Here is a 115343-nt window from a genome sequence, read left to right as displayed (position 1 = left end):
ACGGTGAAGAACTCGCTGGCGCTCTTGCGGAGGTAGATGTCCTCCGACACGGCCCCGGCCGGGGGTGCGAGCCGCTCGGGGTCCGGGGCATGGACACGCAGGGTCGCGACCGGCTCGCGGTCGCTCTCGCCGGGCTTGGCCTCCTCGGCGATCAGATGCGTGGCGAGGAAGGCGAGCGCGTCGTCGATGTCGGCGCCGGGCGCCACCTCAAGGTCGAGGTGGGTGCCGTGGAAGTCCAGCCGCAGGGCGGTGAAATCGGTCGGGCTGGTCACTGTGCGGCCTCCGCGAGTTCGCGTCCCAGGGACTCGTAGCGTTCCTGCTGTTCCAGCATCTGGGGCATGCGCTGCAGGTCGAAGATCTCCTTGAGCGGGGCGAGTTCGGACTCCACGTTCAGAGTGGTGCCGTCCCTCATGATCTTGGTGAGGGTCTCCCGCATGGCTCGGATCGAGCTGCGCAGCGCCTGGTTGGCGTAGATCGCCATGGCGAAGCCGCGCTGCTCCAGCTCCTCCACGGTGACCTGGTTGTAGGTGGTCGGTACGACGATCACCGGGAGGTCGCCGCGGTAGGCCTCGCGGAAGGCGAAGACCTCCTCGGGGTCCTTGCGCTTGGAGTGGATGAGCAGGGCGTCCGCCCCGGCCCGTTCGTAGACGTCGGCCCGGCGCAGCGCCTCGGCCATGCCCTGGCCGGAGATCAGCGCCTCCAGGCGGGCGACGACGACCATGTCGGTACGGGTCTCCGTGGCGGCGCGGATCTTGCCCGCGAAGTCGTCCAGCGGGGCGAGGTCCTGGTTGCCCTCGATGAAGCTGTTGAGCTTGGGGAACTGCTTGTCCTCGATGCATACGCCGGCCACGCCGCGCGCCTCGTAGGAGCGCACCATGTGGATGACGTTGTTGACGTTCCCGAACCCGGAGTCGCAGTCCGCGAGGACGGGGAGGTCCACGGCGGAGGCGAGGCCCGCGGCCGAGTCGAGGCACTCGCCCATGCTGAGGATGTTGGCGTCGGGTACGCCGGCCGTGGCGGAGATCTCCAGTCCGCTGGACCAGATGACGTCGAAGCCGGCCTCTTCGGCGAGTCGCGCGCTGAGCGGGCTGTGCGAGCCCATGGCGCGGGTGAGGGGCGGGGCGGTCAGTGCCGTGCGCAGCCTTTGTGCCGCACTCGGTGTCCGGTCGTGCTGGTCCTGCCGGGGCGGTCGGCTCTGGGTCATGCGTCCCCTCCGTTGGTGGTCGTGGCCGCTGCGGCCAGCTCTCGGCACACGTCCTCGACGATCTCGTCGAGGACCTTGCGCGGCTGTGCCGCGCCGATCCGCCGCCCGACCTCCCACGGGTCGAGCCCGTGGCGGGCGCTGATCTTCTCGATGCGGTCCTGGAAGTAGAAGTGGTGATCGTTGATCCCGGCCGCGATCTCGGCCCGGCGCACTGTCATCGGGCGCGGCAGCACCTGCTCGGCCACGTACTCGGCGGCCTCGGCGACCAGGGGCAGATCGGCGTGGGTGTCGTACTTGGGCCACGCGGTGAGGAACGCGGCCGCCTGCTCGGTGGCGAGGTTCCCGGCGCCGCGGGCCATGGCGCACAGCGAGGCGTCCAGCCAGCTCACGCCCGCGTCCAGGCCGGCGACCGCGTTGGCCGCGGCGAGGCCCAGGTTGTTGTGGGCGTGGATGCCGAGCGGAGTCGGCAGCCGCTCGGTCAGCAGCTCGAAGCGGCGGCGGACGTCGTCCGGGGTGAGTGCGCCGAAGGAGTCGGCGATGTAGAAGACGTCTGGCAGCTCCGACGCCACGACCGCGGCGACCTCGGCGAGCTGCTCCTGGGTGGTGTAGCTGACGGCCATCAGGTTGACGCCGACCTTGAGTCCGAGCGCCCGCACGGCCCGGACGTACTCCGGCATCCCGCCGATGTTCCACGGGTAGGCGGCGATACGCACCATGGACACCGGGCTGTCCGGCAGGTCGTCCATGGCCCGTACCGGGCACACGGTGGGGACGACCATCACGGCCAGTTCGGCGTGCGAGACGGGCGGCAGCGCCGCGAGATACTCGGGCGTGCAGTGCGCCGAGGGTCCCGCGGTCGCGCTGGCCCTGCTGCCGGAGCCGCCGCGGTAGCCGACCTCGATGACATCGATGCGGGCGGCGTCCAGGGTGCTCACGATGGTGCGCACGTCGGTGGGGGTGAACTGCCAGTCGTTCTGGTTCCCGCCGTCGCGCAGGGTGCAGTCGAGCAGGGTGGGCTTCACACGGCTCCTTCCAGATGTGCGGCCGGGGTGCCCAACTGGTTGCGGAAACGTTTCACTAGCTGCTGTGGGGTCTGCTGCACACGCTTGCCGGCAGGGTGACTGCGGGGCTTGCAGCGGACCCGCACCAGCGTGGGCGTGCCGGTCAGGTCCAGGGCGGCCAGCTGGTCGAGGTCGTCCACGGTGTGGGCGGCGGCGTAACCGGCCGCGAGGGCCATGGCCGCCGGGTCGCCGAGGGCGGCGGTGCGCTGCCCGCCGGTGCTCTCGTGGGCGCCGTTGTCGAGCACGACATGGACCAGGTTCGGCCGGTGCTCGGCGATCATCGGGAGGCAGCCCGGATTCATGGCGAACGAGCCGTCGCCGTCCAGCACCAGCACCCGGCGGTCCGGATGGGCCAGTGCGATACCGAGCCCGATCGGCGCGGCCATGCCCATCGAGCCCACCAGGTAGAAGTGGTTCGGGCGATCGGCGATGTTGTACACGTCGCGCGTGATGTAGCCGCACGTGCTCACCGTCAGGGCGGTGGATTCCCGTTCCAGCAGTGCGCCCAGGGCGTCACGAATGTCCAGCAACGCTCAGATCCCTTCCCGGACGATCAGTACGGCGGTGCTCCGACCGGAGTCGTACTGCTTGAGGAACGCCTCGACGGAGTCCTCGGGGCGCTCGTTGTCCAGCACGGTCCACGGAAGGCCGAAGACGTCGAGCAGTCGGGTGAGTTCGCGCCCGATGACGTCGTGCTCGACCGCGTCCGTGCCGTCATGACCCCGCCAGCTGACGACGAGCGGCAGATGGACGTCGTAGATGAGGTTGAACGAGGTGAGGACGTTGAGCGAGTAGCCGAGACCGGAGTTCTGCATGAGAACCACGGGCTTGGCCCCTGCCACGGCGAGACCGGAAGCCACACCTAGGGCGCTGTCCTCACGCGGCGCGGGTATGTACGTCGCCGGACAGTCGGGGTGCTCGAGCAACCGGAAAAGCCCCTTGAGCAGGGAACACGGTACACCGGTGAAGTGTGAATACCCGCGGATTGCGAAGGCGTTGAGCAAAGTCTCGGCGACTTTATCCCGGGATCCTGCCGCCAATGAAGATTCAGGCAGCACGCATGACCTTTCTTTTACGAAGCACGCGGACGTGATGACGCCCGGCGAGGAGCGTCTTCCCTGCTCCCGGCGATGTGGATCATGCATGACCTGCAAGTGGACCCGCAATTACATTCCAGAATTCGGACACTGGAATTCTATGGAATTTAGTAGACATGTCGCATATTCGGCGACCTTATGGGTCACCGTTAAAATCGGCCGCCCCCGGGCTGTAATGGCCGAATATCGATGTTTGAACTGCGGCGTCGCGGCGCCGCAATCGCAAATGTCGGACGCCGCTCGCGGCATGCATGGCGGAGCGGGCTGAACCAGCGAGCTGCGGCCCCTTCATCGCGCGGTCTGTCGCGCTCGGGTATCGCCGAGCAAGCCCCACGACGGCGGTCGAGCGGTACCTCACCGGTGCGGGCGCCGCGCAGTCCTCTGTGTGCATCTTGCGGATCTCTCGCTCACGATGTGGGCGGGGAGGTTGGCCCACGCGCGCCGACCGGTCCGGCGGCTCTACTCAGCGGGGGCTGATCAAGAGCATGAGGACCTCTCGCCCGCCGCGAACGCGCTGTCGCCGAGGACTGGCGGGGTGAGATCGATGGACTCGACCTCACCCTCGCCTTCCTGAGAGGCAAGCGCGAGCAGGCCCGTCGCTTTGCCCGGGCGGCCCGGTCTCCGTCGGGCTACCTGTGTTTCCTCATCAGAATCCACAGAATCCACAGGTCACAGCAGGGTGATCAGGAGAAGTGGAGACCAGCAGTGCGGTCTGCGGGAAGACCTGTGGGTCAGGCCACCGTTATAGAACATCGGCGAGGCGGTCTACCTGGTTCGCGTCGAGGCCGTAGCAGTAGAGCATGACCTCGTCGGCGCCGAGGTCGGCGAAGCCGGTGATCGCATCGCGGATCTCAGTCGGCGTGGTGAGCATTCCGGCCACCATCCGGTCGGCCATGCCGGTGAAGGTGTAGTACGCGTGCATGTTGGCCTGGGCGTCGTGGACCACGTCTTCAGGGCCGAGCGCAACGTTGACCTGCGCGACGATGCGCGGTTCGCCGTCGCGGTCGTACTCCTTCCAGAACTTGCGGGCGGTGTCGAACAGGCCGCCTGCCCAGGAGAGCGCCGCGGCGGCGAGGAAGCCGTCACCCCAGCGCGCGACGCGTTCGATCGCAGCCGGCTGGAAGCCTCCGAAGAGCACCTCGGGGCCGCCGAGCCGGGCGGGCGCAGGACCGATGGGGCCGATGCCGTCACCGTACGGCTCGCCGGACCACAGGCGGCGCATTACCGCCATCTGCTCGTCGAGGCGTCGGCCTCGGGTGCGTTTGTCGATGCCCGTGACCTGGTGGTCGTCCTCCCGGCCGCCGATCCCCAGGCCGAGGACCAGGCGACCACCGGTCATCCGATCCAAGGTGGCGGCCTGCTTGGCGAGGAGGGCGGTGTCGCGCAGCGGGGCGAGCAGCACCTCGGTCTGGACGCGGATGCGGGAGGTGGCGCCCGCGAGGATGGCGAGCGCGACCAGGGGTTCGGGGTTGTGGTAGACGAGCCGGTCGAGCAGGCCGAGCGTGCTGAAGGGCCCGGCGTCGGCGCGCTGGGCCCAGGTGAGCAAGGTGGCAGGGTCGCCAATGGGCAGACCGATACCGACGTTCATGAAGGAGTCCTCCGAAGGGAAGGGTCGACAAAGCTGCTGCCGCCCCTCCGGCACCTCAGCGAGGTGGGACGCTCCCGCTCTGCGGCGTGCTTCTGGGGAACGTCTCGTCGAAGTGATCTCACCCTAGGGCGCGTCGGTTTGATGGGACAAGTCAATTTGGGTCGGTTCCCGCCCCCAGCAGTTGGCCGTCTGGAATTGGTCAGTGCGGAGAAGGTCCGGCGCGTAGGTGCCGTCGGCCGCGCTCGCCCGGGTCCGGTCTGCCAGCGCCTGGAGGCCGGCGAGGACCGCGGGGGCGACGCCTGCGGGGTTGGCCCGCACGGCAAGGGCGAGCAGGGAGGGGGAGGGCTGCGCCGCCGTCCGCGAGAAGGCGGTGGTCAGGACTCGTTCCCGGTGTTTCGGCGGAGTCGGACGGCGGTGACGGCCCCCAGGAGCGCGCCGACCGCGATGACGAGGAGCCCGCGGGCCCACACCTCGCCCTCGATCTGGGTGGCCAGCACCACGCAGGACAGTGCCCCCAGGACCGGGACGGCGGTCCACCCCCTGAAGTGGGGTCGTGCGGCGGGGTCGCGGCGCTGGACGAGCACCGCTGTGTTCACCAGGAAGAACACCACGAGCAGGAGCAGGACGAGGGTGGAGGCAAGGGTGGCCACGTCGCCCGTCAGGGCCAGCGTGAAGGACAGGGCGGTGGTCGCGGCGATGGACGCCCACGGAGTACGGCGTCCGGGAAGCACGCGGGTCAAGAACCTGGGGAGCAGTCCGTCGCGCGCCATGCCGTAGGCCAGGCGAGAACTCATGATCCCGGTGAGCAGGGCGCCGTTGGCCACGGCGACGAGGGCGATCGCGCTGAACAGCTTCTGCGGCACTCCGCCCGCCTCCTTCACCACCTCGAGCAAGGGACCGCTGGAAGCGGCCAGCGTGGCGGTGGGGACCGCGGCCGAGGCGACGATCCCGACGAGGACGTACACGGCGCCCGCCGTCGCCAGGGCGCCGAAGAGGGCGCGCGGATACGAGCGGCGGGGATCGCGCGTCTCCTCGGCCACGTTGACGGAGGTCTCGAAGCCGACGAACGAGTAGTACGCCAGAACCGTTCCGCTCAGCGCACCCGCGGCGGCCCCGGTGTCGGCGGTGCCGAGGCGGGTGAGCCGGCCGGGGTCGCCGTCGCCCCGCAGCAGCAACCACGCACCCAGGCCGATCACCAGCAGGAGGCCGCCCACCTCGATGACGGTGGCGATCGCGTTGGCCCGGGTGGATTCGCTGATGCCCCGCGCGTTCAGCAGGGCCAGGGCGCAGAGGAACACGGTCGCCACGGCCGCGACGGGCAGGGTGACGAAGCTCGTCAGATAGTCGCCCGCGAAGCCGCGGGCCAGCGCGGCGACGGACACGATGCCCGCGGCGAGCATGCAGAAGCCCGCCACGAAGCCGGCGAAGGGTCCGTAGGCGAGGGTCGCGTAGTGGGAGGCGCCGCCTGCCCTCGGGTACTTGGTGGCGAGCTCGGCGTAGGAGGCGGCGGTCAGGAGCGACAGCACCAGGGCGAGCAGGAGCGGCACCCACACCGCGCCGCCCGATTCCGCCGCGATCTGACCCACGAGGACGTACACCCCCGCCCCCAGCACGTCGCCGAGGATGAAGAAGTACAGCAGCGGGGTCGTCAGCGCCTTCTTGAGCGGGGCCGCCTCACCCGGAGGAGAACCGGCGGAATTCAGGTCGGTAGATCTGGCCATTGCTCCCCGGTACCCCGTGCAGCGGGATCCCAGACGACGGACGGATGCACGGTCGTCAGGTCGAGCATCGCGGCACACCACACCGTGGCCGGTATTTACAGGGGGCAGCGGTGTCCGGGAGAGAGGCGACCGCCCAGGCGCCGAGCGCACGATCCACCCGGACGGCCCCCGGATCGGCCGCATCACGCTCGCCTTCACCGCCGGACACTCCGTCGCGCTGGCCGCCACCGCGCTCGGCCGTCTGGACATCCCCGGATGGCCGGTCGAGGCGTTCATCGCCGCAAGCATCCTCGTCGGCGCGATCCACGCTGTCCGGCCGCTGTTCCCGGGCAAGGAGGCGCTGGTGGCCGGGGTCTTCGGGCTCGGCCACGGCATGGCGTTCTCCTTCGTGCTGGCTGAGATGCACCTGTCCACCGGACAGCTCGTGACCAGCCTCTTCGGCTTCAACCTCGGCATCGAACTGGTCCAGCTCCTGCTGGTCTGCCTCGCCCAGCCCTCGCCGCTGGTCCTCGCCCGTCTGCGCGTGCAGCCCAGGTCGAGGCTGACCGGCGCGGTGCTCACCGGCACGGCGGCCGTCGGCTGGCTGGCCGACCGCCTCGGCCTGCCCAACCCCGTCGCCCGGGCCGCCGACAGCGCCGGGTCCCACACGACACTGATGCTGACCGTTCTCACGGTGAGCGCGTTCGCCGCCACCACTTGGACCCTGGCCAACCGTTGGCACGCCCGGCCGGAGATACCGGAGCCCTCCATAGAGACAGCACCTGTACCGCACGATTTGAACAGGTCGGCGCAGGCCGCCGACTCGGCGGCGACGTAGAGCGCCAACCCTCAACGAGCCAGGGCCATTCGCAGAGCGGACGATTTCCAGTCGCTGGTCAGCCTGCTGTCGGGCTCTGCTGGACATCTGCGCGCACGAAGCCGTGGCTTCGTTCGACTTTCGCGACATGCAGCGTGTAGGTCTGGTACCACTGGGCTCGTCCGCGCTCTTGCCCCGCGCGGTGCTCGGCGTTGTTCCGCCACTGCGTGAGGGCGTCGGCGTCGCGGAAGTAGCTGACGGTGATACCCAACCCGCCAGGAGTCTGCGCGTGGTCCATCCCCAGGTACCCCGGGATGTCCTTCACCAGGTCTTCCAAGTGTGCGCTGGTCTCGCTGTAGTCGCTCTGGTCCTGGGTTCGCATCGTGGTGAAGACGGCCGCGTAGTAAGGGGGTTCATGGGCCTGGACGGGCACGACAGGCGCTTGCGGATGATCGCTCATGGCGCCACCGCGAGACGGGATGTGTCGCCGCGCGTACACCTCTATCTCGATCTTCATCCGCGGGTCAGCGAGACCGCACATGAGCATCGTGGCGGCGGGCTGAACGTCGCCGAAACAGCGGCGCAGGGCCGGCCAGCAGAGTTCGAAGTCCGCACGGTCGGGCAGGAGGTAGCGCACGCGCACCACGTCGGCGAAGGTGCACCCCGCCTCGGCCAGTGCGGCCTCGATGTTGCGCAGGCACTGCTCGGCCTGCTCCACCACGTCGTCGGAGATCGTCATGGTGGCGTAGTCGAATCCGGTCGTCCCGGACACGTGCACCCAGTCGCCGTCGACCACAGCACGGGCATAGCCGATCCGCTCCTCAAAGGCCGAGCCGCTGAGGATCGCGCGTCGCTCTGTCATGCGCCGAACGCTAAAAGACCAGCACTGATACGTCTAATACGGCCACACGCATGATCTGATATCTCTGAGCGTATGGAGCGCCCCGAACTCCCCCTACCGCAGCTGCACGCCTTCGTCGTGCTCGCAGAGGAACTCCACTTCGGACACGCGGCCGCCCGCCTGGGTATCGCCCAGCCGCCGCTGAGCCAGCAGATCCGCCGCCTGGAGGACAAGGTCGGCCACGCGCTGTTCACTCGCGCCCCAGGGCATGTCGCCCTGACCCCGGCCGGCAGCGAACTACTGCCCGTCGCCCGGCGGGTGCTCACCGATCTCGCGGCCGGCCTGGTCACAGCCCGGGCCGTCGGCAGTGGCCAGGCCGGCCGCCTACGGATCGGCTTCGCCGCCTCCCTCGCCCTGACGGTCCTACCCGGCATGCTGCGCACCTTCCGCCACCAGTTTCCCGGCGTGCACCTGGACATCCGCGAGATGACCAGCGCTCCGCAGATCGCTGCCCTGCACGACAAGTCCATCGACATCGGTCTGCTGCGTGAACCGCCCGCCGACGAGACAGAGCTCGGCTTCAGGACGGTGCTCAGCGAGCCTTTCGTGGCCGTGCTGCCGTCCACCCATCCTTCGGCCGCCCAACGGACCGTACATCTTGCACAGTTGGCGGACTCACCCTTCGTGCTGCTGCCCCGCACTGCCGGCCCGACACTGCACGATCAGATCATCGGCCTGTGCACCGCAGCAGGGTTCGCACCACAGATAGTCCAGCACGCGGTGGAGTGGCAAACCGTGTGCGCCCTCGTGGAAACAGGTCTGGGCGTCTCCCTGGCTCCGGCGAGCATCCGACGCATCCGCCTCAAAGGCGTCGCCTTCCGCAGGATCGAACCCCACACCGCCCGCACACGAGTAGCCGTCGCCTGGCGCAAGAACGACCACAATCCCCTGGTCGCCCACTTGCTGGCGACCGTCAGCCAAGATCGGCCGGACAGTCCCTAGTGGCTGAGGGTGTGGGTGTGGATCGTTGGGCGGCCAGGGCGGCGCGGCCGGTCTCGGTGGGTTCGACCATGGCGCACGAGTCATTCTTCGCGGCCGGGATGGTGCTCGTTCATGCCGGGAGCCGACGGATTCAACGCATGCGGGCCAAGGAACTCGCATCGGAAGGACCGCCTACCGAACCAGGCAGGGGCGCCTACTGTCGAACTTCCAGTCAGGAATGAGGTATTGCATCGTGAGGGCGTCGTCCCGGGCCCCCAACCCCTTTTCCTGGTAGAGCTCGTGGGCCGCGAGAAGCCGGTCCATGTCGAGCTGGACGCCCAGCCCCGGCGCGTCCGGGACCGCGATCTCGCCACCGGTGATGAGCGGTGGGGCGGTGGTGAGGCGTTCCAGCCCTTCCTGCCAAATCCAGTGGGTGTCCAGGGCGTTGTACTCGCCGGGGGCCGCGGCGCCGCAGTGGGTCACCATGGCCAGGGAGATGTCGAAGTGGTTGTTGGAGTGGCAGCCCCAGGTCAGTCCCATCGCGTTGCACAGCTGCGCCACCCGGACAGAGCCCTGCATGGTCCAGAAGTGTGGGTCGGCCAGCGGGATGGAGACCGACTGGAGGGTCAGGGCGTGGGTCATCTGACGCCAGTCGGTGGCGATCATGTTGGTCGCGGTGGGAAGGCCGGTGGCGCGGCGGAACTCGGCGAGGATCTCCCGTCCGGAGTAGCCGTCCTCGGCTCCGCAGGGGTCCTCGGCGTAGGCGAGCGTGCCGACGAGCGGCCGGCACAGCTCGATCGCCTCGCTCAGTGACCACGCGCCGTTCGGGTCGAGGGTGATGCGGGCCTCGGGGAAGCGGTCCTTGAGGGCTCGTACGGCCGCGACCTCCTCGGCACCGCTGAGGACGCCCCCCTTGAGCTTGAAGTCCCGGAATCCGTAGTGGTCGTAGACCGCCTCCGCCTGACGGACGACCGCCTCGGGTGTCAGGGCCTCCTCGTGCCGGACCCGGTACCACTCGACGGGGGAGTCGGATTCCCGGACGTAGTCCAGGTCGGTCCGGTCGGGGTTACCCACGTAGAAGAGGTAGCCCAGCACCCGTACGGAGTCCCGTTGTTGCCCGTCGCCCAGGAGCGCCGCGACGGGCACGTCGAGGTGCTGCCCGAGCAGGTCGAGCAGGGCGGACTCGATGGCGGTGACCGTGTGGACGGTGGTGCGCAGGTCGAAGGTCTGGGCGCCCCGTCCGCCGGCGTCGCGGTCGGCGAACCGGTCGCCGATTTCGCGCAGGACGCGCTTGTAGTCACCCACCTTCGCCCCGACGACCAGCGGTTCGGCGTCGCGCAGCGTCTGCGTGATCTTCTCTCCGCCGGGTACTTCGCCCAGTCCGGTGCGTCCCTCGGAGTCGGTGAGGACGACGATGTTGCGGGTGAAGTAGGGGCCGTGGGCGCCGGAGAGGTTCAGCGCCATGCTGTCCCGGCCTGCGACCGGGTAGACGGAGAACGCCGTGACGGTCGGCTGTCCGATACTCATCGGGGGTGTCCTTCTGCGAGTGAGACGGTGCGGGTGATCAGAGGTTTCCGGTTCGGGGGTTTCCGGTTCGGGGGTTTCCGGTTCGGGGGTTTCCGGTTCGGGGGTTTCCGGTTCAGAGGTTGAGGATGTCGAGGGCCCACTCGGCTGCCAGGACGCCGCCCAGGCCGAGAACGGCGAGCACCGTCGTGTAGGTGGTGCGGACCTTGATCGCCTCGACGACGGAGAGGTTGAAGTACTCCTTGAACAGCCAGAATCCAGGGTCGTTGACGTGGGAGCACGCGATGGAACCGCAGGCGACGGCGAGCACCATGATCTCCGGGTGGACCCCGCTGCCCGCCAGGAGCGGCAGTACCACGCCGGAGGCCGTGACGACGGCGACCGTCGCCGAGCCGAGCGCGATACGGAGGATGACGGCGACGAGCCAGGCAAGGATGATCGGCGAGATGGACCAGCCGTCCGTGGCGTCCTTGATGTAGTCGGAGATCCCGCCTTCGACGAGCACGTTCTTGAAGGCCCCGCCGGCGCCGATCACCAGGAGGATCATGGCCATCGCCTTGGCCGCTGAGGTGCAGGAGGCGCTGACGTCGTCCAGGCTGCGGCCGATCCGCGGTCCGAACGCCCACGCCGCCAGGCAGAGGGTCAGCAGCAGCGCGATCGGGGCCGAGCCGATGAAGGCGACGGTGTGCAGGAGGGGACTCTCGGTGGAGGTGGCCATGTCGGTCACGGCGGCGGCCACGATCAGCACCACGGGGAAGAGCGCCACGAACAGCGACCAGCCCAGCCCGGGCATCTCCTCGTCGGTGAACTCGCGCTCGCTGACCAGTCCCGAGGGGATGGACGGGTTCATCGCCTTGATGAACGGAAGACGAGGCCAGGTCAGGGCAATGAGCGCCCCGGCGGGAACGGCTATGAACAGGCCGTAGAACAAGGTGAGCCCGACGGAGGCGTGGAAGGTCGCGGCGACCGCGGTGGGGCCGGGGTGCGGCGGCAGGAAGCTGTGCATGGTGGACAGGGCGATGGACATCGGCAGGCCGACCCACAGCAGCTTCGTTCCGGTAACCCTGACCAGGGTGAAGGCGATGGGCACCACGATGACGAACGCGACCTCGTAGAACATGGTCACGCCGATCAGCATGGACGTGACCACCATGGCCACCTGAACCCCACGGGGGCCGAAAGCGTCCAGGAGCCTGCCGGCTATGCGCTGGGCGGCGCCCGAGTCACCCATGATGCGGCCGACCATGGCACCGAGTCCGATGGTGAGCATGGTGTCGCCGATCTGGCCCCCGATGCCTTCGGAGAGGACGTCCGGGATGGTCGCCACGGGGATTCCCCGGACCAGGGCGACGCCGACCGCCACGAGCAGGAGGGCCGCGAAGCCGTTGACCTTCAGCTTGGTCATGAGGAACAGCAGGATCAGAACACTGATCCCGACGACGAGTATGGGCATGACAGTTCCCCTTTGAACTGTTGGCTGCACTGTTGGCTGGCAGTCGGACGCTCAGTCGGCTCAGGGCGGCCCGATCGGCGTACGGCCAGATCGGCCAGAACGGCTAGAACGGCCAGAACGGCCAGAACGGCCAGAACGGCCGCACGTCTCGGCAGGCAGAGGGCACTGGCGCGTGGCAGAGCCGGGGCGGGTGCGAGAGGTGACCGGGTTCGTCAAGCGGGTCGTCGTACGGCGCCGACCAGGCTCAGACCGTGGTCCAGCACCTTCTCCAGATCGGCGAGGTCGACCGGGCCAGGGTCGGTGAGCGGGGCGCGCACCGGGCCGACCGGGAGGCCGCGCAGCCGGGCGGCGGCCTTGACCAGGGAGACGGCGTAACCCGGCACTCGGTCGCGCAGTTCGACCAGCGGGACGTAGAACTCGCGCAGGAGTGTGGTCACGCCCGCGTCGTCCCCGTCCCGCAGAGCGGTGAAGAAGGCGTTCGCGATCTCGGGTGCGAAGGCGTGGACGGCCGACGAGTAGGCGGGCACGCCGACGGTGGCGTAGGCACGGGCCTGGATCTCGGCGGTAGAGGCGCCGTTGAAGAAGAGGAAGCCGTCGGGCGCGGCCAGCGTGAGGCGCTGGAGCCGGTCGAGGTCGCTGTGGCCGTCCTTCAGGCCGATGACGGTGGGGATGTCCGCGATCCGGCGCAGACTGTCGGCGGTGAAGGCGACCTGGCCGCGCTGGTACGCGATGAGTGGCAGCCGGGTGCCGTCGGCGATGTGGCGCAGCTGCTGCACCAGGCCGTCCTGTGGGGCGCCGACCAGGTAGTGGGGGAGTACCAGCGCGGCGTCCGCACCGGCTTCCTCCGCGATACGGGCGAAGCGCAGCGCCTGTGCCCAGCCGTAGCCGATGCCCGCGACCACTGGCAGCCGCCCGTCGGCGATCTCGACCGTGGTCCGTACGACAGCCCGGTATTCGTCCTCGTCCAGCGAGAAGAACTCCCCGGTCCCGCAGGCCGGGAACACCGCGCCGGGTGCGCTGTCCAGCCGGTCGGCCAGGTAGGCCCGGTAGGCGTCCAGGTCGAGGCGGCCGTCGTCCCGGAAGCTCGTGAGGGGGAAGGACAGTACCCCGCTCGCCATGCCCTCGCGGAGCCGCTGGACGACCCCTGCGACCCCTGCTGCCTCGGTGCTGGTTGCTGTCATGCCTGCCGCCTGTCCCTGTATGCAGATGCTGTCTATGTATGCAGATGGAGGCTAGAACCATGAACGCGATGGGTCAATGGGTGCGCGGACACGAAGAGACCCGGATCTACGATGAGCGCATGTCGGAGACGAGAGGCGTTCGCGGGGTGAAGTCAGCGGCCCGGACCGTCGTGCTGCTGGAACTCCTCGCCGAACGGGGTGAGCAGCCCTCGCGGTTGGATCAGCTCGCGGAGGAGCTGGGTGTGCCACGCAGCAGCATGTACCAGCTGCTCCAGACCCTCGTCGAACACGGCTGGGTCCGCACCGATGCCACCGGCTCCCTCTACGGCATCGGCATCCGCGCACTGCTCACCGGCACCAGCTACCTCGACGGCGACCGGCGCATCCGCCTGGTCCGCCCGTACCTCGACGAGGCGTCGGACGCGCTCGGCGAGACGATCCACATGGCACGACTCGACGGCACCGACGTCGTCTACCTCGCCACCCGCGAGTCCCACGAGTACCTGCGCACCATCAGCCGGGTCGGCCGTCGCGTCCCGGCCCATGCGGGCGCACTGGGCAAGGCGTTGCTCGCCGAGCGCGCCGACGACGAACTGCCCTTCGCGGACGGGCCGTTGACCACCCTCACGGAGAACACGCACACCGACCGTGCCGCCCTGCTCGCCGACCTCTCCCAGGTGCGCGAGCGCGGCTACTCCACCGACCGCGAGGAGACGGTGCCCGGTATCGCCGGCTTCGGCTTCGCCCTGCGGTACGACACACCGGCCACCGACGCCATCAGCTGCTCGGTGCCGGTGGCCCGGCTGACCAAGGAACACGAGGCCCGCATCATCTCCGTGATGCAGGAGATACGGGCGAAGATCGAAACCCGCCTGCCGCCCGTCTCCGGCGTGCCCGACTGGCGCTGAGGCCGCGAGCACACGTCCGGTTCTTGGTCATTGAACCGCCGGCGTCCCACCCACCGGACACTCACCCGCAGTCCTTTGCAGCCGAAGGGGCCGGTCCGACAACGGGCAGGAAGTCGAGCAGGGCCGTGCAGGTCAGGGTGCAGGCCGGCCTGACGTTCGTCGGCTTCCTTCCGCCATGGACCGGATCACGTAGTCGCGATCACCCTTTGCGGGCGCACTCGTCGTGGAGCTCGGCGAAGGCGTCCGGTCCCTGGCGCGTATCCGGGTGCGCGTATCTGTGGGCACGCACGCAACTGCCTGAGGAGATCAGCTAGTTCCGTTGACGTGCGTCAGATGCTCTCCGCACGTTCCAGCGAATGTTGTGCACTTTCTTGACGGCAGTAACTCAAGAGCCTAACTTCAGGGTGTCCTTCCCCGCTCAAGGGAGAGCGCGATGCCCCCGGCCCCCACCGCGTCAGAACGCACCCGTCAACTTCGCCCTGTCGCCCTCTCCGGCATGCTCGGCACCGCCGTCGAGTTCTACGACTTCCTCGTCTACGGCACCGTCGTCGCGTTCTTCCCCGGCGCCGACACCGCCGGTGTCGGGGTTTCGGTCCCCCCGAGCACCCCGCGCGTAGCGCAGGGCATCGCCAACGGGGGTGAGTGGGGGCGCGACCCTGATGGTCGTGGAGCACGCGGGGGAGGGTCGCCGCGGTCCGTGGTCGAGCTTCACCCGGGTAGCAGCCCGGCTCGGCTCCCTGATCTCCGCCACCGTCGTCATAGCCCTGGTCTCCACTCTTCCCAAGGCCCAGTTCGTGCCCTGGGGCTGGCGCGTGCTGTTCCTGATGAGCTTCCTGCTGCTCGGCGTCGGCCTGTTCGTCCGCCTCAAGGTGGTAGAGAGTCCACTGTTCGCCGAGGTGAAGAAGCACCGCGTGGAGTCGAGGCTCGCCATCCTCGACTTCTTGCGCGGCCCGAAGCCCGTGCTGCTGGCCTGCTGCGTGGGCATCGGCGCCGTAACCGCCCAGTCCCTGCTGGCCCCTATCCGATCGGGTACGCCACCGGCATCGGCCGTCCCCGCCCGTAGGCGCTCACCGTCTCTGCCCCACGGCATCCCCCAGTCGCTGATGTGCGGCCCGCTGGGCGCTCCGTTCCCTGCTCTGCATCTCGCTGATCACCGCGCTAACGGTGTGGTTCGTCCGCGAGACCAGCCGTACCTCACTCGCCGAAAAGCCCCCGCCCCCGAACCCGCCATCACCCCCCCCCCACACAGAGGAGATCACCGCATGAGGCACCGCACCCGCATCGCCTGCACGGCGGCCCTGCTGCTCACCCTCACCACCGCACCCGCCGCCACGGCGGCCGACGCGGGCACCACCCATGTGGACGGCCAACTCCCCTCCGGGGCCACGTACATGATGGACGTTCCCACCACATGGAACGGCACCGTCCTCCTCTTCAGCCACGGCTACAACGCAGGCCCGGCCAACCCCGCCCAGGATGCCCCGGACGCCGCCACCAAGGCGCTTCTCCTCCAGCGGGGTTACGCCCTCATCGGCTCCTCGTACGCCAGCACCGGCTGGGCGGTGACGGACGCGGTTCCCGACCAGATGGCCACCCTGACCGCCTTCACCGACCGCTTCGGCCAGGCCTCCCGCACCATCGCGTGGGGACGGTCGTACGGCGGCCTGGTCACCACGGCGATAGCCGAGCGCCACCCGGACCGGATCGACGGCTCGCTCTCCATGTGCGGCCTGGTCCACGGCGGCGTCGCCAACTGGAACAACACCCTGGACCCGGTGTTCGCCCTCAAGACGCTCCTGGGTTCCGACGTCCCCCTGGTGAACCTCCCGACCCAGCAGGCGGCCACCGACGCGGCGAACACCCTCACCGCCAAGGTCGACTCCGCCCAGTCGACGGCAGAGGGCCGGGCCCGTATCGCGCTGGCCGCGGCCCTGCACAACATCCCGGTCTGGAACGCGCCCACCCAGACCCGCCCCGCCGCGACCGACTGGGACGCCCAGCAGGCCAACCAGTACGACGCCGTCAAGGGCCTGCTGAAGATCGCCGCCTTCAACCGGCGCCAGGAGGCCGAGGTCCGGGCGGGCGGCAACATGTCCTGGAACACCGGCATCGACTACGCCCGCCTGCTCGGGAAGTCCTCCGTCCGCAAGGAGGTCACCGAGCTCTACAAGAAGGCCGGCCTCTCCCTGCGCAAGGACCTGGCGGCCCTCAACGGCGCCCCACGCATCAAGGCCGATCGGAACGCCGTCGCCTGGATGAGCACCACCAGCAGTTTCACCGGCAAGCTGGCCAAGCCCCAGCTCTCCATCCACACCATCGGCGACCCCCTGGTCCCCGTCCAGACCGAGAGCGCCCTGCGCCGCGCGGTGACGGCCGCCGGCTCCGCCCCCCTTCTTCGCCAGGCCTACGTCGACAACGCCGGCCACTGCACCTTCAGCCCCGCCGAACAACTGGCCGCCCTCCACACCCTGGAGGACCGCCTGACCACCGGCAGCTGGCAGGGCACCGACCCGGCGTCCCTCAACGCCCGCGCCACAGCGGCCGACCCCACCACCCCCGCCCGCTACATCGCGTACCGTCCCACCCCCTACCTCCGCCCCTACGACCTTGCCCACCCCGCCGACCGCCGGTGACCTCGTACGACTGCCTTTGCCGCACGGTCGGGAGGCCGAGGGCATCCTGGACACCCGGGTGTGAATGAGCCGGTGGGCATGGGGAAGCACCCGGCGGGACAGGGGGAGTGTTCCCGCCGGGGGAGGCTGTGGGCGACGGGTGTCAGCTCCAGGCGTTGAAGCTGATGCCGGACGGCTTGGCCTTGTTCAGGGTGCTGCGGAAGTGGTCGTCCTTGTCCTGCAGGGGGAAGTTGGCCTTGTCCCAGCTGGAGCCCTCCAGCGCGTTCCAAGCCGTAGCGCTCGGCCTCTGGTGGGTGCCGGGCTGCGACCCTCGGCGATCACGGGCCATATTCCGTGCGCCCGATACGAACCCCGCCCCTACGATCACCTGGTACGACTGCTGGAGGGGCGGGAATGCTTGAGGACATCGAGGCCGGGACGGCGGCGGCTACGCGGCTCGCGGGAGGTGCGCCGCTGCACAGCACGCTCGATGTCGCCGACCCGGATGACTGGCTCCTGCTGGACGCGGCAGTACGTGAGGTGGCCTGGTACCGCCCGGAGTTCTTGCCGGGGTGGGAGCACTCCGCCCCACTGCCCGCCGACCTGACTGAGCTCGGCGAGTCCCGGCTCGCACTCGCCCTGTGCCACCGCGACGGGCGGATCCGACAGCAGGCGCTGCGCCAGTCGGTCCGATACCCCGGCCTGCTGCCGTTGGTCGTGATCCGCTGCACCGACTGGGTCGAGCCGGTGCGCGAGGACGCCCGGCGGCTGCTGCGCGAGGCTCTGAACGTGGACTGCGCCCTCGGCCTCGCGCCGCTCATCCTCCGCGTCGGCCGCCGCGACAGAGGCACTTTCGGCGTCGATGTGCTCGGCCACATCCTGCGGCAGGCATCCCACGGGCAACTCGCCGTTCTCTTCGCTGCCCCCGACCGCATCGTCCGGCGGTTCGCCTACCGGCTGGCCATCGAAGGCCGACTGCTCCGTCCCGCCGAGCTGGCCCGCGCGGCCGCCCGCGACCAGGACACCGTGGTCCAGGACCTGTGTGCCACAGCGGCGCTCAAGGCTCTGGAGGATGAGGATGCCTACGAGGATGTGCTGCCTCCACTGCTGTCCGCCCGCAACCCACGTGTCCGTTCGGCCGGCGTCACCGCGCTGAGACGGGCGGGGCGGGCAGAGCAGGCGGAGCCGTTTCTCAGCGACCGTTCCGCGCTCGTGCGTGCTTGCGCCCGGTACGTCGTACGACAACACGGTGGTGACCCGGCGGCCTGGTACCGGCAGCGGTGCACGGCAGCGGACGATCCGGAGTTGCCACCCGGTGCGGTCATCGGGCTGGCCGAGTGCGGCAACCGCGCGGACGCCGGGCTGCTGCGACCGCTGCTCGTGCACCGGGCGGCCGGGGTGCGGGCGCGAGCGGTGGCAGGCCTGCGGGCGCTGGACTGCGCGGATACGCAGCAGTTGACGCCGCTCCTCGACGATCCTGCCGCCGGGGTCGTCCGCGAGACCACCGCCGCCTTGCTGCCCTCGGCCAAGGAACTGCCCGCCGACTGGCTGTTGGAGCGCATCAGTACCGATCGGCCGCGGCACGTCCGGGTCGGCGCGTTCCGGCTGCTCGACGCGCGCGGCGGCACCGTGGCGCTACGGGCGGCAGTCAGTCTGCTCGAGGACGCGGATATCAAGCTGCGCACCTGGGCCGCGCAATCAGTGCAGCGCTGACACCCGTCGGCAGACGGGCGGCGCGGGGATACGGAGGTGGGCGAGCTGCTCGACCGGAGCCGACACCTTCTGGCCAGGTCGAGGGACACGCGACCAGAGCCAAGCTCCTCAGACGCAGGGGCTTGGGCCGGGCCAACCTCGACCTCCTCCGCCGACGCCTCCTTCACGGCGCGTGACCCCATCCTCGGGCGAGCAAGCGGGCGCGGAATCGGGACGCTGTCATCTAGCTGGCGCGCCGGTGCCTGTCCCGGTAAGTTAGCGATCTTCGGGCGTGCCAACTCCCGGAGTCCTCAAAGGCGAACGTCCATGATGAACCCGGACCGATCCCGCGCCCGACTTCGCCTCGATGCCGCAATGGCCGGCCTGGCAGTCACCTTTCGGGGGATGACCGCCCATCCCGACGAGCACAACTGCCACTGCCACTGGGGCAGTGCGGAAGATCTGGCCCAGCTCAAGGTGGCGGACACAGAGCTGGACCCCGACCTCCTTCGACGCACATGGGAGGCCATCGACTGGAGCGACCACGCATCCGTCCTCCGCAGGATCCTGCCCCAGTTCGCCACGGCCCTCGTCCGCGGACTCATCGAGCCCCTCTTCGGTATGGAAAAAGTGGGGCGCTCGTTCGCACTCGGCCACTGGCAGCAGTGGCCCGCTGGACAGGCCGCGGCAGTCGAGGAATTCCTGCACGCCTGGTGGGCGCACACGCTCACCGATCCGGATCCCGCCGTACCCGCGCATGAGGTCCTCATACTGACCGCCGAGGCATCCGGCACGCTGAGCCCGTGGCTCCACACCTGGGAAGCACTGACCGGACCCGCGGCCGACCAACACCTGGCCGAAGCGGCGACCCAGTGGGAGTACGACCTGCTCGGAGACCAACTGCCCTGGCACGCCTGGGAGAACGGCGAAGAGATGCGCGCCGAGCTGACTGCCTGGCTGGTTCACCATGCTCCACCACGGCTACGCGCCATCGGCGTATCCGAAGAACTCCTCCACCGGATACGCCTGCTCGGCGTCACCGGCCCGGACCGCTGGGAGGACCCGCACTGGCCCGGCCACCGCTACTGATTCCGCCGAACGCCCGATGCCCCCGACTGAGGGGCGGTCTGGCAGCTTGAGCCGGCAGCGGCTCCCGCGAGGCGCGGTGGTGTTCGGCCTTTTCCGGGGGGATCAGATGGACGCCAACCAGACTGCCGCGTCGTCGGGGTGGCGGAAGCGGATGGTGTGCAGGGGTGCGAAGCGGGGATCGCACACACGACGTTCGACTTCGCGGCGGCGTGTCCCGTGGTGCGACCAGGCCCACCACACCGGATGTTCCCGGCTCAGCCAGCCCGCCCAGGTTTCCGTGTTGCCGCCGAAGATGACCTCGCGGGTGATGGTGCGCCGCAGAGACCGTCGCATCACTCGGGGCATGATGACGCGCTTCGAGTAGTCCAGCCAGATCACGGTGTCGGCCCGGTCCCACAACAGGTCGCGCACTTCCGGATATCCGAGAGAGTCGAAGATCCAACGAGGCTGGGCCGCAAGGCTCGCCACGTCTTCGGACAGCCTGTCGTTGACCGCCCAGTCGGGGCCGTTGAAATACAGCGCGTCCATCTCGTGGTAAGGCAGGTTCAGGCGCTCGCCCACGGTCTGGGCGAGTGTGGATTTGCCCGCGCCGGTGACACCCGCCACCAAGATTCGTTCCACACCAGCACCCTAACCCGGTGCTCCGCGAGGCAGTTCCTGGGCTGGTCACACTGGCCGCCGCCTGTCACCACCTGATTCAACGGACCGCCGGGTCCGCACGTCCCTGGCGGCGGCAGCGGTGGCTGAGGCCTTCGGCGAGACAGGCCTGCAATCACTGGTTCGGGAATGCGCCACGTTGTTCAGAGTGGATGCCGGTCGCTGTCGGATGCTGAGGGCCCGGCTCAGCGCATGACCGGACCTTCAGCGGGTTGCACCGTTACCCGGGCTGGCTGATGCGTGGGGTTTCAGCAGCCGTAGTTGACCAGGTCGAACGACTCGTAGTGGTCGGCCGTGTAGTAGTCCTCCTGGGTTTCCTCACCGGTGACGATGCGGCGTGCACCGCGCGTGGAGGAGCCCGGCGTGATCACGGTGTACTCGTGGTAGTAGCCAGACGACTGGCTGGGTAGGACGCCTTCCCGGTTCTGGAAGATGGTGCCGTCCTGCGAGTACGGGTACGGGCCGCCCTGCTCGATCAGGTCGAGGGTCTCGTGCGCCTGGGAGGGCAGGGCGCTGTAGCAGATGCTGCCGACCGCGGCGGCCGCCGGGGGCGCCGTGGCGACGGTTCCGCCGACGAGGAGGGCGGACAGGACGGCCGCTGCGGCGCCGATGCGGGTGATTCGTGGGGGGAATCTCATGCGTTCATGATGACGCGCGTAGACGGTGGCATGTCAATGACAACTCTGGGGATTTTCCCGTCAGGTCCGATGAGTTTTCCGTTAGTTAACGTGGAGAGCGGTCACTCCACGAAGCCTGCACCTTCGATGAGTTCGGACGACAAGCTCGGCAACGAAATCGTCGGCGGACGCGTCACCGCCTCCGCGCGGACGAAGGAGACCTGGACGGACTACAGCCACCGGTCCGGCATCACGATGGCCGGCGCGAACTACGGTCTGCCGCACGCCAGGGCGGGCAACTCCGGTCGTACGAAGCTGGATTCGGCGTGGTTCCCCGGGGCCGCGCTAGGTCTGGCGTCCACGACGACCAATGGCACTGACACCGGATTCATCAGTGAGTCGGCGGGCACGCTGAATTCCATGACCACTGGGGGGAGTCCTATTACTGCCTCACCGACGCCACCGGCAACGTGCTGGGACTGGTGGATGACGCGAGCAAGCGCACCCGCACCTACGCCTACAACCCCGCTGGCCTGTCCCGCGGCACACCGCTGAACCACTCCCGCAGCCGTACCGCCACAACTGCGCGGACGCCCCGTCAGGACGCAACCGGCCAGGGACGTTTGCGGCCATCGGATCTCTCTTCCGGCACCCCTGACCTGCGGGGAAAGTAGTTCCTGACACCGGGCGCCACACCCGCGAACACCCCTCACAGCTGTACCTGCAGGGCAGCTGTCCGGGCCAGGGACGTGCGTTCGCCCACTCGATTTCCGTGCCGCAGGAGAGACCATGAAGCTGAGCAACGTCATTCGCCGCACCTCCGCCACACTGGCCGTCGGGGCGATGTCCCTGGGGCTGGTCACCGTCGCCGGCGGGGCCGCGCAGGCCGTTGCCTCGTGCACCGGGAACGTGTCGATCTACGGCACGCTGTCGGACGGCCGGCTGACGTACTCGCAGATCGAGCCGAACACCGGCGACCGCGTGAAGACGCTCGTCGGCCCGAACCTCGGTTTCACACCGAAGGCGATGGCGACGCTCAACTTCAACACGGTACTGGTCACTTCGACGGCCGGTGACCTCTACCGCGTCGACATCCAGACCAACAACACCGCCCTCGCGCTCGCCGGAGTCACCAAGATCTGGGACGGCGGCTGGACTTTCGACAAGCTGGTCTACGACGGCGCGGGCCACCTCTACGGCACGGTCGACGGGCAGCTTCACCAGTACCTGGTGTCGCAGGACAAGCCTTCCGGGTCGGCCCACATAGGCCAGCATGTCGTGATCGACACGGGCTTCGTCCTCAAGACGCTGGCCGCCGCGGGCGACGACCGCATCATCGCCTCCACCTCGGACGGACGCCTGCTCAGCTACAAGATCAACGGCGTGAACGACTGGGACCGCGCGGTGCTGAAGTCGAGCGGCTGGGCGGCGGTCGACTCGCTGTCCTCCCCCGGCGGGGGCCTCTACTACGGCCGCACCAACGGCGGCATGTACTGGTACCACGACTCCGACCCCACCGACGCGGACGGCTCCGACATCGCGTACCACCCGAGCGACCCGGTGGACGCCTCCGGCTGGACGCAGAGCCTGCTGTCGGCGTACGCGGACAACTGCGCCTACGTGCCGCCGGCCCCGCCGCACTCCGTGCAGGGCGGCACGATCTACCGCAGCGAGGTCATGACCCGGGCCAAGGACTGGTACAACCGCAACATCCAGTACAGCCAGAGCGCTTACGCCACCGACATCGAGGGCGACGACACCTACCGCACCGACTGCTCCGGCTTCGTCTCCATGGCCTGGCACCTCACCTCCTCGCTGACGACGCAGACCCTCGACAACGCCGCCGCGCAGATCTCCAAGGCCGACCTCCGGCCCGGCGACGCGCTGAACTCCAGCAGCGAGGGGCACGCGGTCCTCTTCGCGGGCTGGAAGGACCAGGACGCCGGCACCTTCTACTACTACTCCGAGGGCAGCCCGGACTCGGACATGAACTACCGGTCCGCGAACGCCTACAGCGGCACCATCGACAGCCACCCGGCCTCGGCGTACGTGGCCCTGCGCTACAACAAGATCGCCTGACGCCCCGTCCCCACCCCGCCGTCCCCGAGGGCCCCGCCGACACCGGCGGGGCCCTTTCGGCATGCGCGCATGCCCGGCCCAGGGGCGGGGCGGCGCCGTACGGGCTGACGATGGCCATCAACGGCATGGTCTACAAGATCCGCATCGGGATCTCCTCCCGCGACCTGCCGGCCCGTTTCGGCCCGTAGCAGTCGGCGTACACCCGCTTCCGCCGTTGCGCCCTGGACGGCGTGTCCACCCGAGCCCTGCAGCAGATCCAGGCCCATGCGGACGCGACCGGCGACACCACGTGGCTCGTGCAGATCGACTCCACCATCGTTCGCGCCCACCAGCACGCCGCCGCCACCGGCCGAAAAGGGAACAGCAGCGGGCGGACGAACCGGACGATCACGCGCTCGGCCGATCCCGAGGCGGACTGACCACCAAAATCCATCGCGCCTGCGACGGCAAAGGACGCTCGCCATCCTCCTGACACCGGGCCAACGCCACGACAGCATCTGCGCACGCCCTCTGCTGGAACGGATCCGCGTCCCCCCGCATCGCCCTGGGCCGACCGCGCCGCAAGCCTGACCGGGTCGTTGCAGACAAGGCCTACAGTTCACGCGGCTTCCGTGCCTACCTGCGTAAACGCGGCGTCGCGCACGTCATCCCCGAGAAAGCCGACCAGCGACGGCACCGACACAACCGAGGCCGCCGGGGCGGCAGACCGCCAGAGTTCGACCGGGAGACCTACCGCCGACGCGACATGATCGAGCGCTGCTTCAACCGGCTCAAAGGCTTCCGCGGCATCGCCACCAGACATGAAAAGACCGCTGCCTCCTACGAAGCAGCGGTCCCACTCGCGTCATTCCTGCTCTGGGCAAGATCCGTTCGGAGACGGACCCTAGTACCAGTTGTTCGCCTGCCAGAAGTTCCACGCGTTGCACGGAGAGCCGTAGCGGCCGTCGATGTAGCTCAGACCCCACCTGATCTGGGTCAGCGGGTTCTCGTGCCAGTCGTCGCCCGCGGAGTCCATCTTGGAGGCGGGCAGCGACTGCGGGACGCCGTACGCGCCGGAGGACGGGTTCGTGGCGTTCCAGCGCCAGCCGCTCTCGCGGTCCCAGAGGTTCTCCAGGCAGGCCCACTGGGTGGTGTTGGCCCAGGCCGCGTCCTTCTGGTTCATCAGCTGCCGTCCGGCCGCCTTGACCTCGGTGATGTTGCCGCGGTCGACGGTGTCCACGGAGGTCGTGCAGGTGTAGGTGCCGGGCTGCGCGGACAGCAGCTTCTGCGTCCAGCCGCTGGTGTTGACCGGGTCGTCGAGGTGGTACGAGATGTCCGCGCCGGAGCCGTCGGTCGGGTTGGCGTCCTTGTACCAGTACATGGCCCCGGTGGAGAGCCGTCCGTAGTACAGCCCACTGCCCGGGGAGACGAGCTGGTTGAAGCCCGACCAGCCGGAGGACTTCAGGGAGTTGCCCTTCCAGGAACCGGCACCCGCGACGGTGTAGTCGAGCAGTCGGCCGTCCTCGGTGGTGGCGCCGAGCCGGTCGTCGCCGGTGGCGGTGAGGGTCTTCAGGACGAACCCGGTGCCGATCTCGGTGCGTACGCCGATGTGCTGGGAGCCGGCCGGCTTGTCCTCGGTGACGTTGTAGCGCAGCAGCAGGCCGGAGGTGGTGGTGCCGTAGAGGTGGCCGTGACCGTCGTAGGTCAGCTTGTCGTGGGTCCAGCCGCTGTCGGCGATCCTCACCGGCGGGTTCAGCAGGGTGAGGCTGGTGTTGTTGGTCCTGACGTCGACGCGGTAGAGGTCGCCGGCCGTCGAAGTGACCAGCACCGTGTTGAAGTTGAGGGTCGCCATGGCCTGCGGCTCGAAGCCGAGGTCCGGTCCGACGAGCACCTTGGCGAGATCGCCGGTGGCCGGGTTGATCTGGCTGAAGGTGAGCCTGCCGTCGCCGAGTACGCCGTAGATGTTGACACCGCCCGAGCAGGTGGTGGCCGCGTCGGCGGTGGGAGCGGTCACCGTGAGGAGGGCGGCGCTCAGGGTGGCGGTGGTCAGCAGACCGGCGGCTCTGCGGGCGTGGGTGCGGATGGTCTTCACTTCTGGTTCCCCCGGGGGCGGTTGGTGTCGGGCGGTCAGTGGCGGCGCGGACGGCTTACTGCCAGCCGGCGTCGGTGGGGGCGGCCTGCCAGCCGGCGTCGGCCGGGGCGGCCTGCCAGCCGGCGTCCGCGGTGACGACGGAGGAGGACTTGGCTGCGTCCGTCCCGTATGCCGAGGTGAGGGCCGGGGTGGCGAGGGCCGCGGTGACCACGAGGGAGACGACCGCGACGGCCTTGGCGATACGGGTGCGAGGCATGGCTGTCCGTTCCTTCCGGGACGAGGGGTGAGGTCCGGCCGCTGTCGCGTCCCGCGGTGACGCGCTTACCGGCCGGTGATCACTAGGTTCGTCGTCGCCCGGGCCCATGAGAAGGGTTCCTCGATGGACGGAAAGGGCCTTGGACCGATACGTCCACACGGCCCCGCACCCGCTTCAGTCCACCGGCTGCGCCTCGAACGCCAGAGGTATCAACGGCACCCCGGCCCCTGTCAGTCGCGCTCCCGCCAACTGCGGTACGTCGCACAGCAGTCGGCCGGAGAAGCGGACGGCCCGTTCCTCGGCCTCTTCCAGCCCGTCGGCCAGCAGGTAGAGGCCCAGGGTGAGTCGGGAGGAGGAGCGGGGGTGCACGGCGACGTGCTCGACGTGGTCACCGGGGACGAGGGACGCGCGCACCAGCTCACGGACGTCCGGCGGCAGACGGCTGCCGGGAGGGAGTTCCAGGTGCGCGTGGACGAGATACATGCGCTCCAGCGTCTCAACGGATGAGGCCGCCAAGTCCGTCTGGCGGGTGGCCGGTTGTGTCCCTGGCCGGTTCCGGCCCGCCCCTGTGACGAAACGTCTCTGTTCTGCGAAGATCGGCGCTGAAGACGGGGCGTTGTGTGCAGAAACGGGGGACGCACGTGCTGACCGCACTCGGGCTCGACGCTGTCGCGGAGACGGTGTACCGCGCCATGCTCAGACATCCGGCCGCCGGTGTCGCGGACCTCGGCGACGCCGTGGGGCTGTCCGAGGGGCAGGTACGCGACGCCCTCGACACCCTGAGCGAGCTGGCGCTGGCGCGTCCCGCGGCCGGGGACGCGGGGCGGCTGCGGGCGGTGTCGCCGGACATCGGCATGGAGATCCTGATGGCCCGGCAGCAGGCCCAGCTGGCGGCGCAGCAGCAGCGCCTGGAGGCCTCGAGGGCGGCCGCGGCCCAGCTCATCTCGGAGTACGCCGAGCTGAGGCCGGCCGCCAGCCACCCCGGGGTGGAGCAGCTGGTGGGGCTCGATCAGATCCGCGACCGGCTGGCCGTGCTCACCCGTGAAGTGCGCGAGGAGTTCCTGACGTTCGCGCCGGGCGGGCCGCAGACCGCGGAGAACATGGCCGCGTCCCGGCCGCTCAACGAGGATCTGCTCGGCCGCGGGGTGCGGATGCGCACGATCTACCTGGACAGCGTGCGCGCCAACCGGCCCACTGTCGAGCACGCCAACTGGCTGGCCGGGCTGGGCGGCCAGGTCCGCACGGTGCCGTCGCTTCCCACCCGGATGATCCTCATGGACCGGCAGATCGCCATGATCTCCGTCAGCAGCGACGACACTGCCGCCGGCGCGGTGATTCTGACCGGACAGGGCACACTCACCGCACTGTGCGCGCTCTTCGAGACCATCTGGGAATCCGCCCAGCCGCTCGGCCGGCTCGTCCCCACCGACGCGCACGGTCTCACCGGCCAGCAGTCCACCGCCCTGCGCCTGCTCGCCGAGGGTCACACCGACGAGGCCATCGCCAAGCGCCTCGGCGTCTCCCATCGCACCGCTCGCCGCATAGCCTCCGAACTCATGGAACGCCTTGGCGCCCGCAGCCGCTTCGAGGCCGGCGTACGAGCCGTCCAACAGCGCTGGCTCCCGCCCCACCCGTAACCCGCCCGTATGGTGACAGTGCCCGTCGCCAAGGCGAGGGCCTCCGTGACCGCCGCGCGGGCCACCTCGCTGACGTGCGGTTACGCAGCTGCCGCCGCTGAGCGTCCTGGCGGCACTGGTGCCTGCCGGAACGGCGTGCGACCTCTCCTGGCCGACGCGTTCGGCGGTCCAGGTGATGTGCGGGGGCCGGACTCGTGCGCAAAGGGGCCTGCCCTGTGCGTCAGTCAGGCCGAGGCGTCCGATCAGCAGGTCAGAGTCGTTCGGCCGCCAGGCGAGGGCGGGCCGCCAGCTTCTCCTGCCGCGTTCGCATGCCGAACCGCCAAGGGGTGGGCGGGGCGGGGGATCGATGCCCGTGGGCGTGGCTGGGCAGGTACAACGCGGCTTGGAGGATGAGTGGGACGCGGTGCTTGGGCAAGGTGTCGACCAAGCCGGCCCTGAGCTGCTCCTCGTCGACCCCGACCGCGGCATGAACCTGCGCAACGACGTCTGCCAAGCCGCCCGGCCGAGTTGTGCCGTTGGGGCATCCGGCCGGGGCGGCGTCGAACGCGGCTGGGCAGCCGCTGGGTGCGCGGTTACGGGGTCGGGTAGGGGTCCTGGCTGATCAGGTGGGCCTTCAGCCCCTCGCCGACGCCAGGTTCCGGGGTTCCGGCCCAGTCCTTGATGAGTACGGCGCCGGTGCTGCAGCCCCACGGGTTCCAGGTCCATGCGAGATAGCCCATGTTGTGCGCGTCGGCCCAGTCGACCAGCCGCTGCATGTAGTCGAAGCCGCAGTTGTCCTGGCCGAACTCACCGATGACGACCGGCACTTGTTGTGCGAGCGGCGCGACCTGGCTGTCCCAGCAGGATTCGGTCGCGCAGGCGTTGAAACTGTAGGAGTGCCAGGACGCGGCGAGGTTGTTCAGTGGGTCGGTCGGCTTGTACGTCAGCCACTCGCGCATGTCGTTGGCCCACTCCAGTCCGCCCAGCATGAGGACGTTGGTCGCGCCGGTGGCCCGGACCGCGTCGACCAGGTCCTGCATGCCGGCCGTCTCATAGGGGAGGCCGGTGCAGGTGCCGCCGTCTCGCCAGCACCGCCAGCCGACGGTCTTGTCCCAGTCGGCGGCGATCTCCGGGTACGGCTCGTTGAACAGATCGAAGACGACGGCGTCGTTGCCCTTGAAGGCGTTGGCGACACCGGTCCAGAACTGGGGGGCGTACTGCGCGTCCGGCATCGGTTTCTGGCAGGTCGCGGTGGCGTCCTTGCAGTGCCAGTCCGGCCCGTTGGTGTAGGCACCCCGGGTCCAGTGCAGGTCGAGGATCGGAGTGATGCCGTTGGCCACCAGCAGGTTGACGTAGTCCTTGACGCCCTGCTGGTAGGTGGCTCCACTGGGCGAGCCGTTGATGCCGAGCCAGCATTCCTCGTTCAACGGCACGCGTACCGCGTGGATGTTCCAGGTCTTCATCGCGTCGACGGACGCCTGGTCGACCGGGCCGCTGTCCCACAGCCCCTTGCCCTGCACACAAGCGTATTCACCGCTGGAGCGGTCCACACCCAACAGCCGGTACTGCTTGCCGCTCGCGGTGACGATCTTGTTACCGGAAACCTTCAGCTCCGGGGCCGGATCATCGGGATCAGGAGTTGGGCTGGGGGAGGGGGACGTCACCGAGCCGGTACAGGTCACGCCGTTGAGCGAAACCGATACGGGTTCCGGATTGGCGCCCTTCCACGCACCGGTGAACCCGATGGAAGCCGACTTGCCCGTATCCAGCGCTCCGTTCCAGTCGAGGCTGGTGGCGGACACGCGGGTTCCGGACTGTGTCCACGTGGCACTCCAGCCGTTGGTGACCTTCTGGTCGGAGTTCGGGAAGTCGAACGTCGCGGTCCACCCTCGCACGGGGGAGCCGAGATTGGTGATGGCCAGGTTCGCGGAGAACCCTCCCGGCCATTCGCTCTGCACCTTGTACGCGACCGAGCAGCCGGTGGCGGCCGCCGATGCGGGCAGGGTGGCGAAGGCAAGGCCACCCACGATCAGCGCACCGGCGGCGCCGGAGGCTATTAAGGCGTGACGACGTTTCACTTGATCTCCTCGTTGCCGTAAGGGATCGATGAGCTCGATACCCAGCTGATCGACGAGCCGGTGAGCCGGGCCCAGGCCGAGGGCCTGCGGCTGACCGGTCCACCAGGCGGGTACTGCGTGCCGTACAGATCAAGGAATCACCAACTGTCGCGCGTTCAGATCCTGTCTTCCCGACGGATCTGAACGCGGGCGTCAGCAGCCGATCGGTGAGGAGCCCAGGGCCACGTCGTCGAACCAGAGAGTGTCGTTCCCGGTGCCGTAGCTCTCCCAGCCCAGGCGCAGGCCGGTGGGACGGGGAGGGGTCCTGCGGGCGAGCCACTGCCCGTCGACGTTCTGGGTCGGCACCCCGTCCACGTGCAGTCCGGCGACCTCCTGGTCGTCGACCCAGGTGCGCATGGACTGGGCGGTGGTGTCGATCTGGTACCGCAGGCACAGCCACCGGCCGGTCGCCAGCGGGGTGCTGAGCGCCACACCCGCCGGGCTCTGTTCCGGCAGCGTCGCGTCGTCGCTCTCGCGGTTCCACTGCAGCGCGCCGTTCTGCCCGCCGACGCGCAGCGCCTTGCCGCCCTGCGAGGCGTCCGGCATGGACACGAAGGTGACGTGGTCGATGGGCAGGGCGGTGGTGTGCCGGACCCGCATCCGCACGTACACCACGGGCCCGACGGAGGACAGATCGCGGGTGGAGGCTGCGAAGACGTGGTTGCAGTAGCCGGCGCCGCCGTCGACGCGCAGCGACCTGGTGCCGCTGTAGGCGACGGACGTGTCGACGCTGACCTTCCCCGTGCCCTGGCAGTCGGGTGCCGTGGTCTGCCAGGGGCCCGAAGGCGCGGTACCGGTCTGGTCCTCGAAGTCGGAGCAGATCGTCGCCCCGGCGCATTCGGCTGGGGGCGTGGCTGTCGCGGTCGCTGTCGGTGAGGCGGTCGCCGTCGGGGTGGGACTCGCGGTTCCGCCGCACGGCGTGCCGCCCAGGGCAAAGGCGGTGGGAGCCGGGTCGGCGGTGCGCCAGGTGCCCTGGAGCCCGAAGTCCACGGACCCGCCGGCGGCGAGCACGGCATTGTGCGCGACGTTCACGGCGGTCACCGCCCTGCCAGACTGGGTGACCTGCGCGTTCCAGGCGGACGTGACCTGCTGGTCGCCGCCGTAGGTCCACTCCAGCCGCCAGCCGTTCAGGGCGGCGCCGAGATTCGTGACACGGATCTGGGCGGTGAAGCCGCCGGACCACTCGTTGGTGGTGTACGTGACCGTACAGCCCGTCGCCGCGCCCTGGGCTCGCGATGTCGCGATGGCAGGAAGGGCCACCGCCACCACGGTCAGCACCAATGCCCAGAGCGGCAGGCGGTGGCGGCGCACGCGTAATGAAGTCATGGTCATGATCAATCTCCGAGAGTCAGGACGCGGTGCAGGAGAGTGTGCCGAGGTCTCGGTCGTCGCCACTGAGCGTCATCCCCCAGGTCGTCGACGCGCCCGGTGCCAGTGAGCCGTTGTAAGAGGCGTTGTGAACAGTGGTGGCGGGGCGGGACGGATCCACCACCGCGTTCCAGCGGTTCGCCACGGTCACAGCGCCCGGCAGGGTGTGGCGCACCGACCAGTCGGTGACCGGCCGGGACCCGGTGTTGGTGACCGTGACGTCGGCCTGGTACCCGCCCTGCCACGAGCCGGTCAGCTTCCACTCCGCCGTGCAGGCGGCGTCGCCGGAAGGACTCGGCGGGGGAGTGGGCGGTGGTGTCCCTCCAGAGCTGTCGGTGGTGTAGGGGACGGCGGTGTAGTCCTGCGGGCAGCCTCCCGCGCAGCCTGACGGCAGCGAGAAGGAGTACGTACGGCCGCCGCCCAGCCAGGCGTCGGCCGCGTCGCGGATCCGTATGGTGAAGCTGCTTTGACCGGAGGACGTCGCGCCGATGACGTAGGACTGCCCCAGGTCGCTGTTCATCGCGGCGTCGGCCCAGGTGCCGTTCGCCAGGTACTGGACGCCGTGGATGCCGCTGGGCAGATGGGAGACGGCGATGGCGGGCCAGTACCGCTGGGCTCCCCTGAGGAAGCCGATACGGATGTCGCCGCTGTAGTCCGGGGCCGGGACGAAGCTCCAGGAGACATGACGGTTGTTCCAGCGGTCCGGGTACATCGTCCCCACGGGGGCACCGCCGATCCGGAAGCGGTTGAGGGAGTCGGTTGCCAGGTCGAGGTGGTTGGGGTCGTCCCGGCACCAGGCGTTGGAATCGGCGCAGCTGTCCGCGACGAGCATGGTCAGGGTGGCCCCGTTGTACTCGTCGGCCACCCAGGAGCCGTTGCGGCAGAAGGGCTGGCCCGGCGCGCCGTCGTTGGTGCCGGTGCAGTAGTCCCCGATGGTGACCTTGACCCAACGGCCGCAGTTGCGGCCGTTGTCGAAGGCGCCCTTGACCGATGCGCTTGAGTCCGGCACCGGGCGGGGGTAGGCGCTCGAGTAGTCGCCGGGTGTGTTGAGCACGTTGAGCGCCACGAAGTCCTGGCTGTCCAGTTCGCGCTGCGGCAGACCGCAGCCGCCGTAGGGGCTGCCGAGCCCGGCGAAGTGGGTCGCGTTGCCCAGGACCTCCGTTGCGGCGACACTCGCCGCGGGCGGCTGGACTGTCGCGGCCACGACGGGTAAGACGGGTAACACGGCGCAGCAGAGCGCTGCCAGCAACGTGGCGGTGCGCCTTCGGGCCGGCGAGCGGGGGGTCGAAAGAAGCTGCATGGGGGGATCCGCCTTCTGCGTGACGGGGCGCCGTGACGTTCGTTTGGGAGTCCTCCGGGGGGAGGGGGAGTGAGCGCTGGAACACCTCATCCGTGGGAGCGCTCCCACAGTTTCCGTATCCGGGGACTGTAGAAGAGGGGCATGCCCCTGACAAGGGGTGTGGGCTTTCGACGTAGTTTTCACCCTGCCCGAGCCGGGGCGTGCCCGGGCCGGACAGGGGTGGAGTGAGCTGGGGTCCACGGCCGGTTGGTGGCGCCGTTGCGGGTGCACAGTTGGACGGGGGCGCCGTTGGCAGTTGAGGCGCCGGTGACGTCCAGGCGCAGGCAGGACTGGACGCCGGTGACCGTTCCGTCGGTGATGAGGTTCCACTTCTGGTGGTCACCGCCGACGCACGGCCAGGTCACCACTTTGGTGCCGGACGTGGTCTGGTGGCTGTGGGCGTCCAGACACAAGCTGGTGCCCGACGTGGTCACCGTCAGCTGGCCGGACCCGGTGCGTGTCCAGAGCTGGTTGGCCCCGCCCTGGCAACGGAGCCTTCGCCAAACTGAAGTCGCAGTCGGTGCAGGCCACCGCGGACAACTCGTCCGTCCGCACTGTTACTGCACCTCCTGCATGCGCATCGACGTGCCCAGGGGAACCTTCGGTCCCGGCGTCGACCAGGACGGCGAGACCGTCCCGGGCTCCATGGCCTAAGCCGGCCGACGAAGGGCGTCGGTGATGAGAGTCGCGCGTCGTCGGGGCCGTCACATGGCGATGATCTGCCACTGCTCCTCGGGCGCGCGGCGGTAGGTGGACTGGTTGATGTTGGCGCCGTCGGCGGTCGAACCCCGTTTACGTTGAGGGACAGTCCGCTCAGCCGGTTGGTGAGGTAGAAGGAGCCGTCGCTGGTCGGCGTGATCGCCCAGTGCTGTTGCGGGGCGTTGGCCTCCCCCCAGATGGAGACGTTCCCGCCGTCCGCCCTGGGAGAGGCCGGGCAGATTGCCGCTGTTGACGTTCCTGATCTTGCGGCGACCACGGCGGCGTCCGCGGCGCCCAGCGGGGTACGACGGGACAGTCCTCTCCCTGACGACACGGGTGTGCTCCCGGCCGGGTGGCTCGGATGTGAGGGGGTGGGGCGGGGAAGGCGGCGGGCAGGCCCGAGGGCGCGCCCGCCGCGGCCGTGGGTCAGGGCGCTGCGGGAGTCACAGCGCCGTGAAGGTCCACTGCAGGTTGCTGCTGCTGCCGTAGGTCCACTGCTTGGTGACCGAGCCCGAGGTGACGTTGCCGCCGCTGTCGAGGACCAGGCCGGTGGTGCGGTTGGCGATCGTGTAGCTGTTGCCGCCCCGGGAGGTGATCTTCCACTGCTGGTTGGGGCCGCCGTTCCAGGGCGCCTGCCGGGCCGGGGAGCCGTCGGCGGTGTTGCCCCAGCCGTCGGCGACCATGCCGTTGGTGCGGTTGACCAGCTTGTAGTAGCCGCCGCCCACGTCGACCGCCTGCCACTGGAGGTTGGTGCTGGAGTCCCAGCTCCACTGCTTGAGGTTGGATCCGGAGGCGACGTTGCCGCCGCTGTCCAGGGCGAGACCGTTGGTGACGTTGCCGATCCGGAAGTACCTCGACGGGTTGAACTGGACCCTGAGCGAGGTGATCTGGTCGTTGTTGCCGGTGACCCGGAGGTCCGGGTTGTCGGCGGTGAAGGTCCAGGCGGTGCCGGTGAAGTTGTCGCCGGAGTAGCCGATCACCTGGTAGCCGGCGGCGGGGCGCAGGCTGGAGATGGTGCGGGTGCCCAGTCCGGCCGCGCTCAGGTCGGCCGCGGTGTAGTCGCCGGCGGGCAACGGGGCCGAGCCGCCCGTGTAGTTGACGTCCGTGAAGGCGGCGGCTCCGGCGAGCGGCAGCATGCCGGGGATGGTGCCGGAGAAGGCCAGCTTCAGGACGTAGGCGCCCGCGCTGTATGGCACCGAGGACGGCAGGGTGACGGTGAGGCCGGAGGAAGTCTGGGTGGGCGTGGGCAGGTCGATGTAGGTGCCGGCGGTGGAGCCGAGCAGCTTCACCGAGGTCAGCGAGGAGAGGTTGATGCGGTCCGAACTGAGCGTCTTGATGGTCACTGAACTGCCGGGCCAGCCCAGGACGGTGGCGTACAGGACGTTGTTGGCCTTGTTGCGGGTGAAGCGGATGTCCTGCGCGGTGCCGGCCGTCGGATTGGTGAAGGCGCCGCCGCCCATCTTCGTCGGGCCTTCGCCGTACACGGCCCAGGCGCGGGTCGAGTACACCGACTCGCCGAAGCGCTTCAGGTAGTCGCCCATGCCGAGGAGGATGTCCTTCTGCGCCTGGGGAATGGTGCCGTCGGCCATCGGCGCGATGTTCAGCAGCACGTTGCCGTTCTTGCTGACCCGGTCGAGGAACGAGTGCAGCATCTGCTGGTTGCTGTAGTAGCCGATGCCCTGTGTGTAGCACCAGCTGGAGCTGGAGATGCTGTCGTCGGTCAGCCAGTACGGGTTGGTGAGGTCGCCCGGCCCACCGCGCTCGTAGTCGAAGACCTCGCCCTTGCCGTTGAATCCGTCCTTGTAGGTGGCGACGACCTCACGGCCCCAGGCGTTGGCCTGGTTGTAGTAGTAGGACAGGAAGTTCAGGCGCTGCTGCTCGTCGACCGCGTCCAGTTTGAAGTCCTGCCACAGGATGTCCGGTTGCGCGAGGTCGATGACTTCCTTGAGCTTGTCGTACCAGAGTTGGTTCTCCGCGGCCGCACCGAGCTGGCCGTAGAGCTTCTTGAGGCTGGGGTCGGTCTGGGCGGGGGCGAACTCGTAGAAGCCGTTGTAGTGGTACGCGTGGTGCATGGCGACCAGCAGCTTGAGGCCCTTGGCCCGGATCGCCGTGGTGAACAGCTGCAGCAGGTCGAGCTTCGGGCCCTTGGCGACCGAGTTCCACTCGTTGACCTGGCTGTTCCACATGGAATAGCCGTCGTGGTGCTCGGCGACCGGCCCCGCGAACCTCGCGCCCGCGTCGACGAACAGCTGCGCCCACTCGTTGGGGTCGAAGTTCCCGCCGGCCGACTTCAGCTTGGGCGCGAACTGCACGAAGTTGCCCGCCAGGTCCTTCGCCCCGTTGATGAAGTTGTGGTACGGCCATGCCGAGGGCTGGCCGTAGGTCGCGATGTGGTGCTGGTTGACGCTGTCGCCCGCCTGATACATGGTCCGCGGGTACCACTCGTTGCCGAAGGCGGGAACGCTGAAGACGCCCCAGTGGAAGTAGATCCCGAACTTCGCGTCCTGGAACCACTCCGGAGCCGGCGGGTGCTGATCGACCGAGTTCCAGTCGGGGGTGTAGGTGCTCGGTGCCGCCTGGGCGACGCCGGCGCCCAGGCCACCACCGGCTATGGCTGCCGCCGCCACACAGGTGGCGGCGGACAGGAACTGGCGTCTGTTGAGCGAACGCGACATGAGGACATCCCTGAGGTGGGGGTAAGGGGGACTGGGGACACGCGGGACGCCGACGGTTCTGGAGCGTCGGAGGTTAAGCATGAAGTTCGACCATGTGACGCACTGATGTCAACGGGTGTGCAGGGATGAAAACCCGTGCCAGCATTGGCTTTTGTCCATAAACAGGTGCTATCGGCGCATTGCAATGGCGGTAAACATGGAATGTCTAGGGGGTCGACCGGGGGGTGCGCCATCACACGGGCAGTCCACAGGCAGGCCGTCAGCGCATCATGAGTACGCATCATTGACGGGATGGATCCACCGCCCGGGAAGCCCAACGGCGACCAGGCGCATGCCTGAGGAGAACAGCAGCTCGGCGTACACGACGTTGCGCGCCTCCAAGCGGCCGGCCCAGGTCGCGGCGGGCCGGCCCTGAGTCGCGTGGCCGTGCATTCCGACGTCCAGCCACCGGCGAAACGCCCGCGGAGTCAGCCAGTGCACGTTGCCGGTCTGTGCACTCTTCTCCCGCCCGGCCGGGACCGAGGTCGTCCCTCCGTACCACCCTGAGATCGTCCGCAACTCCACCGGCCCTGCCGGGACTCACCCTCTCCGGCTCGCCCAGTCATAGAGCCGCGTCAACGCCGCAAGCTCTCGGTTCTACTGCGCCCCGCCGACTCGGCCAGGGTTCTGGGGCGAGGGCACGCGCCAGTCGTGGAAGAGATCACGATGGGTGACAGGTCGGCGAGTGCTTCCATCATGGCGGTGTTCCGCGTTGCACGGGCCGGCAGGTTGTGGCGTTTCATCGTGTCTCCCAGGCCCACGGGAACGCGGGGACGGCCGAGCATCTGACAGACCCGAAAACACCGTCTGCACAAGCTCGTTGACACCCATCACATGATGGTCAGCGACCCTGACAACTTTCCGTCACCACCGAATGTGAGACAGGGTCACTCGTTGACAGCCCCTCGCCGCTCTTCCTTCAACAGCAGGCCGTTGAAGGAAGAGCGGCGAGGGAGGGCGGGGTCAGGAGGGGATGATCTGCCATTGCTGCCGCGTCAGTGACGCGTATGGCTGCTGCTCGATGTTGGCTCCGTCGGCGGTGCTGCCCTCGTCGACGGCGAGGCAGAGTCCGCTGTAGCGGTTGATGAGGAAGTAGTAGCCGTCACCGGTGGGCGTGACGGCCCAGTGCTGCTGGGGGGCGTTGGCGTCCGACCAGATGGCCACGTTGCCGCCGTCCACGCGGGACAGTCCCGCGACCTCCATGAGCTTGCCGCTGCCCACGCCCTTGATCTCGTAGTAGCCGTCGCCGGTCTTGGCGAAGGTCCACTTCTGGTTCGCCTTGTTGAGCCAGGGCCACTGCAGGATGTTGGTGCCGTTGGCGGTGCCGCCGCTCTGCGCGTCGGCGGCCTTGCCGCTGTGCCGGGCGACCAGTCGGTAGACGGTGGCGTCACCGGGCAGCGTGGTGGACACCAGTGCCGGCTTGGCCGTCCGGCCGCCGACCCTGACGCCGCCCATGTTGACGTAGCCGCCGGTGGCCGCGTGGGCCCGGATCCGTACGAAGCCCACGTTGCGGGCGGGCCATTCGGCCACCTTGGTGGCACGGTCGCCGGCCCAGGTGCCGGTGGCGACCTGGGTGAAGTTCGTGCCGTCGGTGCTGGTGGAGATGGTGTAGGAGGTGATGTCGCCGTCGGTGGTGTTGCTGCGGTTCCACTGCTTGGGCAGGTACTCCAGGGTGGAGACGTTGCTCCACACACCGCCCAGGTCGATGGTGATCGAGTGGGGCAGGGCCGAGGGCAGTCCCCAGGTCGACCAGCAGGTCTCGTAGCCCCTGTCGCTGAGTCCGTCGATGGCGTTGAGCGGTCCCTCGCCGGTGCGGAAGCCGGTCGCGTAGGCGCTGACCGGTGTCACGGGGTGCTCGGCGCGCAGCATCTGGGTCGGCAGTGGTGGCCTGGAGGTGTTGGGGCTCCATGCCGCCCCGACTTCGGCGAGCCGGTTGACGATGTTGGTGTCCAGCCTGCCGTTGCGGTTGGGCGGGCAGTTGAGGATGAACGAGGTGTACTTCGGTTCCAGGTCCGCCAGGTGCGACAGGATCGCGTCCTTGCTCATCAGGCTCTCGGTCGGCGTGGTCGGATGCCAGAACCAGCCGTTGCTGATCGTCTGTCCCTGCGTGGCGGCGTAGGTGTTCCCGGTCGGCGCGGTGATGCCCAGCGGCTCCTCGAAGTAGATCGCGTCGCCGAGCCACGGCACGGACAGTCCACCGTGGTCGATCATGACGATGCCCGGCTGGAGCGACTTCACGTGCTCCCGGATCCGCTGGTAGGAGACGGCCTGCTGGCCCATCTGCCACGCGTAGCCGTCGGTGATGAACATGTCGATGGTGCCGTAGTGGGTCAGCAGTTCGGTGATCTGCCCGAGGATGAAGGTCATGTCGGCGGGCTGGATGGCGTCGGTGATCTCGAGGCCGGACACCTTGTGCCGGCTCTCCCACGCCTCGACGCCGAAGGTGCGGTCCCAGATCGAGTAGTAGAACGCGACCTTGAGTCCCTTGGCGCGGAAGGCGTCGCAGTACGCCTTCACCACGTCCTGCTTGTAGGAGCTGTTCGCGACGTTCTGGGTGCCGTAGGCGCTCGGCCACAGGGCGAAGCCGTCATGGTGCTTGGTCGTGAGGATGCCGTAGCTCATCTTCGCCGCCGCGGCGGCGTCCGCCCACTGGGCACAGTCCACGGCCGTGGGGGCGAACAGAGCGGGGTCCTGGTTCGGCTCAGCCCACTCCTGATTGGTGAACGTCCCCAGGCTGAAGTGGTTGAACATGCCGAACCGCATGTTCGCCAGGTTCTCCAGGTTGGTCTGGGGGTCCGCGGCGGCCGCCTGCGCCAGCAGGGGCGACAGTGCGGGGAGCACGGGCAGCGCGGTCGCGACGGCAGCGGCGCCCACGGCACCCAGCAGCGCGCGACGGGACAGTCTTCCTGAGGGCATGGGGGTACTCCCGGTTCGAGGTGGTTGTGATGCTTGGGGTGAGACAGGCGGGGGGCAGCCCGGGGGCGCCCGGTCTCCAGACCGTCAGGCGCGGACTCGTCAGGCTCCAAGCCGGCCGGATGTCACGCACGAAGGTCGGTGACGTAACTGGCCCGTGTCAACAGGTAAGCGGATGAAAGCACTCGGGCGGAGAGCGGAAGTTGAGGTTTTGTCCGTCCAGGTGGCTGTTCGTTCTGCCGTAGACATGCCATGTTTGTGCGGAGAGCCGGAGTGCGACCCCCAAGGCGTTGCCGCACGTCCGAGTTCTTCTGCGTCACCCGCTCGGCCGCCGACCATCCACCGGCACGACTCATCGCGAGCGGACGTACGGGACGCCGGGACGAGCGCAAGCGTCAGGGCATCACGAATGCGCATCATTGATGGGATGGATCTACCACCCGGGAAGCCTAGCGACGATCCCGGCGAGATCATCTCCAGCACTTTTGCCGCGCCCACTAGACAGACTCACTTCGTCCGCTCTATAAACATCCCATCTCTCCGCCGATGACACGCAGCTGTCGCATCGGCGTAACAACCCCGCTCCGGGACCAGCGCGAGGAAGCATCCATGAGACTCAGAACCGCACTCGGCTCCACCGCCTCCGTCGTCTGCGCACTGACGCTGCTCAGCGCCTGCAGCAACTCCGGCACGACCGCCTCGTCGAGCGGCAAGCCGCTCGTGGCCGTCGACTACCCGCGGTCCGACACCGACTTCTGGAACTCGTACATCAAGTACACGCCCCAGTCGGCCAAGGAACTGGGGCTGGACCTGAAGACCACGAACTCCCAGAACGACGTCGCCAAGCTCACCGCCAACGCGCAGACGTTCATCAGCCAGGGCGTCAAGGGCATCGCGATGGCCCCGCAGGACACCGCCGCCATCGCGCCGACGCTGGCGCAGCTGGAGGCGAAGAAGATCCCGGTCGTCACCGTCGACACCCGGCCCGACAGCGGCAAGGTGTTCATGGTGGTGCGGGCCGACAACCGCGCCTACGGGGAGAAGGCGTGCCAGTACCTGGGCACGAAGCTGGGCGGCAAGGGCAAGGTCGTCATGCTCCAGGGCGGCCTCGACTCCATCAACGGCCGGGATCGCACCGAGGCGTTCAACGACTGCATGAAGAAGAACTACCCCGGCATCACCGTCTTCGGCGAGGCCACCAACTGGGACGGCGCGGTCGCCGCGCAGAAGCTGCAGACCCGGCTGACCCAGCACCCGGACATCAAGGGTGTCTACATGCAGTCCAGCTTCGCGCTGTCCGGCACGCTCCAGGTCCTCAAGCAGAAAGGCCTGCTGGTCGACCCGAAGGACAAGAAGCACGTCTTCATCGTGTCCAACGACGGCATCCCCGAGGAGCTCAAGGACATCGCCGCCGGCCACATCGACGCCACCGTCTCCCAGCCCGCGGACCTGTACGCCAAGTACGCCCTGTACTACCTCAAGGCCGCGATCGACGGGAAGACGTTCAAGCCCGGCAAGACCGACCACGACAGCACCATCATCCAGGTCCGCGACGGCGTGCTGGAGGACCAGCTCTCCGCGCCCCTGGTCACCGCCGACGGCGGCACCTACGGCGGCGTGCCCAGCGTCAAGAGTGACGACACGTCGCTCTGGGGCAACAACCTCGGCTGACCGGCCCCTCTCAGGCATCCAACGGCTCACCACTACAAGGCGGTTGAAATGAGAGACGGGGAGCGAGCAGTCACCCCCGCACCCGCCCCGGCGGACGACGGGCGGGCCCCCGCGACACCGCCCGTCGTCGAGGCGACGGGCATAGTCAAACGATTCGGTCCGACCGTGGCCCTGAACGGCGCCCGGATCACCATCAGGCCAGGCGAGACCCACGCGCTCGTCGGCCGCAACGGAGCCGGCAAGTCGACCCTGGTCTCCGTCCTGACAGGCCTGCACGCCCCCGACGAGGGAACCGTCACCTTCGGCGGCGAGTCGGCCCCCCGGCTCAGCGACCGCGACGCCTGGCGACAGCGCGTGGCCTGCGTCTACCAGAAGTCGACGATCATCCCCACGCTGACCGTCGCCGAGAACCTCTTCCTGAACCGTCACCACCACGGCCCCAACAGGTTGATCAGCTGGACCGGCGTACGCCGCCGGGCCCAGGAGCTGCTGTCGACCTGGTCGGTGAACGTCGACCCGCAGTCCCCGGCCGGCGAACTCAGCGTCGAGCAGCGGCAGTTCGTCGAGATCGCCCGGGCGCTGTCCTTCGGGGCCCGGTTCATCATCCTCGACGAGCCCACCGCACAGCTCGACGCGGCCGCGATCAACCGGCTCTTCGACCGCATCCGCGACCTGCAACGCCAGGGCGTGACCTTCCTGTTCATCAGTCACCACCTGCAGGAGGTCTACGAGATCTGCGACATGGTGACGGTCTTCCGCGACGCCCGGCACATCGTCACCGCCCCCGTCGCGGACCTCCCCCGCACCGAGCTGGTCGCCGCCATGACCGGCGAGGCGGCGGCCGGCCGGCAGCAGGTGCGCTCGAGCACCCTCGACCCCGCCGCGGCCCCCGCTCTGTCCGTGCGGGATCTGGGCAGGGACGGCACGTACGAAGACGTCACCTTCCAGGTGGGCGCCGGCGAGATCGTCGGCCTCGCCGGCGCCGCCGCCAGCGGACGCACCGAGGTCGCCGAGACCGTCGTAGGGCTGTGGGCGGCCGCCACCGGCGAGGTGGAGATCGCCGGGCGGCGGCCCCGGCCGGGCAGCGTGCCCGCCGCGCTCGCCGCCGGCGCCGGGTTCGTCCCCCAGGACCGGCACCACCAGGGCTTCGTCCCCGACATGTCGATCGCCGACAACGCCACCCTGTCCGTGCCCCACCGGCTCGGCAGGAACGGCCTCCTCAGCCGTGACCGACGCGACCGGCTCGCCGACAACATGATCGAGAAGCTGGCGATCAAGACGCCGGGCCCCGAGCTGCCCGTCTCCTCCCTGTCCGGAGGCAACCAGCAGAAGGTCGTCATGGCCCGCGCCCTGGCCGACGACCCGAAGCTGCTGGTCCTGATCAACCCGACCGCGGGCGTGGACGTGCGCTCCAAGGAATTCCTCCTCGGCAAGGTCGAGGAGACCGCGGAAACCGGCACCGGAGTGCTCATCGCCTCCGACGAACTCGACGACCTGCGCATGTGCGACCGGATCCTGGTGATGTTCCAGGGCCGGGTCACGACAGAGATAGCCCGCGGCTGGCACGACCACGAACTCGTGGCCGCGATGGAAGGAGTGGACCTCAATGCCTGAAACCGTCCTCGCGGACACAGCCGCCAAGGCCGCGGAACCGAAGCAGAGGCGCACCGCGCTGCTCGGCGGCCGGATCCCCCTGGCCCGGCTGCGCGACCTCGCCCTCGTCCCCGCGATCGTCGTCATCGCGATCGTCGGCCAGATCGTCAACCCGGTCTTCCTGCAGACGGACAACCTCATCAACGTCCTGCAGACGATGTCCGAGATGGCCCTGCTGGTCCTCGCCCAGACGATGATCCTGATCGTCAAGAAGATGGACCTGTCGCTGGAGTCCACCATGGGCCTCGCGCCCGGTGTCGCGGCCTGGCTGGTCGTCCCGGCCGGCGCCGGACACGGACTCGGCCTGCTCTCCGGCGCCTGGGCGATCCCCGTCACCCTGGCTGTGGGCCTGCTCGTCGGCGTGATCAACTCACTGCTGATCATCCGCTTCGGCCTCAACGGCTTCATCGTCACCCTCGGCATGCTGATCGTGCTGCGCGGCATCCTCACCGGCATCTCCGGCGGCCAGACGTTCTTCCAGCTGCCGCAGTCGATGCTCTACTTCGGCACCGCGCAGTGGCTCGGGATGCCCGCCTCCATCTGGATCTGCCTGACTCTGTTCGCCGTCGCCATCGTGGTGCTCGGCTGGACCAGCTTCGGCCGCTCCCTGTACGCCATCGGCGGCAACGTCGACGCGGCGAAGGCGGCCGGCATCCGCACCGACCGGGTGCTGTGGATCGTCATCGTCACCGGCAGCCTGCTCGCCGCGCTCGCCGGGCTGCTGCTCTCCGGTCGGCTGGCCTCCGTCGCCTCCGCGCAGGGCAACGGCTACATCTTCACCGTGTTCGCCGCCGCCGTCATCGGCGGGATCAGCCTCAACGGCGGCAAGGGCACCATGTTCGGCGCGTTCTGCGGCATCCTGCTGCTCTTCATGATCCAGAACGTGCTCACGCTCGGTGGCGTCCCCGCCCAGTGGATCGGCGCCCTCAACGGCCTGATCATCCTGGTCGCTCTCGCCATCTCCCGCATCACCGGCGGCAAGGTCCAGGACTGACGCGGGCGGCCGTCGCCGGCCGCCCGTCCCTCGCCGCGTTCACCGCTCGTCGCAAGGGGCCCGATCCCCTCGCCCTCACAGGAGTTGCCGCCATGTCCTCCACCCTGCCCACATCCGCCCGCATCACCGCCCTGGACGTCCTGGACGTGCGGTTCCCCACCTCCGAACACCTCGACGGCTCGGACGCCATGAACCCCGAGCCCGACTACTCCGCCGCCTACGTCGTCCTGCGCACCGACGCCGGCGACGGACTGGAGGGCCACGCCCTCGCCTTCACCACCGGCCGCGGCAACGATGTCCAGGCCGCCGCCATCGCGGCCCTCGCCCCGCACGTGGTCGGACTCTCGGTCGAGGAAGTCTGCGCCGACCTCGGGGCCTTCTCCCGCTCCCTCGTCCACGATCCCCAACTGCGCTGGCTGGGCCCGGAGAAGGGCGCCATCCACATGGCCACCGGCGCGGTCGTCAACGCCGCCTGGGACCTGGCCGCCAAGCGCGCGGGCAAGCCCGTGTGGCGCTTCCTCGGCGAGATGTCGCCCGAAGACCTCGTCGCACAGGTCGACTTCCGCTGGCTGTCCGACGCCCTCACCCCCGAGGAGGCGCTTCAGATCCTGCGCCGTGCCGAACCGGGCCGCGAGGAGCGGATCGCGCGTCTGCTGGAGCGCGGCTACCCCGCCTACACCACCACCCCCGGCTGGCTCGGCTACTCCGACGAGAAGCTCGCCCGCCTCGCCCGCGAGGCCGTCGCCGACGGCTTCACCCAGATCAAGCTGAAGGTCGGCGCGGACCTGGAGGACGACGTACGGCGCATGCGCACCGCCCGTGAGACGGTCGGGCCGGACATCCGCATCGCCGTCGACGCCAACCAGAGATGGGACGTCCAGCCGGCCATCGACTGGATGCGCGCCCTCGCCCCCTACGACCCGTACTGGATCGAGGAGCCCACCTCACCGGACGACATCCTCGGCCACGCCGCCGTCCGCAAGGCCGTCAGCCCGATCAAGGTCGCCACCGGTGAGCACATCGCCAACCGGGTCGTCTTCAAGCAGCTCCTGCAGGCCGGCGCGGTGGACATCGTGCAGATCGACTCCGCCCGCGTCGGCGGCGTCAACGAGAACATCGCCATCCTGCTGCTCGCCGCGAAGTTCGGCGTGCCGGTCTGCCCGCACGCCGGGGGAGTGGGCCTGTGCGAGATGGTGCAGCACCTGTCGATGTTCGACTACATCGCCGTCTCCGGCACCACCGAGGACCGCGTCATCGAGTACGTCGACCACCTGCACGAGCACTTCGTCGACCCGGTCCGCATCGCCGACGGCCACTACCTCGCGCCGGCCCTGCCGGGGCTGAGCGCGCAGATGCACCCCGCATCCCTCAAGGAGTACACCTACCCCGACGGCCCCGTGTGGACGGCCCGTGTCTGACGCACCGGTCCTCGTCGACGCCCACCACCACGTGTGGGACCTGGACATCCGGCCGCAGTCCTGGCTCGACGAGCCCGGACACGAGCCCCTGCGCCGCAGCTTCGGCACCGACGACCTCCGCGCGGCCGCGACCAGGCCGATCGCGGGTCGGCGGCTGGAGTGCACGGTGCTCGTCCAGTGCGTGGCGTCCGTCGAGGAGACCCGCGAGTTCCTCGCCCTCGCCGACGGTGACCCGCTCGTCGGCGCGGTCGTCGGCTGGGTAGACCTCACGTCCCCGGCGATCGGCGACACCCTCGACGCGCTGCGCGCCGGGCCCGGCGGTACATACCTGCGGGCCGTACGTCACCTCGTCCAGGGCGAGTCCGACGCCACCTGGCTCCAACGGCCCTCGGTGGAGCGGGGACTGCGGGCGGTGGCCGAACGGGGCCTCGGGTACGACCTGCTGATCCGCGACCACCAGTTCCCCCAGGCGATCCGCCTGGCCGAACGCCTCCCCGGCCTTCCCCTGGTCCTCGACCACGCCGGCAAACCGCCCCTCGTCCGGCGTGACCTGGGCGACTGGGAGCGGGGCGTGCGACGGCTGGCCGCGCACCCCCACGTGCGGTGCAAGGTGTCCGGACTGATCACCGAGGCCGACCACGAGAAGTGGACCGTCGACGACATCCGGCCGGTGTGGGAGGTCCTGCTGGCGGCCTTCGGCCCGGACCGGCTGATGTTCGGCTCGGACTGGCCGGTCTGCGTCCTGGCCGGCGGCTGGAACCGCTGGGCCGCCACCGTCGGGGAACTCCTGGACGGCTGCTCCGCCGCCGAGACCGAGGCGGTCCTCGCCGGCACCGCCACCACGTTCTACGGCCTCGACCCCGCTCGAAGGAAGGAGCGCACCGCATGCTGATGACCGAACTCCTGCACCCGGGCATCCTCGAAGCCCTGGCGGGCGCCGGGCACGGCGCCCGGGTCCTGCTCGCCGACGGCCACTATCCGGCGAGCACGGCCACCGGCCCGCGCGCCAGGACCGTCCATCTCAACCTGGCGCCGGGTCTGCTGGACGTCACCACCGTGCTCGACGTCCTGCTGCGGGCGCTGCCCGTCGAGTCGGCGCACGTGATGGTGCCGCCCGAGGGCGAGCCGGAGCCGCCGGCCATCGCCGAGTACCGCTCGATGCTGGCGCCCGTCGAGGTCGAGACGCTCGGCCGCTTCGAGTTCTACGACGCGGCCCGCTCGCCCGACCTGGCCCTCGTCGTCGTCACCGCCGACATCCGCACCTACGCCAACCTGCTGCTCACGATCGGCGTCCGCGCCGAAGGGACCCTGAGATGACACTCGCCGTCCGCTACCTCGCCGCCCGCACGCTGGACACCGCGCCCGCCGAGAACCCGCCCCCCGGCCCCGGCCAGGTGGAGATCGCCCCCGCCTACGTCGGTATCTGCGGCACCGATCTGCACATCTTCCACGGCGACATGGATACCCGGGTCGCCGCGCCCGCCGTTCTCGGCCACGAGATGTCCGGCCGTGTCATACGTGTGGGTCAGGGTGTGGAGGGCTGGGCGCCCGGTGACGCGGTCACCGTGATGCCGCTGCGCTGGGACGACACCTGCCCGGCCTGCAATGCCGGCCACCAGCACATCTGCCAGCACCTCGACTTCATCGGTATCGACTCGCCGGGCGCGATGCAGCAGCGCTGGACCGTGCCCGCCACGACCCTCGTACGGCTGCCCGGCTCCCTCCCGCTCGACCACGCGGCCCTCGTGGAGCCCACCGCGGTCGCGGTGCACGACGTCGGCCGGGCCCAGGTCCGCGCGGGCGAGAAGGCCGTCGTGGTCGGTGGCGGTCCCGTCGGCATCCTCATCGCCCTGGTCGCCCGCGCCGCCGAAGCCGAGGTCCGGGTCGTGGAGCTGAGCCCTCACCGGCGGCGGCTCGCCGAGAAGCTGGGGCTGACGACCTGGGACCCGGCCGCCGACGACCTGGCCGAGCTGGTCCGTGAGTGGACCGGCGACGCCGGTGCGGACGTGGCCTTCGAGGTCTCCGGCGCGCAGGGCGGGGTGGACACGGCCGTCGACGTGCTGGGTGTGCGCGGGCGGCTGTGTCTCGTGGCCATCCACCCCCGGCCCCGCGAGATCAACCTGCACCGCTTCTTCTGGCGCGAACTCACCCTCGTGGGCGCCCGGTTGTACGACCGCGCCGACTTCGAGCGGGCGGTGACCCTGGTGGCCGACGGCACCGTTCCGGCCGAGCAGCTGATCAGCAAGGTCGTCCCCATGGCACAGGCGCCCGACGCGTTCGAGGCCCTGGAGGGCGGCGGCGACGTGATGAAGATCCTCGTGGACTGCACCGACGACTCCCAGGGAGCCATCCAGTGAACGCCTTCGACCTGACCGGCAGGCTCGCCGTCGTCACCGGCGCCCGGCGCGGCATCGGCCGTGCCATGGCCCGCGCCCTCGCCGAGGCCGGCGCGGACGTCATCGGCGTCAGTGCCCAGCTGGAGGAGACCGGCAGCGACGTGGAGAAGGACGTCCTGGCCGCGGGCCGCACCTTCGAGGCGATCCGCACCGACTTCGCCGACCCCGAAGCCGTCCGCGCCCTGGGCGCCGACCTGGCGGGACGGGAGCGCCCGGTGGACATCCTGGTCAACAACGCGGGCACCATCCGCCGCGCCCCCGCCGCCGAACACACCGACGAGGACTGGGAGTTGGTGCTCCAGGTCAACCTCAACGCGCAGTTCGCCCTGTCCCGCGCGGTGGGCGCGTCGATGGTGGCCCGCGGTCACGGAAAGATCGTCTTCACGGCGTCGCTGCTCAGCTTCCAGGGCGGCATCACCGTCCCCGGCTACACCGCCGCCAAGCACGGCGTCGCCGGACTGACCAAGGCCCTGGCCAACGAGTGGGCCCCGCACGGCGTGAACGTCAACGCCATCGCCCCCGGCTACATCGCCACCGACAACACCCAGGCCCTCCAGGACGATCCCGTCCGCAGCAAGGCCATCCTGGACCGCATCCCGGCCGCCCGCTGGGGCAGCGCCGACGACCTCGCGGGCGCCACCGTGTTCCTCGCCTCGGACGCCGCCGCCTACGTCCACGGCGTCGTCCTGCCCGTCGACGGCGGATGGCTCGGCCGATGACCGGCACCGACCCGGCCGCCGTGCTGGACGGCGCCCGCCTGCTGCCGGTGCTGGCCGTGCCCTCCGCCGCGATGGCCGGCCCGCTGGCCGACGCGCTCGCGGCGGGCGGTGCCCGGTGCGCCGAGGTCACCTTCCGCACCCCCGACGCCGAGCAGGTGCTCAAGACGATGGCCGCCCACGGAGGGCTGACCGTCGGCGCCGGTACGGTCCTCACGCCCGAGCAGGTGGACCGTGCCGTGGCGGCGGGAGCCCGTTTCGTGGTCTCACCCGGCTTCGACGAGGACGTCGTCGCCAGGTGTCGTGAGCTGGGCGTGCCCGTGGTACCCGGCATCGCCTCCGCGACCGAGCTGATGCGCGCCCTGCGGTCCGGCCTCGACACCGTCAAGCTCTTCCCCGCCGAACCCCTCGGCGGCATCCCGATGCTGCGCGCTCTCGCGGCTCCCTTCCCCCAGGCACGGTTCGTGCCGACGGGCGGCATCGACGCTGCGCGCCTGCCCGCCTACCTCGCCGTCCCGGCGGTCCTCGCCGTCGGCGGCAGCTGGATGGCCACCGCCGCCCATCTGGAGCGCGGCGAGTACGGCGAGATCCGCCGGCTGACCGCCGAGGCCGTGCACGGGAGCGCGACGTGAGCGACGTGGTGGCCCTCGGCGAGGTGATGCTCCGCTTCGACCCGGGCGAGGGCAGGATCCGCACCGCCCGCACCTTCCAGGTCTGGGAAGGCGGTGGTGAGTACAACGTCGTCCGCGGACTGCGGCGCTGCTTCGGCCTGCGGACGGCCGTCGTGACCGCCCTCGCCGACAACCAGGTGGGGCGGCTGGTGGAGGACCTGATCCTCCAGGGCGGCGTCGACACCTCCCTCATCCGCTGGGTGCCCGACGACGGCATCGGCCGCACCGCCCGCAACGGCCTCAACTTCGTCGAGCGCGGCTACGGCATCCGGGGCGCGATGGGCGTCAGCGACCGCGCGAACACCGCCGTCTCGCAGCTGCGCAAGGGCGACGTCGACTGGGACGCGATCTTTGCCCCGGGTCCGCGCTGGTTCCACACCGGCGGCGTCTTCGCCGGTCTGTCGGACACCACCGTGGACGTCGCGGACGAGGCCATGGCGGCCGCTCGACGGCACGGTGTCAGGGTCTCCTACGACCCCAACTACCGCCCCAGTCTCTGGGCCGGCAGGGGCGGCGCCGACGCCGCCCGCGAAGTCGACCTGCGGCTCGCCCGCCACGCCGACGTCGTGGTGGGCGCCCTGGGGCTGGCAGGGCCGTACCCGGGCGCGGTACGCGTCACGACGGACGAGGTGCCCGACGCCCTCGTCGAAGTGGCCGCGCTGCTGCCCCGGGCCGAGGTGCTCGCGACCACCCTGCGGGACGTGCCCTCGGCCGGCGTCAACGACTGGTCCTCGGCCGCCTGGTCGCCCCGTACCGGCTTCGTCCGCGGCCCGGAACTGCCCGGCCTGCACGTCCTGGACCGCATCGGCTCGGGCGACGGCTTCGCGGCCGGCCTGATCTACGCACTGCTGACCCTCGGCGCTGACGAGGCCGGACCGGCGGGCCGTGCCGCGCCCCTGGCCGACCTCGACACCGCCGGACTGCGCCGTGCCCTGGCCTACGGCACCGCGCACGGCGCCCTCACCATGACCACCCCGGGCGACGTGTCCATGGCCTCGCTCGCCGAGGTCGAGGCACTCATGGCAGGCGGCTCGGCCGCCGTCAGAAGGTGACAGCCCCATGAGCGCCCATGCCGTCGCCGCTTCCCAAGGAGCACAGTTGACACCGCACGACATCGGGCGCCGGAAGGTCGCGAGCACCCCCGTCGAGCTCACCGACCTCGGCTTCGGGGCCTCCGTCATCGGCAACCTCTACAGAGTCACCCCGGCCCACGAGGCGCAGGCCGCACTCGACGCGGCCTGGGATGCGGGCATCCGGTACTTCGACACCGCACCGCACTACGGGCTCGGTCTCTCCGAGCGCCGCCTGGGAGCGGCGCTGGCGGGCCGGCCACGTGACGCGTACGTCGTCTCCTCCAAGGTCGGCCGTCTGCTCATCCCCAACGAGCACCCGCGCGGCACCGACACCGAGGGCTTCGTGGTGCGCGACGACCTGCGCCGGCAGTGGGACTTCAGCCGGGACGGGGTGCTCCGCTCCATCGAGGACACGCTGGAGCGCACCGGCCTGGACCGCCTGGACATCGTCTACCTGCACGATCCCGACGACCACTGGAGGCAGGCCGCCGAGGAGGCCATGCCGGCCCTGGCCGAGCTCCGGGACCAGGGAGTGATCGGCGCGATCGGCGCCGGAATGAACCAGTCGGCCATGCTCGCCCGCTTCCTGCGCGAGACCGCGGCCGACGTGGTGATGCTGGCCGGCCGGTACACACTCCTCGACCAGTCGGCACTGGACGACGTCCTGCCCGCCGCCGAGGAACTCGGCAAGAGCGTGGTGGCCGTCGGCGTGTTCAACTCGGGGCTCCTCTCCCGCGACCATCCCACCGAGGGCATGAAGTACGACTATCAGCAGGCCCCGCCGGAGCTGCTCGACCGCGCCCGGGCGATCGCCGACGCCTGCGCGGCCCACGGCACCACCCTGCCCGCCGCCGCGATCGCCTTCCCCTACACTCACCCGAGTATCATCAATGTCACCCTCGGTATGCGAAATCCGCAGCAGGTCGTACGGAACGTGGAACTCCACCGCCGGTACGTCCCCGACGGTCTCTGGGACGATCTCCGCGCCCGGGAACTCATCAGGTCGGACGTGCCCGCGGCGAACGGACCCGGAAGGAGCGCGCGGTGTCTCTGACGGACAAGGCCATCGTGCAGATTCGGGAGCTGATCCGCAGCGGAGCGCTGCCGCCGGGCTCGAAGCTCCCGCCGGAACCGGAGCTGGCCGCCCAGCTGGGCCTCTCCCGCAACCTCGCCCGGGAGGCCGTGAAGGCGTTGGCCGTCGCCCGGGTCCTGGAGGTCCGGCGGGGCGACGGCACCTACGTCACCAGCCTGCAGCCGAGCCTGCTCCTGGAGGGGCTCGGCGGTGCGGTGGAACTGCTGCAGGGCGATTCCGCCGCGCTGCAGGACCTCATGGAGGTACGACGGCTCCTGGAACCGATCGCCACCGCACTGGCCGCCACCCGGATCTCCGACGAGCAGCTGGCCGAGGTCGAGCAGCACCTGAACGCCATGCGCGAAGCCCAGGACGACGTGGAACGGCTCAACGCTCACGATGCCGCGTTCCACCGCGCCGTCATCTCCGCCACCGGCAACGAAACGCTCCTCACGCTCCTGGAAAGCATCTCCGGGCGCACCCTGCGCGCCCGCATCTGGCGTGGTCTGGTCGACACCCAGGCCTCCGGCCGGACCCTCGCCGAACACGAGGCGATCTTCCGGGCCCTGTCCGTCCGCGACGCCTCCCTCAGCCAGGCCGCCGCACTGCTGCACGTCAGCAACACCGAGCTGTGGCTCAAGGGCCACCTGCGTTCGGGTGAGGCCCTTCCGTGGGGCGTGACCACAGGGCTCTGACCACCCCTTCCGGAGACGCTCTTCCGTCTGGCAGAAGCCGCCTTGCGGAGCCTCCGCCGGCGTCAGGAACCGCTGCGGCAGCTGCTGGCCGCACGCCGGGTCGGGCCTGTGGCGAGACCGGGGGTCTGATCGGGATGATGGGGGATCTCTGGACGCATAGGCGTCCCAAGGCCGTCCGGGCAGAGCGGTGGCGGTGACAACCTGGAGCGGGCGATGCTGCACCTTCCTCCCGGAGCCGAACGGGACTTGGGTCGACGGATCACGCGTATCGATGAGGAATTCGAGCGCCGCACCTTGCCGGAGCCCCACTACAACGAGTGGGCATTGGACGGCTGGTGGTGGACCAGGATGCGTGAACGCTGACGAACCCGGCCTCGTGCCCCTTCCCTATGATCAAACGACACCGTTAGCCTCCGGGATCGCTCTCCAAGATCTGTGCAGAACCGAGAGCTGACACCGCTATCACCGGGGTGGTGTTTTTGCTTCCACGCTGGACGGGCCCGCACAAGGGCCATCGGTGATCCACCGACTGACCATCGAGGACGTCGAGGTCGGCGCTCAAGAGGTACATGTCCACCTCGGTAGTGCACCCGTTCAGCTGCCCGAGCCCGTCGCCCAGGTGGCTCGCACTGTCGCTGCGAACCGCAAGGGGCACGCGACCATGGCGTCCTGGCTCCGCCTTCATGGCTCTTCCCCGGCGGCCAGCCCGGACGTCCGATCAGCACCACACAGCTGCCCAGCGCCTGAACCAGCTCGGGATCCGGCCTAACCAGGCCCGCAGCACCGCACTCTTCCAGCTCGCCACCGAGATCCCCGCCGCGATCCTCGCCCGCACCCTCGGCATCCACACCGACGTCGCCGTCGCCTGGCAACGACTCTCCGCCGGCGACTGGGCAACCTACGCCGCAGACGTCGCCAGCCGGCAGCGCCCGTAAGTCATGCCTCCTGCACGTGTCTACCCAAGACCGCCGTTGCTCTGGAGAAGCTGGGCATTGATCCATCCGCCCTCCGCCGAGCAGAGGAACGTGACCAGATTCGCGCAGTCCTGCGGCACACCGAGGCGCCCCAGAGGCGTGAAGCGGATCATGTCCGCCTTTTGCTCTTTGGTCATCCACCCAGTGTCGGTCGGCCCGGGATTGATCGCGTTGCAGGTCACCCCCAGATGGGCGAGCTCGCGGGCGGCGGCCAGCGTGATCCGGTCCATCGCCCCCTTGCTCGCCCCATAGGGCAGGTTGCCAGCGGTGTGATCACTGGTCAGGCTGACGATCCGCCCGGTGCCGTGCTGCCCGCGGAATCGCAGTCCGTACTCACGGATCAGCAGCCACGTTGCCCGCGCATTCACCGCATAGTGCAGGTCGAAGCTCTCCACAGTGGTGTCCAACAGGCCGGAGTCGACCGATTCGCAATGGCAGAGCACCAGCGCGGTGACGTTTCCCAGTTCGCCCTCGACGCTGTCGAAGAGCTGCGTCGGCACAGTCGGGTCGCTCAGGTCCGCCTCGACCGCGAGCGTTCTCGCCCCGAGGGACGCCACCTGCTGCTGCAACTCTCTGGGTGCCCCGGGCTCCATGCCCCACTGCATCCGTGCGTCATAAGGGGTCCAGTAGGTGAAGGCCACATCCCAGCCGGCCTGGGCCAGATTCAGTACCACGGACGCCGCGATCCCGGCCGAACGTCCCGCCCCCGTCACCAAAGCAAGCGGGCGTCCCGCCTCTGGCACGTCCTGCTGACTCCCCACGCGCGTCCCGCCACTCATGATCCCCATCCTGGCGGACCGCCCCTGCCACAGCACCCGATTTTCTCGGGCATGCTCCACGCTCCCGCACAGGCCGGGTCACCACCACGAGGCACCGAGGGTGCAGAACGGCTTCAGCGACGCACTGGCCTACGAGGGCCAGACCGTCGCCGTTCCCTACGGCGGATGCGGCGGACCGAGCAATGTCAAAGCCGGCGGGCAGCACTGCCGCATCCGCTTCCAGCGCGCCGGCTGCGACTTCTACCGGCCCGACCCCTCCTACCCTCCGGCCATGGAGCAGCAGGTCGCCGAGTTGCGAGCCGACAAGGAAGCCGCCCTGGCTATGGGCCCTGCCGACTGGGTCATCCGCGACTTCGACGACCAGATCCGCGGATACACCACATCCCGCACCCAGATGCGCCGCCCCCTGGACGCCACGGACCCCACCCAGCGGGCCGCCTTGGAGGAAGTATCACGGGAGCTGCGCAAAGCCAGGTGGGCCGCCGCCTTCGTGCCCGTGGACACCGTGGACACCGTGGGCGTACGGAGTCGACCATGAGCGCCACGCGTCGATCACACGATGCGCGGACCGAGCAGCTGCACCGAGGTCGCCAGAAAGACAGCGCGGACAGACCACCCGTGCCACCGCAGCTGTGAGCGACCTGCCCATGGCCGGACAGCCCATCGCTTCGGCGCCCCGATCCACAACGCCGCGAACGCCGAACTGGTCACTCGGATTCAAGACCTCGAGCGCCACAACGCCACGCTGTCCAAAGGCGTCATCGGCTCCAACCGCCGGGCCGAAAGGCTCGCAGGACAGTTCCAGGCAGGGGAGGAAACCATCGAGTCACTTCGTCTTGCCCTGCGCAGGACCATGCGCGCGATCCCCGGTACCTGCATCGAAGGCACACCCCCCGGCGTCACCGCACGGTCCATGCGGGCTGGTGCGGGCGTCGGGGGGAGCCATGGAACGCCACCGTCAAGTGAGCGTCTTCTGCCGGGCAGCACTGTGACCGGTGCTGGGCCGGATGACGTTCACCAGGCCTCGGGGGATGTTGTGGGCAGGGGTGGCTGCCCACAGTGCGAGCACGATGAAGAGCAGCTGCTCGGGAATCCTGAACCACAGCGGCGTGGCTGGGGCGCCGTTGAGCGGAATGTCCTCGAGGGCAGCGTAGATGTTGGCCGGCAGCATCAGCGCAAAGAGTATGGCCAAGCAGATCCCGGCCGCCGGACGTGTCGTGGATCGGATGAGTCCGGCGGCACCGAGGAACTCAAGTGCGCCGGTTACGTAGACCATTGCGTGAGGAAACGGCACGAACGGCGGCACCATGGCTGAGAGGTCGTCGTGGCTGGGAATCATGGTGACGCTTGGAGGTGTGAAGTGCGCGGTGGCCGTGGCCACGAGCATGACCGCCAAGCCGTGCGTGGTACTGGCCTGCCAGGTAGCGAACCGTCTGATCCCCAGCGAGCCGAGCAGGCGAAATCCCAGCGCCGGGCCGACGAGAAGCATGAGGGTGCCGAGCATGGTGTCCTCCGAGGAGAGTAAATACGTATGCCAAGGAGCGGCGGCCTTCTTCATGGGGCTGGCCGTCCGATGGCGGGACGCGCAGTACGAGGTGAGGTTGCTGGGGCGTTCAGCTGCGGGTGAAGAACAGGCCCGCTCCGTACGCGTGGCGGGCAGAGACGAAGAATCCACCACCAGTCGGCCGGGTTACGGTGCCGCCGTTCTCGACGATCTTTCGGGCGGCATCGACGTCGTCGACCAGGACGGTCATCGCGGCCAGGTAGGAGGAGGCCGGGACGGGTTCGTCGGGCAGTACGTCACCGGCGTGCGAGGCGCGGACGATCTCCAACCGTGCAGTGGCCGTCTCCAGAACGGCGACCGGGCCCTCGTACCTGGCGGTTGTCTCCACGATGCGGGTGTACCGGTCCGTGATCCCGTCGAACTCGGTGTCGGCGGCCACGATCAGCACGGCGCCCAGGCCCCGAGCACCGTTCGGGTGGTTGAGATAGCGAGGCTGATGCACATACCGGCGAGTGAGGTGCTGGGCGATCCCGACATAGCCCTCCGGGGTCGAGCGCGGATCGAGGTGCACGGCGCGTGCGCGCACCGTGCGCGGCCCCTCCTCTGTGTCGACGTCTCGCTCCAGTTCCAGCACGCCCGAGGTGCGCAGCCCGGCGTCCGTCAGCCGGCGGTCGGCGGTTTCGGTGTCGTCGGTGTCGAGGTTGAGCAGTCGGAAGCCCTCGTACTCGTCGGCCATCGACTTGGTGTGCCAAGGGTCGGGTGCGGATTCGTCCACGATCCCGAGTAGCTCTATGTACGACCCGCCGAACAGTGCGCACCGGTTGGCCGTGCAGCCGGGCACGGGCGGTTGGCCGGGCCGCCCGCCGAGCAGGTGCCGTGAGCGAGGACTGAGGGTGAACCCGAATGAGGCGTAGGCCCGTTCCAGCCCTTCGAGGTCGCGGGTGAGAATGCCGGTGTGATGGATGCCTTGGATGTCGCTTGTCATGGGGCCGATGATTCATCGACCGTCCGCCCCTGATCTCCAACTGCCGCCGCCACGCCGCTATCTGACACCGACCTACACTGTCCTGGTGGATTCGGTCACGCTGGACGTACTCGATCTGCGACTCTTGCACGCGCTTCAGCTCGATGGGCGCGCCCCCTTCAGCAAGATCGCCGATGTTCTCGGCGTCTCCGACCGCACCGTGGCCCGCCGCTTCGGCCGGCTCCGCAGCACAGGGATCGCCCGAGTGGCCGGCACGCCCGACAGCCGCCGTACCGGCCACGCCGAATGGCTGGTACGTCTGCGGGGCTTGCCGTCAGCCACCGCACCACTGGCCCGTGCGTTGGCGCGCCGCCCGGACACAGCCTGGGTGACCGTTCTGTCCAGCGGTACCGAGATCATCTGCATCTTCCGCGTCGCCGAGGAGGGCGCGGCGCCACTGGAAGGGCTGGGCCGCCTGCCACAGATCACACAGGTCGACGCCCAACGGCTGCTGCGTCCAGTGATGGACCACCGCTGGACCGGGCGGACCTCGGCGCTTACCGCGGAGCAGATCGCCGCACTGCGCCCACCTCCTGCCGCAGATGTCAGTCCCATCTGCCTGACCGAACTCGACCGCCGCCTGCTCCCCGCCCTCGCCGCGGACGGCCGGGCCGCCTACCCGGACCTCGCCCGACAGGTCGGCTGGTCTGAATCCGCAGTCCGTCGCCGCTTGGAAGAACTCCGCCGCACCGGCGTGCTCCGGCTGGACGTTGAGGTCGCCCCACGCCTGTTCGGATTCTCCGCCCAATGCCTGGTCTGGCTGACCGTCACCCCCGCCCAACTGGGCAGTGTGGCCCAGGCCCTGGCCACCGACCCCGAAGCGGCCTTCGTCGGCACCATGACCGGCACCCACAACCTGATCGCCATCGCCATCTGCCGGGACGCCAACGCCCTCCACGCCTACCTCACCGACCGCATCAGCTGTCTCAACGGCGTCGACCGCATGGAAACAGCCCTGATCACCTCCTACACCAAGCGAACCGCCCCATCACCGTGACGATGTCGGAGGCCCGGCAGGACACGATGCCGACGTGAGCAGCGTCGAGATGTGGATGTCCAAAGCCATAGGCGCAGACCGGCACGACGTCGGTCCTCCTCTTGATCGCAAGGTGCTCATGCCTTACGTGCCTCAGTGATCGCAAAACGCTCGAGTTCTGCCTCGCCAAGAAAGACACGCGGTGGGCCTCTACCAACCGTGCCTACAACCCGGGTGTTGCAGCCGTCGGCCGGGTCCAGGCCGGCGTTCCAGTGCTTGAACTTGCCGCGGGCGTAGCCGGCGCGAGACTCATCGGCCATCGGGATCTGGCCAATCGCGTAGGAGAGCGGGAGGTCTGCCCCGCTGCCGCAGCTGATGCGGCGTTCGCTGACGCGGGGACGGCGAGGGGGGTGAGGGTGCCGTGCTCTGCCGTCCCGGGCCGTCTACCAGCGCATCCCCAATGCGTTGAGCGCGTCACGCGCTTCACACTCAGCTTCGCCGCCCGTCGGCGGGCGTCGGAGAGGAACGACTCCAGCGTAAGCGGCCCACGGTCGACGGCCTTGGGTGCTGTCGAGGCACGCAAGTGCCCCTCCTGGGCGTGGAATTGGCGTGCTGCGATCATCTTCCGCTCCAACAGCTCATCCTGAGAAGTTATCCTGACCAGGCAGAAAGCGCTGCTCCGCTCACGGCCGTGCCGGCGCCGCAGAACGCATACTGCGCATGCTGTGCGCACCAGGGGGCGGGGATGAATGGTCTGGAAGCCGGCGTTGTCGGACTCGGTGACGAATCGGCGGCTCTACGGTTGGAGGCGCACCGGACCGAGTTGATCGGCTACTGCTACCGAATGCTCGGTTCGGTCTTCGACGCGGAAGACGCCGTGCAGGAGACCATGGTCCGGGCGTGGCGCGGCCTCGACCGGTTCGAGGAACGGTCGTCACTACGGTCGTGGATCTACCGCATCGCCACCAACGTCTGCCTCGACACACTGGCCGCCGGCAAGCGCCGGGCTCGCCCGATGGACCTCTCCGCCCCGACCAGCGGCGCCGTCTCACCGGGCCGTCCACTGGACGTCAGCCTGTGGATCGAACCGTGCCCGGCCGCGCTGACCCACACGCCGGCCGACCCTGCAGACGCAGCCGAAGCAGGCGAATCCGTACGCCTGGCATTCATCGCGGCACTTCAGCACCTGCCGCCCAGGCAACGCGCGACCCTCCTGCTACGCGAGGTCCTGGGCTTCTCGGCACGCGAAGTCGCAGACCTGCACGGCTGCACCGTCGCCTCGGTCAACAGCGCCCTCCAGCGGGCCCGCGCCACGCTGGCGGCCCGGCGCGAGACGTCCGGCGTCACGGCGGTACCGTCGCCCGACGCCGTTCAGCGGGCACTGGCGAAGCGGTATGCCGCGGCCTTCTCCAGCTTCGACATGGAGGAGCTGAACATGCTGCTGCACGTGGACGCCACCATGTCCCTGCCGCCATACGCCCTGTGGATGCGGGGCGTCACCGACATCCAGGCATGGCTGACCGGACCCGCCATCGGCTGCCGGGGATCCCGGCTCGTCCCCACCCTGGCGAATGGCTCGCCGGCCTTCGGCCAGTACCGGCCCAGCGTCACCGGAGCGGGATTCGAGCCCTGGGCCCTTCAGGTCGTCGACATCTCCGGGGACCGCATCAGCGACATCCATGTCTTCCGGGACACCGAGCGGCTGTTCCCGCTCTTCAACCTGCCCCCGCACATCGGCGAGCAGGAGGTGTGACGCGGCACACCCTCATCGACCGATGGCTCCGTCCGTGCCCCTCGGCCATATGAGCAACGAAACCGAAGCAACGGACAGACAGGATGACTCACATGACCGCCACCGTGAAGGGCACTGCCAACTACTCGCCTGTCGCAACAGCAGCTGACGGGGCAGTCATCACAGCCATGGTTATCCTCGCCAAACTCGTCACCCAGTGCAACGGCCGGACAGCTGACAACGAGGCCGACGGCGAGGCCATAGGAGGCAACGATGCAGGCCACGGTGGTGCGGCGGCCCGCGTCGAGCGAGGCGTGGCTCTGTCAGGCGGTGGGGGAGGGGGAGGCCGCGACCTCCCGGCAGTCGGCGCTTGGCGCATCGACACCAGCTCGGGGACCCCACTGACGCCCCGCCACATCCCGTCCGTGTCATGCACCTCCGCCGGCGCACTCACGGCCCCCGTGGCCACGACGCCGTCCGGCGATTCTCGAAGTGCCGCGCCATCCGATTCTTGAGGTGTCACCGCCACGGCAGTTGGGGCCGCCGGTATGGCCACCGCCGCAATGCCGTCGTAGTGGCCGCGCCCGTCGCACGTGTCTCATCTCCGCCTCGCCTTTCGGCCAGCACATCAGTTTCGTCCTGTACGCACTGAGCTTGCTGGAGGGGAGTAAGCAACAGCGAGAGGCCGATCGTCGTAGCCGGTGCCGGGACTCCCCACTCTGTGGGGGCTTTCCGTACGGCCCGGCATAGGCCTGACCTGTCCGTCCAGCCGGCACCGTGCACGCCGCCATGGCCGCGTCGATGCGGGGAAACCGTAGGGGCATGAACGCGATACCCCCGCGGCACCTCGTGCCTCCGACGTTGTTGCTGCTGCTGGCGCTGCCGTTCGCGGCCTCCTGCGGCGGTGGTGGCACGGACGTGTCCCGAGCCGACAACGCACTGCGTGCGGCGGCGTCCGGGGGCGAAGTGCTGATCAGTACCGACAACGGACTGCGGCTGCGCCCAGCCGACGGCGACCACATCAGCGTGGACGACCGGATCGACGGGCACTGGTCCCACCACGGCGATCGCTGGACCCTGGACCTGGACTGCGCCGACCACGACGACCATGGCTGTCCGCGGATGCCGTACGTCGAGATCCCAGACGGTGCGAAGATCACTGTCACCGCCCGCAATGCCGGCGTCGACGTGGTGGACGTCGCCGCCGCGCTGGACATCACGACCGTCAACGGCGATGTGACGGTGACCCACTCCGGTCAGGAGCACGCCCCGTTGCGCCTGTCCACTCGCAACGGATCGGTGCGCGCGGCATCGATCGAGGCCGGCCGGCTGCACGCGAGCACCGTCAACGGCGATGTCGTGATGCAGTGCGCCGCTGCACCCGCGAATGTGACCGCGAGGACCGTCAACGGCTCGGTCGATGTCACCGTCCCCCACGATGCCCCGGCCTACCGCGTCATCAGGAGCACCGACAACGGGCGCACCGCGACCGATGCCCACGCTCAGGATGCCGACCGAAAACGCCTGATGAGCCTTACCACGGTCAACGGTGACGTCACGGCTCGCCGGGACTGAGGCGTGACGAGCTGTCAGTTTCACGTGAAACGCCCTGACGTGGTGTTTTAAACTGGCTGTCGCCCGTTTCCGCGACTCAGGGACCTGTGAGGGACACGCGAACCATGTCCACCGAAACGTTTGAGTTTCAGGTAGAGGCCCGTCAGCTCCTCCAGCTGATGATCCATTCGGTCTACTCGAACAAGGACGTCTTCTTGCGGGAGCTCGTCTCCAACGCCTCGGACGCGCTCGACAAGCTGCGCCTGGCCGCCCTGCGCGACGACGGTCTCGACGTGGACCTGTCCGACCTGCACATCCAGATCGATGTGGACCCGAAGGCCCGTACGCTCACCGTGCGGGACAACGGCATCGGGATGTCGTACGACGAGGTCGGCACGTTGATCGGCACCATTGCCAACTCCGGCACGGCCGCCCTCCTCAAGGAACTCGAGGACGCCCAGGACGAGGCCGGCGCCGAGGGGTTGATCGGCAGGTTCGGCATCGGGTTCTACGCCGGATTCATGGTGGCTGACGAGATGACTTTGGTGACCCGGCGCCTCGGCGAGAGCGGCGGCACGCGCTGGTCGTCGCGCGGCGAGGGCACCTACTCGCTGGAGAAGGTCGAGGAAGCGCCCCAGGGCACGTCCGTGACCCTCCATCTCAAGCCCGCCGACGCCGAGAACCAGCTGCACGACTACACCTCCACCTGGAAGATCAAGGAGATCGTCAAGCGGTACTCGGACTTCATCACCTGGCCGATCCGCCTCGTCCCCCAGGCCGGCGAGGGCGCGGAGACGGCCGAGCCGGAGACGCTGAACTCGCGCAAGGCCCTGTGGGCACGCTCGCGCGAGGAGGTCTCGGCGGACGAGTACCACGAGTTGTACAAGCACGTCAGCCACGACTGGCGCGACCCTCTGGAGACGATCCGGCTCCAGGCCGAGGGCACCTTCGAGTACCAGTCGCTGCTGTTCCTCCCGGCCCACGCCCCGCACGACCTGTTCACCCGGGACTTCCGGCGCGGTCTCCAGCTCTACGTCCGACGCGTGCTGATCATGGACGACTGCGAGGCGCTGCTGCCGTCGTACCTGCGCTTCGTCAAGGGCGTCGTCGACGCGCAGGACCTGTCGCTCAACGTCTCCCGGGAGATCCTCCAGCAGGACCGCCATATCAGGATGATCCAGCGACGGCTGACCAAGAAGGTCCTGTCGTCGGTCAAGGAGATGAAGGCCCGCGACCCCGAGAAGTACGCCACGTTCTGGCGTGAGTTCGGCGCCGTGCTGAAGGAGGGACTGCTCGGCGACCCGGACAACCGCGACGCCATCCTCGCGGTCGCGTCCTTCGTCAGCACCCATGAGGCATCTGAGCCGACGACGCTCCAGGAGTATGTGGAGCGGATGAAGGACGGCCAGGAGCACATCTACTACCTGACCGGCGAGTCCCGGCAGAGCATCGAGAACTCCCCGCACATGGAGGTCTTCAAGGCCCGAGGCGTCGAGGTCCTGCTGCTGACCGACCCCGTCGACGAGGTGTGGGTCGACGCCGTGGGCGAGTTCGAGGGCAAGCAACTGCGATCCGTCGCCAAGGGCGAGATCGACCTCGACGTCCAGGGCGGCGAGCAGGAAGACAGCGCAGGGGACGAGCAGGACGAGAGCTACGCCGGTCTGCTGGAGTGGATGAAGGAGCAACTGGGGGAGGAGGTCAAGGACGTCCGGCTGTCGACCCGCCTGACCGTGTCACCGGCGTGTGTCGTCTCCGACGCCCATGACCTCACTCCGGCGCTGGAGAACATGTACCGGGCGATGGGCCAGGAGGTGCCGGTCACCAAGCGGATTCTCGAACTCAACCCCGCTCACGCGCTCGTCCGTGGCCTGCGGCAGGCCTACGCGGAGCAGGAGGACCGGGCGGAGCTCGCCGAGACCGCCCAACTCCTGCACGGGCTGGCCGTACTCGCTGAAGGCGGACAGCCCAAGGAGCCCGCGCGGTTCGTGAAGTTGGTGGCGGAACGGCTGGAGCGCACGCTCCGCTGACCGGGAGGTGCCTGAGGCCCGGCTGAGCGTACTCAGCCGGGCCTCGTCTTCGCCGTGCGGTGGTCTTCGCCGGCGGAGACCACCGAGCCTTGCGAGATCGCCAAAGCCAGGGTCTTGGAGCACGTCCAGGTGTACGGCTATTGCGGCCAGCCCACAGTCTCGGGGTCCCTCCGGTGCCGTAGCGGCTACGCCATCTCCGTACACATGAGTTCGGCGCCTCCGCTCTTTTCAGCCGCGTCCTTCCCCGCTACGGGGTGTCGCCAGCGAATGCCGGGATCTCACCCGGACCGACTCCTGGGAATGCTAGAACAGCGGCACGCAGGAATTGGGGTAACCGGTGAAGCAGACGTACAGCTTCACGTCACGGACGCTGTATCCGTTGCCGCTGGCGTAGCCGGGGGTGCTGTTGTCGGAACCGTTGCTGTCCGAACCGAGCTTGGTGTAGTTGTGCCACGTCCACTCTTGGTTTTCCCACTTCCAGTAGGTGGTGTAGAGCCCCGCGCCCTTGCCGTCGGCACAGTGGTCCCAGATCACGAAGTCCCAGCTGGTGTTGAAGACCGGGTGGCCGCCGGCGGACGAAACCTTCCAGTAGTCGTAGGAGCCGTTGACGGAGGCGCAGCCGTCGGAGGTCTCCTGGTAGTAGTTCGCGGCCTGAGCCTGGCCGGAGACGGCCATAACCAGCCCTGCGGTGGCGGCCGCGACCGCGAGCTTCTTGCGAACGCCCTTGAGCGTGTTGCCATTGACCATGGCGGTCCTCCTGGATGTCGATGATGTGCCTGAGAACGGCCCAGCAGCTGCTTGCATCCTTTGGCAGGGCAAGGTTGCTGTGCGTTCGGCCCGACAGTTGGCGTCCCGCCGCTGCTTGCGTGCGTATCGGTGGTGACTCATGCGGTCGTGCCGCTCCATCCCCGGGGCACTACCTGTCCGCTCGTCGGTGCGGCCGTTCACTTCACTGTGCGGTCGGAGTCCAGGCTGGGCTCTTGGCACAGCTACGTCGACTCGTTTCGCTCTCGCCCGAAGTGAGGCCACCGAGCAGAATCACGGACGTGGCGTTACGTTTTCACTTCACGGCCAAGGACCTGGCCCGCACGCGTCTGGCCCCAGGGCCCCGCCCGCTGCTGGAACTGACCATCGGGATCCGGCAGTTGCAGGAGAAGTCGCATCCTGTGCACTTTGATGCCTGGCGGCATCGGACGGGCAGGCACCTCCACCCGCGGTTCCGGCCCCTGTTCGAGCTGATCCCCCCGACCGGTGCGGCGCTGGAGTTCCTCAGCCTGATCGACGAGGGAAGTCCGGCCGACCTCGTGGAGCAACTGCGCTCCACTCCCACCGCACGTGTCCGCAGGGATATGGAGGAGTGGGCGGGGCAGCGGACCGCGAGACTGTCACCACAGACCCGTCAGGCCAGCGAAAACGCTGTGTTCGTGCAGCAGTTGGCCGACTTGGTCGAGGAAGCTCACGAGCGCTTCATCGCCCCGTACTGGCCACAGATCGACCGGCTGGCCGCCACGGACCGGATCTTGCGTCTGAAGCATCTGAGCGAACACGGGGTCGAGCGGCTGCTTCGCGAGCTGAACCCCCGCCGGATCATCTGGAAGCCTCCCGTCCTGCACGTCACCACGGCCTCCGGGCTCAGTGGCGACGTCCACCTCGGCGGCCAGGGGCTGCTGCTCATCCCTACCGTGTTCGGCTCCCACTCCCCGGTCATGGAGTACGACGTGGGGCAGCCGTGGATGACCTTCCCAATCCGTTCCGACCAGCCGCTCTCCGCAGCACCATCTGCTGTCACCGCGACCGCTCTGGCCGAACCACCCCAGTCCCTGACTGCTCTCCTGGGCCGCACTCGTGCCCTTGTCCTGAGCGTGATCGCTGACCATCCAGGCAGCACCACCACCCAGCTTGCCGAACGTGCCTGTATCTCGCTGGCCAGCGCCAGCGAACACATCACCGTCCTGCGTAACGCCGGCCTCGCCACCCTCCTTCGCGACGGCAAACACGCCCTGCACACCCTCACCACAGCGGGCCACCTCCTGCTCGCCTCCTCACGAGGGTTGTGAAGCGGCCAGCGGTTCCGTCTCGCGATCAGCGAGTACCTACTTACCAGCAACGGGAGCCCGCAGCATTTGAGGTGTAAGGCACGCGCTCCGTGCGGAGGGCGGCAGCCTGACCGGGGTTGGACGATCAGCACGACCCCGGGGATGCCTCGCCCGGATCGATACCGGCTGGAGCGCTCGTCCGCCCGGGCCGGCCGCTTGGATGGGCATCTAGAGGACACCTTTGTAGTCCTGCCAGCCGGTGGCGATCCTCGTGCGGGTCCCGAACGAGTCCTTGCTGTCGCCGTGTTGCGACAAACCTTCCCCGCGCTGTGCCATCGCCGGTGATGTCGCCGACGCCAACGATCACGTTGTAGGAAACGAGCCGCACATTTTCTACGAGGCGCGCGGCCTGGAGTGAGGACGACTACCAGATCGAACTCCACACGCCCGATTGGGAGGACGACCGGCCCCACTACGGTCGCGTCCGTCTGGTGAACTCGATCACCGACGCTGCCGCCGCCCGCCGCGAGACACCGTCCGCCCCCGCTCGGCGCCGCGACTACCGCCCCGCCGCCCAGGGATGCGCAATCGGGATCCGATCCTGTTGGCTCTGCGTCCACGGTGAGTTGGCACAGGGGCCTCAACCCGCGAGACATCCGACGCGGACCGGCGGAACCTGGTCGGTGCGAACCTGATCAAATCTGTCCAGCGCGGACCTGATCGACGCACCACACTGGGAACCGGGATCAGGAACTGTCAGACCGTTACGGCATGCTCGCCGGCATGAACGAAGACGCCTTCTGGCAGCTCATCGAGGACTGCAGGCCCACGGCACCTGACCCGGATGCCGAACTCCTGGCAGCCATGCTCGCCGAGCGGCTTGCCCAGTCCCCGTTGCCACGGGTCATCGGCTTTGCCGAACACCTGTCATGGGCGCTGTACCGGCTGGACCGTAAGGAGTACGGACACGACCTGGGCACAGACGCCTTCCTCTACACCCGTGCCGCGGTCGTCGCCGCCGGCCGCACCGAGTTCGACAGCGTCCTCCAGGACCCGTCGGCCTTCACGCCTTACGCCCTCGACCTCATCTGGGCCGAGCCCCTGCTCTACACCCCGGACCGGGCATACCAACGAATCACCGGCAAGCAGTGGGGCCGCAAGACCCGCTACTCCTACGAATCCTGCTCCAACACCGAGGGCTGGGCTGACTCAACGCCATGGCCTGCGGGAGGTGACGAACGCCAGCACCGTTGATCTTCCTCACGGAACGGGAGCCAGAACCCATTCGTGACCCCACAGGGCCGCCGGGGGCTGGGCCCACCCGTGTTAGCGGTGGGGCACCCGTCGTCGGCTACCTGGTCAACCGCGTCGAGCAGTGAGCCCACCAGTTCCTCATGACGCTGACCGTCCACTCCCCGGGACGGGCGGGACAGCAAGATGCCCTTCGCCTCGCCCAAGGCAGTGGGGCCCGCGCCGGGCAGCTCGCGCGTGACGATGACCGCGTCTATCACATCCACCCTGCGGTCGGTCAGCAACTGCTGGATGCATCCATTCCCGCATGTGAGCCAAGCAGCGGCCCGCACTCCGTAACGAGAGCGGAGATCCCCTCCACGCGAGTTGCGTCAAGCGGCACCGGCTTCTCCCCCCTCGGTTCGGTGCGGCCAGAAATACCCTGACTATGTCAAGCGCCGGCACGGCCAACGGGCGGACCGCCTGAGCGCGCCCCGATCCGCGGTCGCGGCCGCGCCGCCCATCCCGAAGGTGGATGAGCTCGGGTCCTCAAGGGTGGCCTTGGCGAGCGGGGCGACGGTGAAGCCACAGGCGTTGTGGGCCATGTCCTGGTACCAGGCCGCATCGACCTGCCTCATGCCGAGACATGCACACAGCCACGCTGATCGAGGCAGTCTGCAGCGGCCTGGACTTCCGCGACCACTACACCGAAGTCCTCGCCGAAGTCATGATGGCCAAGCGCGAGGACAAGCCCCTGCCCGAGGCGCCGGAGCCCGAGCAGCCCGGGCAGGTGCTGGACCTGATGGCCGCCCTGCAGACCTGACCGCCGCACGCGCGGCGCTGATCGGAGGCCTGGATGCCATCGGCGACTGGGCAGCGCCGCCGATCCACAGGCTACGACTGATGCCGTTGTCCTGTGCCAGCAAACCTTGAGCGCGTGCCATCGGAGGCCGGTGACTGGTCCTTTCGTGACAGCGAAGGTTGATCGCCCTGGTGGGGCCAGGCCGTCAATCCACGTACGCGGCCCCCTGTCGGTACGGCCGACTAGGGTGATCACTTCGGTGGGTGCGGATGAAGGGTTGGTCTGTGCCCATGAAAGGGGAGGCGCCATGAGTGGCGGCATTCAGTGGCTAGTGGATCAGGACGACTGGCAGCACGGTGTGGTCTTCGCGCGCGGCATCGAGCCGGAGGAGCTGGGCGTGCGGATGGGTGGCACGCCGGGATCCGTCGTGTCCCCGATCACGGAAACAGAGGCATGGAACATGGTTCTGGACCTTGCGGCTGACGACGATGATGTTGTGCGGGTCGGTGCCTGCGGTGGCTGGTCCTTTGCCATTGAATACGGGATGGGCGATGGGGGCGACAGGCTGGTGGAGATCTCTCGGAACGGCGTGGAAGCCATCCACCTGGATCCTTCCCCGGACCATCCGCCGGCGATGTTCTCCTATGCCAGAGACGGTGCAGACGTTTGTAGTTTTGGACTCGGCGAAGAAGTCTGGCGATGGGGTGAGCAGCCGGACCTGCTGCTGCCGGAGCTGATAGCGGCTGATGTGCTGCACCCGGACGGCGAGTACGCACGACCGGACGGCGAGTCCTACCTCGACCGCGACCGCCGCACCCTGGCGCTCCTTGAGACCCGATTCGGTCTGTTCCTCCCCCGCGACGAAGTCGTGAACCAGCGCCTGCCGGCCTTCCGTATCTGAGTGACAACCTCGGATCATGGCTCACCAAGCGACCGAACTCCGATGGCGGCAGAGGTCGTGCGGCAGTTGAAGGCCGAAGGCATCTACCCCTACGACGAACACGTGCTGAAGATCCCCGCCTCGTCCTGGACCCGAACGTCGAGGCTGACGGTGAGGCCTGTAACGGGGGCCTGGGTCGCCGAGCTCACCGGCAAGCTCCTGGACGGCTGGCCCAGGGCATGCAGCTCAACGCCGCAAAGAACGGCCCTATCCCGGCGCCCAGTTGAGGATCACGGACGCATGCGGCATGCGGATCACGTGCTTCGCGAGCAACGCCACCAGCCAGCCGATCGCCGACCTCGAGCTGCGTCACCGGCTCCGGGCACGGGCCGAGGACCGGATCCGGGCCGCCCGCCTACCCACCATCAGCTCCGGAGAGCAAAAGGGTCCACCGACTCCGTCTGTGGACCCTCAAGAATGATCGAGGTTAGATTTACACTCCCTCCAGCTCATTCTGAAACGGTCAGTAGGCGTTCTGGACGCTTTTGCCGCGGTAATAGCGGATGGCGTTGGGGTAGCTGGTGTGCTCCTTGTACAGGAGTGCGTGTCCCTTGAGTGCGCTGATCTGCCACGCGTCGCCGAGCGTCCGTGCCAGGAGCCGGAACGCCGTGTCCGCGGACAACGGACCTTCCGGGACCACCAGTGGGGCCGGTTCCAAGTGCTCGGATTCCAGCCTGTGCCGGAATCTGTAGGGGAGCCCTGCCTTGATGAAATCGGCGAATTCCTTCGGCGACCATGTTCGACGCACTCCGTCGTCGCGGAGGGCCCAGTCCAGGTCGATGGGGTGGACCATGTCGAAATGCTGGGGGCTGAGTTCGCTTTGGTCCCGCAGACGGCCCGCGTCGTTGTTGCCGAATCCGTTGAGGTTCCAAGGGAGCTGAGCGCCGTGCTCCTCTTTCAGGTATCTGATGACGAGCCGTTCCGGGGCGACAGCGGACATGTCGTCTTCGATGTACATGTAGGTGAAGTACATCTCCTCCGGGAGGATCCCCTTGCGGCCCGTGATCTTCCGTCGGAGGGCGGCGAGCCGGTTCGGCAGGATCTGGTCAGACTTGCCCACGTACACGGGTTCTGCCGCCAGGTACGGCACCTTGCGGACCAGCTGGAAGATTCCGGGCCGCGGAACCATCTTGCACAGTTCCTCCTCAGCTAGCGGCACGGGCACCTGCTCGTCAAGAACCCGCCACAGCCGGGCGCCCAGCGCGTCGAAGCCGAGGTGGAAACTGACGCTGTCATCGGTTGTGGCCTGCCTGGCCGGACTCGCTGCGCGGATGCTCCTGGGCGCCACGGCGCGGGTTGCGTTTGCCTGAGCCTCGTCCTCATCCTCCTCGGCTCGGGTCTCGGCAACCTCCAGTTGCCGCTCCAGAAAGGCACACCGCAACTCGGCTTCGTGTGCGCGGCGCTTGGCTTCCTTCAGCTCCGCCTCATACCGAGTGAGCGACTCCCGCAGGGCGTCCCGCTCGGCGCGCATGGACTCGAAGCCCTCACGTTGCTGCTCGAGTTCGATGCGGTGTGCCAGGCGATCGGCGGCACCTGCGTCCTCCAGCTGCCGTAGCTGGAACTGTTGCTCGTCGAGCTGCTCCTGCGCGCGGCGGACCAACTCACGCAGGAGTCGGGCTTCATGCTGGAAGTGGCGGTTCTCCCGGTCGGCCCGCGCCAGTTCGTCCCGCAGGTCTTGCAGGGCTCCACTCGCTGGACTTGTGGCGCGCAGGGCGCTCCGGTGCAGTCTTCGTACCAAGTCCCTGGCGGCCGGCGTCAACTCGGTACCCGTCGCCCGGTCGCCGTTGTCGAGGAGCTGTTCGACGAATTCGGCGGGAGGTACCAAAGCTCCGCTGAAGAATCGGGAAAGGGTGGAGCGATCCCAGGAGACGCGGGACGCGTAGCGGTTCAGTGACACCCCCAGGCGCTGAGCCAAGTCGCGCAGAACGAGGGCAAGTTCGAAGCGCTCTGGTCCGACCTTGGCTCTGTCGACGTCCTTCTGGAAGACCATCGTGCGCGGCCCGCTCGGAACCAGTTCCCCCTGCGACATCCGTTCTCCTCCGTCGACCCCATCGTGTTGTTGCGTGAAGTCGCAACAGTGTGCGCGTGCCGAAACACTCGTCCGTCTTCCATGATCGGTCACCTGCTACTGGACCGACTGAGGGGCCCCATGACCACCACTACCGCGCTGATCGTCCTCCTGCTCCTGCTGCTCGCCGTGTTGCTGGGTGGGGCGTTGTTCTACCTCGTCCATACGCGCCCGCGTCTCGCCGTCCCGCTCACGGTCGCCATGGCTGGCATGACCTTGCTTGCCACCTGTGTGGTCGGCATCATCGCCCGGTGATTCGACGAATCTGCCGCTCTAGGTTTCCTCTCATCAGTCCAACTGCTGTCCTACGTAGGGGCGTCGAGGAGGGCGATCTGGGTACGCTGCCCCTTGTGCAGGCAGGGTCTGCTGCGGCTGCTCGCACAGGGGCAGGCCATCTCTGAGATCGCTCGGCGACTGCACCTGGACCGCAAGTCCGCCGCTTCCGCGACACCGGCCTCGATGAGCTGCTGGCCTTCCCCCGGTGCGGCCGCCTCAAGGGAGCACTCGGGCTGTAGCCCTTGCCGGCGCCTTGAGGTCGGGATCACCGGTCTGATCACTTGCGACGAGCACATCGATGCCGCTGCCGCGGCGACGCCGGCGCGGGTTGTCACCGCGATCAACATCAGCACCGCAGCCACCCTGAGGCCCAGGGTGCACGTCGTGAGCGCGCACCACGACGTCGTCGCCCCTGGCGCCGACCCGAGCGCGTACGTCGCCGCGATCTGCGCCGGTAACTCGGCAGGTCGACGCGGGCGAGCGCGACGGGCTGACCGGCAGTGCGCGCGAGGACCTGGTCGCGCTGTGGCGGGAGAACCGCCGGCTGGGCGAGGACGTGCAGGTCCTCAAGCGTTCACCCACACCTACGCCTACGGCCCACCGGCCTCCCTCGCGGCACCACCACCGAGGCAGTTCCGCAGCCTTACCGCTACAGCGGCCGCAGGAGACCAATCCCTACCTGTACGGCGCGGCCGGACCCCGTGAACCGCAGCGATTCCAACGGACTCCTGAGTCTTGGGGCCATTGTCGACGGGGCATTCGGTGGCGAGGACTTGGTCGGAATCGGGCCGGGCCGTTCCACTGACTACCGCAGGCTGTGCCATCGGCAGGCACACGGTGAGCCGTGTAATCGCAGACGTAATGCAGGACTCCCTGTCCTGAGAGGAGATGATATGGACGCAGGCCGGGATGAAGAGGGACTGCTGGGTCTCAGTGACGAAAATGGGACCTGCCGTGGCCTCGATCGGACTGTGGATCACGTTGGCCGGTTCGGTCGCTCTCGTACTCATTGGAGTCATCGGCATGCTCGCAGGTATCGAGCCGGCTGTCTGGGTGGCGGTCATCGGCGCGATATCTACCGTGGGCTCAGGGGTGCTCATGTGCATGCGGAAGAGGTGATGCAGGGAAATTTACCCTTGGACCGATAGCCTCGCCGACACTGTCTTTCCCCTGGCCCTAGGTAAGAGCTGTATCCGACCAAAGTCGATCGACTTGCCTACTTTTGGTAGCTGTTGGCGTACTGGGCATGGCGGGACCCTGGGCTCATGAGCGATTCGAAGGTTCCCCTTGCGGCGGGCTCGTACGTCGGTTCTCCGGCCGAGGAACTCGCCGGGCGCAAGCGAGGGCACCGGATCGCCGCGGGGGTGGACCAGCGGGTGCTGTTCTCGCGGGCCGGACGGCTGGAACTCCATCCCGACCGCCTAGTGATCGGCGGCTGGCATGGTGGGTCCGATCTCGTGCTGCGGCCGGAGGAGGTGAGATCGGTGGCCAACGAGTACACCGGTCTGTACGGCCGGTTCGTCGGCGGGCTGCTGAACTCGGGCAGGCCGCTCATCGTGGAGACGGTCACGGCCGGCGAGATCTACCTGATGGTGGATCACAAGACGTTCCTGGAGACCACCGCCAACCGCAAGTGGACCCGCCTGCTGAAGAGTTGGCTGGTGTCGGGAGATGGCTGAGCCGGGCATGGGGCGAAGGCGGCGGACGGCCAGGCCGGTAGGGGTCATGACGGCCCTGATGACGATCTCCCTGAGCGTCCCGGCGGCCGGCGCTTCGGTTACGACGGGCGGGGCAGACCCGGTGGTGCGCACCGATCTGGGTCCGGTGCGCGGAGTCGCGACGGGACGAGAGTGGATCCTGCCTGCAGAGCTGGCCCGAGAACGTGATGGCCCCCGGCCTCGACGCCATCTCCTATTGGGCGCCCCGAACGACCGTGGAGTCTCGGGGCGCCGCGGTGGCGGCGGGGCTGGGCTGCGCGGGACCGCACGAACCGGCATGTCTGCGCCGGACGGACACCGGGAAGCTCCTGGCGTTGAACGGCCAGTTCGTCACGCCGGCGTTCGGGACCCGGACACTGCCCACCGACCCGGTCAAGGCACTGCGGACCGGCGCCTTCCATCGGGTACCGGTGATGCAGGGCAACACCCGGGACGAACACCGGCTGTTCGGGAGCCTTTTCGAGGCGGAGAAGCCCATCGATGACGCCCGCTACCGGGCTCTGCTGGCGACGTCCTTCGGGGAACGCATGGCCCGTCGCGTCTACGCTCGGTATCCGTCCCGGGCGTACTCCAGCCAGTCGGGTTCCCCGGCCGCGCTGGCCTGGGCCGCGGTCGGCACCGACGTCGGATGGGTGTGCCCGACCCTTGCCGCCGACCGGCTTCTGGCCCGGCACGTGCCCGTCTTTAGTTTCGAGTTCGCCGAGCCGAACGTCCCGGATTTCCTTGGCATTTTCCCCAAGGGCTACCCGCCCGGGGCCTTTCACGGCTCGGAGCTTCCCTTGCTCTTCGACATCAAGGGCACGTCCGTGCCGCTCGACCTCGCGCAGCGGAACCTGTCCGAATCGATGATCATGTATTGGGCCGCGTTCGCCGCTCAGGGCGATCCGAACAGGGCGGGACTGCCCCGCTGGTCGAGGTTCCCCGCCACCCAGTCGCTGGACTCCGCGCGCGACGGGATTTCCCAGACCGATCTGGCCACCGGTCACCACTGCCGATTCTGGGCGTCACGGACATGAGGACTCCGTGGTGATCGGCGCCGGGCGCGCGGCCGGCTGTCCAATAGCGCCTTCACCCCTCCCGAGCACCTCATCGAGACCATCCGCCACGGGATGAGGCGGCGCCAAGGGGTCGGGCATGTCCCTGGCCTGCGGACGTGCCTCGTCTTCCGTCCTGGCCGTCGTCACCGGCCGTGAGGGTGGGGACCGCTGGCAGGTGACCCGGTCGCGAGAGGCACCTGCCGAAGGGCGCGGATCAGGCCGATCCGGCCGAGCAGTCCGCTGGGCAGCCAGGCCGAGGTCGCAGCGCCCCGGCGGCCTTGCCGCCGGGAGGGACACTCGGCCGGGTGCCACCGGTCCGGCGCCTGGCGATGACAGGGCGTCATGCCGCAGGGGCGCAACCGCTGGTCTGTGACGTCGACCGCGCGCAGCCACTCCTCGGGGTCCAGACCCGACAGGGCGATGGAGGCGGACGTGTCCAGCACGCGCAGCACCACGTTCCCGCCCTCGACGTGAGCACGGGCCCCGGGCACCCTTCAGCAGGTCGCCGTGCTCGTCGGCGCGCGGCAGCAGCGTCCCGGCCAGGTCCATGGCCTGGGTGTCGTCCGGGTAGTGCCGCTCGCTGGGGCCGGCCTCGAAGCGGATCGGGAGGCGATCCGGGCGCGGGTCGACGTACTCGATGCCCCACGGGTGCGCGGTGGTGATCCGGCGCCAGGCCAGTGCGGCCATCACTCGGGCCTCCAGCAGGAGCTGGTCGGCGTCCGGCTGTGGGATCAGTAGCGCGCCGGGTGCGGCGGCTTCGATCCGGCGCAGGGCGGACTGCCAGGGCAGCCCGGTGTACAGACGCAGCAGTTCGGCGCGACGTTCGAGGGCGGTTGTCTTCACGACTCGAAGCCCCTCAACACCGCGGAGCCGCCCCGACACAGCGCGCGCGGCAGAGAGCCACGAGGAACATCCGGACCATGCGGCGGTGCCAGCCGAGTTGGCTTCTCCACGGCGTGCTCGATGTCGGGCCGGGCACAGGGCAGGGGCCCTGCCGGGCTCACCGCTCTGGATCGCAGCACGTCGTGACGGGCGGGCCCTTCCCCATGATTTGCATGCCCGGATTTGAGCCCGAGAAGGGGCGACCAGCCGGCCCCACAAGGCGTTCTCCATACGTGCATTGAATTTCACGTGCCACCCTCTCGAGCGACCGTGACCTGTTCAACTTCGCCGCCTTATCAAAGGCCCTGGCAGAACAAGACGCTCTTTGACTCTCCCTGCCATCAGCACCAAACCGAGAGATCACACCTTGATTCCTCACGCCTCGTCAAAGGTCTCGAGCAGGCGCTCGTACGCCAGCTTCGGCCGCAGGGCCGCGTCCCAGGGGAGGGAATCGGCCGTGCGCGGAGGATAGATCTTGGTGTCGGCGGTGGAACCGTACCGGTCGGTGAATCCCCATGTGGAGAACGATGTGCAGTTCGGCTCCTCCAGGCATACCCGCAGCTTGCCCGCCATCTCATCAGCCTGGGTCTGCCGCCCGTCCTCCTCGTCCTGACCTATGGGGACGTCCATCTCCGACACCCGCGCCTGAACCCCGAGCTCCGCCAGATCCCGCACATGGCTGCGGAAGGTCTCCGGGGCGATGCGGTCGCCGGGTGCGTACTCATGGTTCTGGAAACCCACGCCGTCGATCGGTACGCCGCGTTCCTTGAGCCGCTTGACCAGATCGTAAAGGGCGTCCCACCGCTCGCCTTCCTCCTCGACCCCGTACTCGTTGAGGAACAGCCGTGCCTTCGGGTCGGCCCGGTGGGCGGCCCTGAACGCCTCGTCGATGTACTCCTCGCCCATGGCCTCGAACCACGGGCTCTGCTCGGAGCGCAGACCGAGATCCCCGTTGGTGTAGCTCTTCTCGTCGTCGGACATGGGCTCGTTGACCACATCCCATTCCGCGACTTTTCCCTTGAAGTGCCCGGCGACCATGGCGATGTGCCGGAGCATGGTCCGGCGCACCTCCTCGGGGTCGTCGTTCTCCCGCATCCAGTGGGGCAGAGCCTCGTGCCAGACGAGGGTGTGCGCGTGCACCTTCATGTCGTTTGCGCGGGCGAAGCGTACGAGTAGGTCCGCGTCGCGGAAGTCGTAGACGCCCCGGCGCGGGTGGAGGAACTGTGGCTTGAACGCGTTCTCCGGAGTGAGCATGGAGAACTGGCTCCCCGCGAGCGCCCGGTAGCGTGAGTCGGTGAGCAGCGGGTTCTCGGCCAGGGCGGTGCCGACGTCGAACGGCCGCCCCACGTCTGCGGCCCGCGCACGCAGCGAGTCGTCGGACTGCTTCTGGCGTAGCTGCGGCGCCTTGATCACACGGAGCGAGTCACCGCTCTCTGCCCGCGTGATCAGCCGCGTCAGACGCCATCCCTCGCGGCGCTCGACTTCGCCCGCGTCCGCCTCCAGACCGAACCAGACAGTGCCCTCGGCGAACACCCCCGGGTCCTGCACGGTTCCCAGCCGCCGCCCGTCGGCTTCTACGCGGAAGGTGTTACCGATGCTCGACACGGCGAGCGTCACCGTCCCGGAGCAGCCGCAGTCGAAATTCTTGGAGGTGGCTGGCTCATCGCCTTGGCCGTCCCATATCTGTACCTTCACTTGTCCGTCGGAGGTCACGCCGACGCGGAGTGAGGGCCGCTCCTGCCGCCACTCGTCGTAGATGACCGGTACCCGTCCGTACAGCCGCAGCCATGAGTCGCCGCCATCGTCACCCACACCGGACATGCGCGCGGTGACGGTGAAGTCGCCATCGGACCTAAGATGCGGGCCGGCCAGGTTCAGCGGGGGATTGGGCTGGCCGCCGGAGGAGTCCTGCTCCACGATGTGCCGATCCGATGCGCTGACCCGCAGGATGTCGTTCCGCGCGGTGGTGCCCGGCATCTGCGTCCAGTCGTGGTTCCGCAGCAGGTCCTCGTCGTTTCCGCCGCCCGCGCCTTCGCCCTGCCCCGTACACCCGGCCGCCACCGCCATGACGAGCGCCACGGCGGTCAGTCGCTGCCACGTCCCCCCACCAAGGTCCACGGTCCCTCCCACTCCCTGTTCGATCAAGTTACACGGCTCGTTTGACAGACCCGCCTGGGACGGGCGTCAAGCCCTTGTACCTCCGGTCATCGACGAGTGCGACGTTGGCCAAGAAGCCGTCTCCGGAGAAACGGACGTCGGCCGCTCGGCAAAACGCCGCCAGGGTGGGGTAGGCCGCGGCCTGGAGGAACCGGTGCAGCCGCCTCCGCCCGGAGTGGTGCGCACCGCGGGCTGCGGGAGGATGGCGTCAGAGTGCGGCCCTGCACGACGTACTGCTCGTGCAGCCACTCTTCCAGCTTCCTGCGCTGCGTGGCGCGGCGCGGCGCCGGGGGATGCCGTGCTCGTCGGCAAGCAGGGCCAGGGCCTTGCGGCAGATGTCCGTCTCGCGCGCGACTGTGAAGACGGCCGTCACGTCTTGGTCGAAGTCGGCGTGGAGCGGTCGTGTCAGCTCAGGCCGGGACTCGTAGGCGACGTGGTCGCGCATGGTTGATGACCGATACAGGCCGGAATCGTGCTTCTGGCCTTCTCGTCGGCGGAACGTACGCCAAGGAATCGAGGGCTCGAAGACGTCGATGCCCGTCGTCGACCAGACCAGGTCCTAGGTGCGTGTCCCCGTTCTGCCAGGCGCTGGCCTGTCGAGGGTGAGGGCTCACGCCGTCCTCGGCAACTCTTGCGCCCTGCTGTCGCTGAGTGCGGGCCCTCAGGACGGTGGGGGGAAGCGGACGGTGAGCAGGGCCCGGTCGTCGGGGAATGCCGCTTCGGGTTGGTGGTGCAGGAACCGGTCGCACAGCTCGGCGATGCCCAGGCCGCTGGTGGTGCGGGCGAATTCGGTCAGCCGTCGCATGCCGATGGCGAGGTCTTCGCGGCGGCGCTCGATCAGCCCGTCGGTGTACAGCAACAGGGTGTCGTTCTCGCTCACGGTGATGTCGGCCTGTCGATAGCACACGTCCCGGACGGGTCCGAGCGGTGGCGAGGTCGCCTGATCCAGGTAGGTGCTGGTGCCGTCGGCGTGGATGAGCAGGGGCGGGGGATGGCCGGCTCGTGCGTAGGTCAGCGTGTGGGTGCGGCGGTCGAAGACCAGGTAGCAGGCGGTGGCCATGTGGTTCGGGTGGTAACGGCCCAGGAAGGCGTTGAGTTCGTGGAGGACGGCGGTGGGCTCGGTGCCGCAACGCGGCACGATGTTGCGCAGAGCTGCGGTGATCTGCGCCATGACGGTCGCTTCGTGCAGTCCGTGGCCGGCGACGTCACCGATACTCAGGCCGATGTGATCGGCGTCCACGTCGTAGACGTCGGACCAGTCGCCGCCGACCGAGAGCAGATCACTGCCAGGGGCGTAGCAGGTGGCCGTCTCCAGGCCGGGCAGGCGCGGCAGCTGGGGCAGCAGGCTGAGCTGCAGGCGTTCGGCGACGCGATGCTCGTGCTCGTGGAGGCCGGCCCGGCGCAGGGCCTGCGCGATCTGCTGGGCAACAGCCGTCATGTGCTCGGGAGCGACGGAGCTGTCCGAGCCGTAGACGATCAGCATGCCCAGCGGGACGCCGTCCGCCTCGAGGGACAGCGCGACGGGGACCGCATGCGCGGATTCACCGGGAAGCGGGCCGTCGGAGGAAGAGGGCTGGTCCAGGTCGGTCCAACCTCCCGCGCCGGGCGCAAGACCGTTGTCCTCCGGCGGCAGGGGCGGTACCAGCCGTGCCGAGTGCAGGTAGAGCTCCGCCGCGGTGGCCCCCAGGACGGCCGGCGCCACCTCGCTGACGGCGCGGGAGACCTCCGCGAGAGTGATCGCGCCGGCCAGGGCGGCGGTCAGGTCGTACAGGTGCTGCAGACGGGAGCGGGCGGCCTGTTCGGCGGCCAGCAGCCGCTCCCTGTCCGCTTCGGTGGCCCGGCGGAAGGCCACCTCCCGGTTCAGCGCCTCCACCTGCTGGCTGAGCACGGCGAACCGGTCGGACGCCCCGGCCTCGACGAGGTGCAGCTGCGCGGCCGGCTGCGGGCCGTCCCACCAGGTGGCCCTGGCCCCGTGACAGCGGAATCGTCGCGTGCGGCCATCCGCGTCCTTGAGGACCAGCGCGCCGGGCGCGGGACTTCCGCTGCGCAGCCATACAGCCAGATGCTGACGCAGCAACGGGGTGTCGTCGGGCCGAAGATCGAACAGGCTGGCACCCGGCCGCAGTCGGTCGTCGCAGCGGACGGCCGACGGGTTGGCGGCCAGCACACGGCCGTCGGCCCCGCACAGGAGCACCGGATGGGGCAGCGGTCTGGTGATGGCCCGGAAGAGGCCAAGGGTCATGGAGCCACAGCCCGGTCGCCGAAGTACTCACGGCTACTCACCGTGTCGACATCCACATCGGGGATCAGGTGCACCACCACCCTGCAACCCACGTCGCCGCGCGCGATGGTCTCCTCCAGCTCCACGCGCGCATAGCCCAGGTTGCGGGAGGCGATGGTTCCGAAGACGTTGGACGTCATCATGCACATCGACTCCCGGCCCACCACCTTCTCCGCGAACGGGCACACGCGGTTGCCCAGCACGATCTTCGTCTCGTCGTGCTCGATGACGTAGAAATCACCGTTGATGCGGCGCTTGAGGTCCACGAGGGCCTCGGCGACCTGCTCACCCGTGAGCCGGTCGGTTCCCAGCGCCTTGAGGTACATCTCGTCGATCTGTGTGCCGACGGCCTGCCCCACCAGGCTGACGTAACCGGACGCCTCCGCCAAGCCGATCACCGACTCCAGCGATGTCGCCAACTCACGCACCAAAGTCCGCAGGAACACATCACGATCCAGTGGAATCGCCACATCCGATAGCTGTCCCATGCCGACTCCCTCGCCCTCGGCCCCCGGCGGCAGCGCGACCGGTGTGACCTCATGTCGTGTGACGGGGTGATTCTGCCAGCGCGCTCCAGCCCGTTACCACCAGTCCCGTCCACAGTGGCGCCCAACCCTTCACAGGATCACCCCGTCACCCGACGGACACAGATGATTCACCAGGCAGGCAGGGGTAACCCGACAGACATGAGATCGGCTGTACGCAGCGCCAGCCGGCAGCTGAGGAGGAACGCCATCCAGGTTGGAGGAATCTCGTGAACGGCGATCCGACCATCCCATCCTGCGAGTCGCGTTTCCCCGCTGTCACGGCGAGCATCGCGGCCGCCCGGCACTGGGTCCGCGACTGCGTGGATGCTTTCGGCGGCCCGCTGCGCCAGCACCGGATGATCGAGACGGCCGAACTGCTCGTCTCGGAACTGATCACCAACGCCATCCGCCACGGCGCCGGCTCACCTTTGATCCGACTCACCTGGAACGGCCGGCTGCTACGCATCGCGGTCAGCGACAACAGCGACCGCTGGCCGCGCATGCGGGACACCAAGAACACCGAGCCCGGCGGCTTCGGCATGCAGCTCCTCGAACGGCTCGCGCACCGCTGGGGCGTCACCCCGCGCCACCCCGGCAAAACAGTCTGGGCCGAACTCAGCCTCGCTCCCTGAGCTTGGCCTTCCATGGTCCGTGTGGCAGCAGGCGCTGAATCAGCTGGTCGAGCGTCGCGCCGTGGTGCAGCATGTGGGCCTGTCCCGGGTGAGGTTCGTGGATGCGGCCGGTGTGACGGACCAGGCGCTCATCGCACAGCGTCTCCCCGAGGGGCGGCGGATCGTGCTTGACCGACCACCGCCGCAGTTTCCCCGCATCCTCGAGCTTTGCCGGCCCGGTATTGCCCCGATCGAGTGGCTGCGTGATGCGCACAGCGTCGTGAAGGGCTGGGTGAGCGAGCGGCGGAGTCCTACGCAGCCCGGCGGCCGTGGACTCCTACTCGTCCACCAACTCGCCGACCCCGCCCACGCCCACACCGCCCGGGCGCCACTACCATCTGCTGCTACCTCCCCAGCTGACCACAACCAGGTGGTGGGACCGCTTGCGACAGCGCAGGCATGGATACGGGAGGATGGGGTAGGCGGTGCGCCGTCGGCCGTTTTGCAGGCGATAGCGGTCGACTCGAACTTGGGGAGGGCACAGCATGGCGCTCATGAGCATTCCGGCGGCACTGAACGCACGAACGGGCGAGCTGCCGGAGGTCGCCGACCCCTCCCGGGTGGCGCCCAAGGACGCTCGCCAGCTGTCCCGGCTCTTCTTCGAAGAGCTGACGGTCCTGGAAGAGGGCACCCCTGAGTACAGCTACGCCCGCGGAACGCTGATCGAGATGAACATGTCCCTGGTCCGATACGCGGCGGGCCGTTTCCGCAGTCGCGGCGCGGAGGAGATGGAGGACATCGTCCAGGTCGGCATGATCGGCCTGATCAAGGCCATCGACCGTTTCGAGCTGACGCGCGAAGTGGAGTTCACCTCGTTCGCGATCCCCTACATCGTGGGCGAGATCAAGCGGTTCTTCCGCGACACCACCTGGGCCGTGCACGTACCGCGTCGGCTGCAGGAGGCCCGCGTCGAACTCGCCCGTGCCACGGAGGAGCTGCGCAGCCGGCTCGGCCGTACGCCCACGGTCCAGGAGCTGTCGGAGCTGATGAGCCTGTCCGAGGAAGAGGTGCGGGAGGCCCGTCTGGCCGCCAACGGCTACAACTCCTCCTCCCTGGACGCCGCGATCGGTGGGAGCGAAGACGGCGAGAGCGCCCTGCAGGACTTCATCGGTGCCGAAGACCAGGCGCTGGAACTGGTGGAGGACTTCCACACCCTCGCCCCGCTGCTCGCCGAACTCGATGAGCGGGACCGGCAGATCATCCACATGCGGTTCGTGGACGAACTCACCCAGGCCCAGATCGGCGAACACCTGGGCGTGTCCCAGATGCACGTCTCCCGACTCCTGTCACGGACCCTGAGCCGCCTGCGTGAAGGCATGCTCACCCAGCACTGAGGCCCCCTGGCAACGCGATGCCAGATCCGCAGAGTCCATCGGCGGACGTTGGCCGACCCGGGTGCGCCGCAGGAACCATGGCACCGTGACCGGCAACCCGCACGGGCGGACGGTGGTGTTGGTTCATGGCTTCGGCTGACACTGCCTGGGCTGGCCGGGGACGACCGGGTGGTGCTGTTCGACCGCGTCGGCTCGGGCCGCTCGGATGCGGCAACCATCGCGAGGATCAGCGCCACGCTGCTGACCTGGCTGGTCTGGACCGCGACGCGGTGGTGGGCCGGATGCGGTTCGCCGCCAGGTGGACGGCTACCTGGCCGGTAGCGGAGTCGAGTTTGACGGTGCCGAAGGCCGCGGCGGTCAGCGCCTCGTCCTGAACCTCGCCGGCATGGAATCACGCCGGGTCTTTGCCGGATGGATGGGGGAGCAGGCGAAATCAGCGGCATCGCCCCGGGGATCGGACCAGCCGACGGCGCCCGTACGCCGTGCTCAGGTGTCGGAGGGGCGGAAGGTTGCGGAAAAGCGGCAGCACGCTGCGGTCGCGGGTCGCGGGTCGCGGGTCGCGGGTGCGGGGTCGCGGGGTCGCGCGGCTGGTGGACCCGGCGTTGCCCGGCGGCTTGGTGGCGACGCTGAAGGCGTCGGAGGGCTCGCGGTTCTCGGAGCTGCAGCGGTTGGACCGTGCGCCGACGCGTATGACGGGCACCGCGTTCGCCCGCGCGCTGGAGCGCGTGGATGGGATCGGTGGGATCGGTGCGTATCGGCTCGGTCGGCTGAAGCTGTCTCCGTTCCCACGGAACCGCAAGGCGGCGCTGGCCCGGTACGGGGGTGGGCCACGAGCTCCGCGAGGAGGACATCGCCCGGCTGCCCCCGCTCAAGCACGCGACCTGAACCTGCGCGGCCGCTACAGCTTCACTACCTCGACTCCGGCCGCCTGGCCCTGCGTCCGCTGTGCGACCCGGACGCGCCGGAGCTGGTCGGGAACGGCGAGTCTGCCGCCGACCGAGGGGGATGCGCTAGGGACTGCCTGGCCGGGGGTTTCGACGCCGACCGCCCGCACAGCAGTGGTGTGGGCGGTCGGCTCCTGGGCTGTCAGGCGACGACCCTGCCGAAGAGGTGGTTGGCAGGAGCGTCCGGGTCGTTGCCGTAGAAGAACTCGGTGAGGGCCTGATGGAATTCAGCGCGGTCCAGCCCACCGGAGCCGTCCCTGTCCAGAGCGGCGAAGACCGTGGCGCAGTCCTCGCCGGGCACACCGGCGACCGAGTCGAACATCTGCTGGAACTCGGCCTGGTCGATCTTGCCGTCTGCGTTGAGGTCGACAAGGTCGAAGAAGCAGTCGGTGACCGGCGCGATCTGGTGTGGATAGAGGGCAGGGTCGGTCAGGACGTTCCTGAAGCCTTCCGTCATCTCCCGCAGATCGACCTTTCCGTCACCGTCCTGGTCCATCGGGGCGATCACATTGGTCCAGAACCCGTCCATTCCCTCGATGAGCCGGCGGGCGGTCGCGGAGTCCGGCGCGGTGTCTCGGGCGGCGATGTAGCGCTCGCTCATCGCGCGGACGTCTTGCTGGGTGATGAACCCGTCGCTGTCGACGTCGGCGCCCCTGAACCACTGGCCGTACTTGAGGTCTTGTAGTGCTGTCACGACTGCGCACAGTATTCATCTGATTACGCAATTGCAAAACGAGGGAGGTGGCGCCCCTGGCAGCCGGGGCGGCCCGCTGCGCGCTTGACGACGGCGAACACGGAAGGGCCTGCCTGAGGAGGCAGGCAACTTGCGTGTCAGTGTTCGAGGTGTGGTGGTGTGTAGGCGAGCACATCCGGAAGGGGGCCGTCGTAGAGTTCGACGTCGACGAGCGCGCTGTGGGCGCTCGGTCCCTGGGAGAGGCGCGAGCACCCTCGGTCGGCCGTGAGGGTGTTCGGATTGCCGTGGCGGTCCAAGGTGCCGCTCTGGCCTGGCTGGGCCGGGTCCCACCATGCTCCGGTGGACAGTTGGATGACGCCTGGCATGACGTCGTCCGACAGGACTGCGCCCGCCAGGCAGCTGCCGCGGTCGTTGTGGACGCGTACGATCATGCCGTTCTCGATGCCGCGGGACGCGGCGTCCAGCGGATTGATCGTCACGGGTTCACGGCCACGGATCTTCGACTTGAGGCTGTGGCCGCCGTTGTCGTACTGGCTGTGCAGGCGTGAGGCGGGCTGATTCGAGATCAGGTGCAGCGGGAATCGGTCCGACAGGCCGGCACGGAGCCACTCCATCGGTTCGAACCATGCCGGATGCCCGGTGCAGTCGTCGTAGCCGAACGAGTCGATTTCCTCGGAGAAGATCTCGATCCGGCCCGATGGGGTCGTGAGGGGGAAACGCTGCGGATCTGCGCGGAGTGCCTCGAAGCTGCCGGGGAACGGGCCTCTGAGCGCTGGTAGTTCAGCGGTGGAGTTTCGCCAGAAGTCATCGAAGCTCGGCAAGGCCCCGTCGTCGCCGAGGTTGGCCCTCGTCTGCTCGTAGAGGTGCTGGACCCATTCGATCTCGGAGCGTGACTGGGTGAACTCGCGCTCGTATCCGAGCCGGGAGGCCAGGGTGGTGAAGATGTGGTGGTCGGTGCGTGACTCGCCCGCCGGCTCACGGACTTTCGGCATCGCGACGAGGTGGGGGTCGGAGAATCCGGCGGCGAAGTCGTCGCGCTCCAGGCTGGTGGCGACGGGAAGGACGATGTCGGCGAACTTGGCCGTGGTGTTCCACCAGGCTTCGTGAACCACCACCGTGTCAGGGGTCTGCCAGGCGCGGGTCAAGCGGTGGAGATCTTGGTGGTGGTGGAACGGGTTTCCTCCGCACCAGTAGATCAGGCGGAGTTCGGGCAAGGTCAGGCGCCGGCCGTCGTAGTCGATGGCCCTGCCCGGATGCAGCAGGGTGTCGGCGATCCGTGCGACAGGGATGAAATCCGCAACAGGGTTGGGAACCCTGGGAATTGATGCCACGGAGGGTCGGCCGGGGGCGACGCCGGTCGCGTCCATCGTCGCGTAGCCCGCGCCCCAGCCGCAGCCGGGCCGCCCCATCGAGCCCGCCATGGCAGCCAGTACGACCGACATCCAGATCGGCTGCTCGCCGTGGTCCGCCCGTTGGATCGCGTAGTTGACCATGATGAGCGAACGTTGCGTGGACAGGCGGCGTGCCAGTTCAGTGATCGTGTCCCGGCTTATGCCCGTGATCCTCGCTGCCCAGGCAGCATCCTTGGCGACGCCGTCGAGTTCGCCGGTCACGTAGGAGGCGAAGCGGTCGAACCCGACGCAGCAGCGGCGAAGGAAGTCCTCGTCGTGCCAGCCGTTGACCAGCATGGTGTGTGCCATGCCGAGCATCGCGGCGGTGTCGGTGTTGGGGATGACGGGCAGCCACTCGGCGTCGAGGAAGCCGGCGGTGTCGCTGCGGATGGGGCTGATGTTCACGAACCGCACCCCGGCCGCACGGCACTTTCGCTGCAGGTCCTGCGTCTGGTGTCTGGCCAGTCCGCCGGGGTTGATCTGGCTGTTCTTGAGGGCCAGCCCTCCGAACGCCACCACAAGCTCACAGTTGTCGGCGATCTCGTCCCACATCGGCATCCGGGACTGGTAGCTCCACGGAGCTCCGCCGATCACATGGGGGAGAATGACCTCCAAAGCTGCGGTGCTGTACGTGTTGCGAGAGTCGGTGTATCCGCCGCCTAACGCCAGGAACCGTTGGAGTTGCGCCTGTGCGTTGTGGAACGCGCCCGCACTCGCCCAGCCGTAGGAGCCGCCGAACACGGCGCTGTCTCCGTGCTGTGAACGCACTCGGCGCAGTTCCTCGCTCACCAGGGTGATCGCGTCGTCCCAACTCACCTCCACGAAGGCGTCCGTGCCCCTGGCCGTGTCGTGGGCGCGCGGCAGGCCGTTCAGCCAGCCCTTGCGTACCGCGGGGCGCAATACGCGCGCGCTGTCGTCGGCGGCTGTCACCATTCCGGGTCCGATAGGCGATGGCGCCGGGTCATCGTCCCTCGGCTCGATTCGCACCAGCCGACCGGAGTCAACCACCGCGACGAAACTGCCCCAGTGCGTCGCGACCGACATGCGTCGTTCCACGATGCCTCAACTCCGTCTCTGAAGTTCCCCGGCTCTCGGACAGCGGCCACTTGTGTCGCGCGGGCTTCACGTCAGTTGACGGGCCGCAGGACACAGACTCCCCCTGCGGCCCGCTGCCCAACCCCTGTAGAGGCATGAGCCTTCCAGGCGCCACCGCGGCCGGCGGGGATGCTGGCCCAGGTGAGCGGCAGCGGACCAATACTTGACCGCGGATGGAGGCCGTTGTGGCGCGGTCCGGAGCGCCGGTCGACGGAGGAGGTCGCCTTCGACCAGGAATGGAACACGGGGAGTGGTTGCGGTAGTTCCAAGCCCGAGTGTGGAGCGCGGGCGGGCTGTTGCGTCGTCTGGGTCTCTTCCATACGCTCACCGCGGCCGATGCGGTGACCGGCTGCAAAGGCCTGGGTATCAACGGGACGACGGCAGCGGACCGGTGCGCTGGTGCCCGGACATCATCACCGGTCCGGTATGGCAGACCTCCCCGGCGAACTGATCAAGCTGGAACGTTCCGCCGAAGAAGAGCGCGCACAGCTCGTTGGGCTCGACGACGAGGGGTACGCGGCGCAGTGGGTGCGGTGGCGGGAGGCGGCCGCGGTGTTCCAGGGCGCGGTCACTGCCGCGGTGTTCCAGGGCGCGGTCACTGCCGCGGCTGTGGAATCGGGTACGTCGCGCGTGGAGCTGGAGATGTAGGTGCCCGGTCGACTGGAGCCCACTGCGGCTTCGCCTGGAGCCCACCGCGGTTTCGCCGCACTGAGTACACCGCCACCCGCATCGGGCAATGGCGCACCTGGTTCGAGCGCGGCCACCTCTCGCTCCAGGGCATCGCGGACGGAAAGGAACCAGCCTTGCCACGGTCGGCCTGGCTCTGCTGAAGGCCGGTACTCAACTGCGCCCCGCCGGGTCATAGCCGGGCCGCCCGAGGAGGTAACGAGCGCTCCGCCACAGGCGCGGGGTGGGCGCGAATCCCGGCATTCGCGGTGGTGACCCATCACCGAGTACAGCGTGCCCCGCCGGGCTCAGGGGATCGCCACAGAGCCCGGCAACGGCCGGTTCACCCAGCCCCAGGACGTGCAGATCGGGAGGATCACCCCTGCCAGGGTGGTCACGGAGGACGACGTGCCGGCCGGGAACTCCACTCCGGTCGGGATTGCCGCATGTGCGGACGGCAATCTGTGGTTCACCGAATACAACGGCCACAAGGTCGGGAAGATCACCCCGGCCGGGCCCATCACCGAGTACCCGGTGCCCACCACGGGCTCGCGCGCCCGGACCAGAGCACCACCGGCCCCGACGGCAGGATGCGGTTCGCCCACGTCAGCACCAACAAGATCAGCAAGGCCACCACCAGCGGTTTCGTCGATGAGGTCAGCGAGACAGTCCAGCTGGCCCGGCGCCGCGTCGTTTGTTCGATCCGCCCGACAGGAATCAGGCCGTCGAGGACGTCGACGACGAACTGGGACGCGGGGCATGGCTTCGAAGTCGTCTCGTGAGTCGTCGTTCCGCGCCGTGTGCGTATCAGGTGACGGATGCTCAGCGATGACTGGGCCCGCCGGTCAGTCGATGCCGTCGATGATACGGAAGTCGCGTTCGAAACCGTCGGGGAGGGCCACCAGCGCCTTTTGGTATGCCTCGCTCTCGTATGCCGCGACGGCCTGTTCAAAGCTGTCGAACTCGATCAGAACGACGCGTTCGGTGATTCCGGCCTCGTGGGCGACGACTCGACCGCCAAGGAGGGACAGGACGCGCCCGCCCCCAGCCCGGACAGCCGGACGGGCCAGCTCGCTGTAGGCAGTCAGCCCCTCAGGGTCGGAAATAGCGGGGTAGACACTGACCCAGTAGCCCTTAGCCATGAAAACCTCCTGTGCTCGGCCGGACACGTTCGACTTCGAATCGACACTCTTCGAATCGACACTCAGATCGAGCGATCCCGGCGACGGGTACGGCCGTCAGTCCGATCGCCGTATGCGCAGGTTAGGGCTAGATATGCGGGCGAGGGAAAGACCGGTACGGCATAGACTCAGAACGGATCGTTATCAATCGGCAGGGAGGGCACGTGGCGCCGGATACGGTGAGCCTGCGGTACTTCCTGGTGCTGGCGCAGGAGTTGAACTTCACCCGCGCGGCTGCACGGATCGGTATCGCACAGCCCGCACTCAGCGCCCGGATGCGCCGATTGGAGGCGGAACTCGGCACGGCCCTGCTGGTCCGCAACACGCGTAACGTCGTATTGACCACGGTCGGTGCGGCTTTGGCGGAGTCCGCACCGCCCGCGCTGGCGGCGCTGGACCGGGCATGGGCCACAGCCCGCAGCGCGGCGGCCGGTGAACTGGGCACGCTGCGCATCGGATACAGCCTCAGCACCGGGGCCGAGACGACACCGGCCCTGGTAGACAGGCTGATTCGCGGCAACAGCGGACTCGAGGTCGGCGCGCTCCCGATGGCGACACCCGAGATCTCCCCCGCGGTCGCCGACGGCCGCATCGATGCCGGTATCACCCGCGGTGAACAGCCGGGCCGCGGCGTGCGCCGGTTCCTGCTGCGGCGTATGCGCGTCGGGGTCCAGCTGGCGCAGCACCATCCGCTGGCCGAACACCCCGAGATCGAGATCGCCGACGCGGCCGCGTATCCGCTACGACTCCCGGACCGTGCGGCCAACCCCGTGATCCACGATCAGTTGTCCGCACTGCTCCGAGACACCCGACCACACCCCCGATTCCGCGCCCCCGCAGTCTCTTTCGACATGTCTCAAAGCGACCTGCGCGACGGGATCACCCTCGCCCCGGCCGGAGAAGCCGCAGCCACGGCACAACCAGCCGGTCTCACCTGGCGACCGCTGCGAGGCGCGCCCAGCCTGACGATCCACCTGGTCCTCCCACGCGAGCAGTCACCTCTACATCGCCGCATCCGTGCGGTCGCCAAAACCCTGGCGCACGAGTTGCACTGGCTGCCGAACTGACGCGCAAGCGGTCAAGCGATGGCAGCCGCTGGACGCGATCCGCTATCTGGTCGCGGGCGGGGTCTCGTGGCGGGCGATGCCCGCGGACTTCCCCGCAGCGGGCCGGGTCCACGCCTTCTTCCGCCGCTGGCGCGAGCACGGGCTGATCGCCGAGTTCCACGACCGGCTGCGCGGAAAGGTTCGTGAACACGCGGGCCGTGAGGCCGAGCCCGTGGCAGGGATCATCGACGCGCAGTCGGTGCGGGCCGCGGCTTCGGTGCCGACAGCTTCACGCGGCTACGACGGCGGAAAGTACGACGGCGGAAAGAAAGTGCCAGGCCGCAAACGGCACATCGTGACCGACACGCTCGGCATGCTCCTGGTCGTCGCGGTCACCGCCGCGAACATCGGCGACCGGGACGCCGCCGTGGGCCTGCTGACCCGGCTGTGCCGCCTGCACCGTGACATCCCCCTGGTCTGGGTCGACGGCGGCCACACCGGCTCCCCTGTCGCCTGGGCACGCAGGTCGAGTAACAGCAACCATAGATGGGATGTTTCGCCGGGCGATGCCGGGAGGGAGCGAGTGGCGAACAGTCGGTAAAAGCAGCGGCGGTGGGACGAAAGCTCACAGACTTCGCCTCTGGACGGCCGACCTCTGATTTCTGACATCCATGGGATGTCCCACGACGGGATCATCGTGGTATCTGTACGGGTGCGCTTGTGGGACCGGGTTCGGGCCGACCCTCTGTCAACTCACAACGCACGGCTTGCCATGTCGTGCTGCCGGTACGTCAGGCGGCCGCCGACGCCGACCGGACGGCGTGACGGACGACCTGTCGGCGGCGATCAGCCCCCCGCTGAGTCAACTCTCGCCCCCAGAAAGAGGATGCCTGCATGAGAAAGTCCTGGATATTGCCCCTGATCACGCTTGTCGCCGCCGCGCTCGGGACGACGGCAGGTGTGACCTCTGCCTCCGCCGCCTCCAACACGCCTTTGCGGGTCATGCCGTTGGGCGACTCGATCACGTGGGGTGTGGGAAGCAGTACGGGGAACGGCTACCGGGGTCCGTTGTGGAACGAGCTCGCGGCGGACGGCCACCCGCTGGACTTCGTCGGCACGGTGCAGAACGGCTCGATGTCCGACCCCGACAACGAAGGCCACCCCGGGTACCACATCAACGAGATCGCCGCGCTCGCCGACGCCTCGCTGGCCCGCTACCGGCCCAACGTGGTGACGCTGCACATCGGCACCAACGACCTCATAGGGGCGTCCGGGGCCAACGCCGCCATCACCGAGCTGAAGTCGTTGGTCAACCAGATCACCGCCGACGTGCCCGACGCGACCGTCCTCGTCGCTTCCCTGGTCGTGTCCACCAACAGCTCGGAGGAGCAGTGGCGGGGTACCTACAACCAGGCCATCCCGCAGATCGTGAGGGACGCGCAGGCCGCGGGCAAACACGTCGCGTTCGTCGACATGAGCAGCGTGACCACGGCCGACCTGGCCGACCCCCTGCACCCCAACGACTCGGGCTACCAGAAGATGGCCGACGCCTTCCATCGCGGCGTCCAGGCCGCGGACAGCGCCGGGTGGCTGAAGAACCCCGCCCCCGCGCCCGCCCGCGTGCAGTCCGGCATCACCGGCAAGTGCATGGATGTCAACGGTGCCGGCACCGCCGACGGGACGGCCGTCCAGACGTGGAGCTGCGGCGGCGGTGCCAACCAGTACTGGTCCGCCTACACCGACGGCACCCTGCGTTCCCTGGGCAAGTGCCTGGACGCCGTCGGCGGGGCCACCGCCAATGGCACCAAGGTGCACCTCTGGGCCTGCCACGGCGGCGCCAACCAGGTCTGGGAGCCCTACAACGGCGGTTACCGCAACCCGGCCTCCGGCCGCTGCCTCGACGTACCGGGCTCCTCCACGGCTGACGGCACGCAGCTCGTGCTGTGGGACTGCAACGGCGGATCCAACCAGAAGTGGACCACTCTGACCGCCGGATGACCCCCGCTCCTGGGACCGGAGCCCCGCCCGGGTCCCGGTCTCCCTGGACCCGCGGCCCCTCGCCCTTTCCGGAGCGTCCTCCGGCCGCGAGATCGTCAAGAACCGAGCCTCCCGAAGTCGGCATACGTCCGAAGCCGTTCACCACAGACCGAGAAGTACCGGGCCACCGCCCGGTCATCATCATCGGATCACCTGACCAGTAGTCCCTCACCGAGTGTCGAAGCGCTTCACACGATGACTCGAGCTCATGAGAAGGGACTCGCGGAACGAGAGGCGTGAAGGCAACGCGACCTTGCCTCTCACCAGGCATTGACACCACATCCGGGTCAATGGGAGCGTCGAAGCGCTTCACCACCCGGCCATCCCCCGGCCGCGCCGGGTTCCAGAAAGGACGCCGTCATGTCCCGGAAGTCCAAGAAGAGAAGCGTCAAAGGCGTACTGGCAGCCCTGCTGATGGCGATATCGCCACTGATCGCGGCGCTCGTACTGACCGGCGCAGCGGCCCCGACCGCGTCGGCCGCGTCACTGACCGAGGTGACCAACTTCGGCAGCAACCCCGGAAATCTGCGGATGTACGTCTACAGGCCCGACAACGCTCCGGCACGCCCGGCGGTGGTGGTGGCGGTGCACTACTGCACCGGCACGGGGCCCACGTTCTACGCCAACACGGAGTTCGCCCGCCTGGCCGACCAGCACGGGTTCATCGTCGTATACCCGGACGCGAACGTCAGCGGGCAGTGCTTCGACGTCTCCTCGCCCCAGGCGCTCAAGCATGACGGGGGCAGTGACCCCACGAGCATCGCCCAGATGGTCCGGTACACCCTGCAGAACATGAACGCCGACCCCAGCCGGGTCTTCGTCACCGGTGCCTCGTCCGGCGCGATGACGACCAATGTCATGCTCGGCGCGTACCCCGACCTGTTCAAGGCCGGCGCGGCGTTCATGGGTGTGCCGTTCGGCTGCTTCGCCACCACCAACGGCTCCGGCTGGAACACCGACTGCGCCACCGGCAAGATCAGCAAGACCCCTCAGGAATGGGGCGACCTCGTCCGTAACGCCTACCCTGGGTACACCGGCCCCCGGCCGCGGATGCAGCTGTGGCACGGTACCGAGGACGAAGCGCTGTACTACGCGAACTTCGGTGAAGAGATCAAGCAGTGGACCAATGTGCTCGGGGTGAGCCAGAGCCCGGTCTTCACCGACTCCCCGCAGTCCAACTGGACCCGCACCCGCTACGGCTCCACCGGCGCGCAGGCACCGGTCGAGGCGAACAGCTTCCAGGGTGTCGGGCACTCCCTGCCCGAAAGCGGCATGGCGGCCCGGGCCATCACCTTCTTCGGGCTCGACACCTCCGGCGGGACGACCACAGGTCCGATCCGCGCCACCGGTTCCGGCAAGTGCCTGGACGTGCCCGGCTCTTCGCAGACCAACGGCGTCCAGACGCACATCTGGGACTGCCACGGCGGCACCAACCAGACCTGGACCAGCACGTCGGCCAAGCAGCTCACCGTCTACGGCGGCGCGAAGTGCCTCGACGCGGCCGGCACCTCGGCCGGTTCCAAAGTCGTGATCTGGGACTGCAACGGCGGCGCCAACCAGCAGTGGAATGTCAACTCCAACGGCACCATCACCGGCGTCCAGTCGGGCCTGTGCCTGGACGTGACCGGTGCCTCCACTTCCAGCGGTGCACTGGTCCAACTGTGGGACTGCAACGGCGGCAGCAACCAGCAGTGGCGCCTCGGCTGAGAAGCCGTATCTCAACCGATCATGGAACGTGCGGTTCGAACAGGCTTTCCGCCTGGGTGATCTTCCCGCTGTACGGCGCATGAAGACAGGGCCTCTCGGTAGCTCGGGGATGCGAATCTGACCGAGCAGTGCCGGGAGGCCCTGGTGTCGTTGTTGTACGTGTCCGAGCCGGTCTCCATTTCAACTCGGCTGCTCCATCGTGTGATTGCCTCCCGCACGTGTACGGCAACACGGTCGATCATCCCGATCGGGTGCGCCAGTGTCCGTCGGACATGACGGACGCGGAGTGGGCGGCCGTCCGGCCGTTGCTGCCTGCGCCACTGGTCCAAGGCAGGCGGCGTTGAGGATGCGCCGCGAGAGTGCGTTCTCATCGCCCGCCCACCCGCAGCGTCGAGCGTCTCTCCCCTCTGACCGTGCTTCGCGCCATCCTGATGCCGCAGGTCCGGTGCCGCTGATGGTGACAACCATCGTGCTCTGGCTCAGCTGGGCCACCCGGCAGGATCGGGTGCCTTTGGTGGGGCCCTGTTGGCCGACCGCGTCGGCGTAGGGGTGTGGGGACGAACCGGATCTCGACTGTGAAGCACTTGGTGCCCGGTGTTCCGACGGTGAGTCAGTGGTCTTGTGCGGCGACGCTGTTCAGCATGTGCTGCTGGTGGCGGTGTCCGATCGTCTCGTAGCCGATCACGGTGACGAAGGGGGCGAGCATGACGATGAGCAGGCACACCGCGATGGCGACACCGGCCGCGGAGAGCAGTACCGCCGCGGCGAGCACGGCGAGCGTGAGGCCGATGAGCAGCAGGTGGAAGCGGTCCGCGGAGGAGAGCAGCAGGGTGTGCAGGAGATAGACCATCAGCAGGAAGAGGCCGACGGGGAGGGCCAGGGACAGGACGACGGCGGCGTCGCTGATCTTCGTGTGGTGTTCCAGGTGCAGCCCTGCCACGTGCAGCCCCGCCCCCGCTCCCGCGATGCCGATGTACAGGGGGATGTGTCCGTAGCCGAAGAGGTATCCGCGGTTGCGGCGGTGGGTGAGGATGTCGCCGAAGGGGGTGGTGAAGTACACCCACCACATGCCGAAGGTCAGACCGACTCCGGCGACGACGATGGCGACGGCGTTTGCGCCCCACTGCGTTCCGTCCGCGCCGCCCAGGAGTTCGCCGGACGAGGCGATGGTGCCGACGACTCCTTCGCCGAGGGTGATGATGGCGAACAGGCCGTAGCGTTCGGCGACATGGTGGGGGTGCCACGGGGTCCCTCCCGCGCCGCCCTGGGTGAGGAGCGGCAGCGCGAGTTCCAGCACTCCGAGCACGACGAACGCGGCCAACACGGCGGCGAGCGGCGGCTCGGTGAAAGCGACGACGATCCATCCGGCCTGGGCGATCATGGTCCAGCGGATGTTGGCCATCGCGACCTTGCGGAAGGGGGGAGACTCCCGGGCCGCGCGCCACCATTGCGCGACCATCGCGATCCGCATCACGACGTAGCCGATGACCATGGCCCGCAGTTCGAGGTGATCGCCCTCTTCGAGGGAGTGGAACATCGCCGGGAGGCCGAGGGAGAAGACGACGACGCCGATCATCTGGAGCATCGTCAGGGCGCGGTAGAGCCAGTCGTCGGTGGCGAAGGCGGAGGCGAACCAGCTGAAGCTGATCCAGGCGACGCTGATGGCGAACATCGCCAGTACGAACGCGGTGATCGCCTGGGTGGCGTGGCCTTCGGCGAGCATCTCGGCGAACTGGGATGCCGCGGTCCCGACGGCGACCACGAAGGTCAAGTCGAACAGCAGCTCAAGTGGTGAGGCGGCCCGGCCGTGTTCCTCCGGGTCACGGCCGGTCATCGGTACCAGGCGGTGCGACAGTCCGCTCCTGCCGGCGGCGCTGGTTGCGTGGGAGTCACTCATGCGCCGCATGATGCCCCATGCGGAAGCGCTGACGGTCCGGCGCCGCGCGGCGTAGGCGGAGCGGGGGCATGTCAGGTATCCACTTCGACGATGGACTTGGTCTCCAGGTATTCGCCGATGCCGAAGTCGGCCCATTCGCGGCCCTTGCCGGACTGCTTGTAGCCGCCCCAAGAGGTATGAAGTCGAAGTCGGCGTCGTTGATCGGACGTAGCCGGTGCGCGTATTCTCCGCGACCGCCGGGGTGGGAGGGGCGGCGAGCGCCAGCCTCGTGACGGCAATGGCGGTGCCGCCGATGAGGACGGCCACTGCGATCCGGGTCCAGTTGGGCGCTCGCGCGGTGAAGAACACCGGGAGGCCGAGCAGGGCCGAGATCACGCGCGAGCCGACGAGACCCGCAGGGTGCGCGTGTCGCCCCGGAGGGTGGGCCCGTAGGCGGCCAGAGTGACGGCTCCCAGCACCGCGCCGGTGATGGCGACGGCGGGCGGCGGCCCGGGATGCTGCCACAGGCCGACGATGCCGACCGGATCGAGTAAGGCGAGGACTGCGCAGAGGGTCATGCCGATCGTGCGCCGCAGCAGATGCTCCGTTCTTCGTGCGACGCGTGCGAGTGGATGGCTCAGCGGTATGCGGGCGAGGACTTGAGCCGGTCGGCGCCGTCACCCTGGAGGGCGTCCAGACAGGCGGTGCGTCCGGTCGAGAGCAGCAGCAGGGCCAGTGCGGGCCCGGCGATCTCCGGTCCCTCGCCCACCGACCAGTCGGTGTCGGTCGCCCGGAGGGCGAAGCCGGCTAGCCGGCGCTCGGCGTGGAACGGCCAACCCATCGCCCAGACCCTCCGCAGCCCTTCGCGGCTGTGCTCGGCCGGGACGGGAAGCCGTCGAGCGAGCGGGACGGCGATGTCCTGGCTGTGGACGATCACATCGAACAGTGCGTTACGGGTGTCCAGCACCTTCGCCGTCCGCCGGGTGCCGGCGTGGTTGCGGATCGCGGCGACCAGGTCCGCGGGAGCGCGGGAGCCGTGTCGGCGGGCCAGCACGGTATTGATCCGGTCGGGGCTGAACCGTGCACGCGCTGCGACCGCGACCATGTCCCAGGTGGTGATGGTAGGGACCAGGGCGAGGTGTCCCGCAACGTCCCGCACACGCCAGCCCCGGCACAGCGACGCCTGGTCCCATTCGGCCGGGGCGAGTTCCTCCAGGAGGTCGGCGATCTGTAGACGGGTCGCGCGGACAGCGGTCCAGTAAGAGTCAGAGTCGTCCACAGCAGCCTCCAAAGGTCCGAACCTCGGACCATATTAGTACGAGATTCGGACCTTCTGCAATGATGGGGGCATGACCGACGACGCTGATGAGCTCAACCTGGCGCTGCTCATGTTCATCCCGTACCGCTTCATGGAGTCGGCCGTGATGACCGCCCTGAAGTCCGCCGGGCACGACATCTCGCTCACCCAGGCACGGGTCTTCCAGCGGATCAGCCCGGAAGGCTCGCGGCTGGCCGAGCTGGCCGAGGCGTCACAGGTCAGCAAGCAGACCATCGGGTCGATCGTCGACCAGCTCGAACGTGCCGGCTACGTCCGGCGCGTGCCCGACCCGCGCGACGCACGAGCCCGACTGGTCACCATCACCGCCCGCGGCCACGAACTCGTCGAACTGAGCCTGCCCGTCGTCCGCGACATCCAGAGCCAATGGACAGCCCACCTGGGCCCCGGACGCACCCGCCAGCTGAGACAGGCCCTGGAAGCCCTGCGCGAGATCACCGATCCGCACCGCTGACCCCCTCGTACAACTGGGCTCCCTCACCGAGGTCGGAGTCACCCGCATCTTCTCGGAGGAGATCTTCACCCGCGCAACCAAGCGCGCCGGACTGGAGGCCGCCGTCAGTCTCGTTCAACGAGGCGAACGACTACAGCCGTACGACCTCCCCGACGTACACCGACGCGCCGGCCGTTCCCGCATACACCGGCACGGCCCAGGCCTGGGGCACGCCCCCGGCCTGACCCGCCCCACATCGAACAAGGCGGAACATATCCCCGTCCTGCCTTGGGAGCGCTCCCACTTCAAGCGCTATCTGCATACGAGGAGAGAGTGTGTGATGTCTACTCGCCCTGCTGGCGACCTGCGCGATGGTCCTGGGCCTCACCGTGCTCGTCAGTCCAGCGGCGGCGGGCGCCACGGGCTGCAAGGTCGGCTACACGATCACGAACCAGTGGCCGGGTGGTTCCCAAGCCGGGGTGAAGGTCACCAACCTGGGTGATTCCATCAGCGGCTGGTCCTGAAGTGGAGCCCGCCCGACGGCGGGCAGAAGGTGACCCAGGGCTGGAACGGCACCTGGTCGCAGTCCGGCTCCGCCGTCAGCGTCACCAACGTCGACTGGAACCGCACCCTGGCCACCGGCGGCTCCGCCGACCTCAGCTTCACCGGAACGTTCACGGGCGCCAACCCGAAGCCCCCCGCCTTCACGCTCAACGGCGCGGCCCGCACCGGTTCCGTCGGCGGCGAGGAGCCCCCGCCGGACCCGGATCCCGACCCGCCCAACGGCCCCGGTCGGCATCAACGGGCAGCTCACGGTGTGCGGCGTGTACCTGTGCAACCAGTACACCCGCCTCATCCAGTTGCGCGGTATGAGCACCCACGGCATTCAGTGGTTCAGCAAGTGCTACAACAACGCCTCCCTGGACGCGCTGGCCAAGGACTGGAAGTCGGACCTGTTGCGCATCGCCAGGTATGTGCAGGAGGGCGGCTATGAGACCGACCCGGCGGGCTTCACCAGCCGGGTGAACAGCCTGGTTGACATGGCCGAGGTGCGCGGCATGTACGCCGTGATCGACTTCCACAGCCTGACGCCGGGTGACCCGAACTACAACCTCGAGCGGGCCAAGACGTTCTTCGCGTCCGTCGCCGTCCGCAACGCCGACAAGAAGAACGTGATCTACGAGATCGCCAACGAGCCCAACGGCGTGAGCTGGGCAGCCATCAAGAGCCACGCCGAGCAGGTCATCCCGGTCATCCGGGCCGCCGACCCGGACGCCGTCATCATCGTCGGCACCCGCGGTTGATCCTCGCTGGGCGTCTCGGACGGCCCAACGAGGCGGAGATCATCAACAACCCGGTCAACGCCACCAACATCATGTACACGTTCCACTTTCACGCCGCCAGCCACACGGACACCTACCGTGCCGCGGTCAGCCGGGCGGCCGCGAAACTGCCTCTGCTCGTCACCGAGTTCGGCACGGTGACCTACACCGGCGGGGGAGCGGTGGACCACGCCAGCTCCACGGCCTGGCTGGACCTCCTCGACCGCTGAAGATCGGCTACGCCAACTGGACCTACTCCGACGCCAATTAAGGCAGCGCCGCGTTCAAGCCCGGCACCTGCAACGGCACCGATTACAGCAGCAGCGGCGTGCTAACGGAATCGGGGGCGCTGCTCAAGAGCCGTATCAGCACCCCCGACGCCATCCCCACCAGCTGAGCCCCCACTCACTGCAGCAGGAGAACGCCATGCCCTGCGAGCCAAGCCCTGCTGTGCGGAGGCCGAGGTACGGACGCGCTCGCCGGGTTCGCCACGCCGACGCGTGATGGCGGTTGCGCTGCCGGTCTGGATCAGGTCCACGTACCCGCCCACCGAGCACGCCGCCGTCCGTCACGCTGGTCTGCGGTCTGCGGTCTGCGGTCTGCGGTCTGCGGTCTGCGGAACGCGAGGGCGCGCGCAGCGGACCAGGGCCGCCGCTCCTGCCGCATGGCATCGCGACGGGCGTCGACCCGCTCTGCAGGGGGAGGTTCACGCCACCTGGCGCGGAAGTGGCGCAAATGAACGTTGCCGCATCGTCTCAGGACACTCAATCTGGAGCATGGGAGCGCTCCCAATCGCTTCACCCCCACGCCGAGACCCGGCATCCCCCACGGGAAAGAAGGAGACTGTGACTTGTCATGATCACACCAGTCTGGTGCGGCGCCGTTCGACGCTCGTTCTGAGCCTCCTGGCGGCGATGCTCCTCAGCCTGCTCCCCTGGAGCGGCACCGCCGTGGCCCACGGCTCGGTCGTCGACCCCGCGACCCGTAACTACGGCTGCTGGCAACGATGGGGCAGCAACCACATGGATCCGTCCATGGCCCAGCAAGACCCCATGTGCTGGCAGGCGTGGCAGGCCAACCCCAACGCCATGTGGAACTGGAACGGTCTGTACCGCAACGGATCCGGTGGCAACTTCCAGGCAACGGTCCCCGACGGCCAACTGTGCAGCGGCGGCCGCACCGAGAGCGGGCGCTACAACTCCCTGGACGCCGTGGGCGCTTGGAAGACCACGGATATCGCCAGCAACTTCACCGTGAAGCTGTACGACCAGGCCAGCCACGGCGCTGACTATTTCCTGGTCTACGTCAGCCGGCAGGGCTTCGACCCGACCACCCAACCGCTGCGCTGGAGCGACCTCCAGCTGGTGGCCCGCACCGGCAGGTACGGGCCCAGTCAGAACTACTCGATCCCGGTCAGCACGTCCGGGTACAGCGGTCGCCACATCGTCTACACGATCTGGCAGGCGTCGCACATGGACCAGGCGTACTTCCTGTGCAGCGACGTGAACTTCCGCTGAGCCGGCGCCCATGAGCTGTCCCGCCGGACGAGCCCGCGTCTGGCGGGACACCGCGCTCTGCCCCACCACGGTGCTCGGACACACCCCGCGCCGCCCGACCATCAGGGCCGCCTGACCGGACCCGACGGGTGGCGTTCGCCGCCATGCGCGCGTCCTACCGGATACGCCTCCGGGCCGCGTCCCCCGTATGCGAACACCACCACCTGACGAGCGTTTTGATACCTGGAGCCGACATGCCAAAACGCCGCTGGACCGGACCGCTCCTGCTGGCCCTGCTGTTCACCACCCTCACCCCGCTGTCCGCCGCCGCGTCGGCCCCGCCCGCTTCGGCGGACACCGTGCGAGCCCGTGCAGCGGCGGACCCCTCGACGGTTCCCCTGCCGTCGCTGAAGGCGACCACCACCCAGGTCGCCTCCGGCCTGCGGCGGCCCATCGCCCTCGTCGCCCCCGACGACGGCACGGACCGGTTGTTCATCGCCGAGAAGTCGGGCACTGTCCGCGCCTACCACCCGGGCACCGGCCTGGCCCGGGACCCGCTCATCGACATCAGGTCCGCCGTGGACGAATCGGGCAACGAACGCGGCCTGCTCGGCATAGCCGTCCCGCCGGACTTCGCCGACAGCCACCAGCTGTACCTGGTGTACACGGCGCTGCCCGACGGCGCGGTCACGCTCGCCCGATACCGCCTCGACGACTCCCGCCTGGAACCCCTGCTCTCCCAGCCCCACGCCGAGTACAGCAACCACAACGGCGGCCAGATCGCGTTCGGCCCCGACGGCAACCTGTACTGGAGCATCGGCGACGGAGGCGGCTCCGCCGACCCGTTGCGCGCCGGGCAGCGCCTGGACACCCTCCTCGGCAAGATCATGCGCATTGACGTCAGCCGCAGCTGCGGACAGCTCGCCTACTGCGTGCCCCGTGACAATCCCTTCGTGGACACCCCCGGCGCCCGTGACGAGATCTGGCTGTACGGGCTGCGCAACGCGTGGAAGTTCTCCTTCGACGACGCCGACGGCTCGATGTGGATCGGCGACGTCGGGCAGGGCCGATGGGAAGAGGTCGACCACCTCCCGGCCGGTCAGGGAGGGCTGAACCTCGGCTGGTCCTGCTACGAGGGTCTGGAGAAGTTCCAAGGAGGCCACTGCGTACCCGGCGAGCAGTACACCGAACCGGTCTTCACCTACTCCCCGTACACCGGCGGCTGCTCGATCATCGGCGGTCACGTCTACCGGGGCCAGAAGTACGCCGGCCTCGTCGGAGGCACGTACATCGCCACCGACTACTGCTCGTCCACCATCTGGGCGCTGCGCCCCGACGGTGAAGGCGGCTACGAGCAGGCAGAGATCGGGGAGATGCCCACCCAGGTGACGGCGATCGGCGCGACCGTCGACGGAGAGTTCTACGTCGTCAACGATCTGCCCGGAGGCCTGCACCGCGTGTCCTTCGCGCGGGAGGAACCCACCTGCCGCGTGGATCGCACCGTGCGGACCTGGGGGACCGGCATGACCGTCGACCTGACGATCACCAACACCGGCAACACCCCGGTGAACGGCTGGACGTTGAAGTTCCCCTTGGCTCTCGGCCAGACCGTCACGTCCGACTGGAACACCGACCTGACGCAGGGAAGCAACACGATCACGGCCACCAACGCCTCGTACAACGCCACGATCGCACCCGGCGGGCGCGTCACCCTTGGCTACCTCGCCGGCCACACCGGTGACTCGTCGTCGCCGCCGCGGTTCACGCTCAACGGTGACGCCTGCGCAATCGGCCGCTGAACGGTCCGCACGGGGGCCCGCCGCGCCGTCAGCGGCGGGCCCATCCGTCCTCTTCGCTCCGTCTTCCGTCATCTCCGCAGATCGCATGGTCCCGAAGGTTGACATGATCTCGTCCTCACTCCGGCCTCGGAGGAAAGTCATGCCCGAGTCCCGCCCACCCGGGCCCCGGCCTGCCCTTGTCTTGTCCTGCTCCGTCATCCTGCTGGCGCTCACGGCGTGCAGCAGCGAGGACGAGCGGCCGCCTGCGCCCCCGACCGGGGTCACCGCGCAGTCCAGCAGCGCGACCACCGTCCACGTCATGTGGAAGCGGGTGCAGGCCGCCAAGGACGGCGAGGCCGTGGCGGCGTACGAGGTCCTGCAGGCCGGGAAGAAGGTGAAGGAGGTCGGCGCGGAGCGCACCATGGTCGACATCGCCGGCCTGAAACCGTCCGCCGACTACGAGTTCACCGTCCGCACCCGGGACACCGGCGGCAACTATTCCGCCCCTAGCCGCAAGGTCGCCGTCACCACCCTCGCCGCGCCCGCCGAGGACGGCCAACCGCCGACCCGCCCCGGCCGGCTTCGCGGGAAGGCCAACGGATCGGGAACCGCCGACCTGCGCTGGACCGCCTCGACGGACGACCAGCGAGTCGTCTCGTACGACATCTATCAGGGCGACGCGAAAATGCACACGGTCGACGGTGCGGAGACGAGGGCCGTCCTCACCGGTCTGCGACCGGGCACCGGCTACGTCTTCACGGTGCGAGCCCGGGACGCGGCTGACAACCTCTCGCCTGCCAGTGCACCACTGCGACTGACCACCGGTCGGGGTGGAGGCGGCGGGGCGGAGCCCGAGGACTTCCAGGTCTCGTTGCGCAGGGGCACGAAGGACAAGGCGTACTACCTGGATCTGTCGTGGACACCGCCCAGGTCGGACGGACTCGTGGCCGAATACCAGGTCTACCTCGACGAGGTGTTCGTGACGACCTTGGCCGGGGGTGACGAGGCGCGCGGGGGACGAGCGAGGCACACCGTCAACCTGGGCACGGAAGAAGGCAGGACGTATGACGTGAGGATCAGACCGCGGCTGCCGGACGGCACCTGGGGAGCATTCTCGCTGGAGCGGACTGTCACGACGGGCAGCTGACATCTCGACGGCATGGTCAGCTCCCACCATGCGACGAAGACCCTGAAGTGTCCGGTGTCGCCCTCGTCCACCCGCAACAACGGGGCCATCGCCGTTCCGGTGCTGCTCCACGCAGGCTGGGACTGGACGCCGGCGTACGCGCGCTTCTCCTCGCGTTCATCGGATGGAAGTCAGTGCCGCGGGTGCGGTGTTCCGGCCGATGCCGGCCCGTCCCGCGGGGCGGGCCGGGCCGGCATCGATCGAGTGTCTACGGGGTCACGGTGATCGCGGGCGCCATCTCGGCGGTCCCGTTGGTGAGCTTCCCGGAGCCGGTGGCGCCTTCGGAGCTGACGAAGCGCAGCTCGTGGTTGGTGCCCCCAGCGTTGCCGACGGCGAGCAGGAGCGTGGACTGGTTGGCCGCGTAGGCGTTCTGGACGAAGGACGTGATGTCGACGGTGATCTCGCGGCCGTCGATCGCGTTGCCTTGGTGGGTTCCGCCGCCCTCGGGGACGATGGTCGAACCGAGGCTGAAGGTGGCCGACTTCGCGACGGAGGAGTTCGTGGCGGTGAAGCTCGGCCGGTTCTGCCAGGTCATCGTGTTGATCGGGCAGGAGGTGCCGCCGCCGGTGCAGGTGGCGTCGCTGACGGGTTGCACGAGGAGCTGGTCGGTGTCGGTCGACGGAACCGACGAGTTGCGGTGGCCGACGTAGGTGAGACGGAGCGTCGCCTGGCTCGGTGAGCTGGTGAGGCTGCTGATGGGGAACTGGATGTAGGAGAGCTTTCCGTCTCCGGATCCCGTGGTGTACTGCTCGCCCATCAGTCCGACCCCGGTGTTGCGGGTGATGAGAGTCAGGTCCGAGGAGTTGTTCTTGGTCTGGTCGCCGGTCCACGCGCCCACCCAGGTGTCGCCGTTGGTGAGGGCGCCGGACTTGACGTTCTTGGTCTGGCCGTTCGCGTCCGTGTAGGTGGTGGTCAGCGTGCCGATCCCGCTCGTCGTCAGCGGGAACTGGCTGGTGTACTGGACGAGCTGGCCCGCGACGCGGAGGTTGTTCATCGTCAGGTTCGTGATGCCGTTCAGGCCGTTGCCGGTGTTCTGCTTCGAGAACCACACGTTGTCGAGCTTGAAGGTGCTGATCGGGGCCCTGGGATACGTGTACGTCGTGCCCGACCCGTCGGGGTTGGGCGCGAGCCCGTAGGTCGCCTGATCCTCGGCGGTGATGGTCTGGGTGGATCCGTTGCCACCGTTGATCCAGACCGGTCCCTTGGAGAGCCGGGAGGTGTCGATCGTGCTGTTCTTCACCACGATGCTCTGGATGCGTGCGTACGGTTTGGGGCTGTTGTGCGTGAAGATGCCGCCGGACCACGGCGACACGGAGTTGAAGTTGTCGAACGTGTAGTTGTTGAGCCGGTATCCGTACGAGTTCCATCCGATACGGATCGCGTTGCCCGCGCGGACGGACCAGTTCAGCGTGTTGCTGACCGAGATGTTCTTCGTGTCCGCGGCGTCCCAGTGGTAGGCGTCGAACCCGAGGTCGTCGGCGACGGCGTCGTAGGCGCCCACCGCGTTGACATAGCCCTGGACGTCGGGGGTGGAGGTGCCGATCTGGAAGTTGTTCCACACGCCGGAGGCCAGCGGGGCGAATCCGTCGCTGGGGTTGTAGTGGCCGGAGGCGAACGCGTCGTCGTTGCCGAGGGTGAAGACGCCGTTGGCGGTGATGTCCTGGCCGCTCGCGAAGTCCGTCCCGTCGACCCACGGCTGGGCATACGGGGTGAGGGCCTTGATGTTGTTGAACGTCACCCTGCTGGCGGTGTGGGTCTCGTAGTTCCACTGCTTCGAGTCGCGCAGGTAGGTGTCGTTGAACGTGATGTCCGACGAGTGCATGACCATGACGCCGCCCTGGTGCTGGCTGCGGTAGGCGTCGTGCGAGTCAGCGCGGTAGTTCGCCACACCGTTGGCGTCGAAGACGCCGCGGCCGTCGATCTCGATGTTGCTCGAGTTGATGATCCCGACCCCCGGCTCGAGGGCCTCCATGTACGCCTGGACGCGGTTCTTCAGCAGGGCGCCCTCGTCGGTGTAGATCTTCAGCTTGCCGCCCTTGAGCTTGCTGCCGTCCACGCCGTTGACCAGGAGACCGGACCACACGTACGTGCCGTCGGGGAAGTAGAGCGTGTTGAGCGCCGTGGGGTTGGCCTCGATGGTGTCGAGGGCGGCCCGCAGGGCGTACGTGAGGTCGTTGGCGGCCATCGTCCGCACATTCGGATACCGCACATTGATGCTGCTCGCGCTCACCAGGCTCCCGGCCGAGGTCTTCTGACCGGTGGGGATGGCGGTGCCGTTGACGGTCTTGCCGGCCATGGAGCTCGTCGTCGCGGCGGGAGCCTTCTGCGCCGCGCTGTTCGGGTGGTCCGCGAGGTACTTCGCGGCGAACTGCTGGAAGTTGACGACACCGGTCTGCAGGTTGACGCCGGAACCGTCCGCTGCGCTCGTGGTGTCCGGACGCTGCGCCGGGTCCTCCAGAGGGTCGTTGATGACCGCCAGGTAGGGCTGTCCGGTGGCGTTGGTCGAGTCACCGTTGACCATCACGATCGCCTGGTTCAACCCGGCGTCGGCCGACATCTGGAACGTCAGGGTGTGCTTGTCCGCGCTCACCGAGACTTTGCTGGACGGGTAGTAGCGCTCCGGGTAGATGTTCACCGTGTTGATCGTGGTGCTGGGCAGCGTGACCGTGATCGTCGGTGTCCGGGAGTCCGACGCGAAGCGCGCGATGTCGAAGTTGCGGCCGTTCGCGCCGTACTGGACAGTCTGGACGGACGTGCCCGCGACCTGCACCTGGTACTTGGTGGACGCCACGTCCGGGGACGAAGTCGTACCGCCTCCCACTCCCGTCGGGGCGTACGTGTGGACGGTGGTGGCGGCCTGTGCGGGGGCGGCGCCGGTGAGCATGAGGCTCGCCGCCGCGATGGTGGCACTCGCGGCGGCCGCGAGGGCGCGCTTCACGCGCGATCTGCGGCGCACCGGGGCCTGGTTCGGGTCGGCGTCGTCGCCGGCCGGTCGGATCATGCCTGTCTCTCCTCAGGACGAGACCTTTTTCAGGTCTGTTCAGGCGCTCCCCGCCTGCTGGAGACGGCGTGGAGCGTGCGCGATGCCGCGTCCGGTGCGACCGTCGGCGCTGTCGCGACCGAGGGACCACTACGGCGCCCGGAGGGGGATGGCGCCGAGTGGCAGTGGGGGATTCGCGCGGTGGGCCACGAGCAGTACCTCGCATTGACCGATCCACGTGATCGGCGTGGCCGGGATGTTAATGTCGCATTTCAGGAGCCGTCAACGGTTCCGACGTCTTTCCGACGGTGAACTGGGCGTGACATGCCGTGTTCTCAACGCATGCATGTAACCGGTGGATCACGACATTCCGACGAAGTATTGCCCTCTCATCACAGCCGTCCTACGCTGACGCCACTTTCGTGGATCGATACATGTTCAGGGGGTGCGCTCGTGGTGACGATGGCGGAGGTGGCCGCTCGGGCAGGAGTCGCCAAGCAGACCGTCTCCAACGTGGTGTCCGGCAAGAAGGTGCGGGCGGAGACCCTGGCGAAGGTGAACACGGCGATCGCGGAACTCGGCTACAAGCCGAACCTGGTGGCGCGCTCACTGAGAACCGGCAGCACGTCGACCGTGGGGCTGTTCGTGCCGCGGGTGGCCAACCCGTTCTACTCGGAAGTGGTCGAGGAGGTGGAGAACGTACTGGTCAGACATGGGTACAACCTGCTGCTGGCCACGACCCGCGACGACCCCGACCACACCCGGGCCCACCTGGAGAACCTCGCCGCACGCTCGGTGGACGCACTGCTGGTCGCCGGGGACAACGGCGTCGAACAGCAGTTGCCGATGCTCGTCGACGCCGCTTTCCCGGTCGCCCTGTGCGCCTGGGAGGGAGACGCGCCCACCACGCTGCCGGTGGTGTCCATCGACTACGAGCACGCCGGCTTCCTGGCCGGGCGCTACCTGAGGGATCTCGGCCACCGGAACGTCGCGGTGCTCGCCGATCTCCCCGCGCACTCGCCGCGCGTACGGGGGTTGCGCCGGGCGTTCGCCGACGACGGGCTGGCCATCGACGACCGCCAGGTGTTCGCCTGCACCAGGGACGACGCCGCCGGCGGGTTCGCCGCGGGCTGCGCGGCGCTGGAGGCGGATCCGGAACTGACGGCGATCTTCGCCACCCACGACGTCCTGGCCGTCGGTGCCATCGAGGCGGTCGTCCGGTCCGGGCGGCGGGTCCCCCACGACGTCAGCATCGTCGGCTTCGACGACATCTCCCAGGTCGGACAGATCAAGCCGGCGCTGACCACGGTCACCTTCCCGAAGCGGGAGATGGCCCAGCAGGCCGTCGAGCTGCTGCTGCGCGCCGTCGACTCCGGCCGACCGCCGACCAACGTATTAACGCTGCTGCGCCCGACCCTGACCGTCCGGGACAGCAGCGCCCCGCCCCGGGCGACCGGATAGCACCCGGCACCGCTCGACCTGCGCGTCGCCCTGCGTGAGTCGAGGGCACCGTCCTGCCTGGCCGCTACCCGTCACCGCTACCCGTCACCGCTACCCGTCACCGCTACGCGTCCCGACAGAAAGCACCTCCCCTGATGACAGACCTCGATCCTCACGCCTACGTCGAAGACCGGTCGCCGGGTACCGGACGGCTGCGGCCGCGCGCCGCGTTCGCCACCGACCTGCCCGCGATCGCGCTCGACGGCGACTGGAGATTCCGGCTGGCGTCAGGGCTGGACGACCTCACCGGGGACTTCGCCGCTCCGGAATTCGGCGACAGCGCCTGGGACCTGCTAGCCGTCCCGTCCTGCTGGCAGATGACCGGCCTGCCCGGCGAGCCCCGCTACGGTGCCCCGGCCTACACCAACATCGCGTACCCGTTCCCGGTCGACCCGCCGCGGGTGCCCCGGCAGAACCCCACCGGCGAGTACCGTCGAGAGTTCGACGTTCCGGACGGGTTCCCGGCATCGGCCGCGGTGCTCCGCTTCGAGGGCGTCGACTCCGCGTTCGCGGTGTGGCTCAACGGGATCCGGCTCGGCGACGGCAAGGGCAGCCGGCTGACCACCGAGTTCGACGTCTCCGCCGCCCTGCGGCCAGGCCGGAACGTACTCGCGGTCCGCGTGCACCAGTGGTCGTCCGGCAGCTACCTGGAAGACCAGGACATGTGGTGGCTGTCCGGGATCTTCCGGTCGGTGGCCGTGGCCGCCCGCGGTGTCGAGGACTTCTTCGTCCACGCCGCCTACGACCACACCACGGGGCAGGGCACCCTGGCCGTCGACGTCACCACCCCCACCCGGGTGTCCCTGTCGGTGCCCGAGCTCGGCATAACCGCCGCCGACCCGGCCGGCCCGTACGTGATCGACGGCGTCGAGCCCTGGTCGGACGAGCGGCCGCGCCTGTACACGGGGGAACTGGTCTCCGAGGCCGGGGAACGGATACCCCTGCGCATCGGCTTCCGCACCGTGGCCGTCGTGGACGGTGTCCTGACCGTGAACGGCAGGCCGATCTCCCTGCGGGGCGTCAACCGCCACGAATGGCATCCGGAGACCGGGCGCACCCTGACCGAGGACACCATGCTGGCCGACGTGCTGCTCATGAAGCGGCACAACATCAACGCGGTGCGCACCAGCCACTACCCGCCCGACCACCGTTTCCTGGACCTGTGCGACGAGCACGGCCTGTGGGTGTTCTGCGAGGGCGACCTCGAGACGCACGGCTTCGAACCCGGCGGCTGGCGGCGCAACCCCAGCGACGACTCCACGTGGCGCCAGGCCTACCTGGACCGTGCCGAGCGGCTGGTGGAACGCGACAAGAACCACCCCTCGGTCATCGTCTGGTCGCTGGGGAACGAGTCCGGCACCGGGGCCAACCTGGCCGCCTCGGCCGCGTGGATCCGGCAGCGCGACGACAGCCGTCTGCTCCACTACGAGGGCGACTGGGCGAGCTGCGCGTACGTCGACCTGTACTCCCGCATGTACATCGGTGTGGACGAGCTGGCCGCCGTGGGACGCGGCCAGGAGGCACCGACGGCTGACCCGGCCGACGACGCGCACCGCCGCGGCCTGCCGGCCGTGCTGTGCGAGTACGGGCACGCCATGGGCACCGGCCCCGGCGGGCTGTCCGACTACCAGCAGGTCATCGAGGCGCACCCGCGCCTGGCCGGTGGCTTCATCTGGGAGTGGATCGACCACGGGATCACCCGGCTCAGCGGGCAGGAGGACCCCCGCTCGTTCTACGCCTACGGCGGCGACTTCGGCGAGGAGATCCACGACGGCAACTTCGTCGCCGACGGCCTGCTCTTCCCCGACCGCACGCCGTCCCCGGGCCTGGTCGAGTACAAGAAGGTCATCGAACCGGTCCGGATCCACATCGACCCGGTGACGCGGCGGATCAGCGTGCGCAATCTGCACCACGTCCGCGACAGCGGTTACCTGGACTTCCGGTGGACCGTCGAGGACGGCGGCGAGCCGGTGGGCTTCGGCGGTCTGGCCGTGCCCGCGACCGCTGCGGGTGCGACGACGACGGTCGCATGGCCCGCCGACCTCACCGCCGCGCTCGACACGGCGCGCAAGAACGACTCCGGCCACGAGGTGTGGCTGACCGTGACAGCGGTGCTCGCCGCCGACGAGACCTGGGCCGCGGCTGGCCACGAGATCGCCTGGTCCCAGGGGCTGGTCGTGGCTCCACCCGCCTCGCCCGTGCCCTTCGCGCCGGCGCCGGCGATCGTCCAGGACGGGTTCATCGCACTGGGCCCCGCGCGCTTCGACGCCCGCAGTGGGCTGCTGACACGGCTCGGCGACCTGGTACTCGGCGGTCCGCAACTGGACATCTGGCGGGCCCCGATCGACAACGACCGGCTCAGCGCCTTCGGCGAGCCGCAGACCGACGCCTGGTTCGCCGCCGGACTGGACCGGATGCGCCACGACGTCCTGAGTGTCGAGCCCGACGCGTCGGGGCTCACCGTCACCGCCCGGCTGGCCGCCGCCGGGTCCTCCTGCGGGCTCGGCGTGGTGTACCGCTGGACGGCCTGCGGGACACCGCACGCGGGCGAGGCCAGCCTCCGACTGGAAGCGGTCGTCACCCCCGACGGCCCGTGGTCGGTGCCGCTGCCCCGACTGGGCGTCGCGATGTCGCTGCCCGGCACCGACGCCGAAGTCGAATGGTTCGGTCCCGGTCCCGGTGAGGCGTACCGCGACTCCCGCGCCGCGGCTCGCGTCGGCCGCCACCGGTCGACCGTCTCGGCGATGCAGATCCCTCAGGTCCGCCCGCAGGAGAACGGCAACCGCCACCAAGTCCGCCGCGCCGCGATCACCACCCCGGACGGCACCCTGCTCATCACCGGCGCCCCGGTCATCGACCTGACCGTTCGTCCCTGGAGCACCCAGGCCCTCACGGCCGCGACCCACCAGCACGACCTGGTCCGGGACGGCCTACTCCACCTGCATCTCGATCACGCACACCACGGTCTGGGCAGCGCGGCCTGCGGCCCGGGCCCCTCGGCACCGGACGTCCTTGCCGCGGTCCCGACGGTGTTCGGCGTGGAGTTCAGCACCGGCCGGTAGGCGGGCATTGGCCGCCCGCCCACCGACAGTCCAGAAGTCAGTCCCCATCACGAAGGGTTTCCCTCATGGACAGCACCACCATACGCACCCGCAGACTCCTGGCGCTCGCCACCGCGTCGGTCATCGCGTTCGGCGCCGGCGCGTGCAGCAGTGACAAGAACACGTCCGCCGCGGAATCGGGCGAGACCGGGCCGGTGAAGATGGAGTTCTGGGGCTGGGCCGGCTACGAGAAGATCGTCGACCAGTGGAACGCCGCCCACCCGGACAGCAAGGTCACCTTCAAGAAGATCCCCTCGGGCGCCAAGGGCGGCTACACCCAGATCAGCAACGCGATCACCGCCGGCAAGGGCCCGTGCCTGGCCCAGATCGAGTACCAGACCATCCCGTCGATGCTCGTGAAGAACACGGTCATGGACATCACGAAGTACGCGAGCGCCGGCATGGACAAGTACGTCCCGTCGGCCGTCTCCGCCTCCAGCGTCGGCGGCAAGATCTACGGCGTGCCGGTGGACGTCGGCCCGATGGTCCTCTTCTACCGCAAGGACCTGTTCGCCAAGTACGGCATCACCAAGCCGCCGGCCACCTGGGCCGAGTACAAGGCCGACGCCGAGAAGGTCGCCGCCGCCGATCCGAGCGTGAAGTTCGGCACCGTGCTCGGCGACGGCAACGGTATGGCGGCCTTCACCCTGCAGACCGGCCAGTCCTGGTACTCGACCAAGGGAGACAGCTGGACCGTCAGCATCGACAACCCCGGCACCCGGAAGGTCGCCGACTACTGGCAGGACTTGAAGGACAAGGGTCTGGTGGCGAAGACCGGCAACGCCTGGGACCCGCAGTTCAACAAGGCCTCCGAAGCAGGCAAGGTGCTGACGTTCGTCAACGCGGCCTGGGCCGCCGGCGGTATCAAGTCGGACCTGAAGGGCGAGGCCGGCAAGTGGAGGGTCGCCCCGATGCCGACCTGGGAGGCCGGAGACGGCAAGAGCGCCAGCAGCGGCGGCTCGGCCACCTCGGTGATGACCGGGTGCGAGTCGCCCCGCGAAGCCGTGCAGTTCGCCGATTTCCTGTCCAGCGACCCGCAGGCAGTGAAGACGGGCATCGAGGGTGGCCTGTACCCGGCGTCGAAGGCCGGACAGGAAGACCCGTCGCTCACGGGGGGTGACCCGTTCTTCGGCGGCCAGAAGGTCGGCGACGTGTACAAGGCGTCCGCCCAGCAGGTGCCCAGCACTTGGACCAACGGCCCGACCTTCCAGCAGGTCGAGTCGGACTTCACCGGTGCCATCGGTCAGGGCACCCTGCCGGACGCGGTCAGCAAGGTCCAGGCATCGACGGTCGCCGCGATCAAGAAGCTCGGACTGTCGGTGACCAACGGCTGAGGCAGCGGGACTCCAGCCGCCCCGAAGGGGTCCCGCGGCCGCCCGTACCCGGCGCCGCGGGGACCCGCTCCCTGACGACGAACCGTCCAGCGAGGTTTCCATGAGCAGTCCCAGCAGCACCCGGACCGAGTCACCGCCGCGGCCGGTGCCCGCGGTCACCCCCCGCGTCTCCCCGGCCGGCCGGCCCCGGCGTACCGGCCGCCGTACCGCGTTGACCGCGTCGGGTTTCCTGGCGCCGTTCGCGGTGCTCTTCCTGACCATGATGGTCGTGCCGATCGGCTACGCGATCTACCAGAGCTTCTTCACCGTCCGCCGCGCCGGGCTGTTCGGCGGTGCGCGGTCCACGGAGTTCGCGGGACTGTCGAACTACGCCGCCGCCTTCGGCGACCACGAGTTCACCGCGTCGATCATCCGGGTCGTGCTGCTGGGCTGCGTCCAGGTCCCGGTCATGCTCGGCCTGGCCCTCCTGCTCGCGCTCCTGCTGGACTCCCGCTCGGCCCGCCTGCGGAAGACCTACCGGCTCACGTTCTTCCTGCCCTACGCGCTGCCGGGTGCGATCGCCGCAGTGATGTGGTCCTTCCTTCTGGCGAAAGACCTCTCGCCGTTCACCGGACCGCTGTCCCAGATCGGGATCGACGTCGACTTCCTGTCGCCGTCGTGGGTCCCGGTCTCGATCGGGAACATGATCACGTGGGGCTGGACCGGCTACAACATGCTGATCATCTACTCCGCGCTGCAGACGATCCCGGCCGAGGTGACGGAGGCCGCCGCGCTCGACGGCTGCACCGGATGGCGCCTGGCATGGGCGGTGAAGATCCCGCTGGTGCGTCCCGCGCTGGTGCTGACCACGGTCTTCTCCATCATCGGGACGGCGCAGATGTACACCGAGCCGGCGGTGCTGGTCGGCGCGCGCGTCCCGGGCGTCGACCCGAAGTTCACCCCGATCATGAACACGACCCTGAGCATGGACCTGGGCGACCAGAACCTGGCCGCCGCCGAGTCCGTCGTGCTCGCGCTGATCACCCTCGTGCTCTCGTTCGGATTCCTCAAGTACAACCAGCGCAAGGGAGCGATGGCATGAGCGTGATTCGGGCCAGCCGGCCGACCCGACCGGCCCTCCGCGGCACCGACATCGCGAGCAAGGTCGCCGTCAACGGGGTGCTGGGCCTGATGGCCCTGTACACGCTGATCCCGCTGTGGTGGCTGTTCGTCTCCGCGACCAAAGCCTCGGGCTACCTCTACACCGGTACGCCGCTGTGGTTCTCCCACTTCGACCTGGTCACCAACATCAGAAACGTGTTCACCTTCGAGCACGGCATCTTCGCCACCTGGCTCGCCAACAGCGCGCTGTACAGCCTCGTCGGCGCCACCGTCAGCACCCTGCTGTCCGCGATGGCCGGCTATGCGCTGTCCAAGTTCAGCTTCCGCGGCCGCGAAAGCCTGTTCAACGTCATCCTCGCCTCGGTCCTCATTCCGGCGCCGATGTTCGCCCTGCCGTTGTTCCTCCTCATGGCCAAGCTCGACATCACCAACTCCTACTGGTCGGTGCTGCTGCCCAGCTGTGTCAGCCCGTTCGGCGTCTATCTGTGCCGGATCTTCGCCGCGGCGTCCGTCCCGGACGAACTGCTGGAGGCCGCACGGCTCGACGGAGCAGGCGAACAGCGCACCTTCTTCGGGATCGCCCTGCCGCTGATGGCCCCGGCAATGGTGACCGTCTTCCTGTTCCAGTTCGTCGGCATCTGGAACAACTACCTGCTGCCCTCGCTCATGCTCAACACCCCCTCACTGCAGCCCGTCACAGTGGGCCTGGTGCAGTGGCGCTCGGAGTTCGCCAACGGCGTGCCGCTGCTGCTGCCGATCACCGGTGCGTTCCTGTCGCTGATCCCCCTGCTCGTCGCGTTCATCAGCCTCCAGCGGTTCTGGCGCAAGGGCCTGACCGCAGGCGCCGTCAAGTAGCGCGTCCGCTGCTTTCCACCCCCATCCTGAACCGCAAAGGACCACTGAATTGTCCCGGGCCCACATCAAGCTCGACAAGCAGGCCGTCATCGCCCCTGTCCGACGCCGCACCTTCGGTTCGTTCGTCGAACACCTCGGCCGCTGCGTGTACACCGGGCTCTACGAGCCGGAACACCCGAGCGCGAACGACGACGGGTTCCGTATGGACGTCGTCGAACTGGTCAGAGAGCTGGGCACCGGGACCGTCCGCTACCCGGGCGGCAACTTCGTCTCCGGCTTCCGCTGGGAGGACTCGGTCGGCCCACGCGACAACCGCCCGGTGCGCCGCGACCTCGCCTGGCACTCGCTGGAGTCGAACCAGGTCGGCCTGGACGAGTTCGCCCGCTGGCTCAAGCTCACCGACTCCGAGCTGATGCTCGCGGTGAACCTCGGCACGCGCGGCATCCAGCCCGCCCTGGACCTGCTCGAGTACGCCAACCACCCCTCCGGTACGGCGCTGTCGGATCTGCGTATCGCCAACGGCACGCCGGAGCCGCACAACGTGCGCATGTGGTGCCTCGGCAACGAGATGGACGGACCCTGGCAGACGGGCTTCATGACGGCCGACGACTACGGCAAGCTCGCCGCCCGTACCGCCGGCGCGATGAAGATGGCCGACAAGGACCTCGAACTGGTGGTCTGCGGCTCCTCGAACTCCGGGATGCCGACCTTCGGCGACTGGGAGCGCACGGTGCTCGAGCACACCTACGACCACGTCGACTACGTCTCCTGTCACGCCTACTACCAGGAGCACGACGGCGACCTCGGCTCTTTCCTCGCCTCGGCGACCGACATGGACTACTTCATCGACACCGTCGTCGCGACCGCCGACCACGTGGGCTACAAGAAACGCTCCAACAAGAAGATCAACATCTCGTTCGACGAGTGGAACGTCTGGTACCAAAAGGAGCACGCGGAGTCCGACGAGGTCAACGACGAGTGGCGGCACGCCCCCCGGCAGTTGGAGGACGTCTACTCCGTGGCTGACGCCGTCGTCGTCGGCAACCTGCTGATGACGCTGCTCAAGCACAGCGACCGCGTCACCTCGGCCTCGCTCGCGCAACTGGTCAACGTGATCGCGCCGATCATGACCGAGCCCGGCGGCCCGGCCTGGCGGCAGACGACCTTCTACCCGTTCTCGATCACCAGCCGGCTCGCCTCCGGTGAGGTGATCCGGCCCGTGATCGAGGCGCCCGTGTACGAGACGGCGCGCCACGGTGAGGCATCCGTGATCGACGCCGTCGCCACCGTGGACGAGGATCGGGCCGCGGTCTTCCTCGTCAACCGTGACCTGCACGAGTCCGCGCAGGTCACGATCGACGTCCGGAGCCTCGGCTCGTCGCAGGTCACCGAGGCGGTCACGCTCGCCGACCGCGACGTGTACGCGAAGAACACACTCAAGGAGCAGAACCGCGTGACCCCGGCGGCGAACACGACCGCGAAACTGGCCGACGGGGTGCTCACCGTCGAACTGCCACCGGTGTCGTGGACCGCCATCGCCCTCGGCTGAGTACCGCGCCGCCCCTGACTGGGTCCTCACTGGACCCGGTCAGGGCCCGGTGAAGGCTGGCCGCATTCCTCGAACCCGCTCGCGGAGCCTTCTTCGTGGAGCGGGTGGCGAAAAGTGAGCTCACGCTCTCAGCTTGGGAAGCGATGGCGCTTACACGGGCTCTACGGCCCCCGGCCGCGACTTTCCCGCGACGGCCGGTGCACGCCTTGGCCCGTTCGCGGACCTCGGGGCCGTACCAGGGGAGCGCGTGGCCGTTGACGGCAGCGGTGCACTCGAAGGCCCGGTCGCGGTGCAGCCAAGTGAGTCCCGCACCTCGGCCGTGGCGGTCACTGAGGTCGGCGGCCCCGGCGCTGCGCGCTTCCGGAGGCGCCTGTGTTTCTGCTGCCCTCTTGTCTGCTGCCCTCTTGCGTTCGATGCCCTTCGACTTCTAGGGTCATCTTCGTTTCGCGTGTGTTTCTGATCTGCGGTGTTATACACGGAAGCGCTTCGACAGCGGGCCCAGACCGGGCCCCGCCGACTGCATCGCACGTCCCGTCGTTCCCTCCTCGATGGCTCCCTGAAGTCTGGAGATGTCATGGAAATTTCACGTCGTGGCGTTCTGATCCTCGGCGCCGCCGGCGCTGTCGGCGCGACCGGCGCGGCCGTCTCCGGAGGCCTTCCCGCGGGCTCGGCCCGGGCCGCCGGGACGGCCCACGGCACGGACGCCTCCACACGCACCGAGCGCCTGTATCTGTCCGGAGAGGACGCCGACCACCCGGTCGACTGGGACTTCCTGTGCACCAGCGGGCGGCGCAGCGGCAGTTGGGGCAGCATCCCGGTTCCGTCCAACTGGGAGTTCCACGGATACGGCACCTACAACTACGGGTGGAATCTGCGCCCGGAGGAGAAGGGCCGCTACCGGCACACCTTCACGCCCCCCGACCGCTGGCGTGACAGACGCGTCTTCCTCGTCTTCGAAGGGGCGATGACCGAGACCGAGGCGTGGATCAACGGCGAGCCGGCCGGGCCCGTCCACCGCGGCGGCTTCTACCGGTTCCGGCACGAGGTGACCGGCAAGCTGCGTCCGGGCCAGGACAACCTCCTGGAGGTGACCGTCAGCAAGGAGTCCACCGACGACTCCGTCAACCGGGCCGAACGCCTGGGCGACTACTGGAACTTCGGCGGCATCTACCGCCCCGTCCACCTGGAGGCCTTCCCGCTCCAGCACATCGAGCGCATCGCCGTCGACGCCCGCGCCGACGGCACGCTGCGGATCGACGCCCATCTGTCGGGTACCGGCTCCGCCGACCGTCTCGTCGCCCGGGTCACCGACCTCTCCGGGCGCCCGGTCGGAGCCCCGTTCACCGCGGCCGTCGCTCCCGGCGCCACGACGGTGACCCTCAGGACCGCTGTCGACTCCCCACGCCAGTGGACGGCGGAGACCCCGCACCTGTACCGCGTCGAGGTCGCGCTCCGCGCCGACGACCGCACCGTCCACCGCGTCGACGAGAGATTCGGCTTCCGCACCGTCGAGGTGCGCCCAGGCGACGGCGTGTACGTCAACGGCGTCAAAGTCATCCTCAAGGGAGCCAACCGGCACACCATCTGGCCCACGTCCGGCCGGGCGACCAGCGAGCGCGTCAGCCGCAAGGACATCCTCCTGATGCAGGAAATGAACATGAACGCGGTCCGGATGTCCCACTACCCGCCGGACACGCACTTCCTCGACCTCGCCGACGAACTCGGGCTGTACGTGCTCGACGAACTGGCCGGCTGGCAGAAGTCGTACGACGAGGCGGCGGGCAGACCCCTCGTCGCCGAGATGGTCACCCGTGACGTCAACCACCCGTCGATCCTGTTCTGGTGCAACGGCAACGAAGGCGGCTGGAACACCGCCCTCGACGACGACTACGCCCGCCACGACCCCCAGCGGCGCACCGTTCTCCACCCCTGGGCGAACTTCGGCGGCATCAACACCGACCACTACGAGAACTACGACAGCACCCGCCGCATCCTCCAGGAACAGGGCGACGTCTTCATGCCCACCGAGTTCCTCCACGGCCTCTACGACGGCGGCGCCGGCGCGGGCCTCGACGACTACTGGAAGCTGATGGGCCGTGAACGGCTCTCCGCCGGAGGCTTCCTCTGGTCACTGATCGACGAGGGCATCGTGCGGGACGACCTCGGCGGCGCCATCGACGTGGCGGGCAACGCCGCACCCGACGGCATCCTCGGCCCCTTCCGCGAGAAGGAGGCCAGCTTCTACACGATCAGGGACATCTGGTCGCCCGTACAACTCGCCGAGCCGGAGCGGTTCGCCTCCGGCCTGCCGGACGACTTCGACGGGCGGATCAGCCTTACCAACCACTACGCCTTCACCAACACCCGCACGTGCCGGTTCACTTGGCGACTCCTGGACTTCTGCACTCCCTCGCAGCGACGGGACGGCCACACGGTGCGCGCCCAGGGAACCGCCTCCGCGCCGGACATCGAGCCCGGCGCGCGAGGAGTGCTGCGGCTGCCCCTGCCGTCCGGCCGGCGACGCGCCGACGCCCTGGCGCTCACCGTCACCGATGCCGACGGCCGCGAGATCCGCAGCTGGACATGGACCATCGCGTCGGCCGCCGACCAGGCCCGACGACTGGTACGGACGGGCCCGGGACCAGCCGTACGCGGCTCCCTCACGGACAACAGGCTCACCCTCGTATCCCGCCCCACCACGGTCACGCTCGACGCCACGACGGGCATGCTGGCCGGCGTCACCCACCGGGGGACGGACTTCGCGCTGTCCCACGGCCCGCTGCCCACCACCGGAACGGCCGACCTCACCCGCCTGACGCACGGGCCCGACGGCGACGCCTACACGGTGGAGGCCGAGTACTCCGGCGTCCTGCGCCACGTCCGGTGGCGTCTGCACCCCAGCGGCTGGCTGCAGTTGGACTACCGCTACCACCTCACCGGCGAGCACGACCTCTTCGGCGTCGGCTTCGACCATCCCGAATCGGAAGTGACCGGCGTGACATGGCTCGGCCACGGACCGCACAGGGTGTGGAAGAACCGGCTGCGCGGCGTCGCGACGGACGTCTGGACGAAGCAGTACAACGACACCGCGACCGGTGCCGACGGCTGGGTGTACCCGGAGTTCAAGGGCTACCACGCGGACGTCCGCTGGGCGTCCCTGCACACCACCGCCGGACGCGTCACGGTCGTCTCCCAGGACGAGAACCTCTACCTGCGCCTCTTCACCCCCCGCTTCGGACCCGACCCCCGCCACACCGCGCCGCCCTTCCCGAAGGGCGACCTCTCCTTCCTCGACGCCATCCCGGCGATCGGCACCAAGTTCGATCCGCCGGCCGCCCTCGGCCCCAGCGGCGCCCCCACCACGGCGACAGGCGACTACGGCCGGACCCTGTACTTCTCGTTCTCCCAGTAACGCGTCTCCCCCCCACCGTCCTCGGATCGCGGACAGCATCGGGCCGCCACCCCCACACGGCTGCGCGTGGGGCTGACCGGTACCGCGGAGCTCGTCGAGGCGGCACGCACCTGGATGAGCAGCCGTGCCGAGATGGCCGAGGACCCTAAAGCGTGTTGCAGAAGGTCGTGTCCGGGCAGGTCAGGGCCGCTCTGGGAGCGGTCTGATCACGCTGCGAGGGCGAGGTTGTGCATGTGGGCGA

At 68.7% G+C, this 115343-nt stretch carries 93 protein-coding genes and 9 pseudogenes (1 of these 102 running past the window's edge); 60 read left to right on the top strand and 42 right to left on the bottom strand.

Annotation, left to right across the window (positions count from 1 at the left end; translation table 11 throughout):
• The 7 genes from ACZ56U_RS36755 to ACZ56U_RS36725 form a co-directional block, all read right to left on the bottom strand.
• Positions 1–272, bottom strand: partial view of a phosphoenolpyruvate carboxykinase (ATP) gene (locus ACZ56U_RS36755; protein ID WP_469088278.1) — the 5' portion only. 850 nt of this gene lie to the left of the window's left edge; only the first 272 of its 1122 coding nucleotides appear in the window; the start codon lies at positions 270–272; its stop codon lies off the left edge, out of view.
• Positions 269–1204, bottom strand: a complete 936-nt coding sequence (locus ACZ56U_RS36750) for an isocitrate lyase/phosphoenolpyruvate mutase family protein (RefSeq protein ID WP_469088277.1) — start codon at positions 1202–1204, stop codon at positions 269–271. Before ACZ56U_RS36750 ends, ACZ56U_RS36755 begins: the two co-directional genes overlap by 4 nt.
• Positions 1201–2226 carry a beta/alpha barrel domain-containing protein gene (locus ACZ56U_RS36745; RefSeq protein ID WP_469088276.1) on the bottom strand — a complete coding sequence of 342 codons (1026 nt, stop codon included), beginning with the start codon at positions 2224–2226 and terminating at the stop codon, positions 1201–1203. Before ACZ56U_RS36745 ends, ACZ56U_RS36750 begins: the two co-directional genes overlap by 4 nt.
• On the bottom strand, positions 2223–2795 hold the full coding sequence (locus ACZ56U_RS36740) for a thiamine pyrophosphate-dependent enzyme (RefSeq protein ID WP_469088275.1): 573 nt from the start codon (positions 2793–2795) through the stop codon (positions 2223–2225). Before ACZ56U_RS36740 ends, ACZ56U_RS36745 begins: the two co-directional genes overlap by 4 nt.
• 3 nt (positions 2796–2798) lie before the next feature.
• Positions 2799–3410, bottom strand: a complete 612-nt coding sequence (locus ACZ56U_RS36735) for a thiamine pyrophosphate-binding protein (RefSeq protein ID WP_469088274.1) — start codon at positions 3408–3410, stop codon at positions 2799–2801.
• A gap of 694 nt (positions 3411–4104) precedes the next feature.
• On the bottom strand, positions 4105–4950 hold the full coding sequence (locus ACZ56U_RS36730; protein WP_469088273.1) for an LLM class flavin-dependent oxidoreductase: 846 nt from the start codon (positions 4948–4950) through the stop codon (positions 4105–4107).
• A gap of 374 nt (positions 4951–5324) precedes the next feature.
• Complete coding sequence (locus ACZ56U_RS36725) at positions 5325–6671, bottom strand: APC family permease (RefSeq protein WP_469088272.1); 1347 nt, start codon at positions 6669–6671, stop codon at positions 5325–5327.
• A gap of 16 nt (positions 6672–6687) precedes the next feature.
• Between ACZ56U_RS36725 and ACZ56U_RS36720 the strand changes: the two genes are divergently transcribed.
• Positions 6688–7488: a HupE/UreJ family protein gene (locus ACZ56U_RS36720; protein WP_469088271.1), complete on the top strand. Its 801-nt coding sequence runs from the start codon at positions 6688–6690 to the stop codon at positions 7486–7488.
• 58 nt (positions 7489–7546) lie between these two features.
• Here ACZ56U_RS36720 and ACZ56U_RS36715 read toward each other — a convergent pair whose 3' ends face one another.
• Entirely contained in the window at positions 7547–8329 is a 783-nt protein-coding gene (locus ACZ56U_RS36715) for a Rid family hydrolase (protein ID WP_469088270.1), read from the bottom strand.
• Between the two features lie 72 nt (positions 8330–8401).
• On the opposite strand from ACZ56U_RS36715, the gene ACZ56U_RS36710 reads away from it, so the two are divergent.
• Positions 8402–9310, top strand: coding sequence for a LysR family transcriptional regulator (locus ACZ56U_RS36710; protein WP_469088269.1), 909 nt, complete (start codon positions 8402–8404; stop codon positions 9308–9310).
• Between the two features lie 171 nt (positions 9311–9481).
• Here the strand turns inward: ACZ56U_RS36710 and ACZ56U_RS36705 are convergent, their stop codons facing one another.
• The 3 genes from ACZ56U_RS36705 to ACZ56U_RS36695 form a co-directional block, all read right to left on the bottom strand.
• Positions 9482–10810 carry an enolase C-terminal domain-like protein gene (locus tag ACZ56U_RS36705; RefSeq protein WP_469088295.1) on the bottom strand — a complete coding sequence of 443 codons (1329 nt, stop codon included), beginning with the start codon at positions 10808–10810 and terminating at the stop codon, positions 9482–9484.
• 118 nt (positions 10811–10928) lie between these two features.
• A complete protein-coding gene (locus tag ACZ56U_RS36700) occupies positions 10929–12266 on the bottom strand; it encodes a gluconate:H+ symporter (protein WP_469088268.1) in 1338 nt (445 codons plus the stop codon).
• Positions 12267–12478: 212 nt separating this feature from the next.
• Positions 12479–13447 carry a 5-dehydro-4-deoxyglucarate dehydratase gene (locus tag ACZ56U_RS36695; RefSeq protein ID WP_469088267.1) on the bottom strand — a complete coding sequence of 323 codons (969 nt, stop codon included), beginning with the start codon at positions 13445–13447 and terminating at the stop codon, positions 12479–12481.
• A gap of 119 nt (positions 13448–13566) precedes the next feature.
• Here ACZ56U_RS36695 and ACZ56U_RS36690 point away from each other — a divergent pair, with 119 nt between their 5' ends.
• The 3 genes and pseudogenes from ACZ56U_RS36690 to ACZ56U_RS36680 all read left to right on the top strand — a co-directional run bounded on the left by ACZ56U_RS36690 (position 13567) and on the right by ACZ56U_RS36680 (position 16988).
• Entirely contained in the window at positions 13567–14355 is a 789-nt protein-coding gene (locus ACZ56U_RS36690) for an IclR family transcriptional regulator (protein ID WP_469088266.1), read from the top strand.
• A gap of 433 nt (positions 14356–14788) precedes the next feature.
• Positions 14789–15415: pseudogene (locus ACZ56U_RS36685) on the top strand (MFS transporter); the annotation flags it as partial.
• Between the two features lie 202 nt (positions 15416–15617).
• Positions 15618–16988 carry an alpha/beta hydrolase family protein gene (locus ACZ56U_RS36680; protein ID WP_469088265.1) on the top strand — a complete coding sequence of 457 codons (1371 nt, stop codon included), beginning with the start codon at positions 15618–15620 and terminating at the stop codon, positions 16986–16988.
• Positions 16989–17130: 142 nt separating this feature from the next.
• Here ACZ56U_RS36680 and ACZ56U_RS36675 read toward each other — a convergent pair whose 3' ends face one another.
• Entirely contained in the window at positions 17131–17316 is a 186-nt protein-coding gene (locus ACZ56U_RS36675; protein WP_469088264.1) for a hypothetical protein, read from the bottom strand.
• 65 nt (positions 17317–17381) lie between these two features.
• Here ACZ56U_RS36675 and ACZ56U_RS36670 point away from each other — a divergent pair, with 65 nt between their 5' ends.
• Both ACZ56U_RS36670 and ACZ56U_RS36665 read left to right on the top strand, forming a co-directional pair.
• Positions 17382–18680, top strand: a complete 1299-nt coding sequence (locus ACZ56U_RS36670) for a hypothetical protein (protein WP_469088263.1) — start codon at positions 17382–17384, stop codon at positions 18678–18680.
• A gap of 384 nt (positions 18681–19064) precedes the next feature.
• A complete protein-coding gene (locus ACZ56U_RS36665; protein ID WP_469088262.1) occupies positions 19065–19748 on the top strand; it encodes a hypothetical protein in 684 nt (227 codons plus the stop codon).
• A gap of 102 nt (positions 19749–19850) precedes the next feature.
• Here the strand turns inward: ACZ56U_RS36665 and ACZ56U_RS36660 are convergent, their stop codons facing one another.
• Together ACZ56U_RS36660 and ACZ56U_RS36655 are read right to left on the bottom strand one after the other, a co-directional pair.
• Positions 19851–20369 carry a P-loop NTPase family protein gene (locus ACZ56U_RS36660; protein ID WP_469088261.1) on the bottom strand — a complete coding sequence of 173 codons (519 nt, stop codon included), beginning with the start codon at positions 20367–20369 and terminating at the stop codon, positions 19851–19853.
• 284 nt (positions 20370–20653) lie between these two features.
• The gene (locus ACZ56U_RS36655) at positions 20654–21043 is read right to left on the bottom strand and encodes a guanyl-specific ribonuclease (RefSeq protein ID WP_469088260.1); all 390 of its coding nucleotides are present in this window, start codon (positions 21041–21043) and stop codon (positions 20654–20656) included.
• Between the two features lie 768 nt (positions 21044–21811).
• On the opposite strand from ACZ56U_RS36655, the gene ACZ56U_RS36650 reads away from it, so the two are divergent.
• The 3 genes and pseudogenes from ACZ56U_RS36650 to ACZ56U_RS36640 form a co-directional block, all read left to right on the top strand.
• Positions 21812–23101: a tachylectin-related carbohydrate-binding protein gene (locus tag ACZ56U_RS36650; RefSeq protein ID WP_469088259.1), complete on the top strand. Its 1290-nt coding sequence runs from the start codon at positions 21812–21814 to the stop codon at positions 23099–23101.
• 230 nt (positions 23102–23331) lie between these two features.
• A complete protein-coding gene (locus ACZ56U_RS36645) occupies positions 23332–23520 on the top strand; it encodes a hypothetical protein (protein ID WP_469088258.1) in 189 nt (62 codons plus the stop codon).
• A 119-nt stretch (positions 23521–23639) separates the two neighbouring features.
• Positions 23640–23870 (top strand): annotated as a pseudogene (locus ACZ56U_RS36640) (transposase); the annotation flags it as partial.
• A 114-nt stretch (positions 23871–23984) separates the two neighbouring features.
• Here the strand turns inward: ACZ56U_RS36640 and ACZ56U_RS36635 are convergent.
• From ACZ56U_RS36635 to ACZ56U_RS36625, 3 genes are all read right to left on the bottom strand, one after another.
• Entirely contained in the window at positions 23985–25172 is a 1188-nt protein-coding gene (locus tag ACZ56U_RS36635; protein WP_469088257.1) for an aggregation-promoting factor C-terminal-like domain-containing protein, read from the bottom strand.
• A gap of 55 nt (positions 25173–25227) precedes the next feature.
• Positions 25228–25428, bottom strand: a complete 201-nt coding sequence (locus ACZ56U_RS36630) for a hypothetical protein (RefSeq protein WP_469088256.1) — start codon at positions 25426–25428, stop codon at positions 25228–25230.
• A 174-nt stretch (positions 25429–25602) separates the two neighbouring features.
• Positions 25603–25911: a hypothetical protein gene (locus ACZ56U_RS36625; RefSeq protein ID WP_469088255.1), complete on the bottom strand. Its 309-nt coding sequence runs from the start codon at positions 25909–25911 to the stop codon at positions 25603–25605.
• A gap of 158 nt (positions 25912–26069) precedes the next feature.
• Here ACZ56U_RS36625 and ACZ56U_RS36620 point away from each other — a divergent pair, with 158 nt between their 5' ends.
• Positions 26070–27065: a helix-turn-helix domain-containing protein gene (locus tag ACZ56U_RS36620; protein WP_469088254.1), complete on the top strand. Its 996-nt coding sequence runs from the start codon at positions 26070–26072 to the stop codon at positions 27063–27065.
• Between the two features lie 174 nt (positions 27066–27239).
• On the opposite strand, the pseudogene ACZ56U_RS36615 reads toward ACZ56U_RS36620, so the two are convergent.
• From ACZ56U_RS36615 to ACZ56U_RS36580, 8 genes and pseudogenes are all read right to left on the bottom strand, one after another.
• Positions 27240–27533, bottom strand: a pseudogene (locus ACZ56U_RS36615) (DUF5990 family protein); the annotation flags it as partial.
• A 104-nt stretch (positions 27534–27637) separates the two neighbouring features.
• Positions 27638–29122: a cellulase family glycosylhydrolase gene (locus ACZ56U_RS36610; protein WP_469088253.1), complete on the bottom strand. Its 1485-nt coding sequence runs from the start codon at positions 29120–29122 to the stop codon at positions 27638–27640.
• 192 nt (positions 29123–29314) lie between these two features.
• Complete coding sequence (locus ACZ56U_RS36605; protein ID WP_469088294.1) at positions 29315–30487, bottom strand: cellulose-binding domain-containing protein; 1173 nt, start codon at positions 30485–30487, stop codon at positions 29315–29317.
• Between the two features lie 22 nt (positions 30488–30509).
• The gene (locus ACZ56U_RS36600) at positions 30510–31733 is read right to left on the bottom strand and encodes a cellulose binding domain-containing protein (protein ID WP_469088252.1); all 1224 of its coding nucleotides are present in this window, start codon (positions 31731–31733) and stop codon (positions 30510–30512) included.
• Positions 31734–32008: 275 nt separating this feature from the next.
• Positions 32009–32347, bottom strand: a pseudogene (locus ACZ56U_RS36595) (RICIN domain-containing protein); the annotation flags it as partial.
• The gene (locus ACZ56U_RS36590; RefSeq protein WP_469088251.1) at positions 32305–32844 is read right to left on the bottom strand and encodes an RICIN domain-containing protein; all 540 of its coding nucleotides are present in this window, start codon (positions 32842–32844) and stop codon (positions 32305–32307) included. The pseudogene ACZ56U_RS36595 and the gene ACZ56U_RS36590, both read right to left, overlap by 43 nt.
• Before the next feature lie 166 nt (positions 32845–33010).
• A complete protein-coding gene (locus tag ACZ56U_RS36585) occupies positions 33011–35242 on the bottom strand; it encodes an alpha-L-fucosidase (RefSeq protein WP_469088250.1) in 2232 nt (743 codons plus the stop codon).
• Between the two features lie 1002 nt (positions 35243–36244).
• Positions 36245–38197 carry an RICIN domain-containing protein gene (locus ACZ56U_RS36580; protein WP_469088249.1) on the bottom strand — a complete coding sequence of 651 codons (1953 nt, stop codon included), beginning with the start codon at positions 38195–38197 and terminating at the stop codon, positions 36245–36247.
• A gap of 606 nt (positions 38198–38803) precedes the next feature.
• Between ACZ56U_RS36580 and ACZ56U_RS36575 the strand changes: the two genes are divergently transcribed.
• From ACZ56U_RS36575 to ACZ56U_RS36515, 13 genes are all read left to right on the top strand, one after another.
• Positions 38804–39865, top strand: coding sequence for a sugar ABC transporter substrate-binding protein (locus ACZ56U_RS36575; RefSeq protein WP_469088248.1), 1062 nt, complete (start codon positions 38804–38806; stop codon positions 39863–39865).
• A 48-nt stretch (positions 39866–39913) separates the two neighbouring features.
• Complete coding sequence (locus tag ACZ56U_RS36570) at positions 39914–41479, top strand: sugar ABC transporter ATP-binding protein (protein ID WP_469088247.1); 1566 nt, start codon at positions 39914–39916, stop codon at positions 41477–41479.
• On the top strand, positions 41472–42512 hold the full coding sequence (locus ACZ56U_RS36565) for an ABC transporter permease (RefSeq protein ID WP_469088246.1): 1041 nt from the start codon (positions 41472–41474) through the stop codon (positions 42510–42512). The genes ACZ56U_RS36570 and ACZ56U_RS36565 overlap by 8 nt, the downstream gene beginning before the upstream one ends.
• A 92-nt stretch (positions 42513–42604) precedes the next feature.
• Positions 42605–43930 carry an L-fuconate dehydratase gene (locus ACZ56U_RS36560; RefSeq protein ID WP_469088245.1) on the top strand — a complete coding sequence of 442 codons (1326 nt, stop codon included), beginning with the start codon at positions 42605–42607 and terminating at the stop codon, positions 43928–43930.
• On the top strand, positions 43923–44822 hold the full coding sequence (locus tag ACZ56U_RS36555; RefSeq protein WP_469088244.1) for an amidohydrolase family protein: 900 nt from the start codon (positions 43923–43925) through the stop codon (positions 44820–44822). The genes ACZ56U_RS36560 and ACZ56U_RS36555 overlap by 8 nt, the downstream gene beginning before the upstream one ends.
• Positions 44816–45247, top strand: coding sequence for an RbsD/FucU domain-containing protein (locus ACZ56U_RS36550; RefSeq protein ID WP_469088243.1), 432 nt, complete (start codon positions 44816–44818; stop codon positions 45245–45247). Before ACZ56U_RS36555 ends, ACZ56U_RS36550 begins: the two co-directional genes overlap by 7 nt.
• Positions 45244–46287, top strand: a complete 1044-nt coding sequence (locus tag ACZ56U_RS36545; protein ID WP_469088242.1) for a zinc-dependent alcohol dehydrogenase — start codon at positions 45244–45246, stop codon at positions 46285–46287. Before ACZ56U_RS36550 ends, ACZ56U_RS36545 begins: the two co-directional genes overlap by 4 nt.
• On the top strand, positions 46284–47045 hold the full coding sequence (locus ACZ56U_RS36540; protein ID WP_469088241.1) for an SDR family oxidoreductase: 762 nt from the start codon (positions 46284–46286) through the stop codon (positions 47043–47045). Before ACZ56U_RS36545 ends, ACZ56U_RS36540 begins: the two co-directional genes overlap by 4 nt.
• Entirely contained in the window at positions 47042–47674 is a 633-nt protein-coding gene (gene eda / locus ACZ56U_RS36535) for a bifunctional 4-hydroxy-2-oxoglutarate aldolase/2-dehydro-3-deoxy-phosphogluconate aldolase (RefSeq protein ID WP_469088240.1), read from the top strand. Before ACZ56U_RS36540 ends, eda begins: the two co-directional genes overlap by 4 nt.
• On the top strand, positions 47671–48765 hold the full coding sequence (locus ACZ56U_RS36530) for a PfkB family carbohydrate kinase (protein ID WP_469088239.1): 1095 nt from the start codon (positions 47671–47673) through the stop codon (positions 48763–48765). The genes eda and ACZ56U_RS36530 overlap by 4 nt, the downstream gene beginning before the upstream one ends.
• Positions 48766–48772: 7 nt before the next feature.
• A complete protein-coding gene (locus ACZ56U_RS36525; RefSeq protein WP_469088238.1) occupies positions 48773–49840 on the top strand; it encodes an aldo/keto reductase in 1068 nt (355 codons plus the stop codon).
• Complete coding sequence (locus ACZ56U_RS36520) at positions 49831–50553, top strand: FadR/GntR family transcriptional regulator (protein WP_469088237.1); 723 nt, start codon at positions 49831–49833, stop codon at positions 50551–50553. The genes ACZ56U_RS36525 and ACZ56U_RS36520 overlap by 10 nt, the downstream gene beginning before the upstream one ends.
• A 683-nt stretch (positions 50554–51236) precedes the next feature.
• Positions 51237–51488: a hypothetical protein gene (locus tag ACZ56U_RS36515; RefSeq protein ID WP_469088236.1), complete on the top strand. Its 252-nt coding sequence runs from the start codon at positions 51237–51239 to the stop codon at positions 51486–51488.
• Positions 51489–51508: 20 nt separating this feature from the next.
• Here ACZ56U_RS36515 and ACZ56U_RS36510 read toward each other — a convergent pair whose 3' ends face one another.
• On the bottom strand, positions 51509–52306 hold the full coding sequence (locus tag ACZ56U_RS36510) for an SDR family oxidoreductase (protein WP_469088235.1): 798 nt from the start codon (positions 52304–52306) through the stop codon (positions 51509–51511).
• Positions 52307–52406: 100 nt separating this feature from the next.
• Between ACZ56U_RS36510 and ACZ56U_RS36505 the strand changes: the two genes are divergently transcribed.
• Positions 52407–52844: a hypothetical protein gene (locus ACZ56U_RS36505; protein WP_469088234.1), complete on the top strand. Its 438-nt coding sequence runs from the start codon at positions 52407–52409 to the stop codon at positions 52842–52844.
• A gap of 420 nt (positions 52845–53264) precedes the next feature.
• On the opposite strand, the gene ACZ56U_RS36500 is transcribed toward ACZ56U_RS36505, so the two are convergent.
• The gene (locus ACZ56U_RS36500; protein WP_469088233.1) at positions 53265–53864 is read right to left on the bottom strand and encodes a DoxX family protein; all 600 of its coding nucleotides are present in this window, start codon (positions 53862–53864) and stop codon (positions 53265–53267) included.
• A 55-nt stretch (positions 53865–53919) separates the two neighbouring features.
• Positions 53920–54795 carry a VOC family protein gene (locus ACZ56U_RS36495; protein ID WP_469088232.1) on the bottom strand — a complete coding sequence of 292 codons (876 nt, stop codon included), beginning with the start codon at positions 54793–54795 and terminating at the stop codon, positions 53920–53922.
• Between ACZ56U_RS36495 and ACZ56U_RS36490 the strand changes: the two genes are divergently transcribed.
• From ACZ56U_RS36490 to htpG, 4 genes are all read left to right on the top strand, one after another.
• A complete protein-coding gene (locus ACZ56U_RS36490; RefSeq protein ID WP_469088231.1) occupies positions 54782–55831 on the top strand; it encodes an Lrp/AsnC family transcriptional regulator in 1050 nt (349 codons plus the stop codon). The genes ACZ56U_RS36495 and ACZ56U_RS36490 overlap by 14 nt on opposite strands.
• Before the next feature lie 724 nt (positions 55832–56555).
• Complete coding sequence (locus tag ACZ56U_RS36485) at positions 56556–57563, top strand: sigma-70 family RNA polymerase sigma factor (RefSeq protein ID WP_469088230.1); 1008 nt, start codon at positions 56556–56558, stop codon at positions 57561–57563.
• A gap of 843 nt (positions 57564–58406) precedes the next feature.
• A complete protein-coding gene (locus ACZ56U_RS36480) occupies positions 58407–59117 on the top strand; it encodes a DUF4097 family beta strand repeat-containing protein (RefSeq protein WP_469088229.1) in 711 nt (236 codons plus the stop codon).
• A 104-nt stretch (positions 59118–59221) separates the two neighbouring features.
• Entirely contained in the window at positions 59222–61123 is a 1902-nt protein-coding gene (gene htpG, locus ACZ56U_RS36475) for a molecular chaperone HtpG (protein WP_469088228.1), read from the top strand.
• Positions 61124–61426: 303 nt separating this feature from the next.
• Here htpG and ACZ56U_RS36470 read toward each other — a convergent pair whose 3' ends face one another.
• Positions 61427–61870 (bottom strand): Tat pathway signal protein, encoded by a 444-nt coding sequence (locus tag ACZ56U_RS36470; protein ID WP_469088227.1) that lies wholly within the window; start codon positions 61868–61870, stop codon positions 61427–61429.
• 299 nt (positions 61871–62169) lie between these two features.
• Here ACZ56U_RS36470 and ACZ56U_RS36465 point away from each other — a divergent pair, with 299 nt between their 5' ends.
• The 5 genes and pseudogenes from ACZ56U_RS36465 to ACZ56U_RS36445 all read left to right on the top strand — a co-directional run.
• Entirely contained in the window at positions 62170–63180 is a 1011-nt protein-coding gene (locus tag ACZ56U_RS36465) for a winged helix-turn-helix domain-containing protein (protein ID WP_469088226.1), read from the top strand.
• A 762-nt stretch (positions 63181–63942) separates the two neighbouring features.
• Complete coding sequence (locus tag ACZ56U_RS36460) at positions 63943–64413, top strand: DUF4240 domain-containing protein (RefSeq protein WP_469088225.1); 471 nt, start codon at positions 63943–63945, stop codon at positions 64411–64413.
• Between the two features lie 622 nt (positions 64414–65035).
• Complete coding sequence (locus ACZ56U_RS36455; protein WP_469088224.1) at positions 65036–65212, top strand: hypothetical protein; 177 nt, start codon at positions 65036–65038, stop codon at positions 65210–65212.
• A 286-nt stretch (positions 65213–65498) separates the two neighbouring features.
• The gene (locus tag ACZ56U_RS36450; protein WP_469088223.1) at positions 65499–66092 is read left to right on the top strand and encodes a DUF6461 domain-containing protein; all 594 of its coding nucleotides are present in this window, start codon (positions 65499–65501) and stop codon (positions 66090–66092) included.
• A 96-nt stretch (positions 66093–66188) separates the two neighbouring features.
• A pseudogene (locus ACZ56U_RS36445) lies at positions 66189–66486 on the top strand (IS1380 family transposase); the annotation flags it as partial.
• A 108-nt stretch (positions 66487–66594) separates the two neighbouring features.
• Here ACZ56U_RS36445 and ACZ56U_RS36440 read toward each other — a convergent pair.
• On the bottom strand, positions 66595–68160 hold the full coding sequence (locus ACZ56U_RS36440; RefSeq protein ID WP_469088222.1) for a helix-turn-helix domain-containing protein: 1566 nt from the start codon (positions 68158–68160) through the stop codon (positions 66595–66597).
• A gap of 120 nt (positions 68161–68280) precedes the next feature.
• On the opposite strand from ACZ56U_RS36440, the gene ACZ56U_RS36435 reads away from it, so the two are divergent.
• From ACZ56U_RS36435 to ACZ56U_RS36425, 3 genes are all read left to right on the top strand, one after another.
• Positions 68281–68454: a hypothetical protein gene (locus ACZ56U_RS36435; protein ID WP_469088221.1), complete on the top strand. Its 174-nt coding sequence runs from the start codon at positions 68281–68283 to the stop codon at positions 68452–68454.
• Between the two features lie 1286 nt (positions 68455–69740).
• Positions 69741–70154 (top strand): hypothetical protein, encoded by a 414-nt coding sequence (locus ACZ56U_RS36430; RefSeq protein WP_469088220.1) that lies wholly within the window; start codon positions 69741–69743, stop codon positions 70152–70154.
• A gap of 206 nt (positions 70155–70360) precedes the next feature.
• Entirely contained in the window at positions 70361–71209 is an 849-nt protein-coding gene (locus tag ACZ56U_RS36425) for a carboxylesterase family protein (RefSeq protein WP_469088219.1), read from the top strand.
• A gap of 164 nt (positions 71210–71373) precedes the next feature.
• Here ACZ56U_RS36425 and ACZ56U_RS36420 read toward each other — a convergent pair whose 3' ends face one another.
• From ACZ56U_RS36420 to ACZ56U_RS36405, 4 genes are all read right to left on the bottom strand, one after another.
• Positions 71374–71673, bottom strand: coding sequence for a hypothetical protein (locus ACZ56U_RS36420; protein WP_469088218.1), 300 nt, complete (start codon positions 71671–71673; stop codon positions 71374–71376).
• Between the two features lie 814 nt (positions 71674–72487).
• The gene (locus tag ACZ56U_RS36415) at positions 72488–74230 is read right to left on the bottom strand and encodes an endo-1,4-beta-xylanase (protein ID WP_469088217.1); all 1743 of its coding nucleotides are present in this window, start codon (positions 74228–74230) and stop codon (positions 72488–72490) included.
• A gap of 700 nt (positions 74231–74930) precedes the next feature.
• Entirely contained in the window at positions 74931–76511 is a 1581-nt protein-coding gene (locus tag ACZ56U_RS36410) for a SpoIIE family protein phosphatase (protein ID WP_469088216.1), read from the bottom strand.
• Complete coding sequence (locus ACZ56U_RS36405) at positions 76508–77038, bottom strand: methanogen output domain 1-containing protein (RefSeq protein ID WP_469088215.1); 531 nt, start codon at positions 77036–77038, stop codon at positions 76508–76510. The genes ACZ56U_RS36410 and ACZ56U_RS36405 overlap by 4 nt, the downstream gene beginning before the upstream one ends.
• A 266-nt stretch (positions 77039–77304) precedes the next feature.
• Between ACZ56U_RS36405 and ACZ56U_RS36400 the strand changes: the two genes are divergently transcribed.
• The gene (locus ACZ56U_RS36400; RefSeq protein ID WP_469088214.1) at positions 77305–77709 is read left to right on the top strand and encodes an ATP-binding protein; all 405 of its coding nucleotides are present in this window, start codon (positions 77305–77307) and stop codon (positions 77707–77709) included.
• Here ACZ56U_RS36400 and ACZ56U_RS36395 read toward each other — a convergent pair.
• Entirely contained in the window at positions 77693–77962 is a 270-nt protein-coding gene (locus tag ACZ56U_RS36395) for a hypothetical protein (protein ID WP_469088213.1), read from the bottom strand. The genes ACZ56U_RS36400 and ACZ56U_RS36395 overlap by 17 nt on opposite strands.
• Before the next feature lie 271 nt (positions 77963–78233).
• Here ACZ56U_RS36395 and ACZ56U_RS36390 point away from each other — a divergent pair, with 271 nt between their 5' ends.
• The 3 genes and pseudogenes from ACZ56U_RS36390 to ACZ56U_RS36380 all read left to right on the top strand — a co-directional run.
• Positions 78234–79082: an RNA polymerase sigma factor SigF gene (locus ACZ56U_RS36390; RefSeq protein WP_469088212.1), complete on the top strand. Its 849-nt coding sequence runs from the start codon at positions 78234–78236 to the stop codon at positions 79080–79082.
• Between the two features lie 61 nt (positions 79083–79143).
• Positions 79144–79304 (top strand): annotated as a pseudogene (locus ACZ56U_RS36385) (alpha/beta fold hydrolase); the annotation flags it as partial.
• A gap of 241 nt (positions 79305–79545) precedes the next feature.
• Positions 79546–79948, top strand: a pseudogene (locus tag ACZ56U_RS36380) (hypothetical protein); the annotation flags it as partial.
• 220 nt (positions 79949–80168) lie between these two features.
• Here ACZ56U_RS36380 and ACZ56U_RS36375 read toward each other — a convergent pair.
• Both ACZ56U_RS36375 and ACZ56U_RS36370 read right to left on the bottom strand, forming a co-directional pair.
• Positions 80169–80720 (bottom strand): EF-hand domain-containing protein, encoded by a 552-nt coding sequence (locus ACZ56U_RS36375; protein WP_469088211.1) that lies wholly within the window; start codon positions 80718–80720, stop codon positions 80169–80171.
• A 137-nt stretch (positions 80721–80857) separates the two neighbouring features.
• Positions 80858–83167, bottom strand: coding sequence for a molybdopterin-dependent oxidoreductase (locus ACZ56U_RS36370; RefSeq protein WP_469088210.1), 2310 nt, complete (start codon positions 83165–83167; stop codon positions 80858–80860).
• Positions 83168–83632: 465 nt separating this feature from the next.
• On the opposite strand from ACZ56U_RS36370, the gene ACZ56U_RS36365 reads away from it, so the two are divergent.
• The 3 genes and pseudogenes from ACZ56U_RS36365 to ACZ56U_RS36355 all read left to right on the top strand — a co-directional run bounded on the left by ACZ56U_RS36365 (position 83633) and on the right by ACZ56U_RS36355 (position 84654).
• On the top strand, positions 83633–83854 hold the full coding sequence (locus ACZ56U_RS36365; protein WP_469088209.1) for a hypothetical protein: 222 nt from the start codon (positions 83633–83635) through the stop codon (positions 83852–83854).
• 312 nt (positions 83855–84166) lie between these two features.
• Positions 84167–84415, top strand: a pseudogene (locus ACZ56U_RS36360) (virginiamycin B lyase family protein); the annotation flags it as partial.
• Positions 84416–84462: 47 nt separating this feature from the next.
• Positions 84463–84654 (top strand): hypothetical protein, encoded by a 192-nt coding sequence (locus tag ACZ56U_RS36355; RefSeq protein ID WP_469088208.1) that lies wholly within the window; start codon positions 84463–84465, stop codon positions 84652–84654.
• Positions 84655–84717: 63 nt separating this feature from the next.
• On the opposite strand, the gene ACZ56U_RS36350 is transcribed toward ACZ56U_RS36355, so the two are convergent.
• Positions 84718–85014, bottom strand: coding sequence for a DUF1330 domain-containing protein (locus tag ACZ56U_RS36350; RefSeq protein WP_469088207.1), 297 nt, complete (start codon positions 85012–85014; stop codon positions 84718–84720).
• 203 nt (positions 85015–85217) lie between these two features.
• Here ACZ56U_RS36350 and ACZ56U_RS36345 point away from each other — a divergent pair, with 203 nt between their 5' ends.
• The 4 genes from ACZ56U_RS36345 to ACZ56U_RS36330 all read left to right on the top strand — a co-directional run bounded on the left by ACZ56U_RS36345 (position 85218) and on the right by ACZ56U_RS36330 (position 89843).
• Positions 85218–86120: a LysR family transcriptional regulator gene (locus tag ACZ56U_RS36345; RefSeq protein ID WP_469088206.1), complete on the top strand. Its 903-nt coding sequence runs from the start codon at positions 85218–85220 to the stop codon at positions 86118–86120.
• Positions 86071–86700: a transposase gene (locus ACZ56U_RS36340; RefSeq protein ID WP_469088205.1), complete on the top strand. Its 630-nt coding sequence runs from the start codon at positions 86071–86073 to the stop codon at positions 86698–86700. Before ACZ56U_RS36345 ends, ACZ56U_RS36340 begins: the two co-directional genes overlap by 50 nt.
• Positions 86701–86993: 293 nt before the next feature.
• The gene (locus ACZ56U_RS36335; protein WP_469088204.1) at positions 86994–88097 is read left to right on the top strand and encodes a ricin-type beta-trefoil lectin domain protein; all 1104 of its coding nucleotides are present in this window, start codon (positions 86994–86996) and stop codon (positions 88095–88097) included.
• A 399-nt stretch (positions 88098–88496) separates the two neighbouring features.
• Positions 88497–89843 carry an extracellular catalytic domain type 1 short-chain-length polyhydroxyalkanoate depolymerase gene (locus ACZ56U_RS36330; protein ID WP_469088203.1) on the top strand — a complete coding sequence of 449 codons (1347 nt, stop codon included), beginning with the start codon at positions 88497–88499 and terminating at the stop codon, positions 89841–89843.
• Between the two features lie 610 nt (positions 89844–90453).
• Here ACZ56U_RS36330 and ACZ56U_RS36325 read toward each other — a convergent pair.
• The 3 genes from ACZ56U_RS36325 to ACZ56U_RS36315 all read right to left on the bottom strand — a co-directional run bounded on the left by ACZ56U_RS36325 (position 90454) and on the right by ACZ56U_RS36315 (position 92998).
• Positions 90454–91740 (bottom strand): low temperature requirement protein A, encoded by a 1287-nt coding sequence (locus tag ACZ56U_RS36325; RefSeq protein ID WP_469088202.1) that lies wholly within the window; start codon positions 91738–91740, stop codon positions 90454–90456.
• 371 nt (positions 91741–92111) lie between these two features.
• A complete protein-coding gene (locus tag ACZ56U_RS36320; RefSeq protein ID WP_469088201.1) occupies positions 92112–92297 on the bottom strand; it encodes a hypothetical protein in 186 nt (61 codons plus the stop codon).
• A 59-nt stretch (positions 92298–92356) separates the two neighbouring features.
• A complete protein-coding gene (locus tag ACZ56U_RS36315; protein WP_469088200.1) occupies positions 92357–92998 on the bottom strand; it encodes a maleylpyruvate isomerase family mycothiol-dependent enzyme in 642 nt (213 codons plus the stop codon).
• 70 nt (positions 92999–93068) lie between these two features.
• On the opposite strand from ACZ56U_RS36315, the gene ACZ56U_RS36310 reads away from it, so the two are divergent.
• The 5 genes and pseudogenes from ACZ56U_RS36310 (at position 93069) to ACZ56U_RS36290 (ending at position 99231) form a co-directional block, all read left to right on the top strand.
• On the top strand, positions 93069–93509 hold the full coding sequence (locus tag ACZ56U_RS36310) for a MarR family winged helix-turn-helix transcriptional regulator (RefSeq protein ID WP_469088199.1): 441 nt from the start codon (positions 93069–93071) through the stop codon (positions 93507–93509).
• A 350-nt stretch (positions 93510–93859) separates the two neighbouring features.
• Positions 93860–95207, top strand: a pseudogene (locus tag ACZ56U_RS36305) (cellulase family glycosylhydrolase).
• A 448-nt stretch (positions 95208–95655) separates the two neighbouring features.
• A complete protein-coding gene (locus ACZ56U_RS36300) occupies positions 95656–96327 on the top strand; it encodes a lytic polysaccharide monooxygenase auxiliary activity family 9 protein (protein WP_469088198.1) in 672 nt (223 codons plus the stop codon).
• 233 nt (positions 96328–96560) lie between these two features.
• On the top strand, positions 96561–98105 hold the full coding sequence (locus tag ACZ56U_RS36295) for a PQQ-dependent sugar dehydrogenase (protein WP_469088197.1): 1545 nt from the start codon (positions 96561–96563) through the stop codon (positions 98103–98105).
• Between the two features lie 181 nt (positions 98106–98286).
• On the top strand, positions 98287–99231 hold the full coding sequence (locus ACZ56U_RS36290) for a fibronectin type III domain-containing protein (RefSeq protein ID WP_469088196.1): 945 nt from the start codon (positions 98287–98289) through the stop codon (positions 99229–99231).
• 247 nt (positions 99232–99478) lie between these two features.
• Here ACZ56U_RS36290 and ACZ56U_RS36285 read toward each other — a convergent pair whose 3' ends face one another.
• Positions 99479–102271 carry a DNRLRE domain-containing protein gene (locus ACZ56U_RS36285; RefSeq protein ID WP_469088195.1) on the bottom strand — a complete coding sequence of 931 codons (2793 nt, stop codon included), beginning with the start codon at positions 102269–102271 and terminating at the stop codon, positions 99479–99481.
• A 441-nt stretch (positions 102272–102712) separates the two neighbouring features.
• Here ACZ56U_RS36285 and ACZ56U_RS36280 point away from each other — a divergent pair, with 441 nt between their 5' ends.
• From ACZ56U_RS36280 to ACZ56U_RS36250, 7 genes are all read left to right on the top strand, one after another.
• A complete protein-coding gene (locus ACZ56U_RS36280; protein ID WP_469088293.1) occupies positions 102713–103711 on the top strand; it encodes a LacI family DNA-binding transcriptional regulator in 999 nt (332 codons plus the stop codon).
• A 134-nt stretch (positions 103712–103845) separates the two neighbouring features.
• Entirely contained in the window at positions 103846–106812 is a 2967-nt protein-coding gene (locus tag ACZ56U_RS36275) for a glycoside hydrolase family 2 TIM barrel-domain containing protein (RefSeq protein ID WP_469088194.1), read from the top strand.
• A 65-nt stretch (positions 106813–106877) separates the two neighbouring features.
• Entirely contained in the window at positions 106878–108185 is a 1308-nt protein-coding gene (locus ACZ56U_RS36270) for an ABC transporter substrate-binding protein (protein ID WP_469088193.1), read from the top strand.
• Between the two features lie 100 nt (positions 108186–108285).
• Positions 108286–109266 carry a carbohydrate ABC transporter permease gene (locus ACZ56U_RS36265; protein WP_469088192.1) on the top strand — a complete coding sequence of 327 codons (981 nt, stop codon included), beginning with the start codon at positions 108286–108288 and terminating at the stop codon, positions 109264–109266.
• Positions 109263–110141, top strand: a complete 879-nt coding sequence (locus ACZ56U_RS36260) for a carbohydrate ABC transporter permease (protein WP_469088191.1) — start codon at positions 109263–109265, stop codon at positions 110139–110141. The genes ACZ56U_RS36265 and ACZ56U_RS36260 overlap by 4 nt, the downstream gene beginning before the upstream one ends.
• A 49-nt stretch (positions 110142–110190) precedes the next feature.
• Entirely contained in the window at positions 110191–111690 is a 1500-nt protein-coding gene (gene arfA, locus ACZ56U_RS36255; RefSeq protein ID WP_469088190.1) for an arabinosylfuranosidase ArfA, read from the top strand.
• A gap of 574 nt (positions 111691–112264) precedes the next feature.
• Positions 112265–115102, top strand: a complete 2838-nt coding sequence (locus ACZ56U_RS36250) for a glycoside hydrolase family 2 TIM barrel-domain containing protein (protein WP_469088189.1) — start codon at positions 112265–112267, stop codon at positions 115100–115102.
• Positions 115103–115343 lie beyond the last annotated feature (241 nt).

Source organism: Streptomyces sp. NPDC034103 (assembly GCF_055575395.1).
The sequence above is the reverse complement of the archived record's forward strand: the minus strand, read 5'-3'. Positions and strand labels throughout refer to the sequence as shown.

Bases quoted from the DNA above. Each gene is read 5' to 3' on its own strand.
- ACZ56U_RS36440 (WP_469088222.1), bottom strand. From the start codon at position 68,160: ATGTCGCAGGGGGAACTGGTTCCGAGCGGGCCGCGCACGATGGTCTTC.
- ACZ56U_RS36310 (WP_469088199.1), top strand. From the start codon at position 93,069: ATGACCGACGACGCTGATGAGCTCAACCTGGCGCTGCTCATGTTCATC.
- ACZ56U_RS36655 (WP_469088260.1), bottom strand. From the start codon at position 21,043: ATGAGATTCCCCCCACGAATCACCCGCATCGGCGCCGCAGCGGCCGTC.
- ACZ56U_RS36605 (WP_469088294.1), bottom strand. From the start codon at position 30,487: ATGACTTCATTACGCGTGCGCCGCCACCGCCTGCCGCTCTGGGCATTG.
- ACZ56U_RS36260 (WP_469088191.1), top strand. From the start codon at position 109,263: ATGAGCGTGATTCGGGCCAGCCGGCCGACCCGACCGGCCCTCCGCGGC.
- ACZ56U_RS36735 (WP_469088274.1), bottom strand. From the start codon at position 3,410: ATGCATGATCCACATCGCCGGGAGCAGGGAAGACGCTCCTCGCCGGGC.
- ACZ56U_RS36390 (WP_469088212.1), top strand. From the start codon at position 78,234: ATGGCGCTCATGAGCATTCCGGCGGCACTGAACGCACGAACGGGCGAG.
- ACZ56U_RS36670 (WP_469088263.1), top strand. From the start codon at position 17,382: ATGCTTGAGGACATCGAGGCCGGGACGGCGGCGGCTACGCGGCTCGCG.
- ACZ56U_RS36650 (WP_469088259.1), top strand. From the start codon at position 21,812: ATGAAGCTGAGCAACGTCATTCGCCGCACCTCCGCCACACTGGCCGTC.
- ACZ56U_RS36695 (WP_469088267.1), bottom strand. From the start codon at position 13,447: ATGACAGCAACCAGCACCGAGGCAGCAGGGGTCGCAGGGGTCGTCCAG.
- eda (WP_469088240.1), top strand. From the start codon at position 47,042: ATGACCGGCACCGACCCGGCCGCCGTGCTGGACGGCGCCCGCCTGCTG.
- ACZ56U_RS36575 (WP_469088248.1), top strand. From the start codon at position 38,804: ATGAGACTCAGAACCGCACTCGGCTCCACCGCCTCCGTCGTCTGCGCA.
- ACZ56U_RS36550 (WP_469088243.1), top strand. From the start codon at position 44,816: ATGCTGATGACCGAACTCCTGCACCCGGGCATCCTCGAAGCCCTGGCG.
- ACZ56U_RS36355 (WP_469088208.1), top strand. From the start codon at position 84,463: ATGCGGTTCGCCCACGTCAGCACCAACAAGATCAGCAAGGCCACCACC.
- ACZ56U_RS36335 (WP_469088204.1), top strand. From the start codon at position 86,994: ATGAGAAAGTCCTGGATATTGCCCCTGATCACGCTTGTCGCCGCCGCG.
- ACZ56U_RS36525 (WP_469088238.1), top strand. From the start codon at position 48,773: ATGAGCGCCCATGCCGTCGCCGCTTCCCAAGGAGCACAGTTGACACCG.
- ACZ56U_RS36710 (WP_469088269.1), top strand. From the start codon at position 8,402: ATGGAGCGCCCCGAACTCCCCCTACCGCAGCTGCACGCCTTCGTCGTG.
- ACZ56U_RS36430 (WP_469088220.1), top strand. From the start codon at position 69,741: ATGAGCGATTCGAAGGTTCCCCTTGCGGCGGGCTCGTACGTCGGTTCT.
- ACZ56U_RS36280 (WP_469088293.1), top strand. From the start codon at position 102,713: ATGGCGGAGGTGGCCGCTCGGGCAGGAGTCGCCAAGCAGACCGTCTCC.
- ACZ56U_RS36585 (WP_469088250.1), bottom strand. From the start codon at position 35,242: ATGTCGCGTTCGCTCAACAGACGCCAGTTCCTGTCCGCCGCCACCTGT.
- ACZ56U_RS36500 (WP_469088233.1), bottom strand. From the start codon at position 53,864: ATGAAGAAGGCCGCCGCTCCTTGGCATACGTATTTACTCTCCTCGGAG.
- ACZ56U_RS36455 (WP_469088224.1), top strand. From the start codon at position 65,036: ATGCACACAGCCACGCTGATCGAGGCAGTCTGCAGCGGCCTGGACTTC.
- ACZ56U_RS36265 (WP_469088192.1), top strand. From the start codon at position 108,286: ATGAGCAGTCCCAGCAGCACCCGGACCGAGTCACCGCCGCGGCCGGTG.
- ACZ56U_RS36425 (WP_469088219.1), top strand. From the start codon at position 70,361: ATGGCCCCCGGCCTCGACGCCATCTCCTATTGGGCGCCCCGAACGACC.
- ACZ56U_RS36270 (WP_469088193.1), top strand. From the start codon at position 106,878: ATGGACAGCACCACCATACGCACCCGCAGACTCCTGGCGCTCGCCACC.
- ACZ56U_RS36250 (WP_469088189.1), top strand. From the start codon at position 112,265: ATGGAAATTTCACGTCGTGGCGTTCTGATCCTCGGCGCCGCCGGCGCT.
- htpG (WP_469088228.1), top strand. From the start codon at position 59,222: ATGTCCACCGAAACGTTTGAGTTTCAGGTAGAGGCCCGTCAGCTCCTC.
- ACZ56U_RS36750 (WP_469088277.1), bottom strand. From the start codon at position 1,204: ATGACCCAGAGCCGACCGCCCCGGCAGGACCAGCACGACCGGACACCG.
- ACZ56U_RS36490 (WP_469088231.1), top strand. From the start codon at position 54,782: ATGTCGCTTGTCATGGGGCCGATGATTCATCGACCGTCCGCCCCTGAT.
- ACZ56U_RS36295 (WP_469088197.1), top strand. From the start codon at position 96,561: ATGCCAAAACGCCGCTGGACCGGACCGCTCCTGCTGGCCCTGCTGTTC.
- ACZ56U_RS36410 (WP_469088216.1), bottom strand. From the start codon at position 76,511: ATGACCCTTGGCCTCTTCCGGGCCATCACCAGACCGCTGCCCCATCCG.
- ACZ56U_RS36690 (WP_469088266.1), top strand. From the start codon at position 13,567: ATGTCGGAGACGAGAGGCGTTCGCGGGGTGAAGTCAGCGGCCCGGACC.
- ACZ56U_RS36435 (WP_469088221.1), top strand. From the start codon at position 68,281: ATGACCACCACTACCGCGCTGATCGTCCTCCTGCTCCTGCTGCTCGCC.
- ACZ56U_RS36545 (WP_469088242.1), top strand. From the start codon at position 45,244: ATGACACTCGCCGTCCGCTACCTCGCCGCCCGCACGCTGGACACCGCG.
- ACZ56U_RS36330 (WP_469088203.1), top strand. From the start codon at position 88,497: ATGTCCCGGAAGTCCAAGAAGAGAAGCGTCAAAGGCGTACTGGCAGCC.
- ACZ56U_RS36715 (WP_469088270.1), bottom strand. From the start codon at position 8,329: ATGACAGAGCGACGCGCGATCCTCAGCGGCTCGGCCTTTGAGGAGCGG.
- ACZ56U_RS36630 (WP_469088256.1), bottom strand. From the start codon at position 25,428: ATGCCTCGCACCCGTATCGCCAAGGCCGTCGCGGTCGTCTCCCTCGTG.
- ACZ56U_RS36725 (WP_469088272.1), bottom strand. From the start codon at position 6,671: ATGGCCAGATCTACCGACCTGAATTCCGCCGGTTCTCCTCCGGGTGAG.
- ACZ56U_RS36350 (WP_469088207.1), bottom strand. From the start codon at position 85,014: ATGGCTAAGGGCTACTGGGTCAGTGTCTACCCCGCTATTTCCGACCCT.
- ACZ56U_RS36580 (WP_469088249.1), bottom strand. From the start codon at position 38,197: ATGCCCTCAGGAAGACTGTCCCGTCGCGCGCTGCTGGGTGCCGTGGGC.
- ACZ56U_RS36275 (WP_469088194.1), top strand. From the start codon at position 103,846: ATGACAGACCTCGATCCTCACGCCTACGTCGAAGACCGGTCGCCGGGT.
- ACZ56U_RS36325 (WP_469088202.1), bottom strand. From the start codon at position 91,740: ATGAGTGACTCCCACGCAACCAGCGCCGCCGGCAGGAGCGGACTGTCG.
- ACZ56U_RS36495 (WP_469088232.1), bottom strand. From the start codon at position 54,795: ATGACAAGCGACATCCAAGGCATCCATCACACCGGCATTCTCACCCGC.
- ACZ56U_RS36460 (WP_469088225.1), top strand. From the start codon at position 63,943: ATGAACGAAGACGCCTTCTGGCAGCTCATCGAGGACTGCAGGCCCACG.
- ACZ56U_RS36680 (WP_469088265.1), top strand. From the start codon at position 15,618: ATGAGGCACCGCACCCGCATCGCCTGCACGGCGGCCCTGCTGCTCACC.
- ACZ56U_RS36485 (WP_469088230.1), top strand. From the start codon at position 56,556: ATGAATGGTCTGGAAGCCGGCGTTGTCGGACTCGGTGACGAATCGGCG.
- ACZ56U_RS36560 (WP_469088245.1), top strand. From the start codon at position 42,605: ATGTCCTCCACCCTGCCCACATCCGCCCGCATCACCGCCCTGGACGTC.
- ACZ56U_RS36515 (WP_469088236.1), top strand. From the start codon at position 51,237: ATGGCTCTTCCCCGGCGGCCAGCCCGGACGTCCGATCAGCACCACACA.
- ACZ56U_RS36700 (WP_469088268.1), bottom strand. From the start codon at position 12,266: ATGCCCATACTCGTCGTCGGGATCAGTGTTCTGATCCTGCTGTTCCTC.
- ACZ56U_RS36470 (WP_469088227.1), bottom strand. From the start codon at position 61,870: ATGGTCAATGGCAACACGCTCAAGGGCGTTCGCAAGAAGCTCGCGGTC.
- ACZ56U_RS36405 (WP_469088215.1), bottom strand. From the start codon at position 77,038: ATGGGACAGCTATCGGATGTGGCGATTCCACTGGATCGTGATGTGTTC.
- ACZ56U_RS36510 (WP_469088235.1), bottom strand. From the start codon at position 52,306: ATGAGTGGCGGGACGCGCGTGGGGAGTCAGCAGGACGTGCCAGAGGCG.
- ACZ56U_RS36625 (WP_469088255.1), bottom strand. From the start codon at position 25,911: ATGTATCTCGTCCACGCGCACCTGGAACTCCCTCCCGGCAGCCGTCTG.
- ACZ56U_RS36675 (WP_469088264.1), bottom strand. From the start codon at position 17,316: ATGGCCCGTGATCGCCGAGGGTCGCAGCCCGGCACCCACCAGAGGCCG.
- ACZ56U_RS36320 (WP_469088201.1), bottom strand. From the start codon at position 92,297: ATGACCCTCTGCGCAGTCCTCGCCTTACTCGATCCGGTCGGCATCGTC.
- ACZ56U_RS36285 (WP_469088195.1), bottom strand. From the start codon at position 102,271: ATGATCCGACCGGCCGGCGACGACGCCGACCCGAACCAGGCCCCGGTG.
- ACZ56U_RS36365 (WP_469088209.1), top strand. From the start codon at position 83,633: ATGGCAGACCTCCCCGGCGAACTGATCAAGCTGGAACGTTCCGCCGAA.
- ACZ56U_RS36665 (WP_469088262.1), top strand. From the start codon at position 19,065: ATGACCGCCCATCCCGACGAGCACAACTGCCACTGCCACTGGGGCAGT.
- ACZ56U_RS36570 (WP_469088247.1), top strand. From the start codon at position 39,914: ATGAGAGACGGGGAGCGAGCAGTCACCCCCGCACCCGCCCCGGCGGAC.
- ACZ56U_RS36450 (WP_469088223.1), top strand. From the start codon at position 65,499: ATGAGTGGCGGCATTCAGTGGCTAGTGGATCAGGACGACTGGCAGCAC.
- ACZ56U_RS36565 (WP_469088246.1), top strand. From the start codon at position 41,472: ATGCCTGAAACCGTCCTCGCGGACACAGCCGCCAAGGCCGCGGAACCG.
- ACZ56U_RS36730 (WP_469088273.1), bottom strand. From the start codon at position 4,950: ATGAACGTCGGTATCGGTCTGCCCATTGGCGACCCTGCCACCTTGCTC.